This window comes from Lentzea albidocapillata subsp. violacea, from assembly GCF_900100275.1.
In the GTDB taxonomy this organism is placed as follows: Bacteria; Actinomycetota; Actinomycetes; order Mycobacteriales; family Pseudonocardiaceae; genus Lentzea; species Lentzea violacea.
Genome location: NZ_FNET01000006.1, coordinates 285,132 through 398,938, shown reverse-complemented (window position 1 = coordinate 398,938; position 113,807 = coordinate 285,132). Strand labels below are relative to the sequence as shown.

Sequence of the window (113,807 nt, the reverse complement as noted above, 5' to 3'; positions counted from 1 at the left end):
GCAGATCAGCGCATTCCTGTGCCAGCACGCCGCCCTCCACCTCGGGCCGGTGGTTGAGCCGGCGGTCGCGCACGACGTCCCACAACGAGGCCACGGCGCCGGTCTTGGGCTCCCAGGCGCCGAAGACGAGCCGCGACACGCGTGCGAGGACCAACGCGCCGGCGCACATCGTGCAGGGTTCCAAGGTCACCGCGAGGGTGCAGCCGTCGAGGCGCCAGCCGTCGCCGTACTTCGCGGCAGCGGCGCGCAACGCCAGGATCTCGGCGTGTGCGGTCGGGTCGCCCAGCGTCTCGCGGGCGTTGCAGGCTTCGGCCAGGACGGTGCCGTCCGGTGCGAAGACGACGGCGCCGATCGGGACGTCCGCGCCCGCGTTCGTGGCCGCGTTGAGGGCGGCGCGGACCATGTCCTCTGAGGAGATCACGCTTGGATGGTGTCGAGCAGCTTCGTGAACTCGTCGATGAAGCCGACGCGCTGGGCGATCATCTGGAGCTGCTCGTCCGGGTAGAGGTCGACCTCGTCGACGATGATCTGGAGCTCGTGCGCGGGCATGCCGAGGTCGGTCAGGACGCCCAGGTCGCCTTCCGGCCAGAGCTCGTTGTCCTCCTCGTCCGGTGGGTCGACGCGCAGGAGGTCGAGGACGTCGGCCGCGATGTCGTAGTCGAGGGCGGCGGCCGCGTCGGACAGCAGCAGCGCGACGCCACCCGGCACGGGGCGCAGGATGATGAAGAACTCGTCGTCGACGGCGAGGAGCCCGAACACGGCTCCTGTCGACCTCAGTTGGCGCAGCTCCGTGATAGCCGCGTCCAGCTCCGACAGCGCGGAGCTGTCCATCCTGCTGCACCGCCAGCGGCCGTCCTCTCGGACGACCGCGACCGCGAAGCCGTTGACCGGCTCCTGCTGTGTCATGTGCACACCGTAGGGCCCAGACGACCTTCCCGGTAGCCGAGGTGGTGGCACCATCGGGAGATGAGCACAACTACGCCGGACCCGCGTCTCGCCGGACTGCTCGAAGGGGCCCGCTCGCTGCAGCCCCGCACGGTGGCGCTGCGTCGTCAGATCCACCGGCACCCTGAACAGGGACTTCACCTCCCCAGGACGCAGGCCGCGATCCTGCACGCGCTGGAGGAGTTGCCCGTCAAGGTCACGAAGGGCGAGTCGACGACCTCGGTCGTGGCGGTCCTCGAGGGCGACCGGCCGGGGCCGACGGTGCTGCTGCGCGGCGACATGGACGGCCTGCCGCTCCAGGAGGCGACGGGGCTGCCGTTCGCGTCCGAAGTGGACGGCAACATGCACGCCTGCGGTCACGACACGCACGTGGCGATGCTCGCTGCCTCCGCACGGCTGCTGGCGGACCGGCGGGACGCGCTCAAGGGCCGAGTTCTGTTCATGTTCCAGCCGGGCGAGGAAGGCCACCACGGCGCCCGGTACATGATCGAGGAGGGGCTGCTCGACGACGGCGTGGAGAAGGCGTTCGCGCTGCACATCACCTCGACGATGAAGTCGGGCGTGGTGACCTGCCGGCCGGGGCCGATGATGGCGTCCGCGGACATGTTCCACGTGCACGTGAAGGGGCGTGGCGGGCACGGCGCGATGCCGCACAACGCGCTGGACCCTGTGCCCGCGGCCGCGGCGATGGTCGGGGCGATCCAGACGATGCTCGGGCGGCGGGTGAGCGTTCACCAGCCCGCGGTGGTGACGGTCGCGCAGATCAACGCCGGTACGACGACGAACATCATCCCCGAGGTCGCGACGCTCGACGGGACGATCCGGACGTTGTCGGAGGAGACGCGGGCACTGGTCCACAAGGAGCTCAAGCAGGCCGTCAAGCACACGGCCGCCGCGTACGGGTGCCACGCCGAGGTCAGCATCGTGCCGGGGTATCCGGTGACGGTGAACGACGACGTCGTCGGGCAGCACGTGGTGGAGCTGGCGGCGACGGCGATGGGTCCTTCGTGGAGTGAGCCGATGCAGGACCCGCTGATGGGCGCGGAGGACTTCTCCTACGTGCTGCAGCGCGTTCCCGGCGCGTTGGCGTTCCTCGGGGCGTGCCCTCGCGGGATCGACCTGGAGCAGGCCGCGCCGAACCACTCGAACCGGGTGCTGTTCGACGAGGCCGCCATGGAGCACGGGGTCGCGATGTATGCGGCGTTCGCGCTGGACGCCCTCAGGTAGTTGCAGGTACGCCTCACACGGAATGATGGACGCCGTGCGAGACGTGTGCGTGATCGGACTGGGACTGATCGGCGGCTCCGTGCTGCGAGCCGCGAAGGCTGCCGGACGCACGGTGTGGGGTGCGACGGCGAGCAAAGAGGACGCGGACAAGGCACGCGCTGAGGGCTTCGACGTCGTGAGCGTGGACGAAGCCCTCAGCCGAAGCTCCGAGGCGCTCGTCGTCCTCGCCGTGCCGCTGCCCGCGTTGCCCGACCTGCTGCGCAAGGTTCCCGAGGGCACGAGACTCACGGACGTCACGAGCGTCAAAGGGCCCGTGCACGACGCCGTGCACCGGTACGCGCCGCACGCGCGCTTCGTCGGCGGGCACCCGATGGCCGGCACGAGCAGGAGCGGGTGGGACGCGGGCAGCGCGAGCCTCTTCGACAACGCCGCCTGGGTCGTCACGCCCGAGGAGGCCGACGACCACCTCAACGACGTCATCCGGCTCGCGCTCGACCTGAAGGCGCACGTGGTGCCGACGACGCCCGAGGAGCACGACGAGGCCGTGGCGCGGATCAGCCACCTGCCGCACATCATGGCGGCGATCCTCGCGTCGGTCGGGGCCGACGGCGGACCGCTCGCCATGGCGCTCGCGGCCGGCAGTTTCGGGGACGGCACGAGGGTCGCGGGCAGCCGTCCCGAGCTCGTCCGGGCGATGTGCGAGGGGAACCGGGACGCGCTGCTGACGGCGGTCGACGACGCACTGGGCAGGCTGGGTGCGGCCAGGGGTTCGCTGGCGTCCACCGGAGGCCTCGCCAAGACGATCGAGGCCGGTCACGAGGGCCGGAACGCGCTGGTCGACCAGCCGAACCGCACCCCGATCACGATCGACCTGACCAAGCCCGGAGCACTCGCCGCGCTGCGCAACCTCGGGTCTCGTGGGGGACGTGTGGTTGGTCTGAACGGCAGCACCGCCCAAGCGGAAACATCGTAGGGTCGCCGGGTGGATCGACGGACACTCGCCGGCGGGCTCGGTGGTCTGGCTCTCGTCGTCGCCGCCGTCGTGGCGCTCCGCAGCGGTGACGCGCCGGACACCCTCCGGAAGGAAGTCGCCGACGGCGTCGAGGTCGTCGCGCTCCAGGATCCGGTGAAGCCCGCGAACCCGAGGGCCCAGGCGCTCGACGCCGACGCGCTGCAGATCGCGTGGAACGGCTCGGCGTCCGCCTACGAGGTGCGCTGGAACGGCAACCAGCAGCTGGTGCCCACCCCCGAGGTCGAACTGCCCGGGCTCGATCCCGAGCAGGAGACCCAGGTCGAGATCCGGGCGGTCAGCGCCGTCGGCAAGCGCAGCGAGCCGCTCAAGATCGCCGCGAAGCCCAAGGACGTCTACGACGGCAAGTGGGACGACCAGCTCGTCGGGCAGCCGCACCGGTTCGGCGGCCCGGAAGCGCTCGACCCGCGCAAGTGGCGGGTCGAGGCGGACCCGGACTGCCTCGGCCTGCGGCCGTTCGGGCCGGGCAGGCGCATCGACGTCGACTGCCCGATGGCGGCCTTCCAGTCGAACACGCCCATCCGCTTCGGCATGCCGGCGAACGACGGCGCGACCGGCCGGGCGATCATCAGCGTCGCGGGCGCCGTCGAGTCGAGTCACGTGCGGCTGACGTTGCTGCCCGACCCGTGGCAGTACCTGCCGGAGACCGAGGCGCAGCCCAGGGGCGCGGTCAGCCTCGACATCACGACACAGGGCACCCGGATCGTCGCGGACCCCGCGCTGCCCCGCACCGGCAAGCAGGTCACCCTCGGCGACGCGCCCATGACCGGGCTCGTCGCGGGCGTGCGGCACCGGTGGGAGATGCGGGTGCTGCCGGACGCGGTGGTCGCGCTGCGGGACGGCATCGTGGTCGCCTACGAGCCCGTCGTGATCACGGAACGGGTGGTGCACCCGCGGATCCGTATCGACGGCGGCGGCTTCCTGGACGCGTTCGGCGTCGGGGGCGTGCCGGAACGCGTCGTGCCCACCGAGGTCGTCCCGCTCGACCGAGACGTCGAGGTACCGCGGGACGTCGTCGCGGCGAAGCTCGTCAAGGCCGGACAGGACGACCAGGTCACGATCACCGACGTGCCTCTCGACGCCGGGAGGATCGCCGCCCAGGAACAAGCGCGGCTCGTGGTCATCCGCAAGCCCGAGAGCCGTCCCGGCGCGCTCCCCCGGCTCGTGGACCGGCCCGGCGGCATCAAGACCGGCGGTCCCCGGCTGCACGTCATGCACGAGGACGGCGCGAAGCCCCCGCAGCCGTTGCCCGGCAGGGGACGCGTCCTCGTCACGGCCGAGCTCAACGGCATCGGCCACCGCGGCATCGAGCTCGAACTGGACGGCAGGCGGATCGTCGCGCTGCCCACCAACGAGCAGGGTCCCGGGGTCCCCGGCCGGCACGAGTTCTGGCTCGACACCTCGACACTGGCCTCCGCGTCCGACGCTCGGCTCAAGCTCAGCGTTCTTCCGGCGGACGGTGGCGAACCCGTTATCGCGGAAACCGTGTTCGAGCTGGAGTGAAGCCTTAGCGTGACCGCTATGAAGCGGGTCGTCCTCGTCGTCGCGGGACTCGCGCTGGTGGCGGGCGTGATCGTGCTGCGCGACACCGGCGGGGGCGACCTGCCCACGGCTCCTCCGCCGCCGACGAGGCTCAAGGCGTACGCGGCGGAGAAGTTCCTGGTGCCGGGCCCGCAGAACCGCCCGGCCACCCCGGCCGGCGTCGTCGCACGGGCCGGTCACCACAAGATCCAGCTCAACTGGACCGGCGACGCGCCCGCGTACGAGGTGCGGTGGGGCGAGCAGGTCAAACTCGTCACCCGGCCCGGCACCCAGCTCAACGGCCTGGAGAACGAGCGCGAGCAGCAGATCGACATCCGCGCGGTCGACGCGTTCGGCCAGCGCTCTCAGCCCGTCACGACCAGGGCGACCCCACGCGCCGACAACGCCCCGTACACGTTCGTCGACCGCTTCGACAGCCGGACCGGACCCGACCCGCAACGGTGGAGGCTCTCCAAGCGCACCGACTGCGCCCGCGCCACCTCGGGTGACGGGGACGACGACGACCGGCTCGTGATCAGCAGCAGTTGCGGCACCCGCGCGGTGACGCTGAGGTCGCGCACGCCGTTCGTCCGCAACGACGACGAGAGCCGTCTCGTGATCGAGACCGACGCCCCGAGCACCGGCGGCAAGCTGCTGCTCGACCTCGTACCGGGCCCGGTCAGCGTGCAGGGCGAACCGGTGCCGCCGAACACCGTGCGCGCCACGGTCTCCACGGACAACTCCGGCAACTCGATCGTCGAGCTCGTCCCGGACGGCACGACGGTCAAGCCCGTCCCGGCCGCGGTGCCGGGCCTGACGGTGCGCTGGGAGCTCGTGCTGACGCCCGCCGGTGTCCAGGTCGTGCGCGACGGCGACGTCCTCGCCACCTCGCCGTTCGTGCCGCAGTGGCGCGAGGCCACAGCTCTGATCGGTGTCGCGGCGCTGGCGGGCGACCGGATCCGCGCCGGCGTCGACCTGATCGGCTACCGCACCGCCAAGGCCGACGTCCCGCTCACCGGCCCGACGCCGCACGTGCGCGTGGACGGTCCGGTCAGCACCAGCACCAGCCCCCTCGCGGACGTCACCGCAGGTCAGCTGCGCATCGCGATCATCCCGTCACGCGAGAGCGAGCCCATCACCGCGGTCAAGGTCAACGGCATCCAGGTGCCGCTCAGGCCTGCCGTCGAGGGCTCGCCGTGGAAGCCGGGCGCGGAGTACCCGGCCGTCGCCGACCTGCCGGCGCAGGCCTTCACGGACAACCTGAACGTCCAGCTCGTCACCGAGGAACGAGTCCAGATCACCCACACCGACGTCGAGCTGACCGGCCCCGGGAGCAGTGCCCGGCGCGAGTCCGAGGCACCGCTGGTGGACGCGAAACCGACGCTCGCCGACCCGGTCCCCGAGATCCTGGACGCCAGTGGCCAGCCCATCGAGAACGGAGCCGCCTTCAGTCGCGGCCGCGTGGTCCTGGAGGTGCGCGTCAACGCCCTCGACGCGTCCGTGGCGGGGCTCGCCGGGTTCGAGATCAGGCTCGACGGCAACCACGTCGTGACCATCCCGACCACGGCGGACGGACCTGCCGCAGCGGGCCGGTGGCGGATTTCACTCAACACGGGCGGGCTGCCCGCCGGAGCGCACGCCATCGAGGTGAAGGCCTTCAGCACCGATTCAGAGGTGCACCCCGAAACGGGTTACGTTCCTTTTTTGCTCAAGCCGTGAGTGGCGCAAGATGGGGGCATGGCACGCGCACTGATCATCGACGCCGCCCGCACGCCGTTCGGCAGGTACCGGGGAGGTCTCTCCGGCATCCGGGTGGACGACCTCGCGGCGCTGCCCATCGTCGACCTGCTGCGCCGCTACCCGTCGCTCGACCTGGCGCGCATCGACGACGTGCTGCTGGGTGACGCGAACGGCGCCGGCGAGGACAACCGCAACGTCGCCCGGATGGCCTCGTTGCTGGCGGGACTGCCGGTCTCCGTGCCGGGCGCGACGCTGAACCGGCTGTGCGCCTCGGGCGGTGAGTCGATCATCCAGGGCGCTCGGGCGCTGATCACCGGGGACGCCGACCTGATCGTCGCCGGCGGGGTCGAGGGGATGTCGCGGGCGCCGTTCGTGACGGCACGTCCGGACAAGGCCTTCCCGGACCGGCTGGAGACCGTGTCGACGGCGCTGGGCTGGCGGCTCGTGAACCCGCGCATGCCCAAGCACTACACCGTGCCGCTGGGGCTGGCCGCCGAGAACGTGGCTCACGAACTCGGCATCACGCGCGACCAGATGGACAGCTTCGCCCTCCGCTCGCACCGTCGTGCCGCCGCCGCCTGGGACGCGGGCGTGCACGAGGGGTTCGCGTTCCCCGTGCAGCTGCCGGACGGGACGGCGATCCGGCGCGACGAGAACGTCCGCGCGGACACCAGCCTCGAGAAGCTCGCGAAGCTGAAGCCCGCGTTCTCGGAGACCGGGTCGGTGACGGCGGGCAACGCGTCGCCGTTGAACGACGGCGCACTCGCTGCTTTGCTTGGTACGGAAGCGATCGCGTCCGAACTGGGTGTCGAGCCGCTGGGTGAGGTGCTCGGGTCGGCGGCGACCGGCGAGGAGCCGCACCGGTTCACGATCGCGCCCGTCTCGGCGATCCGGAAACTGTTGAAGCGCCTGCACATCGAGGCCGGTCAGGTCGACCTGTGGGAGATCAACGAGGCCTTCGCGGCGATGGCGTTGTCGGTGGTGCACCACCTTCCCGAGATCGACAAGGAGAAGGTCAACGTCCACGGCGGCGCGATCGCCTACGGGCACCCGCTCGGCGCCTCGATGCCGCGCGTGATCATCGACCTGTGCCGCCACCTGCGGGCTCGTGGTGGCGGCGTCGGCATCGCGGCGGCGTGCGTCGGTGTCGGCCAGGGCGTGGCGGTCGCGGTCCGCGTCTAGTCCTTCGAGTGCAGGATGTCACGCGCCTGTTCGGCCGCGCGGACGATGCTCTCACTGACGAAGTCCAGGAACCGTGCGATGTTCTCCAGCCGGACGGCCGCGGGCGTGCCGGGGCCGAGGCTGCTGACGCCCTGGCGCGCGGCCTCGGCCAGCGTGGTCGTGCCGGCCGCGCTCGCGATCATCGACTGGTACCAGATGTCGCCGTCGTCGACGACGTAACGCTCGCGGCGGCGTTCGTCGCGCACGCGCCCGATCAGGCCCTGACTCTCCAGGTAGGACATGGCCTTCGAGACCGACGCCGGACTGACCCCTAGGTGCCCCACCAGTTCTGACGCGGTCAGGCTGCCGGAGTCGGTAGCGTAGAGGCTCGCGAGCGCCCTCGCCGTCATCTTCGGCAGGCCCTGGCCCATGAAGATGCCCGAGAACACCTCCTCGAACTCCCGCACGGCCTCCGGGTCGCGTCCGTCGGCGCGGTCTACCACCTGCCGCCGGGGGGCAGACTGCTTGCGGCGCTGCGCCCGGCGTTCGGTGGCGAGGTGGGCGATGTCGGCCTTGTAGCCGGCCGGGCCTCCGTTGCGCATCACCTCGCGCGTGATCGTCGAGGTCGGCCGGTCGAGGCTCCTCGCGATCTCCGCGTAGGCGAGGCCGTCGGCCAGGCCGAGGGCGATCTGGCGACGTTCCTGCTGGGTGAGTCGACCTCCTGGCATGCGCCGATCATAGCGTTCACCGACACTTCATTGCAACGCTCGTTGCATTAGATCTACAACCCGTTGCAACGATCTTGTGGCTTTTAGCTGCAGTTATGCGTTCTCGTCGCAACGAAGTTGTTGGCGAGATCTGGAAACGCAACGTAGCTTTTCGCTCATCAGAAACAACGAGCCACAGGAGCCAGAGATGCAGACCTTCGCCACCCCCGCCCCCATCGCCGCCCTCCTCGACATCCCCGCGGGCCGCGTCCGGTTCATCGCCGCCGACCGCTCCGACACCGCCGTCGAGGTCCTGCCGGCCGACGCCTCGCAGAGCCGCGACGTGAAGGCCGCCGAGAAGATCGCGGTCGACTTCGCCGACGGCGTCCTGCGCATCCGGGCCGAGGCCGGCAGCAAGATCCTCGGTTCGTCCGGCGCCGTCGAGATCACCGTCCAGTTGCCCGCCGGCTCCCGCGTCGAGGCGAAGGCCGCCAGCGCCGAGTTCCGCGGCGTCGGCCGGCTCGGCGACATCGCCTTCGAGGCCGCGCAGAGCGACATCAAGATCGACGAAGCCTCGAACGTCCACGTGCAGACGCAGGCCGGTGACGTCACGGTGGGCCGCCTCAACGGTTCCGCCGAGATCAGCACCCAGAAGGGCAACATCACCGTCGCTTCCGGACTCTCGGCCTCCCTGGACGCCGGCACCTCCTACGGCCGCATCACCAACTCGCTGCGCAACGACGGCACGGCCGGCATCACGATCCGCGCCACCACGTCGTACGGCGACATCACCGCCCGCAGCCTCTGACCACACACCACTTCTGGGGAGAAAAACATGAGCACCGCCGCCAACTACCAAGCCGCAGAACAACTCCTCCGCCGCATCGCCCGCCCCGGCGAACTCGTCGTCGGTGACAAGGTCCGTCCACAATGGATCGAAGACGGCCGGCGCTTCTGGTACCAGGTCCGCGACGGCGACGACCGGCAGTTCATCGTCGTCGACCCGGCCGCGGGCACCCGCACCCCCGGCTTCGACCCGATGCCGTTCGTCGCGGCGCCGGGCAACCCCCTGGAGGGCTCCTCCCCCGACGGCAAGGTCGCGGTCTCGCGGCGCGGCCAGGACCTGTGGGCCCGCTCCGGTGAACGCGAGTGGGCGCTCACGACCGACGGCGAACAGGACTACGGGTACGGCTACGGCCCGGACGTCCTGAGCTACCGCATGCTGATGCGCAAGTTCGGCCTGCCGCACATGCCCCCGGCCCTGGCCTGGTCGCCCGACTCGGCGAAGGTGCTCGCCCACCGCACCGACCAGCGCAAAGTCCGCCAGACCCACCTCGTCGAGTCGCGCCCGGCCGACGGCGGCGCCCCGGTGACGCACACCCAGCGCTACGCCTACCCCGGCGACGCCGACCTGCCGTTCGCCGAGCTCGTCGTCTTCGACATCGCCGCGGGCACGACGGTCCACGCCCAGTGCGACCCACTGCTCATGCCGGAGGTCTCGCCGATCGCGGCCGGCTGGGCGTGGTGGTCCGAGGACAGCGCGACCGTCTACTTCCTCACCCGCCCCCGCGACCAGCGCACCCTGACCCTGAACCGGATGGACGCCTCGACGGGCGAGGTCACCGTCGTGCTCAGCGAGACGGGCACCACCCGCGTCGGCCCCAACCAGCTGATCTATGGCATGCCGCTCGTCCGGGTGCTGGCCGACGAGGTGCTGTGGTTCTCGCAGCGCGACGGCTGGGGCCACCTCTACCGCTACGACCTGCACACCGGCGAGCTGCTCGGCCAGGTCACCACCGGCCAGTGGCTGGTCCGCGAGATCCTGCACGTCGACGAGACGAACCGGCTCGTCTCGTTCACGGCCAGCGGGCTGGTCGCGGACGACCCGTACCGGCGCACGGTGTGCCGGATCGGACTGGACGGCACCGGCTTCACGGTCGTCACGGACGACTCGCTGGACCACGTCGTCACGGTCGCTCCGCACGGCGAGTACTTCGTCGACTCGGCGTCCACTGTGGACACGCCGCCGGTGACGACCGTGCGTTCCTGGACGGGTGAAGTGCTGGTCTCGTTGGAGGAGGCAGACATCAGCCGGATGATCGCCACGGGCTGGACCGCACCGGAGCGCTTCCGCGTCAAGGCGGCCGACGGCACCACGGACATCTACGGCGTGCTCTACAAGCCACGCGACTTCGACCCGGCGCAGACCTATGCCGTGGTGGACAGCGTTTATCCCGGCCCGCAGGCCACGAGGGTCGAGCCGTGCTTCGACCCCGGCGGCATGGGGTTGGACGGGGAACCTTTGGCAGCGGTCGGTTTCGTGGTGGTCGCACTCGACGGACGCGGCACACCGGGCCGTTCGAAGGCCTTCCTCGACGCCTCGTACGGCCGGTTGGCCGACGCGGGCAGTTTGGAGGACCACGTCGCGGCACTGCACCAACTGGCGGAGTCACGGCCGTGGATGGACCTCTCCCGGGTGGGCGTGATGGGCCACTCCGGCGGAGGATTCGCCGCGGCACGAGCGATGCTGGACTTCCCGGAGACCTTCAAGGCCGGTGTCTCGTTGTCCGGCTCGCACGACGCCACGTGCTTCATGCAGGGATGGGCGGAGACCGTCGACGGCCCGGACAACCCCGAGGCCTGGACGCGGGCGTCGAACGTCGGGATCGCGGCCAGGCTCGAAGGAAAGCTGCTGCTCATCCACGGCGAACTGGACGACACGGTGCACCCGGACCAGTCACTGCGGCTGGCCGACGCGCTGATCGCCGCCGGCAAGGACTTCGAGCTGCTGATCGTGCCGGGGGCCGAGCACCTGCTCCTCGACCGGCTCGCCTACGTGCGGACGCGGTCCTGGGACTTCCTGGTGCGGGCGTTGATGGGGGTCGAGCCGCCCGCCTACCGGCCGGCGCCGATCGTGATCGACCCCGAGGTGCTGGGAGAGATGCTCTAGCGAGCGGACTTCACCTCGGTCAGGAACGCCGACCACGCCTTGTCCGACACGGGCAGGTGCGTGGTCGGCGCCTTGCTGTCGCGGATGCCGACGCCACGACCAACCTCGACACAGTCGCTCGATGTGCCGCTGTAGCTGCTCTTCCGCCAGACCGCCATGTGCCAGTCCCCTCACGTCAGCAAGCTGCTGATCAACTCCCTTGATTGTTCCTCATCCAAGGCCTGGGCGACGAGTGCCTTCACCACTTCGTCGTAGGTGGTGATCGAGCCCTTGTCCTCCAGGAACAGGTGGGAGTTGTGGCTTTCCAGGTAGACCACCGGCTCGAACTTCTCGTAGGCCAGCCTGGTGAACGAGCCCGCGAGTCCGGCGTGCACGCCGATCGAGAGCGGCACGATCCTCACGCTGATGTATGGCCGGATCGACAGGTGGAGCAGCTCGTTCAGCTGCGCGACCATCAACTCGACACCACCGACCTGCAGCCGCAAGGCCTGCTCGTGGATGCAGAAGATGAACTCACGGCTTGGGTGGAAGATCGCTTTCCGCCCCACCTTGACTGCAACGATCTCGGCCACCTGCTCGGCCTTGATCTTCGGAACCGCGCTCACAACCTCGGCCGAGTACTGCGGCAGCTGGAGCAGGCCGGGGATGAGATCCATCGCCCACACGAAGATCTTGTTGGCCAAGCGTTCCTGTTCGATCAACGTGTGCAACTGGTTCGGCACGCCGTCTTCGTTGAACTCCAGGTAGCCCTTCTCTCGGCTCTCCCGGTAGAGCGCGAGCAAGCGGCGGGCTTCGTCAGGCGGTGTCTGGCAGAGGCCGAGGAGCATCGCGAGCTCGACCTCCGTGACGCCGCCCTTGCCGTTGACCAGGTCGGAGACCTTGGCCTGCTCGAAGTCGAGCAGCTCGGCGATCCTGCGCTGGGACATACCGGTGGCCTGGATGACGTCACGAATGGCATCACCGAACGAGCGACCGACCACGCTCGAAAATCGTTTCGGCATGGTCGGAAGCTAGAAGGTCGAACCGCCGCCTTCCATCGTTTGGATGCGACTCGCCACGAAGGAAGTACTTCTTGGAGCGGTTCTAAATCCGCTTCGAGATCAGCGGGTACTCGACGACCAGGCCGTTGGGGTCGACCTTGATGTTCTGCTCGAACCCGCCGCTCTTGAACCGCACCACCGAGACCTCGTCGCCCACGGACACGGTCCGGTAGGTCTGGGTGACGGCCTTCACCGACAGGTCCGGCAGCGACACCCGCACGACGGGCAGCGCGTGCTCGCCCGGTTCGCGGTGCAACCCCAGACGCCGGATCGGGATGGCGTTGAACAGCACGGCGAACTGGACGTCGACGTCCAGCGCGTCGTTGAACGTCTCGCGTTTGCTGCCCTGGCCGTGGTCGACCAGCCAGGCGCCGTCCTCGGTGCGGGAAAGCGAGCACTGGCGCTCTTCCAGCACTGTCGCCGTGCGCAGCAGCAGCCGGTTCACCTGGCCGCTCTCGCCCACGGACACCTCGAAGGAGGCGTTGAACTGCTCGTTGGGGCCGGCGGCGACGAGACGGCCCGACGCGCGGAGGCGCTGGTCGCTCGACAGGAGCAGGCGGACCTGCTCGAGGCGCGGCTCGTGGATGCCCTGCCAGGTGATCATCTCGGGCCGGCGGGCAGAAGGAGAGCGGGTCTCTCCGGTGGAGGTGACCCGCCCCGCGTCAGTGGTGTTGAAGGAGTTCACTCATCCACCTGGAAGGATGTCCTTGATCTTCTCGGCGACCGAGTCGACCTGGTCTTCGTGACCGAACTTGCCGGCGACGAAGTCCGCCGCGGCGTCAACGCCCTGGTCGACCTTCTCGTGGTTCTGCTCGGCCAGGTCCAGGGCCTTGTTCTTGATCTCGTCGAAGTTCATGTGGTGCTCCTTCGTCCCTGACGCAGGGTACCCGAGTAGGCCCCGCGTGTTGATAGCCGCGATCACGTTAACCGTGCCTGGACAAGTCGGCTCGGCGACAACGAAGATGTCGTCACCGCCGCCTGGTCGGCCGCCGTCGCGGTCAGAACCAGGAGGAAGTTGCATGACACGGCTCCTGCGTGGAGTTATGTCCGCAGTACTGCTGTTGCCGCTCGTCGCGGTCTCCTCGGCCAACGCCACGGCCGATGTTCAGGGGAAAGCGAAGTTCACGGTGACGACCACGGCCACGAGCGTCGCGGCCCGCAGTGACCGGCGTCCGGTCGCGGGCGGTGTCCACGACAAGAAGGCGAACAGGACGTTCATCTCGTGGGCCGGTCAGTACGAGGACAGCTACGTCCAGTCGTACGACCACCGCAAGTCCACTTGGTCCACTCCGAACCGGATCGCGGACGGTGCGTCGGACGCCCACAACTACCCGACCATGGTCCAGGCCAAGGACGGGCACCTGCTCATCTTCCGCGGCATGCACAACGTCGAGTTGCGCATGTCCCGTTCGCCCGAGCCCCACTCGGCCGACGGCGTCTGGGAAGAGACGCTGATCTCGAAGAACGCGGCCACGTACCCGATGCCGTTCGTCACCCGCGACGGCACGATCTACGTGTTCTACCGCGAGACGACGCGTGACCTCGACGGCACGACGCCGACGGACACGCGTCCGATGCTTTACGTGGTGTCCAAGGACAACGGCAGGACGTGGAAGACCTCCACGGACCTGACCGGGGACCGCTTCGCGATCGGCTCGACCGCCCGCGCGGACAACATGAACGAGATCTACATCGGCCAGCTCCGCCAGGAGGAGAACGGCCGCGTGCGGATCGTCTACACGCTCGCGGGCGGCGGGCCCGAGGGCAACAAGCACGACCGCTACCACCGCAACATCTACTACACGTGGTTCGACCCGCAGAACCGGCACTTCTACTCGGCGTCCGGCAAGGACCTGGGCACCCAGATCGACGACGCCGACCAGGAGAGGCACCTGAAGGTCGCGGAGACCCCGTTGGCCCTGCCGAACAAGGTGAAGTCGCCCGACTACATCCAGCAGGTCGGCACGATCCTGGGCCGGCCGTTCCTGTTGTGGTTCATGGGCGACGAGGCCGGTGGCCCACTGCGCAACTACCTGTCCACTTGGAACGGTCGAAGCTGGGAGACCAGGGAGGTCGCCCGGGGCCTGCGCACCCGTGAGGTCGAGAAGGTGGATCCGTTCACGTGGCGTGTCTACGCCACCGAGGACGGCAAGCCGAACGTGAACACGTACCTGGTGCGGCTGGGCCGTTCCTGGTCGCCGGAGACCGTCATCCCGACGGCCAAGCCGGTGCAGCGCGTCGAGATCGTGCAGAACTTCCGCGATCCCGCCCGCGCGATCTTCTCGGGAGCGTCGTCCAACCGGGACGTCGCGATCGCCGACGGCGACATCTACGTGGCGGGCTTCAGCCGCCGGTAGGTCGTTCCGAGGAAAGGCAAACGCCCCCTGCTCCGGCGCGGAACCAGGGGGCGTTCGTCTAGGGGCTAGCGGCCTGGATCAGGCGCCGGCCTTGTTGCGACGGACCACGAACAGCGCACCGACACCGGCGCCGACGAGGACCAGACCGCCGAGCAGCGGCCACAGGATCGACGCACCGGTCGACGCGAGGTCGTCCTCGCCGCCACCCGGAGCCGGGTTGGCCGGGGTGGTGGAGGTGGTCGGAGTGGTGGTCTCCGGCGTCGTGGTGGTCGTGGCGGTGGTGGTCGTCGTGGTCGGCTGGGTCGGGCCGGTGCCGGCCTTCCAGGTGGCCTTGGCTTCCTTCTCGACCTTGGCCTTCTGCGGCTGCGCGACGACGAGCGACTGAGCAACGTTGTCCGAGCTCTTGTTGTGGGCGACGAAAAGGCGACCCACCGCGATGTCGGCCTGCGCCGAGAGCTTGAAGGTGGCCTGGCCGTCCGGCGTGCCGGTCGGCACGATCACGGAGAACTCAGAGATCTTCTCGGTGCCCTTGATCGAAAGCCCGTCGGACTTCTGCTGCACGTCGAGCGGCTTGCCGTCCTTGCCGACGACGGTGACGCCCGCGGGCAGGTTGCCGGTCAGCTTGACCTCGTCAGCCGTGGTCTTGACCTCGAACGGGCCGATCGGCGTGCCGGGCACGCCTTCCTTGGACTCCGGGGTGATCGTCAGCGTCGGCTTCGGCGCGGCCTCCGGGGTGGCCTTCGCGAGGAACGTCTTGTAGAGCTCGACGACCTGAGGGTCGTTTTTCTTGTTGTTGACGTCGAGCTTGGCGTCGTCGGAGAAGTGCCAGAGCGCGGCCTGCGTGGCCGCGATGATGTCTTCCTTGTTCAGGTCCTTGATCGGGAACTCGTCCTTGACTTCCTTGACCGACTTGTTCGGGTAGGAGCGGTTCAGGATCCAGAGCACCTTGCCGGGGTTCTCACCCGTGAACTTGGTGTTCTTGCCGGGGTGCTTCTCCCAGTCGACTTCCTTGAGGATGTCGTCGTCGAGGAGCGGGGTCGGCAGCTCGACGCAGTAGGCGAAGACGTTGGAGCGGTTCTCGTCGTCCGTGATGCGGAGCTTGATGACCGAGGTGGGCTCGTCCTTCGGCACCTCGACGTTGTCCTTGTCGAGGACCTTGAGCCACACCCTGTGCCCCTGCTCCGAGCCACCGCGGTCCGGCGTGATCGTGACGTCGGCGTGGGCCGGAAGGGCCGAGAACGCGAGGGCGGCGGTGGCGCCGAGCAGCGCCGTGCCGATCCTGAACCGGGAAGCCATTGGTCTCCTCTTGCTCACTGAAGTTAGCCCGAACGCGGCGGGAAGTCGTCATCCGTCGGGACGGCCGGCACGTCGTCATCGACACTGAACCGACAGGAAGCGAGCGGGACGTTATCCGATGGGGTGACACACGTATGAGTGAGGTAAGGAGAGGATGCTACACAGGCAGTGAGCAGCGAAAACATACTCACGGTGTCCACAGTGGATAGGGTCGCGATGCATTCATTCCGTCAGGTGACGTTAAATTCGTTGCCGAACAGTTATCGACCGCGACGTTTCGCTACGGATGACTGCCGCGGTCGGTTCAAGACCTAGGCCACCATTTCGGTAACTTCTGCCGGTCGAATGTCGCCGGGGCGCAGTGAGGTGCCGCGCAGGCACATCTCCCTGGGTTCCGGGCGGTCGCCGGTGAGAATCCACCTCGTCAGCCCGGCCAACTGGTAGGCGATCAGCGGCGGGACGGCGTCGCCCACGTGCCGGTACGCGTTGCCGAGGATCGAGACGTCGAACTTGAACTGGCGCGGGAACCCTTGCAGCAGAGCCATCTCGCGGACCGTGCACAGGCGGTGCTGGACCGGGTGGGCATAACGCCCGTTGCCGACGTGGCCGCATTCCCGCTTGATCGTTCGGGCCGGTTCGTCCCACCACAACCGGCCGTAGACATCGGGGTGCGAACCCCAGTTCTGCTGCTCGACGATCTTGCGTTGTGCGGGGTTCAGCAACTCCGCGGTCTCCGGTGAGCGGAGCAGGTCGGCCCACGATCCGCCGTTCGCCGGAATTGCACGCATTCTTTCTAGACTGCGGTCCTGGGAAAAGGTCGGCGAGACGTGAATGGGGTCTTCCAGGTCCGCGACGCCGGCCTCGAGGACGGGCAGCTTGCCGATCGCGCGCCGGACCGTGACGGCCGACGGGCGGATGACCCGGCCCGCCCACAGGTCGTCGAGCGTGAGCAGCGGCAGGCCGCCGTCTACCGCCACCATCAACGTCCGCTCGCGCAGTTGCGGCAGGCCGAACCTGGACAGCATGTGCGTGCCGCCCCAGACGGAGTACCCGATTCGGGTGAGTTCCTCGGCGAGGCTGTCGAAGTGGTGACGCTGCTTGCCCTTGACGAGCTCGCGGGCGTTCTCCATCAGCACGACCTTCGGGCGCAGCTCCTGCGCGTACACCGCGATCCGGCCGACCAGGGAGTTCCGCGGGTCGTCACGCAGGTGGTTCTGGGAGGTGATGCGGCTGAAGCCCGAGCACGGCGGGCACGCGAGCAGCACGTCCAGCTCCCCCCGCTGCAGGCCCCACACCTCGCGCAACGCCGCGGGCGAGACCTTCGCGAGGTCGACCTCCAGCGGGTCGACGCCGATGTTCGCGCGGTAGGTGTCGTTGCAGCGCAACGAACCCAGCTTCGAGCTGGGCTTGCCGATCTGCGCGTCGGCGGCACCGACGACCCGGAAGTCGCGGTGGGCGTGGAAGCCGAAGCTCATGCCGCCCGCACCCGAGAAGATGTCGGCCACCGAGAAGGACACGGCGAGATCGTACGGGCGAGGCGCCGAGGACCTTTCCCTGACATCCCGTACCTTTCCCGCCTATGGAGCTGCCGCGCGCCTGGCAACGGCCTGACCCGTTGCGCGGACTCGACAGGATTTCCTGGAGCGAGGTCTACGACGGCCGGGGTGGCGCCGGTCGCGTGCCCCGCCTGCTGCGCTCCCTGATGGACCCCAGCGAGGCCGAGCGGCAGAGCGCGCTCTCACAGCTCGCTGAGCGGATTCTCACCGACGACACGGTGTCCGAGGCCTCGTTCTGCACCGTGCCGTTCCTGGTGGAGCTGGGAGCCTCGTACAAGGTCGCCGGGGACGTGCGGGACCGGGTGATCTTCCTGCTGGCCGCCATGGCGTTGGCGGGCAAGGGGTTCACCGAGGACGGACGGCGCACGCACCGCCGGTGGAACGCCCTCGGCCGGGAACTTCCGAGAACCGCTCCGGACTGGTTGACGCAGACCCGGCACGCCGTCGCCCAGGGTGCGCCCAAGATCTTCGAGGCGCTGGCGTCCGAACGGGTCGCCTGCCTGGTCGCGCTGGCGTGCGCGGTGCCGGAGAAGCTGCCGCCGTTCGTCGGCGGCCTGATGAACGACATGGTCGAACTGCGGGGCGAGGAGATGCTCGCGGACGCCGCCGAGATCGCCGTGGCGTTGCTGAAGGACTCGCCCGAGTTACTGGGCGTCGACCTGCCGAAGGTGCTGGGCGAAGGGCTGGTGCGTCCGGTGCACCAGCCCCGCGAGGTCGCCGCCGCCCTGATGGGCTACCGGTTCGCCCTCATCTCCGCGTACGGCGACGAGGGCGCCTGGTAGGCGTTCCTACGCGGTGACGGCCTCTTCGATGGCCTGCTCGACCCGAGCCTCGTCCTCGACCGCGATGGCGGGTTCCAGGGCGCCGAGGCCCGTCCCCCACTCCTGGTCCGCCAGCGCGAACGCGGCGACCGTCAGCGCGGCCACGGGAGCGCCCACGGGCATGGTCTCGCGGTGCAGGTCGAGGTCGAGCCGGCCGCCGATCGGCGACGGGCTCAGCCGCAGGGTCGCGTGCGCGGCCTCGTCGGCGTACGCGAGCCGGCACGCCCAGCCGGTGAAGATCACCCGGCGCTCGTCGGCCGTCGTCGGCTGCACCGCCCGCACGTTCGCGCCCACGGCCCCGGCGCGGTGGTTGTCCGCGGCCTGCAGCACGAGCTCCTCGAACTGCATCGAGGAGATGTCCAGGTCCCAGCCGGCGACCAGGGCGACCTGGACCAGCGCGAGCGGCAGCGTCGGGACGGCGTCCTCGAAGCACACCATCGCGCCGCCGTAGCGGGTGTTGATCTCGGTCGGCAGGAAGCCGTCCTCGGTCGCGATGCCGTCCAGCGTGAACGTGCCGCGGTAGCCGACGGTGCCACGCAGGTGCTCGCCGACGCGGCGGGCCAGGTTGCGCATCTCGTCGCGGATCCACACGGGCGGGTCGTAGTACGACGCGCAGCCCGCGTAGAGGAACTTGGCCTGGCCCTGGCGGCGCGGCACGACCATCTCGATCGGACGCAGCACCGCGGTGCCGTCCGGGAAGACGATGCCGTGCACGCTGACCGGGATGCCTTCCAGGAACGGCATGACGCGGACCTGGTCGCACTTCGGCGCGAGCACGTCGAAGGCTTCCTTGGCCTCCTCGTACGACCGCACGCGACGCACGAAGTTGGCACCGCCGTTGATCGCCGGGCCGTCACCGGACCAGACGACGCCGGCGCCGCGGTCCAGGATCTCCGAGGCGCCCCAGAGGCGTTCGAAGTCGAGGTCGAACACCATCGCGGGCGCGCGGCGGGCGGACAGCTCGTCCCAGAGCGCGTCGATGGTGGTCTTGTTCTCCAGCGCGACCCAGTCGTGCTGCCGGGCGTTGAGCACCGGGCGGCCCTCGAACGAGCTGATCTCGTTGTAGGGCGTGCTGATCACGACGGCTTCACCGTGGGCGTCGAAGTCGCTCAGGATCGCCTTGACCTCGGCGCCCGGCCTGGTCAGCAGCTTGCCCAGCCGGCGCTGCTCGACGGCGACGAGACTGCCCTTGATGCCCAGCGACACCCAGCGCGCGATCACCGAATCATGAAGCGGGGCATGATCGTCGGTATCGAGCACGAGCGTATGGCGGGCACCGAGTGCATGGAGCTCATGCGCGCGCTTCGCCAGACGCGTACCGCCGGCCAGAACCACCAGCCGGTCACCGAACAACCTTCCGAGGCGCTCGTTGAGCGCTGAGAGGACATGATTCATCGCCGAAAACTCGCTTAAGAGAAGCGGAGGACGTGACCGGCGATCGCCGGGTGACGCGTAGCGTAGAGCCACCCGGTATGTGTGTCGAAGCACGGTCCGGCAACGGCCGGATGAATCTTGCGACGGGCCTGTCGGCTCAGGCCTCGAAGCAAGTGGATCAGCAGTCGGCCCCGGAGCTCACCGGGAGCGTGCCGCGTCCCGGAGGACCTGGTCAACGCGGTTGAGGAAGCTGCGCTTCGGGTTGATCGACGGCAGCGGCGCCGTGAGCTCTGCGGACTGGGGCGCGGGTGCGGCTCCCACGATCTCAGCCACGTTGCGCAGGAACTCCTGCCGCTTGAACTCGAGCACGGCGTGATCGTGCAGGAGTCCGGCGATGCTTGTGTGCACAGCGCGATGGGGGTAACTCACTCGTGTGTTATCGGCGCAGTCGCCGTCGACCTTTAGGGTCAACTCGTGCGAGTTCTGGTGACCGGTGCCACTGGGTACGTCGGCCGCGCCGTGGTGCGTGAGCTGCAGGTTCATGGTCATGAACCTGTTCTGTTCCGTCAACGCCTCTCGGAGTCGTTCGAGCTGGACGACGTGGACGCCGTCGTCCACCTGGCCGCCGTGGCGCGTGTGCGGGAGTCCTTTCTTGATCCACTCCCGTACTGGGAGACCAACGTGGGCGGGACGCTGAATCTGCTCAAAGCCCTGAAGGGCCAACGATTCCTGCTCGCGTCGACTGGCGCGGTGTACCGGCCTTCCGACGCGGTTCTGACCGAGGACTCGGTCCGGGAACCCTCGTCCCCCTACGCCGCTTCCAAGGCCGCCGCGGAGGACCTCGTGGCGTGGGCGGCGCGGTCCGGGCAGATCGGGGCGACCACTCTCCGTTTGTTCAATGTCGCTGGAGGAGGTGACACGGACACCACTCGGGTGATTACGCGGGCCGTGGCGTGCGCCGCCGGAACGGTGCCCGGCATGGAGGTCTACGGCGACGGCGGGGCCGTGCGCGACTTCGTGCACGTACGCGACGTTGCCGCTGCCTTCGTCGTGGCTCTGGAGGCGTGCTCCGTGGGCACGTCGTCGGTCTACAACGTCGGCGCGACCGCTGCTTCCGTCCGGGACGTGCTGGACGCCGTGGCCGAGGTGACCGGGCGGACCGTCGACGTGACGTGGAAGCCCGCGGTCCCCGGGGAGATCCGTTCACTGCGGGCCGACGCGTCCCGGCTGCGAGCGTTGGGCTGGGAGCCTCGTTCGTCGGCGCTGACGGAGATCGTCAGGGACCAGTGGCTCGCTTCGGCACCGGAATCCGGTCCAGGTCCTTCGCGATGACGATCTCGCCGTCGAACTCGGCGGCGGCCTCGGCGAGGAACTCCGCCGGATCGTCGTAGCGCTGGGAGAAGTGCGTCAGCACCAGCTTGCGGACGCGGCAGTCCCGCGCGACGCGGGCGGCCTGCTGGGCGGTGAGGTGGCCGTGGTCACCGGCGAGCTTCGTGTCACGGGCGAGGTAGGTCGACTCGATCACGAGCATGTCGGCGTTGTCGGCGAGCTCGAAGACGTTGTCGCAGAGCCTGGTGTCCATGACGAACGCGAACCGCTGGCCCTTGCGGGGTTCGCTGACATCCGCGAGCTTGACGCCGTTGAACTCGCCCTGCTGCTGGAGGGTGCGGACCGCCGGCCCTTGGATGCCGTGCTCCTTGAGCTTCTCGGGGAGCATGCGGTGGCCGTCAGGTTCGACCAGGCGGTAGCCGACGCTGTCGATGCCGTGGTCGAGCGCGTACGCCTCGAGCCGGCCGAACTTGCCGTTGGCGATCTCGCCGTCCTCGACGACCGGCACCTCCTTGATGTCCGCGGCGTCGTAGAACGCGCTGGCGTAGCGGAGGCGTTCGAAGAAGTGCGCGCCCGACTGCGGGTAGTGCGCGTGGACGGTGTGCTGGACGCGGTCCAGGGACAGCCGCTGGACGATGCCGGGCACGCCCAGGCAGTGGTCGCCGTGGAAGTGGGTGATGCAGATCCGGGTGATGTCGCTCGCAGCGGCGCCTGATCGCAGGAGTTGCCGCTGGCTGCCGTCGCCAGGGTCGAACAGCAAGCCCTCGCCGTCCCACCTGAGCAGATAGCCGTTGTGGTTGCGCTGGCGGGTCGGGACCTGGCTGGCCGTTCCCAGGACGATCAGTTCCCGGACTGTCACCCCCTGACGTTAACGTCTGTCCCATGCGGAGCGTGGAAGTTGCGTCGACCTGGCCTGTCGGGAACGTGGCGGTGGCGGTGGTCACCCCCGACGGCGTGGCCGGCTCGCTGGGTGATCAGCAGCGCGTGTTCCCGCTCGCGTCCGTCACGAAGCTGCTGACGTCGTACGCGGTGCTGGTGGCGGTCGAGGAGGGCGCGGTCGAGTGGGACCAGCCGGCCGGCCCCGAGGGTTCGACGGTCCGGCACCTGATCGCGCACACCGCCGGTTACGCGTTCGACAAGGCCGAGGTGCAGGCCGCTCCCGGTACCCGCCGGATCTACTCGAACGCGGGCTTCGACGTGCTGGCGTCCTTTGTGGGCGAGGCGTGCGAGATGCCGTTCGCGACTTATCTGCACGAGGCTGTCTTCGCGCCGTTGGGGATGAATTCGTCCGCGCTGGCCGGTTCGGCGGGGGCCGGTGCCGAGTCCTGCGCCGCCGACCTGGCGTTGTTCGCGGCCGAGCTGCTGTCGCCACGCCTGGTCTCCGCCGAGCTGGTGGCCGAGGCGACGTCCGTCGTGTTCCCCGGCCTGAACGGCGTGCTGCCCGGTTACGGGATGCAGAAGCCGAACGACTGGGGCCTCGGCTTCGAGATCCGCGACTCGAAGTCACCGCACTGGACGGGGCTTTCCTTCTCACCGCGCACCTTCGGCCACTTCGGGCAGTCCGGCACGTTCCTGTGGGTCGATCCGGAGATCTCCGCGGCCTGCGTGGCCCTGACCGACCTGCGTTTCGGACCGTGGGCGGTCGAGGCGTGGACCCCGTTCTCCGACGGCGTGCGCGCCGAGCTGGTCAGTCGGCGAGCCTGATCGCGAGCTGCCGCAGGACCTCCTGCACGTCGGCTTCCTCGTAGTCGTTCTCGTACGCCTGAGCGACGCCGTGGAAGGCGTAGAGCAGCCCCGCCGTGAACCAGCCGAACTGCGACAGCACCTGGTCCATCGCCTGCTTGAGGGCCTGCTGCCCGGCCTCGTTGAGCTCGCCGTCGACCTTGACCTCGTAACTGAACACGCCCTCCTGCAACGACTTGAGGGCCATGCGCAGGTAGTCGTTGGATCCGGCGCCGTCGTAGGTGAGCGTCAGGACGCCGAGCGCCCGCTGCATGATCTCCCGCTGCTCCACGCCGCCACTCTGCCTGGAGATCAGGCGTGCGTCACCTTCCGACACCCCATCGGACCCTGGCGGGGTCCTCCGGCACGATCTGCCGCTCGAAGGCCTCGGCGATCGAGTCGACGTCCCACGCCTCGCGTTCGAGAACGGGTTCCCTCGGCGAGGTCTGCCCCATGACGTGCAGCTTCTGGTTGGCGAACCGGATGAGCTGCCCGGTGATCTTCGCGGAGCGGTCGCTCAGCAGGTACGTGACCAGTGGCGCGATCGTCTCCGGCGGCGGCCCGCACCGGCCGTGATGCTGGCGACGGCCCCTTTGGATGCGGAGTAGGTGAGCGCGGTCAGCTGCCCGACCATCGCGACCGAGCCGAGGTTGACGATCGAACGCCACCGTGCAGGTGCCGACCATGGCCTCGGCCTGATCGGGATCCTGCACCGGCCCGACGCTGACGACGGCCTTGCCGCCCCTGGACGTGATCAGGTCGGCGAGCGGCTCGTCGACGTCGTTGATCACCACGGCCTTGCCTGCCAGAACCGTCATCCTCCGATGATGCCGTCATGTGCGGCCCGGCCCCGTGCGGACGGGGCCGGGTTCGCTCGGCTCAGCCGGGCTTGCGCGCGACCCACCGCGCGACCGAGAAGACACCGGCGGCCCGAGCGGCGTCGAGCACGCGCTTGCCGTCGTGGATCACGGTGTTCTGCTCGCCGGCGTACTCACCCCAGCCCTGGCCGTCGTCCGGCGGCGTGCTGCCCCAGCACTCGACGTCCGGGTAGAGGTCCTCGGCGGCCTCGACGACGAAGCCGGCGGCCGACATCATCTCGCGGTACTCGTCCAGCGTGCCGAGCCGCGGGATGGAGATGACCTGTTCCACCGGCCCGATGAACGGCGCGATCTGCTCCTCGGTCAGGTGCTCGCCGAACGGCCGGCGGATCCAGTCGACCCCGACCAGGCAGGCACCGGGCTTGAGGACCCGGAACGCCGCGGTGAAGAAGGCGGCCTTCTCCGGCAGATGACACACCGACTCGTAGAAGCTGACCATGTCCAGCGACCCGGCCGGCCACGCGACCAGGGTCTTGTAGTCCTCGTCGCCGACCGTCAGGAACGCGGCCCGCTCACTCATCCCCTGCTCGGCCGCATACGCGCGCGCCTGCGCCGACAACCACTCGTTGTTGGAGATGCCGACGACATTCGCTCCGGAGATCTTCGCGGTGTACACCGCCGTCCCGCCGACGCCGCTGCCGAAGTCCAGCCCGGTCCCGCCCGGCCGCAACCCGGCCGCGTCGATCTGCTTGCGCGCCAACGCCTTCGCCGCCTCCTCGGGCGACAACCCCGCCCGTTCGGCTGCCAGGTCTCCGTGGTGCCAGAACTGCCCCATGAGCGCGTGGTAGGCGGGTCCTGCGTGGTCGTAGTACTCGCGGACCTGTTGCTCGACAGTGGTGTTCACCAAACCCGGCCTTTCGTGTTGAGCTTGCGGCCGCTCATCGAAGGCCCGCGAGAACTCGTCGGCCACACCGAAGTCGACCAGCACCGGCGAATCTCAACGTAGTGTCCGCTCAGCGGGGTTGTCCACGATCTGGGTCGGCACTCGCAGGGCCGGAAATGAGATCAGGGCCCCTGTGGAAAACTTCTCCACAGGGGCCCTGAGTCAGTGCGCTCGGCAGGATTCGAACCTGCAACCTTCTGATCCGTAGTCAGATGCTCTATCCGTTGAGCTACGAGCGCGTGTATTAAATTGTAACCGATCCTCAAGAGGCTCGGCCTTGCGGAGGCTCCGGGATTTGAACCCGGGATGGGGGGTTACCCCAAACCGCATTAGCAGTGCGGCGCCATAGACCAGACTAGGCGAAGCCTCCCGGGACCATCCTCGGCCACGGGACATAGGTTACACAGGTCCTCAACCGAGTTGCAAAACGCCCCCCTCCTACGCCAGAACCTGCTGGTCAGAGCACGTTCAGAGGGGTGAAGAGGGGCGTTAAAGTCCTGGTCGCCGCGCGCGGCGTGACCTAGATCATTCCGAGGCGATTTCCAGGAACGGTTGGAGGGACTCGGGATTGCGGAGGGCGCCCCGGCTGACGGCTCGGTCCGGGTCCATGCCGGCGAGGATCTTCTTGACCGGGACCTCGCACTTCTTGCCGTTGAGAGTCCTGGGGATCTCGGCCACCGCCACGAAGCGGTTCGGGACGTGGCGAGGGGACAACGATGCGCGCAATTCACGGCGTAGCAACGGTTCCACGTCGGGCAGCGTTACTCCGTCCAGCACGACGAAGCAGAGGAGTTCGCCCTCGGTCACGCCCGAGGTGTCGATCACCAGGGAGTCGACGACGCCCTCGATCGACTCGACCACGCGGTAGAACTCCGAGGTGCCCATGCGGACGCCGCCGCGGTTCAGGGTCGAGTCGGAGCGGCCGTAGATCACCGCCGAGCCTCGCGGGGTGATGCGGATCCAGTCGCCGTGGCGCCAGATTCCGGGATATGTGTCGAAGTACGCGTCGCGGAGGCGTGAGCCGTCCTCGTCGCCCCAGAAGTAGACCGGCATGGACGGCATCGGCTTGGTGATGACGAGTTCGCCGACCTCGTTGTCCAGCGCGGTACCGGACTCGTCGTACGCGAAGACCGCGGCGCCGAGGGCTCGGCAGGAGAGTTCGCCCAGCCAGACGGGACGGTCCGGGGAGGCTGCCACGAAGGCGGTGCAGAGGTCGGTGCCGCCGGAGACGGAGGCGATCTGGACGTCCTTGCCTACGGCGGAGGCGATCCAGCGGAAGCCTTCAGGGGTCAGGGGTGCGCCGGTCGAGCCGACGACGCGCAGGCCCGTCAGGTCGTAGCGGGCGGACGGGTCGATGCCCTCCTTCAGGCACGACTGGACGTACGGGGCCGAGGTGCCGAAGTAGGTCACGCGGTGCTGTTCGGCCAAGTGCCACAACACGTTCAGCGACGGGAACGCCGGGCTGCCGTCGTACAGGACGATCGTGGTGCCGACCATGAGGGCGCCCACCAGGTAGTTCCACATCATCCAGCCGGTGGTGGTGAACCAGAAGAAGCGGTCGCCGGGGCCGAGGTCGCTGTGCAGGCCCAGCATCTTGAGGTGTTCCAGCACGATGCCGCCGTGGCCCTGGACGATGCCCTTGGGCAGGCCGGTGGTGCCGGACGAGTAGAGCACCCACAGCGGGTGGTCGAACGGCACCGGGGTGAACTCCAGCGCGACGCCCTGGTGAGCGGCCACCAGTTCCGTGAACGACAGCGTGTCCGGCAGGGTCGAGCCGTTGTCCAGGTAGTCGATCAGGACCGTGGCGCGCAGCGACGGGATCTGCGCGCGGATCTCCTCCACGACCGGGCGGCAGTCGAACGACCGTCCGTTGTAGACGTAGCCCGAGACCGCCACGAACACCACGGGCTCGATCTGGGTGAAGCGGTCGGCCACGGCGCGGGCGCCGAAGTCCGGGGAGCAGGACGACCACGTGGCGCCCAGCGAGGCGGCCGCCAGGAAGGCGATGAGGGCCTCGGGGGCGTTGGGGACCAGTGCCACCACCCGGTCGCCCTTGGCGACGCCCAGGGAGGCCAATGCGGTCCGGAAAGCGGCAACGCGAGAGCGCAGCGTGCCGAACGTCAAAGAAGAGGTGACGCCGTCTTCGCGATGGAAGATCACGGCGAGGTCGTCGTCGCCTCCGCGCCGCAGCGCGTGCTCGGCGTAGTTCAGGGTGGCACCGGGGAACCACTCGGCGCCGGGCATCTCCGTGGCACCCAGCACGCGTGACGGTTCGGTGTGGAACCTGACGTCGAAGTACGAAGCTATGGCGCCCCAGAACCCCTCGAGGTCTGAGACGGACCACTCCCACAGCGACTCGTAGTCGGGGAGGTCGCGGCCCTGCTCGGAGAGCCAGGTCCGAAAGGCGGTCATCCCGTTGTCCCTCGTGGGGTCCGGGCGCCACAGCAGTTCGACGTCGGTGTCGGTCATGCCCCATGTCTAACCGAGGCACAACCGCACGTCCATGTGTGATTGGCGGACTTGCGCCAGCCCACCGATGTGGAACTATCCCGCCGCGATCAACTCGTCGACGGCGCTGGTCAGGCGTGAGGCGTCGGCCGGGGCCAGCACGAGCCAGCCGTCCTGCCTGCGCAGGAGGTAGCGGCCCTCGCGGGTGTCGAGCCACGAGACCGATCGGCCGGTCGGTCGGGGCACGCCGTCGCGGTTGCGGGCGGTCAGGCCCAGTTCGCCGCCGCCGATGCGGGACGTGACGATCCGCATCAGGTTGTGCGCCTCCGGCTCGCGGATACCCGCGTCGCGCAGGACCTCCAGGAACGCCTGCTTGCCGTCCTGCTCGCCCGCCTGGCCCGCGCGGACGTAGTCGTCCCAGCGCACGTTCACGGCACGGCCGGTGCCCGGTGCGAGACCTGGCAACGACGACACCGTGGCCGAGGCCAGCGACGTCGGATGGAACGGGTACAGGTGCACCTCGCCGTTCACGCGGGCGGCGAAGGCACCGCCCCAGCCGGCGCACGCGATGCCGCGGGCCAGTTCGGTGCCCTTGAAGTACGCGATCTCCAACGCCCGGTCGAACTCGCCGAGGCCGCTGATCAACGCCCTCAGGTCGGGATCCGGGCGCTGGACCGTGCCCAGCCGGCGGGCCTGCAACGTCCGTGAGCTCTCGTCGACGAGACGCTGCCGCGCCGCTCGGGTGGCCCCGACGTGGGGCGTACCGAGCGGCACGACGCGGTCCTCGCCGTGCACGGCCTGCCACAGCAGGAAGAACTCCTGCGAGCTCACCGTGTACTGGCGTTCGGTCACTGACCGATCACCGGCGGGGCCGCCTTGCGATCCAGGCCGAAGACGTTGTCGTCCTCTTCCAGGTAGCTCGCCGTCTTGTGTTCCTTCGAGTCGTTCTGGCCGCCGCCGGCCATGGGGGCACCGGCCATCGGCGCGCCGCCCATAGCGAGCGGGTTCTGGAACGCCTTGGTCGTGTTGCCGGGTGCGGCCGAGGCCGCGGCCGCCGCGCCGCCGGCGCCACCACCGCGCGAGCCCTCGCTCACACCGGCCGAGCCACCGGCGGACGCGCCACCGCCGGCGCCACTGGCGGCGGCAGCGCCCTGGTTGCCGCTGCCGGAGCCGAACGGACGGGCCATGCCGCCGAAGCCACCGAACCCTCCGGCGCCGCCACGGCCACCGGCACCTCCGCCGCCGTAGCGCGAGGACGTGTTCGTGGTGCCGCGGTTCTGGTTCTGCGTGCCGGTCGTGACGGGAGCACCCGCGCCACCGCCCGCGCCGTCCGAGGGCGTCGCCGGCGTGCGGCCGGTGAGATCGCCGCCGACCGGCGCCGGGTTGATCGGGTTGACGGGAGGCGTGAACTGCGCGGGCACGGTCTGGTCGACCGCGGCCGAGTTGCGCTGGAACGCCGCCATCACGTCCGCCGCGCGGCGGTGCGAGGCGTCGTTGGCGGCGAGGGCGTCGACGGGGCTGCTGCCGATGGTCGCGAAGCCGGCGAACTCGGTCTGCGGCTGCGCGATCAGGCGCGGTTCCCGCAGGCTCGCGAAACCGTCGACCTGGTCGACCGTCCGCAACCTCTCCTGCAGCGCCGGCCTGGGCACCGTCGTCTCCGGGGGCACCGGCGGTTCCGGCGCCTTGGGAGGCGGCGGCATCGCGGCACGCGCGGCTTCGACGTTGCTGGTCTCGGTCGTGATCGCGGCCGAGACCTTGGTCGCGTAGTTCGCGGTGTCGTCGACCCAGTTGGTGACCTCGGTCAGACCGTCACGGGCGAGCCGGGCCGACTCGCTGTCCCAGCCGACCGACGAGTCCTCGACGGCCTTGAGCAGGCTCGTGCGCACGCCGGCGATGTCCTCGCCGATCTTCTGCCAGTTCGTGGCGGCGGCCTGGGCACCGTCGAGGTTCACGCCCGTGTGCACCATCTTGTAGAGCTGCTCGTGGGTGTACGTCATCCAGTCGACCGGCTCGTGCAGGTCGCTGCGGTCGTACTTGCCGTCGCCGTGGTGCGACGACTTGTCGTCCTTGTCTCCGTTGCCCTTGTTGTCGTGCGATCCGTGGCTCACCAGGACCCCCCGGCGTTCTTCATCGACTTCTCGGCCTCTTCGTCGGCGTCGCGAATGGTGTCGCGGTTGCGGCGCAGGGCGTTGCCGATGTCGTCGAGGACCTTGAAGAGGTCCAGCAACGCCTTGGCGGCACCCGAGTCCTCACCGACGGCCAGGTCGGAGAACCGCGCGCTGATCGCCTTGGCGACCGGGTTCTCCCCCAGCTGCAGCGGTGTGGCCAGCTGGTCGGTGGCACGCTTCCACAGGTCCATCACCTGGTCCCGGGCCGCATCGACGGCCTTGATCAACGCGTCCGCCGCGTCGACGTCGAGCGTCAGCTTCCCGTCGTCCGCCGCCTGGTCGAGCTTGGCCGCGGCATGGCTCGCCTCCGCCTTGTCCACGAGCATCTGCTGCTGGAGAACAGGCTTCACCGCCGCCAGCTGCTCAGCCGTGATCGGCACGGTGGTCGACGTCGTGACCTCCGGTGTCACCGCCGGCGGTTGCGCCGGCGGCACGGTGCCCGTCGTCGCCGCGCCGGTCGTCCCGGTACCTGTCCCAGTGCCTTCAGCCATCCCTAGTAACCCCCTGCACTGCTAACTCGTCACCGCAGTACTGGGTGTTACGCGCAGCTACACCCAGTCAGCCGTCCGAAGCACTCCTTAGATGTACCTGGAGGACGGTTCGGTTCCAATCCGCCGGAAAGACCCTTACCTCATGTGAGCGTCGAACCAGTTCAACGCACGAACCCATGCTTCGTCACTCGAAACAGTGAAACGAACCAGATCGGACGCGGTTTCGGAGCTGATCACAGCATCACGAAGCTTGCTCACTTCTTCCGACTCCTCGTCGCTGAAGATGCCGAGCCACGGGCACGTGAGGTCGCCCGCCACGTCCACCAACGCCGGAAGGCCGTCCGAGAGCGGCTCCAGGATGCCGGGCGCCTGCACGGTGACGGCGGCGCCGATCGTGCGGCTGGCGGCGACCACCATGGCGACGGTGCCGCCGATGTCGAACCCGACGACGCCCATCCGGTCGGCGTCCACGCCCTGCTGGCCCAGCCACACGAACGCGACGTCGGTGTCCGCGAGCAGCCGGTCGCCGTTGAGCTTGCTGACCTGGTCCTTGATGTCGTCACCGTGTACCCGGTCCGCGTCGTAGAGGTGCGGCGCGATCGCGAGCCAGCCCTCGTCGGCAAGGCTGCTGACGAGCGTGCGCACACCTGCGGTGATACCGCGGGCCTCGTGCAGCACCACGAGGCCGCCCCGCACGGCGGAGTCGGGTTCGGCGATCGTCACCCGCAGCTCACGGCCGTCGGTGAGGGAAAGCGTCTCGGTGCGGGTAGTGGTCATGATTCCCACCCTTCCACGAGGGGGTGAACTCCAGTCAACGTGACCAATCGGACGGAGCAATGCGAGGATCGGGTCCATGACCGTGCGAACCCGTGCTGACCTGGCGTCCCTGCCGTCCTACGTGCCTGGCAGGACCATCCCCGGCGCCATCAAGCTCGCGAGCAACGAGGTGTCGGCCGGACCGCTTCCCAGCGTCGTCAAAGCGATCGCCGAAGCGGCCACCAGCATCAACAGGTACCCCGATTCGGGCGCCGTTGAACTCACCGGGCGGCTGGCCGAGAAACTCGGCGTGCCCGCCGACCACCTGGCGCTCGGCTGCGGCTCGGTGACCCTGTGCCAGCAGCTCGTCCAGGCCACCTGCACCGAGAACGACGAAGTGCTGTTCGCGTGGAGGTCGTTCGAGGCCTACCCGATCGTCACGCACGTGGCGGGCGCACGGCAGATCCGTGTGCCGCTGAACTCGGAGCACATGCACGACCTCGACGCGATGCTCGCGGCGATCACGCCGAACACGCGGATGGTCTTCGTCTGCAACCCGAACAACCCGACCGGCACCGCGCTGCGCACCGAGGAGATCGAGGCCTTCATCGCTCGCGTGCCGCGCGACGTGCTCGTGGTGCTCGACGAGGCCTACAAGGAGTTCGTCGACGACGCCCACATCCCGGACGGCGTCGAGCTCGCGAAGCAGCAGTGGGCCGCGGGCCACAACAACGTCGCCGTGCTGCGGACGTTCTCGAAGGCGTACGGCCTCGCGGGCCTGCGGATCGGGTACGCGATCGCGCCACCGGTCGTCGCCGACGTGCTGCGCAAGGTGTACGTGCCGTTCTCGGTGAACGCGCTGGCACAGGTGGCCGCGATGGCCTCGCTGGACGCCGAGGACGAGCTGATGGTCCGCTGCCGCGCGATCGTGGCGGAACGGGGCCGCGTGCGCACCGAACTGCTGGCCATGGGCTTCGACGTGCCGGAGACCCAGGCGAACTTCGTGTGGCTGCCCCTGGGCGAGCGCACGGGCGCGTTCAACGAGCACTGCCTGGCGCACAAGGTCATCGTGCGCGCGTTCGTCGGCGAGGGTGCCCGGGTGACCATCGGCGAGCCGGACGAGAACGACGCGTTCCTGGCCGCGGCTCGCTCGTTCACTTCATGAGCAGCTGAACGATCGCCGCGACTCCCACCACCACGATGACACCGCGCAACACGGCGGGTGGGAGTTTGCGGCCGATCTTGGCACCGATCTGGCCGCCGACCACGGACCCGGCGGCCAGCAGCAGCACGACCAGCCACGCCACGTCGGCGATGAAGATGAACAGGACGCCGGCGACGAGGTTCACGAACGCGGTGAGCACGTTCTTCAGCGCGTTCATCCGCTGCAGGTGCTCGCTGACGAGCACGCCCATGATGCCCATGACCAGCACACCCTGCGCGGCACCGAAGTAGCCCCCGTAGATACCGGCGGCGAAGACGCCGAACCACAGCAACAAGCCGCCATCGTTGTCGTTGCGCCGGTGCGCGAGCTTGCGGTTGAGCCACGGCTGAATGAGCACGAGGACCAGCGCGATCACGATCAGCACCGGCACGATCGCCGTGAACGCCTTGTCCGGCAACGTGACCAGCAGGATCGCGCCGAGGATGCCACCCAGGATGGACGCGGGCAGCAGGCGCTTGATGCGGTCCGACTGCCCCTTCAGTTCCTCGCGGTAGCCCCACGCACCGGACAGCGAACCGGGCACGAGGCCGAGGCTGTTGGACACGTTCGCCACCACGGGCGGATAGCCGACGGCGAGCAGCACCGGGAACGTCACGAGGGTGCCGCTGCCCACGACGGTGTTGATCCCGCCTGCGAACACACCCGCGATCACCACCGCGATTGCTTCCCAGACCGTCACGTCCACCCCCAGGTACCCACTGGTTAGCGACGCTAACACTCCGTTCGGACCAGCGAGGTGTGGCGCTCATGACAACAGGCCCGGCACTCAGAGTGAGCGCCGGGCCCGTCAACCAGTTGCGACTATGCGACCGGCCTGCGCCTCATCGCGGCGCCCGCCATCACGAGCAGCGCGCCGAAGAGAGCGAAGCCGAGCACGCTCACGCCCGTGTTCGCGAGCGCGTCGGTGTTCTTGATCGCCTGCACCGAGGCCGTGCCACCGTTTGAACCGGAGCCGCCGGGGCCCCCGGTGGCAGCGGTCGGGTCGGCGACGTCAGGACCCGGCTCGAGCCAGACGTACGCCGGCCACTCACGGCCGCGAACGTTGCCGAACGGCTCGCCCTCGCCGAAGTCGACGACCTTCCACGGGCCCACCACGAGCGGCTCGTACGCGCCGACCGCCAGATCCGGGAACGTCCAGGTGCCGTTGGCGTCCGTGGTCGTGCTGACGACCGGCTTCTTGGTTTCCGGGTCGAGCAGCACGAGCTTCGCGTTCGGCACCGGCTCCGACTTCCCGCTCATCCAGTCGCCGGTGACGACGAAGCCGGTGAACGTCTGCGTCGCGCCGGGAACCTTGGCCGTGGCGGACAGCCAGGGATTGCCGAAGTTGCCCGTCGGTCCGAACGAGCAGCTGACCGTGACGTAGCCGTAGTCCGCCGACGCCGAGGGCATGCCGGTCGTGACGTGGAACGTGAAGTTCGCGCCCGCGGGGAGCTCCACGCCGTCAGCGAGGTTGCTCAGCGCGCCCCACTCCGGCCCGCGGTTGCCGAGGTACGGGCCGTGCCCACCGTTGCCGCAGTCGGCCTTGAGCCGCACCGGCGTGGTGCCCTCGTTGATGATCTTGCCCACGACGCCGACCTTCGCGCCGGGCTCGTACGACGGCTTGTCGAAGGTCATCGACGCCTTCAGGACGTCCGACAGCGGCCGGACGAGCCGGACCACGGCCGTGCCCTCGTCACCGGGGTTGACCACGGCGGTCTGCTCGGCGTCGGTGTTGCTGCCGGCCGGGATCCAGCCGGACTCGCGGTCGTACTCGTCGGAGGCGTAGTAGACGCCCGCGGCCACGTCGGCGAAGCGGACCCGGCCGGACGCGTCGGTGGTGCCGTACTTGTTGACGTGCGGCTTGCCACCGCCCGCGCGCACCTTGCGGTTCGCCAGTTCCTCGCCGGCGTCGAGCTTGCCGTTCAGGTTGCGGTCGCCGTAGACGGTGACGGCCACCGAACCGGTGCCCCAGGTGACGCTCGCGCGCGCCTCGGACTTGTTGTTGTCGGGGTTCGGGTCGCTGCTGACGGAACCGACGTGGGCCGCGTAGCTCGCCTTGCGGAGCTTCTCGGGATCGTCGCCGCCGTCCTTCAGCCTGCCGGTGAAGGTGGCCTGCCTGCTCTCACCGGGCCACAGTTCGATCGGAGCGTCCAGGAACTTGCGGATCTCCAAGTACTCGAACCACGGCTCCTCCGGGTTGTACGGACCGCCCTGCCAGTTGCCGCGCGCGGGACCGTCACCGGTGCCGACGTTCTCGACCTTGATCGTCATGCGGACCAGGTCGGAGATGTCGTAGGTCGTCCGGTCGAAGGACACCGAGAGCTTCAGGTCCGGGGCGTAGACGGTGGGGTCGGGCACGGTGGGACCGGACACAACGTCCAGGTCGACGGTGGAGGTCTGCTCCGCCACGACGTTGGCGATCTTCTGCGCACTGCCGTCGGCGAGCTTCCAGTCGCCGGCGATCCTCAGCGCGATCGGGCCCTGCGGCAGGTTCTGGATCTGCCAGGAGCCGTCCCAGCTGGTCGAGCTCTTGCCCACGATCCGGTTGTTGGCCGGGTTGACCGCGACGACCTTGGCCGAGTCGACACCGGAGCCACTGGCCAGCACGCGGCCGGACAGGGCACCGCGGACACCGGCGACCTCCGCGCCGACGGTGAGGCCGGGGTTCGCGCTGCCGTAGTTGCTCGTGCCGTTGGTGTTGCGGCCGTCGGCGCTGAACACGCAGGCGAAGTAGACCTTGCCGTTCGGGTACTCGACGTCCGCGACGGTGTCGGTGACGGTGAAGGTCTTCGTCTCCCCCGCCGCGAGCGCGACGCCGGGCCCGTCGGTCCGCAGGTCACCCCAGCCGGCACCGGTGCCGTCGAGGGTCGCGGGGTCGTTCTCCGGGTCGCAGACCGTGACGAGGCCGGTGATCGGCGCCTTGCCGTAGTTCTGCAGCGTGACGCTCACGGCGATCTGGTCGCCCTTGGCGTACTTCGGCTTGTCGAACGAGGAGCCGACGATCCGCAGCGAACGCGAGAGCGTGGGCACGGCCTGCAGTGCGACCTGCGTGACCTCGCCCTTCTTCACGACGATGAACTGACCGGGCTTGACGGTCATGTCGCCGGCGGGCGTGTAGCCCTGGTAGAGCGCCTGGTAGGTGCCCGGCGGGACGTCGCGGGCGGAGAACTGGCCGCCGTTGTAGGTCGAGAGCGTGCCCGGGTATGCGGGACCACCGGCCAGCTTGAACTGCTGGTAGTCGATGCCCTCGCCGGGGCTGGGGGCACCGTTGCCGTCGCGGTCCTCGTACAGCACGCCCTGGATCTCGCCGTTGTTCCTGGCGATCGTCGCCTCGCCGCGGGAGACGTTGTCCCCCGGCGCCTTGTCGGTCGCGCCCTCGGCGTAGGTGCGCACGGTGAGGGCGACCATGTGGGAACCCCACAGGGTCGTGCCGCCGAGCTTGATCACCTTCTCCTCGCCCGGCGCGAGCCGCGGCCGGGAGACCAGGTCCTCGACGCCGGTGGTGAGGCTGATCTGGTAGAGCTCGGTGGCGAACCGGACCTGCTCCGCGGCGATGTCACCGTCGTTGCGCACGGTCACCGTGATGCCGAGCGGCTCGCCGAGCGAGTACTCGGCGCGGTCGAACTTCACCGAGACCTTGAGGTCCGGAGCGGCCTGCTGCGCGTCCGCGGCGGCCGGCGCCTCGTCCTTCTTCTCGTCCGGCTTCTGCGCGGCCGGTGCCTCGTCCTTCTTCTCGTCCGCTGGCTTCTCGTCCGCGGGCTTCGTGTCCTCCGGCTTGGTGTCCGGAGTGGAAGGAGGCGTGCTCGGGTCGGCCGGCGGCGTGCTCGGATCGGCCGGCGGCGTGGACGACTCCGCCGGTGGCGTGCTCGGCTGCTCGGGCGTGGTCGGTTCGGTCGTCTGCGTCGGTGCGACGGACGACGTAGATGTTTCCGGCTCCTGCGCGTGCGCACCGGTGGTGGCGGTGCCGAACGCGAGGACGACGGCGGTGGTCAAGGCCCCGAACCTGAGCAGGGCACGGCTGACCGATCTCTCGGACACTAGGAATCCCCCAAAGAACCCCGTAGGAAGTGGCCTGCCAGCGTCAACGCCCCCGCACGCGCCAGCAGACCTGCGCAAACTACCCCATGACGGGCATTTCGCGGAAGATGCTTTTAAATCAACACTCCACACCGGACAGTGGGCCCGCACGCGGCCGCAGATCACGGGCGAGCTACCGCAACGATCCCCGTGGAAGGCGGTTTCCCGCCTTCCACGCTCCACTGTGGAGGGAATGTGAGGCTTCCCTCGACGTGTAACGCCCGGTTCAGGGCTTCTTGCGGTGACCGGCGACGCGGGCGCCGAAGCCGAACGCGACGAGGAGCACGGCGATCACGCCGAGGCCGAGCACGCTGGCTCCGGTCTTGGCTAGCGCTCCGCCCGTGCTGCCGGTGCCCGGCGGCTGGGCGCTCGGGTCCGGCACGACGAAGAAGTCGCGTTGTGCGACCTCGTCGAGCTTCACCTCCACGCGGCCGGACTCGCCTTCGAACTTCCACGCTCCGTCGATCCCCGTCCAGAACTGACCGGTCGGCATCCGGTCGAAGCGCACGGTTCCGTCCGTTCCCGAGACCGAGTCCGCGACCTGCAGCCCGTACTCTCGTTCGGTCAGCAGCAGGACCCGGACTCCCGTGACGGCCTCGCCGCTGTCGACGACCCCGTTCTTGTTGCGGTCGTGCGCGACCTTCCCCTGCACCGCGCCGACGCCGACGAGAACGGAGGCGATGTCGAGTGCCCACGGGCCGTCGGTGTTGTACTTGGCGTTCGGCGCGAAGGAACAGCCCACGGCCACCTGCTGCTTGAAGCGCGCGTAGGCGGGCACCGCCTCGGTGACGGTGACCGTCCTCGACTCCCCCGGCCCGAGCGTCACGCCGGCGGCCTCCTGGCGGAGTTCGCCCCAGCCCTCGGGCGTGCTCCTGCGGTAGCCGCCGCCGAGCTGATCCTGGTGGCCGAGCGGGTTGCAACTCGCCTGGACGCCGCTGAGCGGGCGGCCCGAGACGTTCTTCAACGTGATGACCACCTCGGCGGTCTCGCCGACCATGTAGGTGTCCTTGCCGAACGCCATCGTCGCCTCGATCAGCTCGCGGTACGGGCGGTCCGCGCGCACGGTCAGCCTGGTCGGTACCGTCGGCTCCACCCAGACCTGCGCGGGGTTGACCTCGTCGTGCACGATCCAGTCGTCGGCCAGCAAGTAGGTGATCCAGTAACCACCTGACGAGACACCTTCGAAGGTGAAGCCGCCATTGGCGTCCGTCGTGGCGCTGTAGTAGTCGTGCGTCGTGCCGCCGCTGGCCTCCACGAGGACACCGGGCGCTGCCTCGCCCTCGTCCTGCCGGCCGTTGCCGTTCTTGTCGGTGTAGACCACGCCGACGATGTCACCGCGGGTCTCCACGACCTCGGCCTCGGCGCGGAACTCGCCGTCCTCGTTGTCCGGCTGACCGAGGTAGCTCACCCCACCGACGATGACGAGCCTGCCATCCAGCAGGGCCTGGATCCGGCCCGAGACGTTGACGGTGCGGGACTCCCCGGCGGCGAGCCGGATGCCGGCCCCGTTGGACCTCCCGAGGTCGCCCCACTGCTCGTCGGGGACGTCGAGCTCCGTGAGCATGGTCGTCAGCCCGACCTGCTCGGCGGCGCGGCCGCCCACGTTCGTGATCGTCAGCTCCACGCCGACCGTCTCGTGCGCCTGGTACCGCGACTTGTCGAGCTTGATCGAGGCGCGCACGTCCGCCGGGCTCGCCTGCTTCAGGAAACCCTGGCCAAAGCCACCCTGGTCGGTGACCACCACCCGTTCCCGGCCTGAGTCGCGGAACCCCCACGGGCCGAGGACGACGGCGCGGTAGACGCCGGGGACGACGTTGAAGAACTCGATCCGCCCGTCCTCGCCACTCGTGCCCTCGGACGCCTGGAAGCCGGTCTGCTCGTTCAGCAGCACCACGGTGACGCCGCTGACCACCTCGTCCCGGCTGATCAGGTCGTCGGCGTCCTTGTCCTCGCCGACGACCATCGCGTAGTTGGTGCTGCTGGTGACCTTCGCCGTGGTTCGCGCCCACGGGCCGAGATTCAGGTCCGGGTTCGGCGCGAACTTGCAGTCGAGCGTGACGACGCCCGCCCTGCCCGCGCCCTCGGGAACCTCCTCGTCCACCGTGATCGCGCGCCGCTCGCCGGGTGCGAGCGAGACACCGTTCGCCGTCAGCGCGTTCCAGGCCTTGCCTCGGCCGAGCGCCTTCGGGGAACTCTCGTGGTCGCACCGGGCCCGGATGTTGCTGATCCTGTTGGTGGTGTTGTTGGTGAAGACCAGCGTGACCGTCGCGGTCGCCGGCATGCGGTAGCTGTCCTGGTCGAGCGTCCCGCTCACCGAGAACTGCTCGTCGTACGGCCGCTCGCCGCGCGCCACGACCTGGGCCGTCTTGTTCGACTCGACCTTGATCGGGTCACCGGCGACGTTGACGACGTGCACGGTCCACTCGTCGTCCAGGAAGTACGTCGCCTTGTAGGCACCGGGCGCTAGGTCCCGAAAGCCGAACTTGCCGTCGGCGTCGGTGGTCGTCCGGTGCTCGGCTCCGTTGCCGGAGATCATGAGATCGATGCCGGAAGCGGCCTCGTCGCGGTCCTGCTGCCTGTTGCCGTTCCTGTCGACGTAGACGACACCGGCGATGTGGCCGGTAGCCGCCACGGGTGCCACGACCGGCGGCGGAGGCGGTTCGCTGCTCGGAGGCCGCGCGGACACCGGTGGCGCGGTCGTGGTGGTCGTGGGCGCGGGCGATGTGCTCGACGGGTCGTCCTGCGCGAACGCACCGACACTCGCCGTGCTGAACGTCAACGCGGCGACGGTGCCCAGCACACCGATCACCCGCGCCACCCGAGTGGCATTTCTACCGGGCAACGGATCCCCCCGAGTCCCCAGTGTTGATGACGTCCGCCGATGTCGGAGCCCCCGCACGCATCGCCGGACGTTCGGAAAGTACCGCAGTTCAAAGGCACTGCGAAAGGGTCGGGAGGAGGGCGAAAAGGGGACAAATATTTCTTCGGACGAAGGGCAACCAAGGGCGCGCCGAAAGCGTGAGCATCGCGGGGACACCTCTGCGTTCACGGCGGTGGCATGCTGGTCTTCGTGACGCCCGAGGACCTCGCGCACCTGCGCCGGACACGTGACCTGATGGACCGCGAGTACGCGCGGCCGCTGGACGTGCCCGCGATGGCCCGTGCCGCGCTGATGTCGCCGTCGCATTTCGCCCGCCAGTTTCGCGCGGCGTACGGCGAGACGCCGTACGGCTACCTGATGACGCGGCGGATCGAGCGGGCCAAGGCGTTGCTGCGCCTGGGAACGCTGTCCGTGACCGAGGTGTGCGTCGAGGTCGGCTGTACCTCGCTCGGCTCGTTCTCCGCGCGGTTCACGGAGCTGGTCGGGGAGACGCCGTCGGCCTACCGGGCGCGTGCTCATGACGCGCTGGCCGGGGTGCCGGGATGCCATTTGATGGGTTTGACGCGGCCGAGCAGATTTCGAGAAGCGACGCGCTCACCGCGTGCCTAGGGTTTCGCCCATGAAGCTTTCGCACACGTTCCTCTTCGTCCACGACCAGGACGCCGCGCTGAAGTTCTACCGCGACGTCGTCGGGCTCGAGGTGCGCACGGACGTCACCATCGAGGACGGTTACCGCTGGCTCACCGTCGGCCCCGCCGGGCAACCCGACGTCGAGATCGGCCTGTCCCGCATCGGCCCGCCCGTGCCTCCGACCGATCACGAGGCGCTGGAGGCGTTGCTGGCCAAGGGATCGCTGCAGGGCGTGATCTTCGAGCTCGACGACGTGGACGCGAAGTTCGAGCAGGTGCGCGCGACCGGGGCCGAGGTGCTGCAGGAGCCGATCGACCAGTTCTACGGCGTGCGCGACTGCGCGTTCCGCGACCCGTCAGGCAACATGATCCGTTTCTCCACGCCACGCACCCAGTCGTAGATCGCTTCCACTCGTGCGGCGGCGCTGATCTCACTTGGCCCGAGGCGGAAGATCGACGACGCCGGCCGGGCGACCATCGGTGGGGCCTCGCACGAGCTCGTGCCGTTCGGCGGCACCCCGAACGGTGGCCTCACCGCGCCGTTGCGGGTCGTGCCGGAGGACGGCGCGCCCGGTTGCGAGGCGAGTGACTTCGCCGGGCAGGACTTCAAGGGCTCCGTCGCGTTGATCCGGCGCGGTACCTGCACGTTCGTCGCCAAGTACGCCAACGCGGGCGCGGCGGCCGTGATCATCTCCGACAACGTCGACGACCACCTCGGCAACATCAACCGGGAGGCGCTGGGCCGCAACGTTTCCGCCGCGGCCCACGTCATCGCCTCGTACGCCGTCACCACCGAGGGCGTGCACGGCGTCCCGTCCCGTGCGGAACGGGCTGCTCTGCGTTAGCCCAGGTTGTTCGTGTCAAACGTGTTGCAGCGGGCGGGGTCGCCCGTCTGCAACCCGGTCGTGAACCACTTCTGCCGCTGCTGCGAGCTGCCGTGGCTGAACTTCGTCGTGTCGACCCGCCCGCCGCCGAGCTCGCTCTGGATGAAGTCGTCACCGATGCGTGCCGCCGCGTCCAGTGCCGCGTCGATGTCCTCTTGGGTGATGTTCGAGATGAGCGGCTGGCCGTTGGCCGACGGAACCGTGGTCGCGGCCTTGGCCCAGGCGCCCGCGTAGCAGTCGGCCTGCAGTTCGAGCCGCACCGAACCCGAGGTGGGGCCGGTCTCGCGACCGACCCGGTCCGAGGTGCCGAGCAGGTTCTGCACGTGGTGGCCGTACTCGTGGGCGAGCACGTAGGCCTCGACGAACGGGCCGCCGGTCGCGCCGAACTTGGTGCGCAGCTCGTTGAAGAAGTCCAGGTCGATGTACACCTGGGAGTCCGCGGGGCAGTAGAACGGGCCGACCGCGGAGGTGGCGTTGCCGCAGCGGGTGTTCACGCTGTTGCGGAAGAAGTTGGTCTTGGTGACCTGGTAGGTGTTGCCCGAGCGGGCGAACTGGTCGGTCCAGAAGCCCTGGATCGAGTTGATCGTGGCCACGACCCGGCAGTCGCTGTCGCGGTTCGCGTCGGCGCCCGTCTTGCACTTCTCGAGCAGCTGGCCCGACTCGACCTGGGTGTTGTTGCCCAGGCCCTCCAGCCCGCCCGCCGGCAGCTGGATGCCGGTGAACTGCTGGAACAGGAAATAGATGATGAGGCCGACCACGCCGAGGCCACCACCGACACCGGCGACTCGGCCGCCGACGCCGCGTTGGTCCGAAACCTGCGAAAGGTCGAGTTCCGCGCCTTCGTTGAACTGCACCGCGTGCCTCCATGCCAAGGACCCGTAGGCGGCACACCATAAAGCACAGAAGACGCCCAGGTGCGGGACCCGACGTCGGGGCACCGCACCTGGGCTTTCCCATTTGGAAGTGACGACTACGGCCCACGAAGGTTGGCGTGGCGCTCAGCCGGTGACGCCATGAGACGACACCGAAGCCGAGCTCAACAGCGTCGAAGTGCACCGAGCGACGCCTGATGGCGCCTGGGCACCCGAAACCTCGTGTCCGTCGCTACACAGTCGCGCTCGGACCGTTCACGTCCGATCCGCTCGCGGGGATGCGACAGACCGCGTTTCGCCACAGCGAGGAGATACCTGCACAGCACCACCTACCCCTTCTGGGCGTGGCCTCCGGGTGGTCTTGTTCATTCACCTGCCGGTTGCCAGCTCGCTATCGACTATGCGCTTGATCGCCGCATTTCTCAACACCTCACACCAAACCTGAATTGGTGAAGTCAGACGGGTGACCTGCGGAGATCGACAGTGCAGACAGCAATCGCCCGGCGAGAGAATCTCTCGCCGGGCGATTGGGAAAAAACGATCAGATATTTGATCAGGCCTTGGTGGTGCGGCGCGCTCCACGACGGGCCATGACGCCCGCGGTCATCAGGCCGAGGCCCGCCAGCAGGAACTCGAGCGGGTCGGCGCCGGTCTTCGACAGGTTCGGGATGACCGCCGCGGCGTGCCGCGAGGCCTTGTCGCCGGTCTGCGGGGTGCCCGCGCCGGAGTCGTCGCCCGTGTTGCCGCTGCCGGAGTTGTTGTCGCCGTTGTCGCCGCCGCCGGGGTTGCCGTTGCCGGGGTTCTCGCTACCGGGGTTCTCGCCGGGGTTCTCGCCGGGCTGCTCCGGGTTCTCGCCCGGCTGTTCCGGCTGTTCCGGGTTCTCGCCCGGCTGCTCGGGGGCCTCGGTCTTGCCGCAGTCGCCGCTCGCGGTGCCGAGCACGCCCGCAGCCGTGCCACAGACGGTCACGGGGGCCTCGATGGTGCCGCTGGGCTCCTCGGGCTTCGTCTGGCCGCAGCTGCCGTTGCCGCCGCCGGCGACGCCGACCGAGTTGCCGCAGACCGTGACGGGCGCGGAGACGAGGGCATTGTCGGCCTGGGTGCGCTCGGCGGGCTTCTCGTCGCACGTGGCGTCGCTGTTGCCCAGGACGTTGATCGCGTTGCCGCAGACCTTCACCGGGACGCTGACGAGGTTGCCGGCGCGGACCTCCTCGTTGATGTCGAGCGGCACCGGGACGGCCTGCGCCCAGCCGGCGGACGCGACCATCAGGCCGCCGGTCAGGAGCGCCGCGGACATGGTGCGGTTGAGGTTCTTGCGCATGACTGTTCTCCCTGGAAAGTGACGGATCCCTGTGCTGTGTGCGGCACTTGTGGATCAGTCAGGGGAGAACGTCGGCTCCTCCGCGCGCACGATGCGCGGCACGTCCTGCTGTTCGGTGCTGACGAGAGACGCTGTGATGGTGGGCGGCCGCATCACGTGCGGCAACGTGCCCGCCGGAATCTGGGTGCTGCCTGCCGACGCCCCCGCACCGCTCTGCGGGAGCGTGCCGGGGATCGGCTGCTCGGCCTGCGGTTGCGGCTGCTGCGGCTCCGGCACGGAGGTCGCGGGCCGCGTTGTCGGGGGCTCCGGCTTTGGCTGCTGCGGCACTTCGGCCTGCACCGGCGCTTCGCCGACTTGGGCCGGTGGCTGAGGCGCAGTGGGTTCCGGAGTCTCGATGCGCGGTGCCGGCTTCGGCGGGATGGGCCCGTCGGGCTGCTGCGGCGGCGTGGTCGCGATCGTGAGGCCGATGTCGGCGACGGGGAGCTTGACCTCGACCCTGAGCTGGTCGATCTCGACCCGGACGTCGGCGTTCGCCTCGCCTGCGCCGCCCAGCAGCCAGGCGCCGGTCACCAGACCGGCGAGCAGCAGCAACCGACGCAACCAGGACATCGGCCCTCACCCTAGATCAAATGGAGCAACGCGTCACACGAAAAAGGCCATCCCGGCGACGTCCGTCGCCGAGATGGCCTTCAACTGCGATCTGCGGTTACGGCAGCCGCGTGATCCGGCCGGTCGCCGGGGGCAGCTGGTTCGGGTGCGTCGAGAGGTACGCGGCGAACCCGTCGAGGTCGATGCCACCACCGGTGATCTCGGTGCCCTTGGTGAACTCGGCGAAACCGTCACCACCGCCCTGCAGGAAGCTGTTGATCGTCACCCGGTAGTTCGCGTTCGGATCGACAGGGATTCCGTTGAGCGTGATGCCGGTGATCTTCGAGCCGATCGGCGCGGACAGCGACCAGCTGTAGGTGAAGCCGGACGAGGGCTGCAGGATCGTGGTCTTGCCCACGACGAACTGCTGCTCCAGTGCGTTCTTGATCTGCGCGCCGGTCAGCGTGACCGTCTGCAGGATGTTGCTGAACGGCTGAACGGTGAATGCCTCGTCGTAGGTCACCACACCGGCGCCCTCGGTGCCCTCAGGCGCGTAGGTGAGGTCGGCGCGCACGCCACCGGGGTTCATCAGCGCGAGGACGGCGCCGTTGGCCTTGGTGGCCTCCAACTGGGAGTCGGCGATCAGGTTGCCCAGCGGCGAGTCACCGGAGGGAGCCGCGGCCCGGACGATGTCCGCGCCGATCGAGCCGATCGGCCGGTTCGCGATCGGGCCGGACTTCGTCTTGGCCAGGTCGATCACCGCCTGGATCGCCGGGTCCGGGGTGACGGTGCGCGTGACGATCTTGTTGTCGGCCTTCGTCTCGCCGCGGATGACGTCGCGCGTCCGGCGGTCGATCTTCAGGTCGACGACGCTGAGCTCGCGACCGAACGCCAGGCCCTCGATGAACGGCCGCGGGTTGCCGGCCGGGTCCTTGACGACGCAGTTGTAGTGCTGGTGGCTGTGGCCGGAGAAGACCGCGTCGATCTTCGGGCTGACGTTGGTGGCGATGTAGCTGCCGGGGTTCTCCGGGGCGACGTTGCACGCGTTGGGACCGCCACCCATGGACGTGACCTGGTCACCCTGGTGCACGAGCAGCACGATCGACTTCACGCCGATCGCGTCGAGGAAGTTGGCGTACTTGTTGGCCGCCTTGACCTCGTCGCCGAACCTGATGTCCTTGACGCCTTTCGGGTCGACCAAGATCGGCACGTCCTTGAGCGGCATGCCGATGAAACCGATCGGCATCCCGTCGCGGATCTCCACCCAGAACGGCGGCAGAGCCGGCAGTCCGGACTTCGCATGCGTCACGTTCGCGCCGAGAATCGGGAACTTCGCGCCCTTGTACTCGTCGCGGAACTGGCAGCCGTCCACCGGATGGCACCCACCGCGCTGGATGCGCAGGAGCTCCTGGTAGCCCTCATCGAACTCGTGGTTGCCCGCCGCGGTCGCGTCCATGCCGACCTTGTTGAGCACCTCGATCGTCGGCTCGTCGTGGAACAACGCCGACACCAGCGGCGACCCACCGATCAGGTCGCCCTGCCCGACGATGACGGAGTTCCTGACCTCCTTCTGGAGGTTCCTGATGTGCGTCGCGTTGAACGCGGCGCCACCGGCGTCGACGGTCGTGCCGTCCGGCAGGATGACGCGCCCGGACGACCCGGTCGGCGGCTCGAGGTTGCCGTGCAGGTCGTTGATGCCGATCAGGCGCACGTCAACCGTGCCCCGACCGCGCAGTGACTGGACATCGGCCTGGGCAGGCCCGGTAGCGCTGATGACAGTGGCCGCGGCGGCGGTGATCGCCAGAACGGAAAGCCGTCTGAACGAACTCATGGGTGGGGCCTTTCAAGGCTTGGTTAACGCGCGTGTACGGCGGAGGAGTCTGCCTTCCGAACGCCACGTTTTCCAGGGGAACAGCTGGATCGTCATCGTCAGGCTTAGTCTTGTTCGCGTGACACCAAGTGAGCAGGAGCCGCGCTGGCTCGACGAGGGCGAGATGCGCGCATGGCGCACCTACGTGAACGGTTCCTCCATGCTCATGGATCGCTTGCACCGAGAGCTCCAGGACACCCACGGAGTGTCACTGGCGGACTACGAAATCTTGGTCAGGCTGTCGGAACAACCGAACCAGCGCATGCGAATGACCCAGCTCGCCGATGACGTCGCCTCCTCGAAGTCACGCGTCTCACACCAGGTCGCGCGCATGGAGAAGGCCGGCCTGGTCTCCCGCCGCGAGTGCACAGAGGACGGCCGCGGCGTGCTGGCCGAGCTGACCGCCAAGGGCATGACGCAGCTCGTCTCGGCCGCTCCGACGCACCTGCGTGGCGTGCGTGAGCACATCGTCGACCTGATCACGCCCGAGGAGGGCGAGGTGCTGGCCAAGGTGTTCGACCGGGTCATGACACACCTGCGGGAGTCGAACGGCTAGGCTTTGTGCCGACGCTCCTGGCGTCGTGGAAGCGTGGCAGAGCGGCCGAATGCACCCGCCTTGAAAGCGGGAGACGGGCAACCGTCCGGGGGTTCAAATCCCTCCGCTTCCGCATAGTACAAACAGCTCGAGCCGGGCGGTGCGTGATCAAATTGCCGCCTTGCTCGCGTGTTCATGCACTTGTCGGGTCAACAAAAGCCCTCGCGGCGGGGTCGAATACACTGCCTGCGCTCGTCCGAATGACACATGCAGCGTTTCTCCCGCGCGACGCGTCTCTTTGGAGAGCAAGGTCAATCCATGGGGGTTGTTATGACATGGCTTGCTGCGCTGCCGACCATGGTGGTGTGCGCTGTGCTGCTGGTCGTGCCGGGCTTGCTCATCACGTACCTGATCGGTCTACGCCGGCTCGCGGCCGTGGCCATGGCGCCGGTGATCGTGGTGGGCGTGGTCGCGCTGACGGCGATCATCTCGCCGCTGTTCGGCTTCCGCTGGTCGCCCATGCTCATGCTGGTCGTCTTCGCTGGCCTGACAGTGCTGCTCGCCGCCATCGTGCTGCCCCTGCGCCACAAGCTTCCAGATCCGGCGCCGGCGGACGGCTGGAGGGTCACCGTCGCGACACTCGTGGGCATCACTGCCGCGGTCATGTTCGGCATGCTCACGGTGATCCGCGCGATCATCGACCCCGACCAGCTCATCGTCAGCAGTGACTCCCCGTTCCACTACAACGCGCTGGTCAACATCCTGAACAGCGGCAACGCCTCCACACTGATGATCGATACGCTCGGCGTGCCGGACCGCGCGCGCGGCTTCTACCCCGGTGGGTGGCACGGCCTCGGCTCGCTGCTGGTCATGGTCTCCGGTGTCTCGGTGCCGGCGGCGGCCAACATCCTCTCCGTCACCGTCGCACTGATCATCTGGCCGCTGGGCTGCATGCTGCTGATGCGCCAGCTGGCCGGGCCGTCACCGATGGCGGTGGGAGTCGCGGGCCTGCTCAGCGTCGCGTTCGGATCCTTCCCGTGGGAGCTGCTCGGCTGGGGCGTCCTGTGGCCGAACGGGCTGGGACTCGCGCTCGTGCCCGCCGCGATGGCCGCCCTGATGTCGATGATCAACCTGGCCAAGGAGGACGTCATCGGGCGCGGCCGGGCGTGGCTGCTCGCCCCCGTGATCCTCGCGTGCGTCGCGATCTCGCACCCGAACGCGTTCATCAGCCTGCTTGCCGTGGCCGTGTCGGCGATCGTCCTCAGCATCGCGCTGAGCGCCACCAAGCACTACCGGGCGGGCAACAAGAAGCTCGCCTACACGCTGGGCGCGATGATCGTCTTCGCCGCACCCGCGTACTGGCTCGTCGTCACCAAGTCGACCGTGTTCAGCGGCGTGATGGCGGCCGATTCGAAGCCGTTCGAGCCGCCAGCCCACGCCGTCGGCGAGGCGCTGACCGGCGCGACGAACGGCGGCAAGGTCGACTGGCTGCTCGCCACGCTGTTGATCGTGGGCATCTTCTCCTGCTTCCGCCAGCGCAACCGGCGCTGGCTCGTGGCGAGCCACGTGGTGTCGTGCGGCATCTACGTGCTGGCTGCGGGCGTCGACGGCGTCAACCGGCGGATGTTCACCGGCTTCTGGTACACCGACTCGCACCGCATCGCCGCGATGATCCCGATCACCGGCATCCCGATCACCGTCTTCGGCACGATCGCGATCGCCACCTTCATCCGCGTGCTGCTGCGTAAGGAGTCACTGCAGCAGTTCCGCGCGGCGACGAACTTCTCGGCCCTCGCGGTCGTGCCCGTCATCGCCATCCTGCTCGTGTTCAGCACCAACGGCCTGAACATCCAGAGCAACAGCGAGCGGGTCGCGGTCGCCTACCCGGTGGTAAACCCGAAGCTCACCGAGGAGGAGCAGGCCCTCTTCGCCCGCATCAACGGCCTGACCGAACCGGGCACCATCATCGCCCAGGAGCCGTTCAACGGCAGCACCGCGGCAATGGCGGTCAGCCAGCGGCAGATCCTGTTCCCGCAGCTCAATCTCAGCAAGATGACCGAGGAACAGAGTTACCTGTCCGACCACCTCAACGAGCCGTTGTCGGATCCGAAGGTCTGCGAGATGGCGAATCGGATCAACCTCCGCTACCTGCTGGCCGCGGACGGGGTGAAGGGCAACTACTTCGACGGGTTCGACTACCCGGACCCGAAGGCCGGGCTCGAACTGCTCGACCAGGGGGGCAAGTTCCGGTTGTACCGGGTCACCCCCTGCGTTCGGCAGCTGACGAACTCGCAGCGCTAGACCCGAACTGCCGCAAGACGAAAGGCAGGGGCCCCGAGCCGGGGACCCCTGCCTTCTCGGTCTGACTGTTACGAGACGGCCGCGTGCGAGTGGTCGTCGTGCGCAGCGGACTTCAGCAGAGCCGCGGCAGAACGGGCCTCGGCCCGCTTCGAACGCGGCGGCACGCCGTTGACGTCCTCAGTGGACACGCCGTAGGCAGCCGTCACGAACGCGATGGCGTCGGCGTTGCGGCCGAGGGCCACGCGATCGACGTTGCCGAGGTTGTCGCACGCCGAGTGGTAGCACGGGTCGTAGGCGACGCCTGCCGTGCCGCCCCACTTGGCTGCCTGGGCGGGGGTCTTGACGCCCTCGGCGCCGGTGAAGAGGCCGCCGGCCGGGATGCCCTGCGCGATGAACTCGCCGTAGTCCGAGCGGCCCGAGAAGTCGGTGCCTTCGGTGGGGACGCCCTTGGCGGCGAAGTAGTCGGCGAAGGCCTTTTCGATCTGGGCCGAGCCGTACGGGCCTGCGCCTTCGCCTACCGCGTCGGAGTTGTCGCCGTCGTAGATGAAGTACGCGGCGTTCGGGGAGCCGACCATGTCGAAGTTCAGGTACAGGGCGATGTCCAGCTGCTGTTCGAACGTCAGCGAGCGGACCCATTCCTCCGAGCCGATGAGGCCGCGCTCTTCCGCGCCCCACCAGGCGAAGCGGATGGCGTTGTCGACCTTCGGGCGGGAGCCGAGCTTGAGGGCCGTCTCCAGGAGCGCGGCGGAGCCGGTGCCGTTGTCGTTGATGCCTGCACCGAGTTCGACGCTGTCGAGGTGTGCGCCGGCCATGACGACGTTGTTCTTGCGGCCGGTGCGGGTCTCGGCGATGACGTTGCGCTGGGTGCGGGTCTCGTTGTGGTAGCGCATGTCCACGGTGACCGCGGCGCCTGCCTTGCCGGCGAGCGTGGTGCCGTCGGCCTGGGAGATGCCGCCGGTCGGGATCTTGCCGGGGTTGGTCAGCGTCACGTTGGACAGCGGGCCCGCCGTGTTGTTCGAGACCAGCACGGCGATGGCGCCCGCGGCGAACGCGTTGAGGTGCTTCTGCTCGAACGTGCATCCGCCGCGGCGGATGAGGGCGACGGAGCCGGTGAAGTCCTGGCCGGCGAAGTCGGTCGCCTCGCAGCCGGTGGTGGCGTCCTCGGGGACGACGCGCAGCGGGCCGGTGACGCCGCCGACCGGGGTCTGCGGCGAGGCGGTCAGGATGAGCGCCTGGTAGTCCACGCCGTCGACGCGGGCGGTCTCGGCGTCGGTGATGGGAACGTCGAAGCTGAAGTTCGGGGTCGTGACGATGAAGCCCTCGTCGCGGAGCTTGCCCGCGACGTACTCGACGCTGGCGTCGTAGCCGGGTGTCAGGGCCGCGCGGTTGCCGCCGTTGCGGTCGGCGATGCGCTGGAACGCGATGAGGTGCCGGTTGACACCCTCGACGGTCACCTTCTTCGCGAGCTTCCTGGCGAGTGCGGGGCCTGCCGGTTCAGCGGCGGCGGACGCCGTGGCGGTAGGGGCAGCGACTAATGCCGAGATGGCAAGCACAGCCGCCAGCTTGGTTCTGCCGGACATGAACGTTCCCCTTCGTTCGAGATGGCTGAACCCTCACAAGAAGAGACCCACGCCACAATCCGTCGGTCGGCGGGAGTTCAGCTGGTGATCAGGTGAACACACTCCGCTAGTCCGTCGACAGCGACGTTCCATTCCGGGCGCACGAAATTCGCCTCGTCCAGACGCAATCGCACGTGCTCAAGGCGTTCTCCGCGCGGTGCCGCACCGATCGTGCCGTCGTGCACGTAGCCGAGCTTGGCGCTGACGCGGTTGGACGCCTGGTTGCCCTGCCAAGCCGCCGAACGAGCGATGTGCGCGCCCAGGTGGTCGAACGCGAACTGCAGCACGCCCACCCGCATCTCCGTGCCGAAACCGTTGCCCTGGAACGCCCTGCCGAGCCACGAGCCGGTGTTCACCTCGCGCAGCACGCCGAAGTCTCGCGCGCCCAGCTCCTGCACACCGATGACCTTGCCCTCGTGCCGCACGAGGAAGCAGATCGCCCAGTCCTTGGCGGCCAGCTTGGCGCGCACGCCCCAGAAGAACTGGACCATGCCGAACCCGTGGTCGTCCGCCAGGCTGTCGGTCCACGGCACGTAGAACGGCATCTCGGCCGGGTCGTGCACGCCCGCCTTGGCGACCTCGACGAGCTCGAACAGCCCGGCGTCGTCGTCCGGGCGCAGCTCCAGGCGCGGGGTGCGGAGAACCAGCTGTCGTAGCGGCCAGGCGTCCATGATCCGATGGTGCCGCACCTGTCGAACGGTATTACGGTCGACCGCATGCGTGCCATCACTGTTCGCGAACCCGGCGGCCCGGACGTGCTCGAGTGGACCGAGGTCGCGGACCCGGTGCCCGGCGCGGGCGAGGTGCTGATCGACGTCGCCGCGAGTGCGGTCAACCGCGCGGACCTGTTGCAGCGGCAGGGTTTGTACCCACCGCCGCGCGGCGCGTCGGACGTCATCGGACTGGAGTGCTCCGGCACGATCTCCCAGCTCGGCGAGGGCGTCACGGGCTGGCAGGTCGGCGATGAGGTGTGCGCGCTGCTGGCCGGCGGTGGCTACGCGGAGAAGGTCGTCGTGCCCGCGGTCCAGGTCCTGCCCGTCCCGGCGAACGTCGACGTCGTCACGGCGGCCGCGCTGCCCGAGGTCGCGTGCACGGTGTGGTCGAACGTCGTGATGGACGGCCGGCTCAAGCTCGGCGAGACGTTCCTCGTGCACGGCGGTGCGGGTGGCATCGGCACGCACGCGATCCAGGTGGCCAAGGCACTCGGCGCGACCGTCGCGGTCACCGCGGGATCGGACGAACGACTGCGGAAGTGCGCCGAGCTCGGCGCGGACATCACGGTCAACTACAAGACGCAGGACTTCGTCGCCGAGGTGAAGCAGGCGGACGTCGTCCTCGACAACATGGGCGCCTCCTACCTGCCCCGCAACATCGACGTCCTCGCCCCGGACGGCCGGCTGATGATCATCGGCATGCAGGGCGGCGTGAAGGGCGAACTGCCGATCGGCAAGCTCCTGGGCAAACGGGCCTCCGTGATGGCGACGGGCCTGCGCGGCCGGAGCGTCGACGGCAAGGGCGCGATCGTGGCCCAGGTCCGCGAACACCTGTGGCCGTTGATCGAGAGCGGTGAGGTCAAGCCGATCGTCGGCCAGGTCGTGCCGATGTCGGACGCCGCCGAGGCGCACCGGCTGCTGGAGGCGAGCGACGTCTTCGGCAAGGTCCTGCTCAGGCGAGACCGGTAGCCGCGGCCAGCGAGGTCCGGGGAGCCGTGCGGAACTCCAGCCCGAACTCCTCGGACCACCGCGTCAGCACCGCCTGCTCGTCCGGCCGGTCGGCGTCGTCGGCCAGCACCGTCGCCCCCGGCGCCAGCACGGCGCTGAGCACCGGCAACGCCGGGTAGCGCGAGTCGCCGAACCCCGGTCCGTCCACCAGGAGCAGGTCCACCAGGCCGAACCGCTCGACGTACCCGAGCACTTCGTCGTGCACCTGCTGCGGCGCGTACCACTGGCCGTGCCGCGACAACGCCGCCGGATGCCGCGACAACGGCGCGTGCACCACGCGCGCCGCGGAGCCAAGACCTTCACGGCGTAGTTGTGACGCAACGAAAGCAGCCGTGCGTTCGTCGTGCTCGATCGACAACAGGTGCCCGAACCCTCGCTGCTGCAACAAACGCGCCAGCAGGACGGAAGAAGATCCGCAGCCGAGTTGCACCAGGACGGTCCGGGCACCCAGCACGATCTCGTCCATCACGGCGACGAGCGCCGCCGGCCGGAGGTCTCCGGAAAGCTGCGGCAGGTACTCGGTGTTCAACGAGCCGAGGCGCTGCAGGGCCGAGAGATCGGCGAGCTCGCGAGCCAGCGAGTCGTCCAAAGATGATCTCCCAAATCCCTCAGCCGAGTTCGGCCACCGCCCGCACCAGGTCGTCCATCTCGACCGCGTTCGTGTAGTGCGCGAGCCCGATGCGGATGGCACCGCCGATCTCGCCTACGCCCAGCACCGAGAACACGCCGTGCTGACCGGGGTCGGCGAACGCGCAGACGCCCCGCGACGCGAGGTGTTCGACGCCGTCCTCCGCCTTGACCCCGGCGATCGAGAACGCCAGCGCGGGCACCCTCCGCATGGCGTCACCGATCACCATCACGTGGCGCAGCGAACGCAGTTCGTTGATGAGGTTAGCGAGCAGCCCGGCCTGGTAGGCCTTCACCGATCCCAATGACGTGAGCAGCCGCTCGCGGCGCGTGCCGGAAGCCGCGTCGTCGAGGTCCGCCAGGTACTCCACCGACGCAACGAGCCCGGCGAGCATCGGATACGCGTGCGGACCGAGCTCCAGCCGTTCCGGGCCGCGCGCCATCGGGTCGACCGAGACCGACGGCAGCCGCTCCAGCACCGACGGGTCGCGGAACACCAGTGCACCGACCGGCGGCCCACCCCACTGACCAGCGGAAAGAGCCACGACGTCGGCGCCCATGCCAACGATGTCCAACGGCACGAAAGGGGCCGCGGCAGAGGCGTCCACCACCATCAGCGAACCGTGCGCGCGAGCCACCGCGGAGATCTTGCCCAGGTCCGGCCGGGTGCCGACCACACCGGACGCCGCCGTGATGGCGATCAGCTTCGTGCGGTCGGTGACCAGCTCGTCGAACTGCCAGCTCGGCAGCTCGCAGGTCTCGATGTCGATTTCTGCCCATTTGACCGCGCTGCCGGTGCGCTGGGTGGCGCGCAGCCACGGCGCGATGTTCGCCGGGTGGTCCAGCCGGGAAACCAGGACCTCGTCACCCATGAACCAGTCGTCGGTCATCGCGTCGGCGAGACGTTGCAGCAGCACGGCGGAGGAGGGCCCGAGCACGACACCGGCGGGATCGCCGCCGACGAGGTCCGCGACGGACCTGCGGGCGGCGTCCACGATGCCCTGGGCCCGCTGGGACGCGGGAAAGATGCCACCGGGTCCGGAGACCGGGGCGCGCAGCGCGGTGGAGACGGCGGTGGCGACCTGCTCGGGCACCTGCATGCCGGCCGGTGCGTCGAGATGGACCCAGCCGTCGCCGAGCGCGGGGAAGAGCCCTCGTACCCGTGCGACGTCGAACGCCATGACACACACCGTACGTATGCGAGCAAACACAGCAACGACCAGCCCCACCCCGATTGGTTTCGAAAACGTGAATCGCGCGAGGATGGAGACCATGAACCAGGAGCAGCCCGTCGTAATCGTCAATGGCCAGGACGGCGACCTCGCCGACCTCGTCGAACAGCCGGCGAAGGTCATGCGGATCGGCACGATGATCAAGCAGCTGCTGGAGGAGGTGCGGGCGGCTCCTCTGGACGAGGCCAGCCGAAACCGCCTCAAGGAGATCCACAAGCGGTCCATCGAGGAGCTCGAGGACGGCCTGGCGCCGGAGCTGCGCGAGGAGCTGGAGCGCCTGTCGCTGCCGTTCACCGAGGACGGCACCCCCTCCGACGCCGAGCTGCGGATCGCGCAGGCTCAGCTCGTGGGCTGGCTGGAGGGCCTCTTCCACGGCATCCAGACCGCGTTGTTCGCCCAGCAGATGGCGGCGCGGGCCCAGCTGGAGCAGATGCGCGGCCGTGCGCTTCCCGCCGGCAGTGGCGGCGAAGGTAACGAAGGCGGAACAACAGGCAAAGGAACGGGCCAGTACCTCTAGCTGAGTCCCTCGGGGGTGGCTCTACGATGCGCTGACCGTTCTGGAGAGGAGCCACCGTGCTCGACCGAGTCCGCAATGGCCTGCAGGCCAAGCAGCTTCGTCACAAGCTTCGTGTCAAGGCGATCGAACTCATCCAGGACGCGCTGAAGCCGCAGCAACAGCAGATCGAACGCATCCAGGCCCAGCTGGACGGGCTGCGCGACGAGGTCACGCAGCAGGCGAACCGGATCGTCGACCACACCGTGGGGCACGAGGTGCGGGCCCGTCGCGACATCGTGTTCGCCGCGGACAGGGAAGCGGCGCTGCAGAGCGCTCAGTTCGTGCACGAGAACATGCCGCGGGTCCCGCACTTCGGCTCGCCGCACGAGACGCTCGAGTTCGCGCTGTCCCAGACGCCCGAGGGCGGCATGGCGCTGGAGTTCGGCGTCTACACCGGTGGCACGCTCAAGATCATCGCAAACGCCCGGGAGGGCGCCGACGTCTACGGCTTCGACTCCTTCGAGGGTCTGCCGGAGAACTGGCGCAACGGGTTCCCCGCCGGCACGTTCACGATGGACGGCCTGCCGGACGTGCCCGGTGCCGAGCTCGTCGCCGGGTGGTTCGACGAGACGCTGCCGAAGTTCCTCGCCGACCACGAGGGCCCCGTCACGTTCCTGCACGTCGACTGCGACCTGTACTCGTCCACCAAGACCGTTCTCGACCTGGTCGGACCCCGTCTGGTCGACGGCAGCATCATCGTCTTCGACGAGTACTTCAACTACCCGCAGTGGCAGGAACACGAGCACAAGGCCTGGCTGGAGCACGTGGCGGCGCACGGCGTGGAGTTCGACTACCTCGGGTACACCTACGACCACGAACAGGTCATCGTCAAGGTGATCAAGGTCTGATCGCACCGTGACCGACCGGTAAGCATGCCCGTCGGTGGTCGCCGGTACGCTCAGTCCTCGTGCAAGCCACCAGTACGCCCGGCCAAGCAGAGGCGCCTCCCCCCGTCAAGTCGCGCACCTTCAAACGCGCGTTCGCGGACGTGCGGGAGGCGTGGGACCACCGTGAGCTGTGGGGCCACCTCGGCTGGCAGGACATCAAGCAGCGCTACCGGCGTTCGGTCATCGGGCCCTTGTGGATCACCATCTCGATGGGCACCACGGCACTGGCTCTGGGCTTGCTGTACTCCGTGCTGTTCGAAACGAACGTCCCCACGTTCCTGCCGTACGTGACGGTCGGCTTCATCGTCTGGAACTTCATCCTCGGTTGCATCACCGAGGGCACGGACGTGTTCATCGCGAACGAGGGGCTCATCAAGCACCTCCCCGCGCCGATATCGGTCCACGTGATGCGCATGGTGTGGCGCCAGGTGCTCTTCCTGGCGCACAACCTCGTGGTCTACGCGGTGGTCCTCGCCATCTTCTTCACGGCGCTCGACGACCCGTACACGATCACCAAGGGCGGCATCGAGCACCCCGGTCTCAGCTGGACCATCGTCTTCGCCATCCCTGGCTTCGCGCTGCTCGCGGTGAACGCGGTGTGGGTCGCCCTGCTGTTCGGTGTCATCAGCACCCGCTTCCGCGACATCCCGCCGGTCGTGACCAGCTTCATCAACCTGGTCTTCTTCATGACGCCGATCGTCTGGGACGCGGGCGTGCTGCAGCGGGTCACCGGTGGTGACGGCAACGACTGGCGCATGCTCATCGCCGAGCTCAACCCCGTCTACCACTTCGTCGAGATCGTCCGGGCCCCGCTGCTCGGCCACGCGGTCGACTGGCACCACTGGGTCGTCGTCGGCGGCTTCACCGTCGTCGGCTGGTTCGCCGCGCTGGTGATCCTGCGCAACTACCGCGCCCGCGTTTCCTACTGGGTCTAGAAGGAGGTCGACACCCATGGTCAGCATCGACGTCTGGAACGCATCGGTCGACTTCCCGATCTTCGACGCCAAGTCGAGGTCGCTGAAGAAGCTCGCGTTCGGCAAGGTCGGCGGCAAGATCGAGTCCGAGGGCCGCGTCCCGATAATCGAAGCACTGCACGACATCACGCTGTCGCTGAAGGACGGCGACCGCGTCGGCCTGGTCGGCCACAACGGCGCCGGCAAGTCGACGCTGCTGCGCCTGCTGGCGGGCATCTACGAGCCCACCCGCGGTCAGTCGCGCATCGTCGGCAAGGTCGCGCCGGTCTTCGACCTCGGCGTCGGCATGGACCCGGAGATCTCCGGGTACGAGAACATCATGATCCGCGGCCTGTTCCTCGGCATGAGCCGCAAGCAGATGGAAACCCGCGTCGACGACATCGCACATTTCACCGAGCTCGGTGACTACCTGCAGATGCCGCTGCGCACGTACTCGACGGGCATGCGCGTCCGGCTGGCCCTCGGCGTCGTCACGTCGATCAACCCGGAGATCCTGCTGCTCGACGAGGGCATCGGCGCGGTCGACGCGGCGTTCATGGCAAAGGCCCGCGACCGCCTCAAGGACCTGGTCGCCCGCTCCGGTCTGCTGGTGTTCGCGAACCACTCCGACGAGTTCCTCGCGGAGTTCTGCGACAAGGCGATCTGGATGGACGAGGGCCACGTCAAGATGTTCGGAAGCCTGCGCGAGGTGCTGACCGCGTACAAGGGCTACGACCCCTTCGAGCGGATGCACCCGCACGAGGAGACTCCCGTTCTCAGCGGAAACGGTGGCGAGTAGAGCATGAACCTCGAGGCACTGCCCAAGGGCTCCGTCGTCGCGGTGGTGGTCACCCGCCACCGCAGGGAACTGCTGGCCGAGTCGCTGAAGGCCCTGGCTACCCAGACACGCGTGCCCGACCACCTGGTCGTCGTCGACAACGGTCCCGACCAGCCCGTCGGCGACCTCGTCGAGCAGTGTCCGCTCCCCACGACCTACCTGCCGTCGCACCGCAACCTCGGTGGCGCCGGCGGCTTCGCGCTGGGCATCCTGCACGCGCTCTCACTGGGCGCGGACTGGGTGTGGCTGGCCGACGACGACGGCCGCCCGGCCGACGAGAACGTGCTGGCGGTGCTGCTGGAGGAGGCGGAGCGCAGGGGTCTCGCGGAGATCTCCCCGGTCGTCACCAACATCGACAGCCCGGACAAGCTCGCGTTCCCGTTGCGCCGCGGCCTGACGTGGAAGCGCTCGGCCGCCGAACTCGGCACCGACTTCCTGCCGGGTATCGCCTCGCTGTTCAACGGGGCGCTGTTCCGCGCCTCCACGCTGGACGTCGTCGGCGTGCCGGACTACCGGCTGTTCTTCCGCGGCGACGAGGTGGAGATCCACCGGCGCATGGTGCGGTCGGGGCTGCCGTTCGGCACGTCGCTGCGGGTCGCGTACGTGCACCCGGACGGCTCGGACGAGTTCAAGCCGATGCTGGGCGGCAGGTTCCACGCCCAGGACCCGGAGAACCCGATCAAGCGCTACTACACGTACCGCAACCGCGGGTACCTGCTGTCGCAGCCGGGTATGCGCAAGCTCGGCGCCCTTGAAGTGTTCCGGTTCGGGCTGTACTTCCTCGCCGTGAAGCGGGATCCGAAGGCGTTCGTCGAGTGGCTGAAGCTCGTGCGCCTCGGTCAGCGGGAGCGTTTCTTCCGCAAGTGAGCCGGTCTGCGGGAGGGTGGGATCGCTACGAGCGGAACCGCCCTTCGCAGGGTTCCTCAACGCGCGGACACACTCAGCCGATCATGCTTGCCCACCTCGGGTAACCATTCGCGTACTTCGAGTAATCGGAGTAAGACGTGATGGGTGATCTCCCGACGCAGACTGCTGTCCCTGGCCTGCGCGAGCGTGTTGCTCGCGGCGTGCGGTTCGAACACCGGCAGGGGCGGCAACGGCCAGGCCCTCAAACAGTGGTACCACGCGTACGGCGAGCCCGGCGTGCGGCAGGCCGTGGAGCGCTACGCCAAGGCGTACACGAAGACCCAGGTTTCCGTGCAGTGGAACCCCGGCGACTACGACTCCAAGCTCGCGACGAGCCTGCTGTCCGACGGCGGACCGGACGTCTTCGAGTCCACCCCCCAGATCAGCTCGGTCCGGGCGGGCCAGCTCGTGCCGCTCGACGATGTCTTCGGCGACGCCAGAAGCGACTTCTCGGACTCGATTCTCGCGACGCACACCGTCGACGGGAAGATCTACGGCGTCCCGCAGGCCGTGGACATGCAGATGCTGTTCTACCGCAAGAGCTTCTTCTCCCAGGCCGGAGTGCAGCCACCGTCCACGGTGGATGAACTGATCGACGTCTCCAGGCGCCTCACCGCGGGTTCGGTCAAGGGACTCTTCGCCGGCAACGACGGCGGTGGCGGCGTGCTGGGCGGGCCCGCGCTGTGGTCGACCGGCCTCGACTACGTGCGGGACCACCAGGTCGGGTTCGACGATCCCCTTGCGGCGACAGCGATCGGCAAACTCCGCGAGCTCTACACGAGCGGCAGCCTGTTGCTGGGCGCTGTCAAGGACTGGGCGGAACCGGACGCCTTCACGCAGGGCCTGGTCGCGATGCAGTGGACCGGCTTGTGGGCGGTGCCGGCGGTCGCCAAGGCGCTGGGTGACGACTTCGGTGTGCTGCCGTTCCCTTCGTTGGGTGCCGGCGGTTCAGCGAGCGTGCCGGTCGGGGCGTTCGGCGCGATGGTCAACGCGAAGTCGAAGCGGATCGACGAGGCCAAAGACTTCGTACGGTGGCTATGGATCGAGAAGACCGACTACCAGGAGGACTTCAACCTCGGCTACGGCTTCCACATCCCGCCCCGCAAGAGCATCTCGGAGAGGGCCTCGAAGCTGACGTCCGGTGCGGCGGCCGACGCGGTGAAGTTCGTGCGGGACAACGCGAAGGCGTCCAACCCGCCGGACTGGACCTCGGTGATGCGGACGGCGTTCAACGACGCCGTGTCGCGTGTGGTCCGTGACGGTGCTCCGGCGGACGCCGAACTGAGAGCTGCGGCGGATGTGGCTCGTGACGAGCTGAAGCGCCTGTACGGATGAGGCACGGACGCGCGTTCTGGCTGTTCGTGGGGCCGTTCGCCGCCGGACTGCTCGTGTTCGTGTACGTGCCGATCGGGTGGAGCCTGGTGCTGTCGTTCTTCGACGCGCGCAACACGGTGACACCGACCGAGTTCGTCGGGTTGCGCAACTACGTTGACATGCTGACCGACGGGCCGTTCCTGAGCAGCCTCGGCACGTTCAGTGTGTTCGCAGCCTTCGTCGTGCCGCTGACGTTCGTGCTGGCCCTCGCGCTCGCGTTGTTGGTCAACCAGATCAGCTTCATGCAGGCGTTCTTCCGATCGGTGTTCTTCCTGCCGACGGCGTGCTCGTACGTCGTGGCGTCGCTGGTGTGGAAGCTCTCGATCTTCAACGGACTGCGCTCGGGTCTCGCGAACACGGTGCTGGGCTGGTTCGGTGCCGATCCGGTGGCGTGGACAGTCTCCACGTCGCCGCCCTGGTACTGGCTCGTGCTCGTGACGCTGCGGCTGTGGTTGCAGCTCGGGTTCTACATGATCCTGTTCATCGCGGGCCTGCAACGGATTCCCGTTGTGCTGTATGAGGCAGCGGCACTCGACGGCGCGCGCTCGTGGCAGGCGTTCCGGTTCGTGACGCTTCCCCAGCTGCGCACCACGTCGGTCGCTGTGTTGTTACTGCTTTTGATCGGCGCTTATCAGGCGTTCGACGAGTTCTACAACGTGCTCGGCACCGACCGCGGCTACCCGCCGTTCGCGCGGCCTCCGCTGATCTATCTGTACTACACCGCTTTGGGCAGCGGCGGGCAGGACTTCGGGCACGGGAGCGCCGGCGCGGTGATCCTGACGTTGCTGATCGTCGGCGTGACGCTGCTGCAGGGAAGGGCGGTGCGGCGGTGAAAGCCCTGCGGTACCTGGCTTTGTCCGTGGCGGCCGTGCTGTTTCTTGTGCCGTTCTACCTGGTGGTGCGCAACGGGCTGGTGTCGGAGTCGGAGATCAGTGCGACGTCGTGGACGTTCCTGCCGTCGTCGGTGCGCTGGGAGAACTTCGCCGAGCTGTTCAGCGATCCCGCCGTGCCGTTGGTGCGCAGCATGCTGAACTCGTTGGTGGTGGCGGTATTGCAGACCGCCGGACAGCTGCTTTTGTGCTCGATGGCGGGTTACGGGCTCGCGCGGATTCCGTATCGGTACGCGAATGTCGTCTTCTACTTCGTCGTCGCCACGCTGATGATTCCGGCAGCGGTGACGTTCGTACCCTCGTTCGTTGTCGTATCGACGCTCGGATGGGTCTCGGACCTGCGCGGACTCGTGATTCCCGGCCTGTTCAGCGGTTTCACGGCATTCCTGTTCCGGCAGTACTTCCTGAACTTTCCACGGGAGCTGGAGGAGGCCGCGCGAATCGACGGGCTCGGGCATTGGCGCACGTTCTGGCGCGTTGTCGTGCCGAACTCACGCGGGTTCTTCGCGGCGCTCGGTGTGATCGCGTTCGTGACGTCGTGGAACCAGTTCCTGTGGCCGTTGGTAATCGCGCAGGACCAGGATTCGTGGACTGTTCAGGTGGCGTTGTCGACGTTCCTTACGGCTCAGTCGATCAACGTGCACGAGCTGTTCCTGGCGGCGGCGGTCTCCGTCACCCCGCTGGTCATCGTGTTCGTGGCGATGCAGCGGTACCTGGTGAAGGGGGTGACGGAGACCGGAATCAAGGGCTGATCAGCCCTCGAACACCTTTCGCCACGACTCCGTCGAAGTCAGCTCCGGCAACGCGGCGCGGTACACGCGCTTGAGCTGGTCCCACTCCTGCCCGAGCCGGCGGTAGTTGCGGGCCGCTCGCACGGCCAGCGCGCGGAACTCCTGCGGGTCGCGCTTGTAGAACGCCACCGCGGTGCCGTCGGCGGTCGAGACCGTCGCGCTGTCGAGGTTGCCGAGCAGGAACCACCGCGCGCTGAGCGCCGGCACGTTCATCTGCGGACGGCCTGCCGCCTCGGGCTCCGGGCTGCGGAGGTTGTGCAGCAACGACTTCGCGGCGCGCTTGGCCGTGGTGATCTTCGACTGCGATGGCTGCAACATCGCCTCGGCCCGCACCTGGTCGAAGGTGGGCGGCGGGAACTCCCTTGCCGACGGCAGGGTCTGCGCGTCCGAGTACTCGGCGCGCAGCTTGCGCACCTCGGGCAGCGCGGTGCGCAACGAGTCGAAGAGCAGCGACGGGCCGACGAGGAAGTCCTCGATCGCCTTCTGCTGCAACATGACGGTCGAGTACTCCATCGACAGCAGGTGGCGCAGCGTCAGCTTCAGGCCGTGCTTCACGATGCCGTTCTTCACGTCGTACGGGCTGTGCAGCGCGGCGAGGATCAGGCGGTTGCGCGTGTGGAAGTACGCCTGCCAGTCCGTCGAGTCGTTCTTGTCGGTCCACGGCATGTGCCAGACCGCGGAACCGGGCAGCGACACCGTCGGGAAGCCGTGCTCCAGCGCCCGCAGCGAGTACTCGGCGTCGTCCCACTTGATGAAGAGCGGCAGCGGGTAGCCGCTGCGGCGCACGACCTCGCGCGGGAACAGGCACATCCACCAGCCGTTGTAGGTGGCGTTGACGCGCGGGTGCAGTTCCTTGGTGTCCCGCAACGAGTCGGTGGCGAAGTTGTGGTCGGTGACCGCGCCTGGCGCCGCACGCCAGAAACAAGTGTTGAGGTCGACGATCTCCGCGAAGCTGTGCAGGCGGGCCCGCGAGTACAGGTTCAGCATGTGGCTGCCGACGATCACCGGCTGGGCGGCGGCACGGGCGAACGCGTTGGAGCGCAGCACCGCGTCCGGTTCGAGCCGGATGTCGTCGTCCATCAACATGATCTGGTCGGCGTCGGTGTTCTCGATCGCCTCGAACATGCCGCGGGTGAAGCCACCGGAGCCACCCAGGTTGTCCTGCTCGATGACCTGGAGCTTGTCGCCGAGCAGTGCCGCGGCCTCCGCGAAACCCTCGGTGTCACGGACCTTCACGGCACCCTGGTCGGCGACGAACACCTTGCAGAGCACGTCGAGCACGGCCCTGTCCTCGCCGAGCGCGCGCAACGCGATCACGGCGTCGACCGGACGCATGGTCGTCATGCCGATGGCGACCGTCTGCACGGGCAACGGCTCACGCACGGTCCACGCCGCCTCGCGGATCTCGAGCGGCGCGTCGTCGGTGAAGACGTCGAACCAGATCCAGCCACCGTCCTCGAACGGCTTGAGCGACACGGTGAACTCGACGTCGGTCCACTCAGCCGCGTCACGGACGTAGTGGCCCTCGATGTGGATGATGTCGCCGGACGGTCGTGAGCGGTACACGTCCACGCGACCCGTGCCGCGGACCGCCATGCGCAGCACGACCTCGTCGACGGTCGTCCAGCGTTTCCAGTAGGAGGCCGGGAAAGCGTTGAAATACGTGGAGAAGGAGACCTTCGCCGACGGGGGAACCGTGGTGCTGCGGCGGGAGGCGACGTGGCAGTGCACCGAGTCGACCTCGTCCAGGTAGAGCGGCCTGACGTCGAGCGGGTCTTCGTCCCTGGGCAGGATCACCCGCTGCAGCACGCAGTTCTGGTCCACGGACTTTCCCCTCACTAGTGCCGCGACCGGCGGCCTTTGCCCCGTATTTCGGTCAGACGGGTGCATCGTGGTGCCGGCCCCGCGTCCTAATCCTGGTTGGCTTCGGGCGTTGGGCCGGTGCCGCGAGGCGCCCTGCTGAGCGTCGGCAGACGCGGCGAAGGCTGCCGGTCGCGGCACTAGAGCGGGCGGCCCGGAAGATCCGGACCCGCCCGTGCAAAGCGTTGTGTGAATCAGAGGTCGTACAACCGCGACCAGGTGTCGCGGCTGGTGAGCTTCCCCATCGCGTCCAGGTAGGCGCGCTGCATCTCCGGAGCCCTGCGGTACAGCTCGCGGAAGACCTTGGCACCCTGCTTGGACAGGCGCACCGCGAGTTCCTTGTCCCGCTTGCGCACCCGCACGCCCTCCTGCGACGCGTCGGTCACGACCGCCGTGTTGAACAGTGAGACGTGCCACCACGCCGAGTCGCCGGCCGAAACAGCACCCGCCTCGTGCACGGACTTGCCGAGCAGCTGGTTCACGAGGCGCTTGACGAACACCGGCGCGATCAGCTTCGGCGTCGGTGCGGAAGTGATCATCGGCAGGCTGCCCGGCTTGAAACCGGGGATCTCCGACGCCGGGTGCCGCACCGTCTCCGGGAACTCGGCGCGCAGCTTGCGAATGTCCGCCGCCGCCTGCACACCGCCGTCCGCCAGGAAGTCCGGGCCCTTCAGGAAGTCCTCGATCGCCTTGAGCTGGGTGGCGGCGAGGCCGTACTGCATGCCCAGGATGTACGTGGCGAACTGCTTGGCCATGCCACGCACGATCATCTTCGGGTCGAAGCGGCTGTGCAGCGCGGAGGTGATCAGGGCGTTGCGCAGGTTGAAGTACCTGTGCCAGTCGTCCCAGTCCTTCCAGTGGAAGTCCGCGTGCCAGACACCGGCACCCGGTAGCGACACGGTGGCGAAACCGTGTGCACGCGCGCGGTAGCCGTACTCGATGTCGTCCCACTGGAAGAACAGCGGCAGCGGGTAGCCGACCGCCTTCACGATCTCCGATGGGATGAGGCACGACCACCAGCCGTTGTAGCCGGCGTCGACGCGCTTGTCCTGGACGTTGCGCTTGCCCGTCTCCTCGTCGTACCCGGTGAGGTCGGCGTTGAACAGCGCGCCTTCCACGACCTGGCCCGGCGCGAGAGTGTCGAGGTTCGCGAACTCGGCGCCGACGTGCAGGAAGTTCGGGTGCAGCAGGTAGAGCATCTGACCGCCGACGATCGTCGGCTGCGTCGTGCGGTTCGCGAACGCGGTGAGCCTGATGACGATCTCGGGCTCGCACAGCACGTCGTCGTCCATGAACAAGACGTTGGCGTGCTCCGCGTGGTCGATCTCGGTGACCTCGTAGAGGCCGCGCGTGAAGCCGCCGGCACCACCGAGGTTCGGCTGGCGGATGTAGCGCAGCTTGGGCCCGAGCGCGGCCGAGACCTCGGCGAACCGCTCACGCGACTCGACGGCGTCCGTGCCCTGGTCGACGACGTAGACCGTATCGACGAGCTTCAACGGCTCCGGGTCCGACGCGAGGGCGGCCATCGTGTTGAGGCAGTCGTCGACGCGGTTGAACGTGCAGATGACCACGGCGGTCGGTCGCACCGTCTTCGGCGGCGCGACCGTCCAGCGAACCTTCTCCACCGCGAGCGAGTCGTCCGCGGTGATCACGTCGAACCAGAGGCCGCCGCCGTCGGTGAACTTGTCGATCTTCGCGGTCAGGCGCACCTTCTGCGCCTTCGCGCCGGCGACCTTCTCCGCGACGACCGTGCGTGTCTCACCCTCGGAGTCCGAGGCGACGAGAGCGACCTGGCCGGAGCCGGTCACCTCGAGCTCGAGCTCCACCTCGGGGCTCACGCACCACCGCTGCCAGTACGACGCGGGGAAACGCCCGAAGTAGGTGTTCATCGAGACCGTGGCGTTCGGGTGGACCACCATGCGGTGACGTTCCCGCTCCGCGATCCCCCGCTTCACCTCGGCGTACAGGTCCTCCGAGACGATCTGGGAGGGCCCTGCGAACAGGCCGCGCTGCGTCAGCAGCTTCTCCGGCGCCTCGTGCTCCACGAGGTTGGACTTGCCCGGCATTGCGATTCAGTCCTCCAGCGACCCGTCCAGCGCCTGACCGGACGCCAGGTGCGGAGCGATCTTGTTGTCGAACACGCTCAGCGCTGACCCGATCGCCATGTGCATGTCCAGGTACTTGTACGTGCCGAGGCGCCCACCGAAGATCACGTTGCGCTCCGCGGCTTCCTTCTTGGCCAGCTCGCGGTAACGCTCCAGCTTGGCGCGGTCCTCAGCCGTGTTGATCGGGTAGTACGGCTCGTCGTCCTTCTCCGCCGCGCGGGAGAACTCCCGAACGATAACCGTCTTGTCGCCGGGGTACTCGCGCTCCGGGTGGAAGTGGCGGAACTCGTGGATGCGCGTGTACGGCACGTCCGCATCGTTGTAGTTCATGACCGGCGTGCCCTGGAAGTCGCCGATGGGCAGCACTTCCTGCTCGAAGTCGAGCGTACGCCAGCCGAGCCAGCCCTCGGAGTAGTCGAAGTAGCGGTCCACCGGGCCGGTGTAGACGACCGGCGTGCCGGCGGGGATCTCGTCCTTGACGTCGAAGTAGTCCGTGGACAGCTTGACGTCGATGTTCGGGTGGTCCGCCATCTTCTCGAGCCACGCGGTGTAGCCGTCGACCGGCAGGCCCTCGTAGGTGTCGTTGAAGTAGCGGTTGTCGAAGTTGTAGCGCACCGGCAGACGGCTGATGACCGCCGCGGGCAGCTCCTTCGGGTCCGTCTGCCACTGCTTGGCCGTGTAGGCCTTGATGAACGCCTCGTAGAGGGGACGGCCGACCAGCGAGATCGCCTTCTCCTCGAGGTTCTGCGCATCCTTGGTGTCGATCTCCGCGGCTTGCTCGGCGATGTACGCCTTCGCGTCCTCCGGAGACATGTACCGACCGACGAACTGCGACAGCAGCCCGAGACCCATCGGGAACTGGTACGCCTGACCGTTGTGCATCGCGAACACGCGGTGCTGGTAGCTCGTGAACGAGGTGAACTCGTTCACGTACTCCCACACGCGCTTGTTGGACGTGTGGAACAGGTGCGCGCCGTAGCGGTGCACCTCGATGCCTGTCTCGGGCTCTGCCTCCGAGTAGGCGTTTCCTCCGATGTGGTCACGCCGCTCCAGCACCAGCACCCGCTTGTTCAGCTGGGACGCGGTGCGCTCGGCGACCGTGAGACCGAAGAATCCGGAACCGACGACGATCAGGTCATAACCTGCGAAGCTCACGGCAAGCGAGGTTACCTGCATGCCCCGACGACCCCGAATTCAGGGCTGGGCACGGAGAAGTTGTTCTTCGGTCATCATGACGCGCTTGTCCAGCTCAGCACGTACGTCTTCCAGCTCGCACCGCAGCAGGGCGATCTCTTCCACCGTCGTGCGCACCTCTTCTTCGAGGTGTCCCACCTCACTCGACAACTGCAGCACGACGAAGAACAGCACGAAGGCCGCCCCTGCCAGCACGAAGTTGGCCGCGAGCTGGACGCCGGTGAGGTCGGACAGCACCGAGGGCAGCCCGGGGATGGCACCCAGTACGACGACGCCGAGCGCCAGCAGGAGCCACATGCCTGCGTACTTCTCGCGCAGCTTGCGGCGTCGCATCATCTCGATCACGACGACGAGAACGAGTGCCGCCGCGATGACGGCCATCAATCGGAACTCGGACACAGGAGCCTCCCTATGCGGCTTCGAGGGAGCCCGTCTTGGGCTTCCTGCGCACGATCGCGAGGACCAGCGCAAGCGTGGCCCGGAGCAAGTAGACGGCGGACTTCACGGGTGAGGTGCTCGGTGTTCCGCCGGCGCGCATGCGCATGGCGACCGGCACCTGCGTGATCTTCAGACCGGCGCGTACCGCCATCACGAGCGACTCCAGCGTGTCACCGAGGTACTCCGCCGGGTAGTGCGCGGCGAACAGACGCACCGCACGCGGGCCTGCTGCCTTGAAGCCCGAGGTGACGTCGGTGAGCTTGGTGCCGGAAAGCCCCGAGAGCACGACCGAGAAGACCTTCATCGCCCAGCGGCGCGGGCCGCGGGCCTTGTAGTCGCCCTTGCCGGCGAACCTCGCGCCGATGACCAGATCGGCGCGATCGAGCTCGCGCAGCAGTTCTGGCACGTCCGCGGGGTTGTGCTGGCCGTCGGCGTCGACCTGGACGACGACGTCGAAGCCGTTGCGCAGGGCGTAGCGGAAGCCGGTGCGCATCGCGCCGCCGACGCCGAGGTTCACCGCGAGGCGCGCCACGTGCGCGCCGCTCTCACGGGCGCGCAGTGACGTGTTGTCGGTGGACCCGTCGTCGATGACGAGCACGCCGACGTCGGGCAACGCCGCCTTCACCTCTGCGATGATCTTTTCGATGTTGTGCTCTTCGTTGAGAGCTGGCAGAACGATGAGCACTCGCCGGTAGTCGACCGAGTCAGACACGGTGTGCAGCCTAACCGGACCGGTCCGAGGCGCTCGCGCCGCGGTGCAGAACGAACGCGCAAGCGCAGGCTGTCCCGATCGTCGGGGCGATCGCGAGACCGAGCACGGCGCGTGTGACCGTGTCACCCGGCCAGAAGAGCAGCGTCACGGCACTGGCCCCGGCGACCACAGCCCACACCACGAGCACGAGGTTCGCCTGGTTGCGCGCGACCAGCACGGCGGCGAGCAGGAGGGTCGCGCCGAGCAGCACCGACGACCAGGCGAGGCCTGCGACAGCCCATCCGGTCACGACGTAGCTCGGCCCGTAAACGACGCGCACCAGCCAGGGCCCGATCAGCCCGCCGACCACTGCTCCCAGCCCGCCCAGCACCACGGCGCCGGCCGTGCCCTTCACCAGCAGCGCCCGCAGGCGGTTCGCACCGCTCTCGTCCTGGGAGAGCCGAACGACCATCGGCACGGCCATCGCCTGCACCGGCTGCAGCAACAACAGCGGCGCCCTCGCCACGATGACCGTCGCGAACAGGGCACCCAGGGCCGGGTTCGCGCCGTCACCGGTCAGCAGGTTCACCATCGCCGGATAGCCGGTCAGCACGGACGCGGTGAGGGCGGCGCCGAACATCAGCACCACCACACGCCGTACCAGCGGCCTCCACGGTTCTCCGCCCGCACGCGGGTTCACCGTCTTCTTGGCGGAGAAGAGGAAGAACAACCACGCGAACGAGCCCAAAGCCACGGCGACCGAGATAGGCACCAGGTCGGTGAGTCCGGCGGCGAGCAGCCCGCTCACCACGAGCACGCGGGCGGCCGCCTCGACGACCACGATCCCGCCGTAGGCACGCACGTGGTCGTGTCCGATGAGGAGGCCGCGCACCGTCACCTGCACCGCGAATCCCAGCCCACCAACCAGCGCCACGATCCCCAGCACACCGTGCCCGCTGAACAGCCTGTCGCTGATCGGCGGAACCAGTGTCAGCAGCGCGGCCGCCGCCACGATCAGACCGCCGACCAGCGCGGTCTGCACCGCCTGGAACCCGGTGCGTTCTCCGCGCAGCGCGGCGTGCGCGGAGAGCCGCGACACCTCCTGCTCGATGGGGCCGACGGCCGCGCCGAACGCGAAGAGGACGCCCCAGTAGCCGTTGAAGACCGCGAAGTCACTGGTGGACAACAGGCGGCCGGAACCGATCTGCAGCAACGTTCCCAGCGCCGTCCCGATGAGGAGCGCGACGCTGACCGTGCCCAGCGACCGGCCGAGCGTTCTCACCTGCCCAGGCGCTTCCGAATCGCCATCGTCAGGCCACGCACCGCTCCGGCACCGAAACAGGCGGCGAAGACCGGCAGCAGCTTCGCGACCGAGACCGCCTGGTCCTTGCTGGCGCCGCTCTTGCGGGCGACCGCACCGGCCGCACCGGACCCCAGCACGGCCAGCACCAAGGCGAGGAGCGGCCGCTTCACGAGCACGAAGAGCCCGAACACCCCGACGCCACCAGCGGCGAACATCGCGTTGCGCACCGGGCCGGGCGAGTCGAGGTAGCCGTCGACGAACGTCGTGCCGCGGAAGTACGCGTGCTTCACGAACTTCTGCAGCGAGTCGCGGCTGTTGTACTGCGCCGCGAAGCTCGGCGCGATCCAGATCCGGCCGCGCTCGGAGATGGAGCGGAGCATACGGGTGTCGTCGCTCGCCATCCGCACGTCGTCGTACAGCGAGGAGAACGACACCGCCGCTTCCTTCAGCACGTTCTTCGGGGCGACGAACAGCGTGGTGCCCTTGGGGAACGCGTCGAACTCCTCGGCGGTGAACGACACCAGCCGCGGCTCGGCGACGTAACGCCGCCACCCGACCGCGACGAGTCCCGCCATGAAACCCGCGTACGGGTTGCCCTTGGTGTCGACGTCGATGTGCCCGTTCCACACCGTGCGCTCGGGGTGCGCGACGAGCTGGTCGCGCAGGAAGACGAGGGACTGCGGGTCGATGACGACCCGGCTGTCGATGAGCAGCACGAGGTCCGCGGAGGAGGCCTCGATCCCGGCGAGACGGGCGGCGAAACGGCCCTTGTTCTCCTGGGAGATGACGGTGACGTCGAGTTCGGCGAGGCGCTTGGACGTGTCGTCCGTGCTGCCGTCGTCGACGACGATGATCTCGGCGGGCCAGTTCGCGTTGGCGATGGCGGTCTTCAGCGCGCCGACCGAACGTCCGATCCAGTCCGGTTCGTTGTAGACCGGAATCACGATGCTCAGGCTGGGGACGTTGTCGAGGGAGTTGCTCCGGCTCGTCACACCGGACAGTATCCAGGCGCTCCGCGATCCCCGGCTCAGGGGTCCCCTTCAGGAATGCTCGACGTGAACGGTATCGGCCCTCTTACCCAGATCTGGTAAGGGGACCGATACCGTTTTGCCCGCGCCTGGATCTAGGGCCAGCGCTGGTTTCCGTCGCCGGGCTTGATCAGTTCGTAGACCGTGGCGTCCGGGTTCTCGTACACCTTGCGCGCGATCTCCGGGTAGTTGCCGAGGTCGTCGATACCGGGTGAGCGCGGCCAGTCCTTGCGCACCAAGCCCTTGCCGTAGAGGACGTACCTGATGCCGAGGGTGTCGACGGCCTTGCGCACCTTCGCGTTCGTCGCCAACTCGTTGAGGTGCAAGGTCAACTCGTGCGCTGCGGAGTTGTCGGGAGCGCCGTAGAACTGCCACTCGGCGGGCCGCACGCCGGCCAGTGCATACATCCACACCGAACCGTCGAGGCGGTCGTTCATGACGACCGTTCCCTTGGCGTTCTGGGCAAGCCACTGGTAAGCCTCCCGCTCACCACGGCGGACGGTCTCGTCCTCGCGGTTGTTGAGCGCCAGGCGGTACGAGTTACGGCCGATGTAGGCAGCCTTGCCGACCACGCCCAGCACCGCGAGAAACACGAGGGCGATGGTGAGCGGGGTGACGTACGCGGCCCGCTTGGGACCGACCTTCTCCCGCACCCGCGCGGGGAGCTTCTCGCCGAGCGTCCACACGAGGTAGCCGATCGCGACCGAACCGGCGAGCGAGAGCAGCGTCGCGATGCGCCACGCGTCGTTGTAGAACGGACCGGAGATCATGTTCACGAAGTCGTTGTTCAACGACGCCGTCGCCGCATAGGCCATGCCCAAGATCGCGTAGGACGCGACGAGCCACGGCAGGATCCTGTTGCGCACCATCAGAACGATGCCCGCGAACGCCGCGAATCCCAGGAACCACTGCGGGTACTCGTTCACCGGGGAGAACAGCAGGATCTGGCCGAAGCCCTCGACCGGTGAGGCGAACTCTGGCCACTGGGCGCCGGTGACGCCCGCGACGGGCGCGAGCGCGGGCAGCGCGACCGGCACCACGGCCACGATCGCGATCACCACGACCGTGAGCAGTGGCAGGGCCTGTGCCTTCCAGTCGATCGGCTCGAACTTGAAAACCATGGCCAGCAACAACGTGACCGCGTACACCAGGATGATGAACGCGAGGCTCGTGTGCAGGCCGACCATCCCGGCCAGCGCGATGGACACGGCGATCGGCCCGGTGAGGCCCCGGTCGGTGAAGAGCTTGCGCACCAACGCCAGCGCGGCCGGCAGAAGTGCGACGGCGGCGACGAACGGCCACAGCGGGCCGCGCCACAGCGAGTCGTACGGGAACGCGGTGAACCACGTCGACACAGCAGCGGCGGCGGCGACCGCGAGCGGAGGCAGGCGCCAGGAGAGCGCGAACGCCGCGATGCCGATCGGCCATGCGAGCAGCACGCCGAATACCGCGAGGTTCAACAACTGCGGCATCGCCGCGAAGTTGTCGAGCATCGGCGCCAGGAAGGCGTGGTAGGTGTTGGGGTAGAAGTAGTCCAGCTTGCCCGGCAGGTTCGCCGTCGGGGCGAGCGAGGACGGCAGCGAGTTGTGGTGCTCGGAGATCCACCGGATCGCGTTGCCGTGGAACGGCGCGTCCCAGTCCTGGTTGATCGTGTCGAGCCGCTGGCCGATGCCCCGCCAGTACGTCACGGCACCGACGGCCATGCCCAGCACCACACCGCCGACGATGAGCAGGTGCTCACCCAGCGTGCGCTTGGGGGTCTCGTCCGGACTGTCGGCGACCCGGCGGTGCACCAGCCACGTGATGGCGCCGGTGACGAAGGCGAGGACCAGCGTCCACAGCACCACCGAGAGCATCGTCCACTCGACACCGAGCTTGCCGAGCACCAGTGCGCCCACCGCCACCGTGCCGAACGTCAGCACCGGGGCGGCGCCTGCGAGCAGCCACCCCCGCAGTCTGAGCGCGAAGCCCACCACAAGCCCTGGCAGCCAGAACGCCAGGATCACCAATGCACCCATGAGAAGTCAGTTCTCCGGTTCAGCCAGCCAGCGCGGCGGACTTCGCCTTGACCTGGGCCACGGCGCGGTGCGACGGCAGGATCGAGTCGCGCTCGCGGTCGGCGTCGACCTTGCCGTCGATCAGGTCCAGGAACCTGTCGAGCTGGGTCGCGAGCGGCTCACGCGCCGTCACGAGCTCCGGGATCTCGATGATCGCCTGCTGCCGGTAGCCGCGGCCGTCCGGCGTGGCCGCGTCCTGCGAGACGTGGTGGTAGATCGTCACGTTCCTGGTGAGCAGGTCCACCTCGATCAGGCGGCCGAGCTCGGTGATGGAGAGCGTGCGGATCTTGCGCTGGCCGATGCGCGACGCCGACACCGACGCCATGGCCCCGGTCGGGAAGTGCAGCAGCGTGTTGACCACATCCTCCGCGCCGATGACCGACGACGGGTGGAACTGGCCGACACCGGCGGACACGTTCGCCGGCTCGACACCCGACATGCAGCGGATCGCCAGGTCCACGTCGTGCACGAGCAGGTCCCAGGCCACGCCGGTGCGGATGCGCGGCGCGTACGGCGAGTGCCGGACCGCGGAGACGTAGACGGGCTCGGAGACCAGTTCGAGCGCCGTCATCACGGCCGGGTTGTAGCGCTCCAGCAGGCCGCACATGATCGGGATGCCGCGCTCCTTCGAGAGCGACAGCACCTCCTCGGTCTCGGCGAGGTCGGCGCACACCGGCTTCTCGACGAGCAGCGGCTTGCCCTGGTTCAGCACGTCGAGCGCGAGGCCGTAATGGGACTCGGTGGCCGACGCGAGCACGACGGCGTCCACGTCGGACAGATCGCCGATCTCGGGCGACCACGCGGTTTCGAACCCGGCGGCGACCTTGCGGCCGACGTCCTCGCGCGGGTCGATGATGCGGGCAAGCTCGCAGCGGTCGGACTGGTTCAGCACACGGGCGTGAAGCGACCCCATGTTGCCGACGCCGATGAGCGCGATCTTCGGCACGGTGCTCATGCGCCCAGCACCTCGCGCACGGTCGTGATGATCGTGTCGAGCTGCGCGTCGGTCAGCTTCGGGTGCACCGGCAGCGACAGGGCCTGGCGGGCGACCCGCTCGGCGACCGGGACGTCGGAGATGACCACCTTGTCGTTGTCGCGGTAGCAGTCGTAGTCGAAGACCGTCTTCGGGTAGTAGATCCCGTTGCCGATGCCCTTCTCGGTGAGCTTCGCGGCGAACTCGTCGCGGCTCACGGGGGCGTCGTCGGTGATCAGCACCGTGTACTGGTGCCACACGTGGGTGCGGCCGGGCAGCACCTGCGGCAACTGCAGGCCCTTGATGCCCGCGAGGCCCTTGCTCAGCGCGTCGGCGTTGGCCTGACGGGCCTTGGTGATCTCGTCCAGGCCCTCCAGCTGCGGGATGCCGATCGCCGCGTGGATGTCGGTCATCCGGTAGTTGTGACCGGCGACCTCGTACTGGTAGCGCTGCCGCATGCCCTGGTTGCGCAGCACGCGCAGGCGGTCGGCGATCGTGTCGTCCGACGTCGTGATCACGCCGCCCTCGGCGGTGGTGATGTTCTTGGTCGCGTAGAGCGAGAAGCAGCCGATGCCGAAGCTGCCGGCCGGGCGGCCCTCGAAGGTGGCGCCGACGGCCTGCGCCGAGTCCTCGACCAGCGCGAGGCCGTGCTCCTGCGCGAGCGGCACGAGTTTGCCCATGTCCGCGGTTTGCCCGTAGAGGTGCACGGGCATGAGCACCTTGGTGTTCGGGGTGACCGCGGCGCCGACCTTGTCCGCGTCGATGTTGAAGTCGTCGTCGCGGATGTCCGCGAACCGGGCGGTGGCGCCGGCCTCGAGGATCGCGTTGAGCGTCGCGACGAACGTGAACGGTGAGGTGATGACCTCGTCTCCAGGCTGGAGGTCGAGCACCTGCAACGACGCCACCAGCGCGGTGGTGCCGTTGTTCACGGCGACCGCGTGCGGCACGCCGGCGACGCCCGCGAAGGCGTCCTCGAAGCGCTTCACCATCGGGCCCTGCGCGATCGCGCCGGAGCGGAGCACCTGCAGCACGAGTTCCTCGGCCGCAGCCACGTCAACGACAGTAATCGGGATCATTCAGCGTCTCTCGCCTTCGGGGAACCACACCGGCGGACCCGGAGCAGTGCGCGTAAGCCTGCGTCGCGGTTCATCACGCTACCCGTACGGGTGTTGACAGCTGATCCGGGCTCTACCTGGGTGGTTGGACGCGAGGCACGTGCCAGTAGAAGACGCATCAGGGCGCCCGCGGGTTGCCCGAACTGGTCGGATCGGCTCTGGTGGCGCGAGCCGGGCCACGCCACTAGAACCACCGCTCCAGCACGAGGGCGACGCCGTCCTCGCTGTTCGGTGCGGTGACCTCGTCGGCGACGTCCAGCGCTGACCGGTGGGCGTTGGCCATCGCGACCCCGTGGCCCGCCCAGGTGAGCATGTCGACGTCGTTGCGCATGTCACCGAACGCGATCACGTCGGCCGCGTCCACCCCGAACCTGCCGGCGACGTCGGCCAGCCCGCTCGCCTTCGTCACGCCCGGCACGGCGAGCTCGACCAGCCCGTTGTTCGTCGAGTACGTGAGGTCGACCTGGCCGTCGAGCAGCAGGCCGATCGAATCGGCCATCTCCTCGCTGGTCATGGACGGGTTGCGGACGAGCAGCTTCATGGCGGGCTTGCCCAGCGTCTCCGCTCGGCTCAGTCCGACGTTCGGGCCCTCGGGCCACGGGTGGGTGTAGCTGAGCTCCGCGACGAACGTCGTGTCGTCGGTGCCGCCGCCGACCCGTTCCACCGCGTAGGTGCAGCCAGGCACCGCGCCGTCGATCGCCCCGGCCACGTCGTGCAGCAGCATCGGGTCGAACGTGCGAGCCCAGACGACCTCGGCGCGGCCGATGTCGTAGAGCACCGCGCCGTTCGCGCAGACCGCCAGGCCGTCCACACCCGCTTCCCGCGCGATCCTCGGCACCCAGCGCGGCGGACGACCGGTCGCGAGCACGAACGGCACTCCGGCGGCGAGCACGCGCCCGATCACCGCGCGGGTGCGGTCACTCACCTGCTCGGCAGTGGTCAGCAGGGTTCCGTCGACGTCAGATGCCACCAGGCGCGGTTGTTCCACAGCTGACATGGTGCCTGGTCCAGGTTCGTCGGAAGCTGAACAGCTCGTTACCGTACTGGCGTGCGCGTAGGAATCGTCATTCTCCCGGAACACCGCTGGTGGATCGCCGAACCGAAGTGGCGCGCCGCCGACGAGTACGGGTTCCACCACGCGTGGACCTATGACCACCTCGGCTGGCGGTCACTCGTCGACGGTCCCTGGTTCGGCGCCGTGCCGACGCTCACCGCCGCCGCGATGGTGACCTCGCGCATCAGACTCGGGACGTTCGTGGCGAACCCGAACTTCCGTCACCCGGTGCCGTTCGCACGGGAGCTGCTGACCCTCGACGACGTGTCCGACGGCCGGTTCACACTCGGCGTCGGCGCAGGTGGGGCGGGGTACGACACCACGGTGATGGGCGGCGAGGCGCCGTTGCCGCGGGACAGGACGGCCCGGTTCGGCGAGTTCGTCGAGCTGCTCGACCAGCTGCTGGGCAAGGACCGCACGTCGTGGCAGGGCGAGTTCTACTCGGCGGAGGAGGCCCGCAGCGCGCCGGGCTGCGTGCAACGGCCGCGGGTGCCGTTCGTGGTAGCGGCGAACGGCCCGAAGGCGATGCGGATCGCCGCGCGGTTCGGTCAGGGCTGGGTCACCACCGGACCGCCGACCGACGACCAGGAGGCTTGGTGGCGCGGTGTCGCCGAGCTGTCCGCGCAGTTCACCGAGACGTTCGTCACGCACGGCCGTTCCTCCCGGATGAGCAGGCACCTGAACCTGGACTCGGCACCGGTGTACTCGCTGTCCAGCGCCGCCTACTTCACCGACGCCGTGGGCAGGGCCGCCGAGCTGGGCTTCACCGACGTGGTCGCGCACTGGCCCCGGCACGATGGCGTCTACGCGGGCAGCGAGTCGGTGGTCGAGGAGATCGCGGCGGACGTGCTACCCACGCTGGGCCACTGAGGGGGCCTCCTGCCGGTAGATTCCGCAGCCGTGGCGCAGGTCGTGGTGGTTGGTGGCGGAATCGTCGGACTCGCGGTGGCGAGGGAGCTCGCGGCACGCGGCGACGGGGTGACGGTGCTCGAGAAGGAACGGCACTGGGGCGCGCACCAGACCGGGCACAACAGCAACGTCGTACACGCCGGCCTCTACTACAAGCCCGGCTCGCTCAAGGCCAGGATGTCGGTCGCCGGCAACGCGTCGATGATCGCGTTCGCACGGGAGCACGGCGTTCCCGTCGAGGTGTGCGGCAAGCTCGTCGTGGCGACCTCCACTGACGAACTACCCCGCCTGCACGACCTGGCGGCACGGGCCGAGGCGAACGGCGTGCCCGCGAAGCTCGTCTCCGCCACCGAGGCGCTGGAGTACGAGCCGCACGTGTCGTGCGTGGCGGCGTTGCGGGTCGAGTCGACCGGGATCATCGACTTCAAGGCCGTGTGCGAGGCGCTGGTACGCGAGCTGGACGGGCACGACCTGCGGCTGCGGTCCCCGGTGACCGCGATCCGGTCCGTGGCGGGCGGCGTCGAGGTGCTCACGCCGCAGGGCGTGGTGCGGGCGGACGCGCTGGTGAACTGCGCCGGCCTGCAGAGCGACCGGGTGGCGCGGCTGGCCGGGCTCTCCCCCAAGGCGATCATCGTGCCGTTCCGCGGCGAGTACTACGAGCTGACGCGCACCGAGCTCGTGCGTGGGCTCATCTATCCGGTACCGGACCCGACGCTGCCGTTCCTCGGCGTGCACCTGACCCGGATGCTCGACGGGAGCGTCCACGCGGGACCGAACGCCGTGCTGGCGTTGCGGCGTGAGGGGTACCGGTGGCGGGACTTCTCGTTCGGCGACGTGGCGGACGTCGCGCGGTTCCCCGGCACGTGGAAGCTCGCCCGCAGGTACGCGAGGACCGGCGTCGACGAGGTACTGAGGTCGTTGTCGCGCAAGCGGTTCGCGGCCTCGCTGGCGCGGCTCGTGCCCGAGGTGACCGAGGCGGACATCGTTCGCGCGGAGGCCGGCGTGCGCGCGCAGGCGATGCTTCCGGACGGCTCGCTCGTTGACGACTTCCTGGTCGAGAGCGCTCCCCGGCAGGTCCACGTGCTGAATGCGCCGTCACCTGCCGCGACCGGTTCGCTGGAGATCGCGAAGCACTTGGCGAACCTGACGCGGTCAGTGATCGAATAGCGCCACCGGTATTCTCGGCCGGGTGATTTCCTTCATCCTCGGCACCACCGCGGAGCTGATCAAGATCGCGCCCGTGTTCCACGCGATCACCGAGCGCGGGACGAAGCCGCAGATCTGGTTCACCGCGCAGCACGTCGACCACGTCGCCGAGACGCTGGCCGACCTGCAGCTGCCCGAGCCCAGCGTCTGGCTGGTGCCGAAGGAACAGGCCCAGCACATCGAGCGGCCGGCCCAGGTGCCCGGCTGGGCGGCGACCGTCATGAAGAACGCGTGGTCCCGCCGCCACGAGCTCAAGGCGATCCTGAAGGACGACGGCCGCCCGCCGCTCGTGCTGGTGCACGGTGACACGTTCACCACGCCCTACGGCGCGTTCATCGGCAAGCGGATCCTGCGGGCTCGCGTCGGCCACATCGAGGCTGGAGCCCGGTCGGGCAGCCTGCTCTCGCCGTTGCCGGAGGAGCTGAACCGCAAGCTGGCGGCCAAGATCGTCGACCTGCACTTCGCCCCCACGGCCAAGGAGGTAGGCAACCTCCGCAACGCCCGTGGCGCGGTCATCGGCACTGGCGCGAACACGGCGATCGACGCGATGCGCCTCGCCATCGACGCCGAACCGACGTTCGACCTGCCGGAGGAGTTCGGCCTCGCGACGCTGCACCGCTTCGAGCTGGTGTCCCGCAAGGACAAGTACACCGAGGCACTCGAGCTGCTGAAGAAGGCATCGGAGAAAATGCCGATCCTGTACCTGGCGGGCCCGCCGGAGCAGGAGCGCATCCGGCAGTACGGCCTCGGCCACCTCTTCGACGGTGAACGCCTGATCATCAAGCCGAAGCTGCGCTACCTCGCGTTCCTGCCGATCATGGCGCGCGCGAAGTTCGTGGTCACCGACTCCGGCGGCCTGCAGGCCGAGTGCAACTACCTCGGTGTGCCGTGCGCGATCCACCGGGAGCGGACCGAGGACAACCACGGCGGCAACACCACGCTGCTGCTGACTGGTATGGACGGCGGCAAGCTGCAGGGCTTCCTGGAGAACTACGAGTCGTACCGTCGTCCGTCCAAGATGAACGACTTCCACCCGAGCAAGATCGTGGTGGACACGCTGTCGCAGATGGGTTTCTGCTGATCTGAGCGAACGAAAAGGGGACTCGCCGCGGCGAGTCCCCTTTTCGTTGTCCCTGAAGACTTACACCTGGACCGTGACGAGCCTGCTGAACTCCGCCAGCAGGTCGTAACCGTCCCAGTGCTCGGAGAACGCGAGCGCCGACCCGAACGGCACGATGCGGTCGATGCCGCGCCCGGCCAGGTCGTGGGCCAGCTGTTCCAGCTCGTCGCGGGAGAACCCGAACGCCGACAGCGTCTGGTCCTTGCGCTGCACCATGTCCACGAGCTCGGAGAGCGAGGACAGGGTGGCGAGTGGGAACGTGCCCACGCCCAGCCACTCGCGCGGCACGTCCTGCGGCGCGGTCAGTTCAAGCGTGGCGACCGCGTTGCCGTCGAAGCGGATCGACGTCGCGTGCCCGTCCGCGGCCACGCCGTACGCCGACACCCGCTTCTGCACCGCCATCGCCGGTTCGACGACCAGTTCCTTCGCCGCGATGACGTCCGCGAGCAGACCGCGGAACTCCTCCCGGCCGGCCTGCGCGCCGGCGGCGTCGCCGACCCAGAACAGCGCGCGCGGCGAGGAGCAGGCGGCCTGGTCGAACCAGTACGAGTCGTTGTAGAAGCCGACGGCGACGTCCCTGCGTTGCTCCGGCGTCGCCTTCTCCCAGCCCGCCACGGAGATCGCCGCGAACGAGGCACGGTCAGGGAACGTGACGTCGCGGGCGTGCGGCGCCAGCGGCATCGTGCGCACCTCGGTCACCGCGCGGTCACCACCCCAGATGACCCGCAGGTCGCAGGCGGCGGACAGAGCGGCGGTGATCTTGTCGTCGCGGTCGTAGGTGACCATGACCTGCGTCTGCGCCACCACCGGGTGCGCTTCCGCCAGCGCGGCGTTCAGGGCTTCGACCACGGCCTCGGCGGCACCGGCCGAGCGCGGCGAGATCCGCACGACGTTCCGGTTCCCGGCGAGCGCGGACAACGCCCAGGAGTACACGAAGATCGTGTCGACGTTCGCGGGCGGCACGTGGAACACCAGGCCGCGCGGGAACCTCAGCACGCCCGGCGGCGTCTCGACCGCGCGCAGCACCTTCGCGATCTCACCGCGCCGCAGGAAGAAGCCCAGCGAGGCGAGTTCGGGGTAGCGGCGCGCCATCGCGGGGGCGAGCAGCTTGCGGGCGAGCACGCGGAGGAAGTCGACGACGCGCTCGTCGCCGACCTTCAGCCTGCCGCCTTCCGGCTCGCGTCCGAGATCGGCGAGCAGCGAGTCGACGTCGGTGTCCGGGCCTGCCGGGAAACGGCGCTTCATGACGCAACAGCTCCAGAGAAGGTGTCCGAGCAGCCGCGGGCCTCGGCGCGCGGCAGCCTGCCCAGTACGGAGAACCGCTTGCCGGGCCAGTCGCCGTCGTCGATCCCGTGCACGACACCGAGGTCCTCGGTCAGCAGGACGTGGCCGGGGTAGCTGCGCGGCAGCGTGCTGATGACCTCGATGACACCCGGCTCGCCGACGGGCTGCTCTTCCCAGGTGTCCGGGTTGCGGATGATGACGTCCGCGAACTCTGGGCAGTACAACGAGTTCCCAGACTCACCCTCCAGGAAGACCGTGCCGATCTGCTCGATCATCCCGTAGTAGTTGTGGATCCTCGTGAGGCCGGTGTCCTGCGCGAAGCGGCGGCGGAACTCACCGTTGTCGACGGCGATGTCGATCAGCTTCTTCCAGCCGCCCGAGTGGATCAGGATGCCGTTCGACAGGTCGAGCTTGTGCTCCTTGGCGACCTCGTAGAGGTACTGCCACACCATGAACGTGAAGCCGAAGATCAGGAACGGCTCGTTGCCGTGCTTCTCCAGAAAGCCCTTCACGGCCTCGACGTCCGGCTGGTCGTTCTCGTCGAGCGCGTAGACGTGCGCACGGCCGAAGTTCGCCATGCCGAGCACACCCGCGCCACGGGCGGAGAACGAGCGGCGGTTCTTGATGATGCTGATCGTGTCGACCATCAGCATCGGCAGCCGCTTGCCGCCGAGCACCTCGCGTAGCGTCGCGCCGAGCATGCGCGGCTGGACCGCGGCGGCGTCCTTGTCGAGGTAGATGCGCGACGGGTCGCCCGTCGTGCCGGACGAGGTGAGGACCTTGAAGACCTCGTCGTCCGGAATGCTCTTCAGCTCGTGGGTCTTGAACATCCGCACCGGCAGCCACGGCAGTTCGGCCAGCGAGTCGAACCGCTGCCCCTGCTCGATGCCGAGCGACGACAGGATCCGGTCGTACTGCACCGAGTTCGCGCGGTGGTGCTCGGTCAGCTCGGTCAGTTCGGTCAGCAGCGCGGCCTCCCGTTCGACCTGGCTGCGACCGAAGACGCTCTCGCTCATGCCCGTGCCTCCAGGGACCGGTAGTCGATCTTTCCGCTGGGCAGCAGCGGGAACCCGTCGCTGCCGCGCACGTCGAAGCCCGTGACGTGCAGGTGCAGGGTCTCGGCCAGCAGCTTCGCGGCGGCCTTGCAGGTGTCCTTGTCGGCGCCGTCGAGCCAGATGACGACCTTGTCGCCGGCAGGCACCGCGGCGGCGGCTCCGTGCGCCTTCACGATCTGCTCCAGGTCGTCGAGGCTGACCCGGTTGCCGAAGACCTTGCCGATGCGCTTGATGCGGCCCGTGACGAAGAGGTACCCGTCGGCGTCGAGGTGGCCCAGGTCGCCGGTGACGAGCTCACCGCCGGTGACGTCGCCCAGCGACAGCTCCGCCTCGGACTCGGCGTAGCCCATCATCACGTTCGGACCCCGGTAGACGACCTCACCGGTGACGCCGGGCTCGGTGATCTCGGTGCCGTCCTCGGCTCGAATCGAGAACATCCCGCCTGGGAGCGCCGGTCCGACCGACCCGAGCTTCTCGTCGAGCCGCTCGCTCGGCAGCGTCGACATGCGCGGCCCGGCCTCGGTCTGCCCGTACATCACGAACATCCGGCCACCGGCCTCGGTCATCTTCGTGTGGAACTCGGTGATCAGCTCCGGGCGCAGCCTGCCGCCCGCCTGCGTCAGCGTGCGCAGCGTCGGGTACTTGGCCGGGTCGAACCGCATCCGCCGCAGCATCTCGTAGTGGTACGGCACGCCGGCCAGCGACGTGACGCCGTACCGCGTCACCGCGTCCCAGAAACCGCGGCCGACCACGCCGGAGTTCTCCAGCACGACCGTCGCGCCGCGGACCAGGTGGCTGTTCAGCACCGACATGCCGTAGCTGTAGTGCAGGGGCAGGCTCGTCGGCGCGACCTCGTTCTCGTCGATGCCGAGCACCTCGGCGATCGCCTCGGCGTTGGCCGCGATGGCCTGCCGGGAGAGCCGGACGAACTTGGGGTTGCCGGTGGAGCCGCTGGTGGGCAGCAGCACAGCCAGGTCCTCGTGCGGCACGACGCCCTCGGCGTCCGCGCGCACCCAGTTCTCGCGGTAGCCGGGCGGAGGATCGCCCTCACCGGCGCCGAGCACGGCGGCCGGGCGGAACCGGGCGATCAGCCCGTCAAGCACATCCCTGTCCTGGGCGGGGTCGAGCAGCGCAACCGCCCTGCCTGCCTCCAGCGCGGCGAGGTAGCCGAGCACACCCGCGACGTCGGGCGAGATGCGCGCGAACAGCACGCCGGGCGGCAGGTCGGCGAACGCCTTGGCCTGCTCTTGCACCCGTTGCCCCAGGTCGGCACCGGCGATGACCTCGCCGGTCGCGGCGTCGTGCAACCGGGCTCCCGCGTGCAGCAGCATCACAGCACCAGTCCTCCGTCGATCCCGAGCACCTGCCCGGTCACGAACGACGCGTCGTCACCCGCCAGGAAAGTGATCACCTTCGCGACCTCGTCCGCGGTGCCGATCCTGCGCAGGGCGGTGGTCTCCTTGACGCGCTCCAAGACCTCGTCGGACTGCTCGGCGATGAGGTCGGTCTGGATCACGCCGGGCGCCACCGCGTTGACCCGGATGCCGCTGCGCCCGAGTTCCTTGGCGGCGGACTTCGCGAACGCGCTGAGCGCGGCCTTCGACGCGGCGTAGACGGCCTGGCCGGCGTTGCCCTCCTCGCCCACGATCGAGCCGAGCAGCACGATCGACCCACTGCGCTTGCGCATCATGGCGCGCGCGGCGGCCTGCACGGAGACGATGGTCCCGGCGACATTCGTGCTGAGGGTCGTGGCGATGTGGTCGTCGGTGAGCATGCCGATGAGACCGCCCTCCAGCACCCCGGCGCTGGCGACGAGCACGTCGATGCGGCCGTGTTCCCTGGCGATCGTCTTGAAGACGTCCTTCACCGCGGCCGAGTCGGTGACGTCGAGCGCCACCCCGTGCGCACCGATCTCCTTGGCGCGCACAGCGGCGGTCTCGGCGTCCCTGCCGGTCAGCACGACCGTGGCGCCGGCCTCGCTCAGGGCGCGAGCCGTGGCGAAGCCGATACCGCGGGTGCCACCCGTGACGACGGCGACCTTGCCGGTGAAGTCACTCACTGATGCCGAAGCCCTTGACCATGTCGAGGGCGACCTTGAAGCTGCTCATGTCGATGACCTGCTCGGTCTCGAACTGCACGTCGAACTCGTCCTCGATGGCCGCGACCAGCGCCATGTGACCGACCGAGTCCCACTCGTCGATGTCGCGGTACTTGAGGTTCTCGACATCCACGTCGGCGTCGAGCTGCAGGGCGTCCACGAAGACACCGCGAAGACGGTCGTTCAGCGACATGTTCTCTCTCTCGGATCGGTGCTGGGCCGGGATCAGTGCTGGTCTGCGCGCTGGTTCCACGCCTTGAGCAGCGTGGCGAGCTCCTCGGGCAGGCCGGCCGGAACCTCGGCCTCCTTTCCCGTGAGGAAACCCGTGAGCGCCGCGATCAATTCCTCGGTGCAGCCGCGACGCTGCAGGCCGATGACGTTGACGCCGGTCGTGCGGGCCGGGTTGCCCAGCGTGATCGTGAACGCACCGACCTCCTTGCGGATGGCGGAGCCGAGCCCGACCATCGCGCCGGGGCCGATCTGCACGCCCTGGTGCACCACGGTGCCGAGCCCGATGTTCGCGCCGGACCAGACGCGGCAGTGGCCCGCGATCTGCACGGCACTGGTGATGACCGCGCTGTTGTCGACCACGCAGTCGTGCGCGATGTGCGCGCGGCCCATCACGTAGTTGTCGCTGCCGATCCTGGTGGCGTCCGAAACGCCCTGGTTGATCGTGACGAACTCGCGGATCCGGTTTCGGTCCCCGATCACGACCCCGGGACCCTCGACCTCGCCGTCCCAGCCGGCGACGTGCGGCGCGCTCAGGTACTCGGCGGGCCCGCCGATGCTGACGTGCGGCCCGATGAAGTTGCCGTCGCCGATGCGACACGGTCCGGCGATCACCGTGTACGGCCCGACGACGTTGTCGTCGCCGAACTCGACTTCCGCGCCGATGATCGCGGTCTCGTGAATGCGGTTCGCCACCTGGTCCGTTCCTGCCCGTCGGGTGCTGGTGTAACCCACGCCACCTGCGGATTCGCCGGACGGGGCCGGAAAGCGAGTCTACCGGACCGCCTGGTTGGCACGGCTGAGGCGTCGGCGACGACAACGACCGGCAGCCGGAGGACAGGTTCGGTCTCGCAAGGCGACTACTTCGGCTTGAGCACTTCCAGGCCGCCCATGAACGGACGCATCGCCTGGGGAACCACCACGGAGCCGTCGGCCTGCTGGTGGTTCTCCAGGATGGCGACGATCCAGCGGGTGGTCGCCAGCGTGCCGTTGAGCGTGGCGGCGATCTGCGACTTGCCGTTCTCGTCGCGGTAGCGGATGTTCAGGCGGCGTGCCTGGAACGTCGTGCAGTTCGACGTCGACGTCAGCTCGCGGTACTTCCGCTGCGTCGGCACCCAGGCCTCGCAGTCGAACTTGCGGTGCGCCGACGTGCCGAGGTCGCCCGTCGCCGTGTCGATGACGCGGTAGGGCACCTCGATCTTGGCCAGCATCTCCTCCTCCCAGCCGAGCAGCCGGGCGTGCTCCGCCTCGGCGTCCTCGGGCTTGACGTAGGAGAACATCTCGACCTTGTTGAACTGGTGCACGCGGATGATGCCGCGGGTGTCCTTGCCGTACGAGCCGGCCTCGCGGCGGTAGCACGACGACCAGCCCGCGTAGCGGCGTTCGCCGTCGAGGATCTCGTCGGCGTGGTAGCCGGCGAGCGGCACCTCCGACGTGCCGACGAGGTACAGGTCGTCGGCGGGCAGGTGGTAGATCTCGCTCGAGTGCGCGCCGAGGAAGCCGGTGCCCGCCATGATCTCCGGCCGCACCAGCGTGGGCGTGATCATGAGCTCGAAGCCGTTGGCCGTGGCCTGCGCCGCCGCCATGTTGAGCAGCGCGATCTCGAGCTGCGCGCCGACGCCCTTGAGGAAGTAGAACCGCGAGCCACCGACCTTGGCGCCGCGTTCCATGTCGATCGCGCCGAGCTTGGTGCCCAGGTCGAGGTGGTCGACCGGTTCGAAGTCGAACACGCGCGGCTCGCCGACCGTCTTGACGACGCGGAAGTCGTCCTCGCCGCCGACCGGCGCGTCCGGGTGCACCAGGTTCGGGATCTTGGCGAGGAGCTCCTGGACCTGGTCGTTGGTGGCGTGCTGCTCGGCCTCGGCGGCCTTGACCTCGGCGGCCAGGTCCTTCGCCTTGACGAGCAGGGCGGCACGCTCGTCGCCCTTGGCCTTGCCGACCTCCTTGCCGAGCACCTTCTGCTCGGCGCGCAAGGTGTCCGCGCGGGAGATGGCCGACCGCCGGCGCTCGTCGGCGGACAGCAGGCTGTCGACGACGCCCTCGTCCTCGCCACGAGCGCGCTGCGACGCGCGCACTGTCTCCGGGTTCTCGCGCAACACCTTGAGGTCAATCACCCTGAAAAGGGTAGTCCCCACCCGTTCCACGTCTCATCCGGATATCCGGAACGTGGTACGGGCGGGGACTGCCGCTCTGATGCGCGAGCGTGTGGCTAGTAGATCGCGAACGCCACCACGAGGCCGAGGGCGACGTGTGCCGCCGCAACGACGACGGACGCCGGTGCGAACCTGTCCGACTCGATGATCGAGCCGATGTCGAGGCGGGTCACCCACTCCAGCAGCCGCACGGCCGCGACCTGCACGATGATGCCGACGATGCCGTAGATCAGCGACGTGAGCAGGCCCTCGTCGAGCTTGCCGACCGCGCTCAGGATGGCGACGACGACGATGAACGCCATCGACACGAGGCCGGAGGCGGTGACGATCACGGCGTTCGGTGCGCCGTTGCGGACCAGGATCGACAGCTTGCCCGGCGTCGTCCAGTCGATCGCGTAGAAGCCGAACACCATGAGGACCAGACCGACGACGGCGTACAGCGCGATCGCGCCGATGCCCCGGCCGATGGCCGAGCCGAAGCCGGGGTCCAACGCGAGCGTCGTGTAGTCCATTACCTGTTCCCTTTCGGAGTCTTACTCAACAATTCGATGCGGCACGAACGCCGCGCCATCGTCGGTCACCAGACCGACCGTTTCCCGGATGCCGAGGCCTGCCGACGTGTCGCCGACGACCCAGGCACCCAACGCGGGGCGGTAGCCGTCGAACTCCGGAAGCGGATCGAACAGCTGGTACACGAAGCCTTCCTTGCCGTACACGCCACCGGTCTGCGTCTCGTAGCCCGGCGCGACGATCTGGATGTTCGACCCCTCGCGGCCGAGCAGCGGCTTGCGCACGTACTCGGTGAGCATGCCGGGGTCGTTCAGGTAGGCGGGCAGCAGGTTCGGGTGGCCCGGGTACATCTCCCACAGGATCGCGAGCAGCGCCTTGTTGGAGAGCAGCATCTTCCACAGCGGCTCGACCCACAGCGTGCCGGGCAGCGACTCGACGGCGTGGCGGCCGAACTGTTCCTCGACCACCCACTCCCACGGGTAGAGCTTGAAGACCGTGCCCATCGGGGACTCTTCGAGGTCGACGAAGCGGTTGAGCAACGTGTCCCAGCCGACCTCCTCGATCGCGAGGCCCACGGTGTTCAGGCCTGCTTCGGCGGCGGTCTCCTGCAGGCAGGCGATCGTGAGGTGGTCCTCGCCGGACGGGTCTGCGCCCGACCAGGTGAAGTGCAGTTCGCTGGAGGGCAGCTTTGCACCGATCTCCGTCCACTGCTCGACCAGGCGCTCGTGCAGCGAGTTCCACTGGTCGCCGTCCGGGAAGACGTCTTCCTTCCAGTACCACTGGACGTAGGCGGCTTCCAGCAGCGACGTGGGGGTGTCGGCGTTGTACTCGAGCAGCTTCGCGGGGCCCGAGCCGTCGTAGCGCAGGTCGAAGCGCCCGTAGACGTGCGGGTCACGGCGGCGCCACGACTCGGCGATGTGCGGCCACACCCACTCGGGGATGCCGAAGTCGCGGTACCGCTCGGTGAGCACCACGTTGTCGACCGCGTCGAGGCACATGGAGTGGAGCAGTTCGACGTCGGCTTCGAGCGAGAGGACCTCGCTCATCTCGAACACGTAGTGCACCGACTCGTCCCAGTACGGACGGTCGGCGCCGTTCGCGTACTTCGCCGGTGAGCCGAACACCAACCCCTGGTCCGAGACCGTCCGCTGCCAGTTCGGCCGCGGCTGTGAGGTTTCACGACGCAACTGTGCTCAGCCTCCGCTGCCGGAGGAGCCGCTGCTGATGCCGAACCCGCCGCGCTGGACGGACGTGCCCGACTTCGTCGTGACGTTCGCGCCCTTCGGAAGCGTGTAGCTGCCGCCCACGGCCTTCTGGCCGACGGAGCCCGTGCCGCCGTAGTTGTAGCGGTACGAGGTGCCACCGATGTAGATGAAGCCACCGCTGCTGTACCCGCCGTGACTGCGGTAGTACGACTCGTCGCAGTAGTCGTCGTCGACGATCACGTTGTTCGAGTCGGTGCACTGCGCGGTGACGTTCTTCGGGCTGGCGGCCGCGTACCAGATCGCGACCAGCGCGACCACGCCGACGGTGACACCACCGCCGATGAGCAGGCGTTTGCGCGTTTTGCGCTTCTTCTCGAACGCGGCGGACTCGGCAGCGAACCGCTCCTGCTGCGCCTTCAGCGCGGCGGCACGAGCGCGTTGCTCGGCGACCGTGGCCTGGCGCGGCTTGGTCACGCCGGCCTGCTGCTGGCGCACCTTGCCCTTGGCGGACGGCTGGTTCGGGCCGGCCTGCTGCGGCGCAGGCCGGTACGGCGGCAGCTGCTGTGGCTGGCCGGGCTGTTGCGGCTGGCCGGGCTGTCCCGACGGCGACCCAGGCTGGGGCGTCGGCTGGCCAGGTCCTGGCAGGTTGTTGTCAGTCATCACCACTCCCGCGGGCAAGGTACCTAGCGAGACGGCTGAATCAGGGCCAATTGAGTGACGAGTGTCCTAATAGCAACACTCGACCCAACCCGGCGCACAGCCGTCTCACACGGCACGGGCATCATGGATGAGATGTCTCCGAGCGCCGGTTGGTTGAGTCGATCCGGTCACATCCGCGACACGCGGCTTGTGATGGCCGGTGCTTTCGTGGGCGCTTTCGGCTTGCTGATGTTGTCCACGTTCACGTCCGTGCTGGCAGGAGGCCCGCTCAGCACCAAACGCGAGCTCGTCAACGCCGCGTACCAGGCCGCCGTGGGCGAGTGCCTGAACTGGGAGAAGGCCGACCTGTCGGACGCGCAGAAGGTCGACTGCTCGGCCGCGCACAAGTTCGAGGTCACCGGCACGGCGGACATCACCGCCGCGTACCCGAAGGAAGCGCCGTTCCCGAACGCCGAGGCCTGGGAGAAGATCGCGCAGGACAACTGCGCCCAGGCGTCGACCACCTACATGGGCGGCAAGCTCGACCCCAAGGGCAAGTACGGCGTCAGCACCCTGAACCCGGACGAGGGCCGCTGGTCGAGCGGCTATCGCCAGCTCAGGTGCGGTCTGCAGGTCACCGCCCCGTCCGGCGCTCCCCTGCCGTCGTTCGGCAGCGCGAAGGCCCAGGACCAGTCCTCCGTCTACGACCCCGGCGTCTGCGTGGCGCTGGCCGAGAACAACACGGTGGGTGACCCGATCGAGTGCGCCAAGCCGCACGCGTTCGAGATCGTCGGCGTCGTGCAGCACCCCGAGGGCCCGTTCGTGGCGATCGAGGCGCAGGACGCCGCGATGTCCGAGAAGTGCGCGGCCATCGCCGCCGAGTACACCGGTGGCGCGGACCTGAAGGCCAAGAACCTGCTGGTCACGTGGGACACGCGCGCCGAGGAGAGCTGGGCCGTCGGCTCCCGCAAGGCCAACTGCAAGATCGGCGCGGTCCCGCAGGGCACCAACCTGGTGGCGTGGGAGGGCAGCGTCCGCAACCCCAACGGCGCGCCGCTGACCACCGCGAACCCGCCGCAGACGACCTCGGTCAGGCCCCAGGACGAGCCCACCGGCGCCCCGCTGCACTCCGAGTCGGGCAAGCCGCCGTCGGAGTCCGGCAAGCCCTCGGACTCCGACAAGCCCTCCTCCAGCCCGCCTCCGTCGAGCACCGAGAACCGATGACCGTCGAGATGACCAGGGCTCGTTTCGACGAGCTGGTCGAAGAGGCCCTGGACCTGGTCCCGCCCGACTTCATGCACGCGATGAACAACGTCGTGGTGCTGGTCGAGGACCGCAACCCCGAGGAGCCGTCACTGCTCGGGCTCTACCAGGGCATCGCGCTGACGGAGCGCAACTCCGACTACGGGGGCGCGCTGCCCGACCACATCTTCATCTACCGCGAGGCGATCCTCGACATCTGCCACACCGAGGAGGACGTGGTGGAGGAGGTCATCATCACCGTGGTGCACGAGATCGCGCACCACTTCGGGGTGGACGACGCGAGGCTGCACGAACTGGGCTGGGGTTAGACCTCTGGCATCTTGTACGGGTGCCAACGAACTGCCGCCCGTCGACCGCACGCCGTCTCGGCCTGCGCGCGCCCACCAGCCGCCGTCGCAAGCCGCGGAACTGGCAGACGGTCACCTCCGTCGTCACGGCCGTCACCGCGGCCGGCGCACTCGTGTTCACCGGGCTGTCTCTCGAAGCCACCCGCGACCAGGTCACCGTCGCGCTGAAGCAGCACGAGCTGACCGAACAGGGCCAGGTCACCGACAGGTACACCAAGGCCGTCGAACAACTCGGCAAGGCCGGAGCCGAGAACCTGCAAAGCCGCCTCGGCGCCGTCTACGCGCTGGAGCGCCTCGGCCGTGACTCGCCGCGTGACCAGCCGACCGTCCTCGAAGTGCTGTCCGCGTTCGTCCGCACCACGGCTCCAACGACGCAGGACGGCTCCGGCCCTGACAGGGGAAGGTGCCCCAGCACCTCGACCACGGCGGACGTTCAGGCGGCGGTGACCGTGATGGGGCGCCGCGATCCCCGCGACGACCGGGACCTCCGCATCGACCTCAGCGGCGTTTGCCTGGTCGGCGTGAACCTCACGGAGGCCAACCTCGAGGAGGCCGACCTGCGCGGTTCCGTGCTGTCCAGGGCGGTGCTGATCCGCGCGAACTTCAGCCGCGCGCGGCTCGACGGAGCCGATCTGTCCGGCATCCGGGCGGACAACGCACGATTCACCTCGGCCGTCATGAGCAGGGTCGCGCTCAACTCGGCGCTCCTGGAGAAGACCGACTTCGAAGATGCCCAGCTCTGGTTCTCGAACCTGTCGGACTCGTACCTGGGCCGCGCGAACCTGTCCGAAGCCACACTGCAAGGCGCCGACCTGCGCGGGACCAGGCTGCACGACACCACACACGACCGCACCTACGTGCAGGACGTCCTGATCAACGAACGGACCGAGGGCGTGTGGTGGTAGAGGTCAGATCTCGACGCCCGCCCAGGACCGGCACACCCAGCCGGCGCCCTCGGACTCCAGCACCACGACCCCGGTGTTCGGCAGCAGGTTCTCGGCCAGCTCCACCGGCACGTTCGACGCGAGGGCCAGCGCGCCCATCCGCCCGGCGCCGCCGTGCGTCACGACCATGACGGTGCCGTCGGCCTGGATGGTCGAGATGGCGCCGAGGAACCGGTCCAGCACCTGCTGCCCGGTCTCGCCGCCGCCGGGGAACGGTACGTCCAGCGCGCCCTCGGCCCACTGGATCACGGTGTCGAGGTAGGTCCTGTAGGCCTCGGTGTCGTTGCGGCCTTCGAGCGAACCGACCTGGATCTCCTCGATGCCGTCCAGGACCTGGACGGGCAGGCCGAAGCGTTCGGCGGTCGGGGCGGCGGTCTGCTGGGCGCGCAGGCCGATGCTCGCGTAGACGGCGGTGATGTTCTCGCCCGCGAGGGTGTCGGCCAGTTCGCGGGCCTGCTTGAGGCCCAGTTCGGTGAGCGGGGGGCCCGGCATCGCCGTGTCCAGCTTGCGTTCGATGTTCGACGCCGTCTCACCGTGCCTGACCAGCAGCAATCTCACCCGCGCTCGCCCTTTCTGACAGCATCGACCCAGGAGGCGGCTGCGGCGAACTCGGCGTTGTGAGCCTCTGCGGGCTCGCGGTCGGCCTTCGGGAAGGACCCGAGGAACCGGATCTCGCGCGAGTGTCGGTGCAGCGCGGCCAGCGCGTCACCGATCCTCGGCTCTGCGATGTGCCCCTCGACGTCGATGTAGAAGCGGTACGTCCCCAGTTTGCCCTTCTGGGGGCGCGATTCGAGGCCGGTGAGATTGATGCCACGCAACGCCAGTTCGGTGAGCAGTTCGGACAGCACGCCGACGCGGTTCGGGGTGGTCACGACGACGCTCGTGCGGTCTGCGCCGGTCGGCTCAGGCAGCTGACCCGGACGGCGCAGCAGCAGGAACCTCGTGCGTGCGTCGGGCACGTCCAGGACGTCGGTGGCGTACTCGGCGAGCTGGTAGTGGTTGATGGCGACGGGGGCGGAAACCGCCGCGTCGAACTCCCCGCGCTCGACGGCGGCGGCGGCGGCCGCGGTCGAGGACGTGGCGATCGAGGTCGCGCCGGGCAGTGAGGCGGCGATCCACTCGCGGACCTGGGCCAGCGCGTGCGGGTGCGAGGCGACGGTGCGGATCTCGGTGGTCCCCGGCCGGACCAGGACGCTGAACCTGACGTCCAGCACCGTCTCGGCCACGGCGACGACCGGCTCGTCGCGCACGAGGACGTCGAGCGTCACGGGCACGGCGCCCTCGACGGAGTTCTCGATCGGCACGCACGCGAAGTCGGCCGAGCCGTCGCGCACGGCGGCGACGGCGAGCGGGATCGTCTCGAACGGAACGAGTTCACCCTCGAACCGCATGGCGGCCTGCTCGGTGAAGGTCCCCTGTGGTCCGAAGTACGCAATGCGAGGCACCGAGTCAGCGTAGTGCGGCCGACGAGGCGCGAATCACGCCTGTGTCGGTGGCCAATCCTGGGTTCCGCCGGGACCGTTCGAACTGGAATGCTTGGGGCGTGCCCGCTCTAGCGCCTGAACTCGTGTTGTGCGCGGTCGACGAACCGATGGCGAACGCCTGGCTCGCCGTCGCGGACGGCCGCGCCGGGGTGCGGGTGCACCGCGGGTCCGTTCTGGACATCCACGCGCAGGCCATCGTCAGCCCGGCGAACTCGCAGGGCTGGATGCGCGGTGGCATCGACGCCGTCTACGCCACGGCCTTCCCCCAGGTAGAGAACAACGTCCGCAGCGCCGTCCTCGCGCTGCACGGCGGTGAGCTCCCGGTGGGCGAGGCGCAGATCGTGGCGACCGGCGAGACCGAGCCGGCGTGGCTCATCAGCGCTCCGACGATGCGCCGGCCCGGCGAACGGCTGCCGGTCGACACCGTCCATCCCTATCTCGCCGCACGGGCCGTGCTGATGCTCTGGCTCAGCGGTCGTCTTGAGGACGGCACGCTCGTGCGCGACACCGTCCACACCATCGCGATGCCGGGACTCGGCACCGGGGTGGGAGGCGTCGCACCGTCCACGTGCGCCCATCAGGTCGCCGCCGCGTGGGACGAGGCGTTCAACCCGCTGCATGTCTGAGACCCATGTGCACAACCTGTGGACAAGGCTGTGGATGCCTGTGGACTACTGCCGGGGCGCAACCCATCGTTCCAGGTCCAGCTCGTCCGTGATGGGGATACCGAACTCACCGACCGCCGGGATCTCGGGCTTGAGCTTGCGTGCTTCACGGACGGCGTCCGGTCTGAGCGCCACCAGCTTGAACCCGCGGCGCTGGTAGAAGCGGACCGCGTCGAGGTTGTCGTTGGTGGTCGTCAGGCGCACCCGGTTGCATCCGAGCGTGCGCGCTTGACGGACCGTGGCGTCGACCAGCGCGGTGCCGACGCCACGGCCTCGCCGAAGTGCGTCGATCGTGACGATCTCCAGCTGGTTGTTCGCCACCGCGTAGGTCAGCAGGCCCAGCACCTGGCCCTGCTTCTCCACGAGGAAGCCCGGCAGACTCGCCGGGAAGAACACCTCGCCGTGCGCGACGGAGGTGTGCGCTCCCCATAGCTCGAGAACCAGTCGGGCGACAACTATGCGATCTGCTTCCTCGACCGGTCGTACCGAGCCTTCTGCCATGACAAGAACTGTGCCAATTCGAGTCACACTCAGGAACAGCCATTCGACGTACGGTGGATTCGTGCCAGTGCGCGTTCTGTTGGTTGATGATCACGAAGTTGTGCGCAGAGGACTGCGCGAGATGCTCGACGACGAGGTGGACATCTCGGTCGTCGCCGAGGCCGGTTCCGTCGACGAGGCGGTGACACGGGCTCGGAAGACCCCGCCCGACGTGGCGGTGGTCGACGTCCAGTTGCCGGACGGCAGCGGGGTCGACCTGTGCCGGTCGTTGCGGGACCTTGGCATTCGTTGCCTCGTGCTGACCGCATTCGACGACGAAGAAGCGCTCGTCGGCGCGATCATGGCCGGGGCGTCGGGGTATCTGCTCAAGCAGGTTCGGGGTCAGGACGTCGTCACGGCCGTGCGCGAGGTCGCAGCTGGACGGTCCCTTCTGGATCCCGCGACCACAAGCCGAGTACTCGAACGGATGCGCAATCCGGCCCCGGTCGGCCTCACCGACCAGGAACAGCGCGTGCTCGAACTCATCGGTGAGGGCCTCACCAACCGCCAAATCGGTGAACGGCTCTTCCTTGCGGAGAAAACCGTCAAGAACTACGTGACGTCCGTGCTCTCCAAACTCGGTATGGAACGGCGGACGCAGGCCGCCGCCTGGGTGGCTAAACGGGGACGGACCAGGTGAGCGTCGTCCCGTTCGGCGAGCTCACCACGCGGAAGTCGCCGCTCGCGGACTTCGCCCGTTCGGCGAGGTGCCGCAGCCCGCGCTGAGTCACGCCGGACGGGATGCCGCACCCGTTGTCGGCGACGCGCAGCAGCAGGTGCTTCTCATCGCGCCGTACGTCGATCTGGACGTTCGTCGCGCCTGAGTGCCGCACGACGTTCGACAACGCCTCACGCAACGCCGCCCGCGCGTCGTCGGCGTGCTTGCGTGGCACGTTCGCCAGGTCGCCTGCCACGTGCAGGCGTGGCGCGAAGCCGAGCAGTTCGCCGGCCGTGCGGACCTCGGCCTTGATCGAGTCGTGCAGGTCGGCGGAGTCGGCCGGGTCGGTGTTGCGCAGCTTGCGGACGGTCGCGCGGACCTCGGCGATCGTCTCGTCGACCAGGTCGACGGCCTCCTCGATCCGGGCGCGCTGACCCGCGTCGAGCTTCTTGCCCAGCCGCCGTTGCAGCAGGTTGATCTGCACGCCGGCGCCGTAGAGCCGTTGGATGATCACGTCGTGCAGGTCGCGGGCGATGCGTTCGCGCTCCTCGTAGACCGCGACGCGCTGCCGTGCCGTGAAGCCCTCGGACAGCACGACGGCGAGGCCCGCCTGGGCCGCGAACGCCGTCAGCACGTCCACGGTCTCCTGCGTGAACGGCGGTTTGTCCCTGCGGCGGTAGACCGCCAGAGCGCCGATCTTGCGGTCCGAGGTGCCGAACGGCGCCACCGCGAACGGTCCGTAGACGCGCAACGGCGGTGGCACGTACGGAGCCGTGCGCGGGTCGTTCGTGACGTCGTCGGCCATCACCGGCACGCCCGTGCGCGCGGCCTTCGCGGCGGCACTGCGCGGGCTCAGCGTCGCGACGATCGGCTCGCCGCTGGAGGCCTCCACCGTCAGCGTGCCGTCGTCGTCCTCGGTGGCGAGCATGGCGAGGCCGAGGTCGGCGTCCGCGATCTCCGCGGCCGCCTCCACCACGAGCCGCAGCACGTTCTCCGGGTCTTCCAGCGCCGCCGACGTGATCTCGGTGGACGCGACGAGCACGCGCCGCGCCAGAGAGGGGTCCATGGTTCTCAACGGTATGCGGGTGTGCCGAGGTCCAGCACCAGATCCGCCCTCGCCGCCTCGTCCGGGCGGTGCGTGATGTGCAGGACCGTCCTGCCGTCCTGCCTGAGCTGCTCCAGGAGCCGGCGTGCGGTCGGCTCGTCCAGGTGCGCGGTGGGCTCGTCGAGCAGCACCACGTCGGCGTCGTGCAGCAACGCCCGTGCCAGCGCCAGCCGTTGCGCCTCGCCGCCAGACACCTGGTCCGGCCTGATCACCGTGTCGAGCCGGTCTGCCCACTCCGGCAGGCACGCCTTGCGCAGGGCGTCGCGCAGCGCCTCGTCGTCGTGCTGACCCGACATCCGCAGGTTCTCCCTCACGGTCGTGCTGACCAGCATCGGCTCCTGCGGGCACCAGGTGGCGCGCGGCAGTTCGACGATCCCCCGCTCCGGCTGCAGGAAGCCCAGGAGCAGCGCGAACAGCGTCGACTTGCCGCTGCCCGACGGTCCCACGATCGCGACGTGCGTGCCGGGTTCGATGTTCAGGTGAAGGTCTCGCAGCGTCGGCTCGGTCGCGCCGGGCCAGCGGACGTCGACGTTCTCCAGCCGGATCCGCTTGCCGCGCTGCTGTTCTGGACGTTCCGGCGCGTCGAACTGCAGCCGGGCGCTCGCTTCCCGCAACGCCCTGCGCTGCTGGGCGGCGAGCGGCAACGCGGCCAGCGGTTCGGCGAGCGCGAGCGGCACCAGACCCAGCACCGGGTTGCCGGTCGTGGCGCAGAGCAGGGCCGCCGCACCGGTCGCGAGCAGGACGATCGCCGTGGCCGCGCCCGTGCCAAACGCTTGCCGGCGGGTCTGGCCCGCGAGCTCGACGTCCTCGGCGTGCAGCTGGGCCAGCAGGCGGTGGTGGGCGTCGTGCGCGATGAGGTCCGGTGCGGCGACGAGGGCGTTGATCGTGTCGCGGGCGACCTTGCGGCGGCCCCTGGCGAGCTTCGTGCTGGCTCGCCGTTCCATCCACACGGCGACGGCAGGTGCCGCCAGGCCGGCCGCGAGCAGCAGACCGCCCAGCGTCAGCGCGGCGGCCGGATCGATGAACGCGAACAGGATCGTGGTCGCGATACCCGCGCCGATGGCCACCACCGGCGGCAGCAGCACACGCGGCACGAGGTCGCGAACCGTGTCGGTGTCCTCCACGAGCCGTTGCAGCCCGTCGCGCCGTTGGGTCCGCACGAGCCGCAACCACAGCTCGGCGCGCAGGCCGTTCGCGAGGCGGAACGTCTCGTCGTGAGTGACCAGACGCTCGACGTACCGCAGCACACCCTTGCTGAGTGCGAACGTCCGCACGCCCACCACCAGCACGGACAGCGTCAGGATCGGCGGCATCTCGGCGGCGCGGGCGATCAGGTGGGCGGCCAGGGCGGTCAACGCGATGCCCGCGACGGCCGCGAGGATGCCCAGCCCGGCGCCCTTCCACGGGATCGGCAGGCGCTTCGGGCGTTCGGCCTGTGTCTCCTCGGTGACGACCCTGTTGACCGTCTCGTCCTCAGTCGTCTCCTTGTCGCGGTGCGAGGCGAGGACAACGGCCGCCGTGTCGCTGGCTCTCTTGATCGCTTTGTCGACTTTGCGACTTGTCACCGGGTCGAGGTGCGCGGTCGGTTCGTCGAGAAGCAGCACCGTCGCGCCGTGCCGAACCCTCAGCAGGGCGCGCGCGACTGCGACACGTTGGCGTTCACCGGTCGAGAGGTCGGTGATCTGACGATCGAGTAGATGCACGGCCACGACCTCGTCCGCGACCTGCTCGATGTCCTCGGCGCCGGGAACCGTGAGCTCCAGCTCGGCGCGTGGCGTGGCGGCGGCGAAGGCGGGCTTCTGCGGCACGTACGCGATGTCGCCGGCCACGAACGCGGTGCCGTCCGTCGGCTCCACGAAGCCCAGCAGCACCTGGAACGTCGTCGACTTACCGGCACCACTCGCGCCTTCAAGTCGATAGATCTCCCCTGGCCGCACATCGAAGCTGATGCCATCCGGTGCGAAACCGCCTCGGCGCAGGACGCGCAGGTTGTCGACATGGACCGAACCGCCTGGCAGCCGCGGCCGGGCCTTGTCCTCGTGCTCGACCACCTCGGCGACCCGCCGGACCGCTTCGAGGCCGTCCTCGCTGGCGTGGTGGGCGGCACCGGCCGCGCGCAACGGCAGGTAGCACTCGGGCGCCAGGATCAGCACCACCAGCGCGGTCATCAGCGTCATGTCGCCGTGCACGAGCCGGATGCCGACGCCGACCGCGATCAGCGCGACCGACAGCGACGCGGCGATCTCCAGCACCAGCGCGGACAGGAACGCGATCCGGAGCGTGCCCATCGTGGCCTTGCGGTGCTGCTCACCGATCTGCTTCACCGCACCGGCCTGCTGCTTGGCGCGGCCGAAGACGGTCAGGACCGGGAGGGCGCGGAGCAGTTCGAGGAGCTGGGCGCTCAGCAGTTCCGTGACGTCGGCGGCCTTGCGGACGCGCTTCTCGGTGTACCAGCCGATCAACGCGGCGAAGACCGGGATCAGCGGCACCGTGACCGCGATCAGCACGGCCGACGGCCAGTCGGTGAAGAGAATCCACGCACCGGCCAGCGGCGGCACGATCACGGCCGTGACCAGCGCGGGCAGGTAGCGGGTGAAGTAGGCGTCGAGCGCGTCGAGGCTCTTGGTGGCGAGCACCGACAGCTCGGCCGTGCCGCGGTCGGCGATCCAGCCGGGACCGCGTTCGAACGACTTGGCCAGCAGCTGGGTCCGCAGCTCCTCCTTCGCGCCGGCGGCGGCACGGGCGGCAGCGGACTCCGTCGCCCACGACAGACCCGCGCGCGCCAGGATCGCCACGGCCAGCAGCGGAAGGCCTTCGCGGGTCGTGATCACCGACGCCAGCGCGACGGCCTGGGCGACGAGCGCCAGGGCGTTGAGGAACGCCAGCGCGCCCACCCCGACGAGGGCGCGCCTGGCGTTCCTGGAGAGCTGGGGCAGAGCTCCCAGCGGGCCTCTTCTCATCTCAGTGCGCCGCGGGGATGTGCTTGACGCCGATGCGCTTGCGGAACACCCAGTAGGTCCAGCCCTGGTAGACGAGCACGGCGGGCGTGCCGAAGCCGGCGACCCACGTGATCACCTGCAGCGTGTACGGGCTCGACGCCGTGTTGGCGATCGTGAGCGTCCACGCGTCGTTCAGCGTCGACGGCAGGACGTTCGGGTAGAGCGAGCCGAACAGGATCGCGACGCTCGCCGCGATCGCCAGGCCCATCAACGCGAACGACTGGCCGTCGCGGTTCGCGAGCAGTCGCCACATCGCGGCGGCGAGGATCAGCGCTACCACGCCCGCCCAGAGCCCGGCGACGATGGCGAGCAGCGCGATGAGCGGCAGCAGGGCCACCGGTGCCAGCGTGATCGCGACGCGGCGGGCCCGTTCGCGGATCTCGCCCTCGGTCTTCAACGCCGTGAAGACCGCGCCGTGCACCAGTGCGTAACCCGCGAAGGCAAACGCGCCAACGATCGTGTCGAGCCTGATGGCCGCGAAGGGCGAGCCCACGCGGTCACCGTTCGCGTCGATCGGCAGGCCCAGCACCGTCGTCGAGATCAGCAGGCCGACGCAGAGCGTGGCGATCCACGAGCCCGCGACGATCGTGAAGTCCCAAGCCTTTCGCCAGCGCGGGTTGTCGACCTTGCCGCGGTAGTCGAACGCCACGCCACGGCCGATCAGCGCGATCAGGAACAAAGTTAGCGGCAGGTACACGGCGCTCAGAAGCGCCGCATACCAGCCGGGGAAGGCCGCGAACGTGGCACCGATCGCGACGATGAGCCACACCTCGTTGCCGTCCCAGACCGGCCCGATGGTGTTGATCATGACCCGGCGTTCGGCGTTGTCGCGGCCCAGGACGGGCAGCAGCATGCCGACACCGAAGTCGAAACCTTCGAGGAACAGATAGCCGAGCCACAGCACGGCGATCAGCACGAACCAGAGCGTTTCCACGTCGCCTCTCCCCTAGTACGCGAACGCCAGGGCGCCGTCGTCGGTCTTCTGGGGCAGTACGCCCGGTATCCCGCCTCTGACGTACTTGCGGATCAGGTAGATCTCCACGACCGCCAGCACGCTGTAGACCGTGGTGAGCGCGATGAGCGAGGTCAGGATCTCGCCGGGGGTGCTGTTCGAGACCGCCTGCGCGGTGAACATCCAGACCCCGTCGATCCCCGTCGGGTTCGGCACGACCACGAACGGCTGCCGCCCCATCTCCGTGAAGATCCAGCCCGCGCTGTTGGCCAGGAAGGGCGTCGCGATGCCGGCGAGGCCGAGAGCCGGGAACCACCATCCGGTGGGCGTCCGGTTCTTGCGGGTCAGCCAGAGCATGAGGACACCGAGGCCGGCCGAGATGCCACCGAACCCGATCATCAACCGGAAACCCCAGTACGTCACGGGAAGCGCGGGCACGTAGTCGATCGGCTGGCCGCTGAGCTCACCCAGCCGTTCGTCGACCGGGTAGAACTCGCCGTACTTCTCCTGGTACATCGGGACAAGGTCCTGGATGCCCTTGACCTCGCTGGTGAAGTCGTTGTGCGCCAAGAAGCTCAGCAGCGCGGGCACCGTGATGCTCTTGACGTTCTCACAGTCGGGCCTGGTGACGTCGCCGATCGCGAAGATGCTGAAGCTCGCGGGCTGTTCGGTGTGGCACAACGCTTCCGCGGCGGCCATCTTCATCGGCTGCTGCTCGAACATGAGCTTGCCCTGCAGGTCACCGCTGATCGCGAGTGCGCTGAACGCCACCACGCCGACCCAGGTGCCGAGCTTGAGCGAGCTGCGCCAGACGCGTTCCTCCTCCGACTTCCGGTGCAGGTGCCAGGCGGCGATGCCCACGAGGAACGCGGCGGAGACCGCGAACGCGCCCGCGATGGTGTGCGGGAACGCCGCGAGCGTCGTGTTGTTGGTGAGAACGGCCCAGATCGAGGTGAGGCGCGGACGGCCCTCGTGCATCTCGATGCCGACCGGGTGCTGCATCCACGAGTTGGCGGCGAGGATGAAGTACGCGCTGGCCATCGTCGCGAGGCTGAACGCCCAGGCGCAGGCGAGGTGGACCTTCTTCGGCAGCTTGTCCCAGCCGAAGATCCACAGGCCGAGGAACGTCGACTCGACGAAGAAGGCGACGATCCCCTCCATCGCGAGCGGAGCGCCGAACACGTCACCGACGAACCGCGAGTAGGCGCTCCAGGCCATGCCGAACTGGAACTCCTGCACGATGCCCGTCACGACGCCCATGGCGAAGTTGATCAGGAGGAGCTTCCCCCAGAACTTCGTCATCTTGTAGTAGCGCTCGTTGCCCGTGCGCACCCACGCGGTCTGCATCCCCGCGACGAGCAGGGAAAGGCCGATCGTCAGCGGCACCATCAGAAAGTGGTAGACGGTGGTGATGCCGAACTGCCACCGCGCGAGTTCGAGTACTTCCACGTCTTCGAGCGTAGGTCTGGATCATGGCCACCATCAGGTACGACGGTCCCGTCCACGATCGGGACCAAGGTCCCGTGCGCGAGGTCACGCCTTGTGGGTGACATGCGTCGGTTACGATGTGTGCGCCAGAGGGGAGTAGTTCCCACCGGAGTTCGCAGCCGGTGGCGTGGAGATCGACATACTGATCCGCCTTCGAGTGGATCCGGTCCCACACCCGATGTTCATGTCGGGCGAACGAGACCTCCGGCCAGGTTGCAGCATGCCTGGTCGGGGTCTGTCGCGCCTCCGTCCGGGTTCGTATTCGGACGTGGAGGACCTCGTGGCCACTTCATTGCTCGCGTTCATCACCGCCTTCGCGGTGGTGTTCCTCGTCGAGCTCCCGGACAAGACCATGGTCGCCACTTTGGTGCTGACCACGCGCTACCGCGCCTGGCCGGTGTTCGTCGGCGTCGTCGCCGCGTTCGCCGTGCAGAGCGTGGTAGCCGCCGCGTTCGGCTCCGCCATCACCCTGCTCCCCGACCGAGTGGTCGCCGGAGTGGTCGCCCTGCTGTTCGGCGTGGGTGCGTTCATGCTGCTCAAGGAGGGCTTCTCGGGTGACGAGGACTCCGCCGACGAGGCGGGGACAAGCGCCACCGTGCCGTTCTGGCGTGCGGCGCTGACGTCGTTCGGCGTGCTGTTCGCGGCCGAGTGGGGTGACGCCTCGCAGCTCGCGACCGCCGGCATCACCGCCAGGTACGGCGAACCGCTGGCCGTCGGCCTCGGCGCCTGGCTCGCGCTGGTCGCCGTGGCAGGGCTGGCGGTCCTGGTGGGCCGCAAGCTCGCCGGGCGGTTGCCGACGCACTGGATCCAGCGGGTGGCCGGAGTGGTCTTCGCGGTGTTCGCCGTGATCGCTCTGACGCAGGTGTTCTAAGGGGTTACCAAACCGGTCGGAGGCCTGGCTGGTCCTCGCCGTGGACGTGCCGCAGGTACGCGGCGAGGCCCTGCCTGATGGTGGCGAGCGTGTCCTCGCCGATCGCCTCGGCCATCTCGTTCTCGAGGTCCGACCACAGGTTGTCCGCGAGTTTCAGGTAGTCGCGGCCCTTCGTGGTCAGCGTGACGTACTGGGCGCGCTTGTCCGTCGGGTGCGGCTCCCGCAGGACGTAGCCCCAGTCGTCGAGCTCGTTGACGATCTTCGCGGCCGCCTGCTTCGTGACGCCGAGGTGCTGTCCGATGTCGACGGTGGTCGCGCGTTTCTCCTTGAGGAACCGGAAGACGTAGCCGTGCGCGGGCCTGAGCGGTTCGAGGCCGATCTGCCTGAGCCGGTCGTGGAACTGGTCGCCCATGGCGCGGTACGTCATCGCCAGCAGCATCGGCACCGGTTCCATCTATCCTCTTCGAGTAGACAACTTGGTTGACCTTATTCTAGGCTTAGACAACTTGGTTGACTACTTTGGAGGTTGTCTTGCTGGTGACGGGGGATTCTGCGGAGCTGTTCGAGTTCGGCGGCTTCGAGTTCAGACCGCTGGCCGTGCCGTCGCGCGGCAGTGCGGAGATCGCGCTGTGGACCGTCGACGTGCCGGAAGGAGGCGATGGGACGCCGCACCGCGCGTCGAAGGAGGAGGTGTTCTACGTGCTGTCCGGGTCGGTGACGATCCAGGGGCAGACCGCTGGAGCCGGTGACGCGATCGTGGTGCCGCCGGACACCGAGTTGTCGCTGACCGGCGGGCCGGCGCGGGTGCTGGTGGCCACGTCCGTGGGGATTCAGGGCACGCTGGCTGACGGGCGGACGATCACGCCTCCCTGGTCGGTCTAGGGCCGGTATCGAAGTCTGGCGGTCAGACTTCGATACCGGCGCTAGTTCGCCGGGGAGCCTTCGTCGCGGGGAGGCTCGGAACCGGTGTCCGGGACCTCTTCGCGCAGGTCGTGGGCGATCTTCTTGGCCTCGTCGATGAGGTGCTGGGTCTCGTCGAGGCGGCCTTCGTCCGGCAGGGTGGCGAGGAGGCTTTCGCCCGACGCGGCAGGGCGGTCCTCGTCCGAAGCTGCGAGGCGGTCTTCTTCCGGTGCGGTCACGTCTCTGGGGTCGGCGGATCCGGCGGTCGTGAAACTCCGGCCATCAGCCCGCGGACGTGGGCCGCGAGGCGTTCGGCGATCTCCAGGTCCCACTCGTCGTCGGCGGCCGGTTGCGGGGTCTCGCCCGCGACGACGCGTTCGCCGAGCAGGCGGCGCTCGGCCGGCGTGAAGTCGGTGATGGCTCGCCGGAGCAGGGGCAGGGCGTCGTCGAACGACTCGCCGCGCAGGCCGCTGAGCCATTCGTCGATGAGGCCGAAGAGGCGTGGGTCCGCCGCCAGGAGGGTGGCCGAGCCGCGCAGGAAGCCGGCCACGAACGCCGTGGCGACCGAGCGGTGCAGGCGGGCGGCCACGGCGTCGCTGGTCAGTTCACCGGCTTCCCAGAGCAGGCGGGTGGCCCTGCCCGTCGGGAGGCCGTGGGCTTCGGCCTTGACGAGGGCGTGCAGGGCTCGCCACCACGTCGTCTGGTGGTCGTCGTCGGCTGCCAGGCGGGTGGCCTCGTGGGCGCCGTCCACCACCTGCAGGGCGTGTTCCGCCGTTTCGTCGTCGACGTTGCGGCAGGCGATCGGGAGGCCCACGGCTCCTCGGGTGAGCAGGCCGTGCAGGGCCACCCGCAGGAGTTCCGGATCCGTGCCCCGGACCGAGCCGTAGCGGACCGTCCTGGCCAGGTCGGGGAGGGCGGCCAGCAGTTCGAGGGCGTCGGTGGCCATCGCGGCGCACCGGTCCAGGGCGTCGCGGGCCTCGGTGACGGCCGCGGGGAGTTCGCAGCCCACGGACTTGGTGAGGGCCGCGGCGGCGTCGGCCACTCGCGTGGCGTCCTTGGCGGCCTGGACGAGGACGGTCTCGGCTGCCGTGTGGACGGTGGTGCCGTGGCGCGCGGCCACGGCCACGGACACCGCGAAGATCGGGTCCCAGCGGAGTTGCCAGACCTCGGCGAAGGTGCCGAGGGAGTTGGAACGGTCCGGCTTGCCCCACGGCACGCCCAGAACTTCCAGGCGCTGCAGGAGTTTCGAGCGTTCGCGGTCGGTGTCCTTGCGGAGGTCCAGCTTGAGCTGCTTGGGCTGGACGTCCGTGGGCAGGCGGAGTTTGCGTTGCAGGCGCAGGAGATCGGCTGCCAGCGGTGAGCGCGGGACGGCGTCGCCCACCTCGCCCAGGCGTTCGCCGACGACGAGTTTGCGGTGGACCAGCCGGAGGTGGATCTCCTCGCCGCCGCAGAGCACGGCGAGTGCTGCCTCGTTGACCTCGCTGAGGCCCGCGCTCGGGCGTTCCCTCAGTGCGGCAAGGGTTTCCGCGAGCCGGACGGCTTCCACCGCGCTCGCCGTCGACGCCGGCAGATCTTCTTCCCGGAGCACGGCGGCGGCTTTGGCGAACCAGCGTGGGACGACGTCGGCCTGGTGCTGCCAGAGGTGCGCGTACCAGCCTGGGGAGTCGATGCCGGCGCCGTAACCCGATTCGGCGGCCAGCTGACCGTGGCTCCACGGGACCCAGGTGCCGGAGATCTTGCGGCGGCGCAGGCCTTTGAGCAGCGCGGTGTCGGCGGCGACGGTCGGTGTGGCGAGCAGTGCGGGGACGTGCCAGGCGCCGCAGACCACGACTATCGGGCCATCGGTCTCCTTGCGCGCCTTGCGGATCGTCTGGCGCATGAACGCCTCTCGCCGCAGCGTGCGTACGCCTACTTCGGCTTCGAACTCCGCGCGCACGGCGACCATGGCCTCGGCGATGGCGCCCGCGAGGTCGAGCGGGTCCGACGCGCTGTGCTCGACCACGTCCTCCCACCAGCGTTCCGGGTCGTCGAAGCCCGCGGCCTCGGCGAGCAGGCCGATGGGGTCGACGTTGCCGCTCGGGCCGTCGTCGCCGATGGACGCCGCGGCCGGCAGGTCGAAGAACCGTGCTGTGGTGCCGTTTTCGCTGGCGTACCTGAGCGCCTGCCACTCCGGCGAGAACTCCGCGAACGGCCAGAACGCCGCGCTCTCGGGTTCGGCCTCGTCGTGCAGCAGGATCGCGACCGGCGGCGTCAGGGCGTGGACGTGCTCGAGGAGCGCGTCGGCCTCCGGTGGCCCCTCGATCAGGATGAGCGCCGGGCTCGTCTGCTCCAGCGCTCGTTTGACCATCCGGGCCGAGCCGGGGCCGTGGTGCCGGATGCCGAGGAGGACCGGCTCAGTCACCGCTGGCGTCCAGGCAGGCCCGGTAGAGGTCACGCCACTCGGCGCGCTCCTTCAGCACCGTCTCCAGGTACTCCTGCCAGACCGTCGCGTCCGACACCCGGTCCTTGATCACGGACCCGATGAGGCCGCTCGCGAGCTCGTCCGCGCCCAGCGTGCCGTCGCCGAAGTGGCCGGCGAGCGCCATGCCGTTCGCGATGACCGAGATCGCCTCGGCGGTGGACAGGCTGCCGCTCGGCTTCTTCAGCTGCGTGCGACCGTCCACAGTGGAACCGTTGCGCAGCTCGCGGAAGATCCGCACGACGCGGCGCACCTCGTCGAGCGCGGGTGGTTCGGCGGGCAGCTGGAGCGCCTTGCCGAGCTGCTGGGACCTGGTGAGGACGATCTCGACCTCGGCGTCCTCGGTCGCGGGCGGCGGCAGCACGACGGTGTTGAAGCGCCGGGCGAGCGCCGACGACATCTGGTTGACGCCGCGGTCTCGGTCGTTGGCCGTCGCGATGACCGTGAAGCCGGGAACGGCCTGGACCTGCGAGTTCAGCTCCGGCACCGGCAGCGACTTCTCGCTGAGGACGGTGATGAACGAGTCCTGCACCTCGGACGGCATGCGGGTGAGCTCTTCGACCCGAACGACCGACCCCTGTTGCATGCCCTTCATGACCGGGCTCGGCACGAGGGCGTTCTCGCTGGGACCTTCGGCGATGAGGCGGGCGTAGTTCCAGCCGTAGCGGACCTGGTCCTCGCTCGTGCCGGCCGTCCCCTGGACCACCAGCGTCGAGTTGCCGCTGATCGCCGCCGCGAGGTGCTCGGACAGCCACGACTTGGCCGTGCCCGGCACGCCGACGAGCAGCAGCGCCCGGTCCGTGACGAGCGTGCCCACCGCGACCTCGACGAGCCTGCGCGAGCCCACGTACTTCGGCGAGATCACGGTGCCGTCGCCGAGCGTGCCGCCCAGGACGTAGGTGACCACGGCCCGCGGGGACAGCAGCCAGTTGGGCGGCCGCTGCCGGTCGTCCTGGGCCGCGACGGCCTCGAGCTCGGCGGCGTACTGCTGTTCGGCCGTCGGCCTGAGCACGGCGGTCACTGGGCCTCCTGGGGCGGTGCGGGAGCGAACGATTCGCGCAGGCGGATGCGGAGCCGGAGGATCTCCAGTTCCAGGGAGTTCTCCGGCCAGCGACGGGTCAGAGCCTCCCAGCTCGCGCCGAGCAGGTCCGCGTCACCCCGCGCGAGCAACACCGCCGGCGGACGCCCCGACCGCCAGCGTGGATCGGGCAGCGCCGCGTACCGGTGCAGGAGCGCTCGGGTCGTCTCCGGCGACCACGGTGCCGGCAGCTGGGCGCAGGCATGGTCGAGCAGGTCGTAGTGCCAGCCCTTCGACACCGCCACGACCGCCTGCTCGGCGACCTCGGCGGGCAACGCGGCCAGCATCTCCAGCTGTTCCATGCCGGTCAGCGTCTCGGCGGCCGCGACAGCCCACGGACGCGGGTCCTTCGCCGCGGCGAGCTGGTCGGCGACCCCCCTGAGCAGCGCGCCGGCCCACGGCCCCCTCCGCAGGATGCCGGCGGCCTTGGCGTCGTCGGCCTTGAGCGTCGCGGTCCAGTACGACGGCGGAACACTCGCGGCGGCGGCCCGGATGCGACCGGCCACACCCTTCTCGGAACCGTCGCGCATGAGGTCGCGCAGCTCGGCCTCGTCGGCCTGCCCGGTCCAGAGCTCGTCGGGCCGGACGTCGAGCCCGTCCGCGGTCAGCCGGAGACCGTGGCGCAGGCGGTGTGCCGCGCGGGCGGCGAGGCGCGTGCGCCCCAGGTTGCGCAGGAGGCGCAGCGCCTCGTCGTGGACGGCCGCCGCCTTGTCGTCGAGCGCGGCTTCCAGGAGCCGCTCGTCCTGCGGGCCCAGGCCGGTCTCGAGTGCGCTGATCAGCACCTGGCGGTCGGCCGAGCGACGGGACTCCACGAACTCCCGCGCGATGAACGCGCCGACCTGCACCGGGTCCGCCTTGCGCTTGCGGCGCAGGGCGCGGACCCGTTGAGCGCTGGGCAGGTCGAGGATCTCTTCGAGCGGGACCTCGTCCACCAGCGGGGCGGTGCCACTCGCCCAGGACCAGCCGGGGCGGGTGTTCGCGAGCCAGCGGCCCCTCGTGCCGAGGACCTCGACCACCGCGGCCCGCAGACCGGGGCGGGCCGTGCCGAGGGCGAGCAGGGCGGGGAGCATGCGGTGCTCGGCCACGACGCCGTTGGCCTTGGCGAGGGCACACCACTCCGTGAGCAGGACCTCGTCGTCGAGGCTCATGATCGCTTCCAGGACCGCTCTGGCGGCCGGCCTGGGGAGGGCGGCGGACTCGGGCGGGGCGAGCGGCAACGGCTCGGCGGTGGCCTCCTGCGGGAGGGTGGCGCCGAACGCGGCCACGCCGAGGGCGGCGCAGTCGGACAGCAGGGCCGTCGGGTCGCCGCCGCCTCTCGTGGTGCCGATGAGGAGGTCCTGGACGGTCTTGGACCACTCGGCCTTCACGCCGCCTCCCTGGTGTCGCGGGGGTGGGCGGGTGGCGTGGCGGCGGTGGGGTGGGGGCGGGGGCGGGCTGGTGGTGCGGGGAGGAAGCGGGCCGGTGGCGCGGCCGGGGTGTGGTGAGGGCGAGCGGGCACGACCATGGTGTGGAAGGGGGCGGCGGCCTCGGCCGGTGGGCGGCAAGCCCAGCGGTGAGCGGAGTGCGGTGGCACAGCGTCGGCAGGTGGGCGAACGGCCTGACGGGCGAGTGGATGCGGCCGCGCGCCCTCGGAGCAGGTCGGTGCGGTGCGGCGGCGCGGGACGTCGGGCGTGGTGGTCACGCAACCACCTCCAGGGTGCCGTCCAGCGACACCGCTCCCAGCCGGAGTGCGTGGCCGTCCCACAGGCCCCAGGCGTCGAACGGGAGGCCACCGGTCAGCGCCAGGGCCATGTCGAGGCCCGTGTCGTCGCGGACGGGCAGGCCGTGGCCGGAGGAGTCGACCAGGGCGGAGCCGTGCAGCCGGACCGAGGCGCAGCCGAGCGGGAAGAGGCGCTGCCACGGGTCGGCGGTCAGCATCGGTTCGAGGGAGGCCAGGGACGCTCGCCACGACTGCGGGGCGGGGACCGGGTCCGGGGTGCGGGAGCCTTCCAGTTCGCCCAGGGCCACCCGGTCCGAGGCCGGGTAGGGGTGGACCAGGGCCGAGGACTCCAGGCCGTGTGGGAGCAGCGGAACGGGGGCTCCCACGGCGGAGTGGCGGATCGCCACCACCCAGCGGGACGTCCGGCGGCCCCAGCACCACTGGCGGACGGTGCGGACTCGGCCGTCGTCGGTCTCCAGGCGCAGCAGGGCCACCCAGCGGTCGGAGATGCCCGGCGTGGCCTTCACCGTCTCCTCGGGGACCGTGACGCCCAGGCGGGTGCGTGGCTGCACGAAGCACAGCAGGTGCAGGCCGCCGAGGCGGTCGGCCACGTCGGCGGTCCAGCGGGGGCCCGAGCGCGCCACGATCTCCTGGATCTCGGCCACCGCGCCGGCCACGCCGGGGACCTGGGCGTCGATCATGCGGGCGGTGAACGCCTGCCACCACGAGGCGGGGCGGCCCGGCAGGGAGGCGATGCCGGCGGAGGCGACGTCCAGGAGCCAGTCGCGCAGGCCGTCGATGCCCGCGGACATGGCGGCGGCTCGGTTCGCCGCCGTCTTCTCGCGGGCACGCACCCGGCGGGCGGCGGCCTCGGGTGAGGAGTCGAGCTCGCGGGCGGCACGGCGGGTGGTCCACTCCTCCACCCAGTCGGGCGGGAGGGCGTCCGGGATGTCGAGTTCCTGCAGGCTCACGGCGTGCTTGCAGGGGAACTTGCGGGACGGGCAGGTGCACTTGGCCGAGCCCGCGGCCAGGTCGACGCACACGCGGTACGGCATCGAGCCGGAGCCCGTGTAGAGGCCCCACAGCACCGGCAGGGCCTTGCCCAGGCCCTGCCAGCGCATCGGAACGGCTCTTGTCCTCACGAGACCAAACTAGCGAGGACCCCCGACAGAAAATCAGGCCGGACCGCGACGGGCCCACGTCCACGCGTATGCCGGGTCCTCGGAGGCCTCCGCCGCCTCGCCCAACTCCAGCGGGCGGAAGGTGTCCACCATGACCGCGGTCTCGTCGAAGTAGTCGACGCCCAGGGACGCCTCCACCGCACCGGGCTGCGGGCCGTGCGTGCAGCCGGACGGGTGCAGCGACAGCGAGCCGATGCCGATGCCCGACCCCTTGCGCGCCTCGTAGTTGCCGCCGACGTAGAACATCAGCTCGTCCGAGTCGACGTTCGCGTGGTTGTACGGCACCGGCACGGACAGCGGGTGGTAGTCGACCTTGCGCGGCACGAACGAACACACGACGAAGTTCGGGCCCTCGAACGTCTGGTGCACGGGCGGTGGCTGGTGCACGCGGCCGGTGATCGGCTCGAAGTCGCGGATGTTGAACGCCCACGGGTACAGGTGCCCGTCCCAGCCGACGACGTCGAACGGGTGGTTCGCATAGGTGAAACGCGTGAGCCCCGCACGGTGCCGCACGAGCACGTCGACATCGGTGCCCTCGACGAGCAACGGCTCCTCCGGCCCCCGGATGTCCCGCTCGCAGTACGGCGAGTGCTCCAGGAACTGGCCGGCCTTGGACAGGTAGCGCTTGGGCGGCCCGACGTGCCCGGTCGCCTCCAGCACGAGCAACGACATCGGCGAGGACGGCACGACCCGGTAGGTGCACGAGGTCGGGATCACGACGTAGTCGCCGTCGCCGACCGTCAACGCCCCGTAGATCGTCTCGATGACGCCCGAACCGGCCTGCACGTACAGCAGCTCGTCACCGAAAGCGTTGCGGTACAACGGAGACGGCGCGTTGGCCACCACGAAACCGATGGTCACGTCCGGGTTCGAGAACAGCTTGCGCCGCCCGGTCACCGCGTCGACCTCGTCAGAAGCCCAGGTCAGCGCACCAGTCTTGAAGTGCCGCGGCTTCAGCGGCAGGTTCGGGGAAGCGGTCCCGCGCTCGTCCTTCACCGTCTCCGCGTTGACGATCGCGGTGGGCAGGTACCGGTGGTAGAGCAGGGCCGAATCCGCCGAGAACCCCTCGACTCCCATGAGTTCTTCCGCGTAGAGGCCACCGTCCGGTTTGCGGAACTGGGTGTGGCGCTTTCGGGGGATCTCTCCCACCTGGCGGTAGTAAGCCATGAGTGCTCTCCGGGTCCTTCCAAGACGTTCGATTATCGGACATCTTTGTTCAGTTGGCGGTACACGGCTAGCGTGTCAGCCGTGTCAAGCGCTGTCGAACTCCGTGCGCCCGGTCCGCGCGGTACTCCGCCCCTGCTCGCGAGGCTTGTGGATGATGCCGCGCTGTTCCCTCCGGGGAACGCGTCGATGCCCGACGCGGTGCGCGGTCACCTCGACGGACGAGTCGGCGACTTCTCCGGCGTCATGGGCCTCTTCCTCTGTCCTGCCTCCCGTCTCGCCGAGCTGATCACCGAACTGATCAAGGTCAAGCCGGCCAAACCGATAGCACTGAGCCTCGTGATCGACACCGGCCTCGGCGGCGTGCCGAAGGCCGTGTCGATCGTCGAGAGCAGAAGCGAGCTCCTGGCTCTGCGCATGGTCGAGATGCCCGCACCGTCCGATGTGGACGAGGTGTGGCTCGAGCGCGTGTCGGAGTTCGTCCCCGAGGACGTCATCCGCGTCGTCGAACCCCGCCGCGGCGGTGCCGAGTGGCTCGACGGCGTCCGCCGGGTCATCGAGCACGGCAGCTGGCCCAAGCTGCGCTGCGGAGGGCTCTCCCAGGAGAACTTCCCGAGCGTCGAGGAGGTCGGTGACTTCCTCACCGTCGTCAGCGGCGGCGGCGTCGCGTTCAAGGCGACGGCGGGCCTGCACAGGGCCGTCCGCCACACCGACGAGCAGGGCTTCACCCACCACGGCTTCCTGAACCTCCTCGTGGCCACCGCGCGGTCCCTCAGTGGCCGTGACGTCCGCGAGGCGCTCGCGAGCACCGACGCCGAGGCTCTCACCGCCGAGGCCAAGGCGCTCAGCGACCAGGCCGCGCACGCCGTGCGAGGCGTGTTCGCGAGCTACGGCTCGTGCTCGCTCTCCGAACCCGTCACCGACCTCGAGGGGCTGGGCCTGCTGTGAGCTGGATCAGTGACCCGAACTTCACCGAGGACCGGCCGTTCGGACCGCAGACCCTCCCCTACGGCGTCGTCGACGGGGGCGTGGCCGTCCGCGTCGGCGACCGCGCGTTGCTCCTGCGGAGCCTCGCGCTGGGCAAGTGCAGCGAGTACGTCCAGGAGGACTCGCTGGACCCGCTGCTGAAGGCCGGGCGTCCGATCTGGAGCGTGCTGCGCGCCAAGCTCAAGGAGATCGTCCAGTCGAGTTCCGCCCCCAAGGGCGCGGAGCTCGTCGGGATCGAGACCGCGAAGCTGCCGTTCACGGTCGGCGACTATGTGGACTTCTACTCGAGCAGGCACCACGCGGAGAACGTCGGAAAGATGTTCCGCCCCGACGGCGACGCGCTCACGCCGAACTGGACGCACCTCCCGATCGGCTACCACGGCCGCGCGGGCACGGTGTACGTCTCCGGCACGGAGATCGTCCGCCCGAACGGCCAGAAGCGCGGCAGCGAGGGCCCGAAGTTCGGGCCGTCGGAACGCCTCGACATCGAGGCCGAGGTCGGCTTCGTCTGCGGCGGCCCGAAGGCGGCCAACGTGTCCACCAGCAGGGCCGCCGAGCACGTCTTCGGCGTCACGCTGGTCAACGACTGGTCGGCGCGCGACATCCAGGCGTGGGAGTACCAGCCGCTCGGCCCGTTCCTGGCCAAGTCGTTCGCCACGTCGATCGGCGCGTGGATCACGCCGCTGGAGGCGTTCTCAGTTGCACGCGTCCCGACGCCGCCGCTGCCGAACAAGCTGCACGACTACCTGACGTGCGACCAGCCCTGGGGCCTGGACATCACGATCACCGTGGAGCTGAACGACACGATCGTCGCGCGGCCTCCGTTCCGCGAGATGTCGTGGTCATTTGTGCAACAGCTGGCACACATGACGGTGAACGGGGCTACGGTGCGCCCAGGTGATCTGTTCGCCTCCGGCACGGTCTCGGGACCGGAGAAGGACGAGCGTGGCTCGTTCCTCGAACTCAGCTGGGGTGGCAAGGAACCGTTCAAGCTCGACGACGGCTCCACGAGGTCCTTCCTGGAGGACGGCGACACGGTCAGGCTGACCGCCACCGCTCCCGGTGAGGGCGGCTCCGTGGTCGGTCTCGCCGAGGTGGTGGGAACAGTTCGGAGTGCGTGATGGTCGGAGCGACGAAGGAGAGCTCGCTGACCCTGGAAAGGGGTCTGGCGCTGCTCCAGGCGGTCGCTGAGGCGGAGTCCGAGGCACCGTCGATCTCGGAGCTCGCCGTGGCCATCGGCGCGTCCAGAGCGGCCGTGTACCGGCTTCTCGTGCCCCTGCAGGCGCGCGGTCTCGTGCGCCGGGAGGGCTCGAAGGTCAGGCTCGGCCTGGGCGTGCTGCGTCTCGCCTCCAACGTCCTCCCCCAGCTGCGCATGGCGGCCAACCCGGCGCTGCGAGAGCTCGCCGAGAAGGTCGGCGCCACCGCACACCTCACGGTCGCGGACGGCACCGAGGCCCAGGCCGTCGCCGTCGTCGAACCGTCGTGGACCGCTTTCCACGTGGCGTACCGGGTGGGTTCCCGCCACCCGGTGCACCGCGGGGCGGCCGGCAAGGCGATCTCGCATCCGGGCGAGCCCTGGGTCGTCTCGGCGGGTGAGCTGCAGCCGAACGCGTACGGCGTCGCGGCACCGGTGCGCGGCGTGCCCGGCCTCAGGGCGTCCGTCGGGGTCGTGGCGCTGGAGAAGCTCGACCCGGACGTCATCGGCCCTCACGTCGTGCGTGCGGCCGAAGAAGTGGCGGCCGCGCTCAAATGACCGAAGAGCGGCTACGGCGCTGGCGGTTGCTCCTGGGTCCGAGCGCGGAAGACGTGTCCGAGCTCGGCGAGGACGACCAACGGCGTGATGGCGCGCTCACGGGTCTGTACGGCGGTGGCGGTGATCGCGGTGCCGGCCTCGGTGCCAGCTCCCCGCAGCTGCACCGCTGGCTCGGCGACGTCCGCAAGTACTTCCCCACCTCCGTCGTGCAGGTGATGCAACGGGACGCGGTCGAGAAGCTGGGCCTCAAGCAGCTGCTGCTCGAACCCGAACTGCTGCAGTCGGTCGAGCCGGACGTGAACCTCGTCAGCACCCTGCTGCAACTCTCGCGCGCCATCCCCGCCCGCACCCGCGACACCGCGAAAGCCGTGGTGCGGAAGGTGGTCGAGGACATCGAGAAGCGCCTGACGGACCGGCTCGTGGAGGCCGTCCGGGGCGCGGTCGACAGGTCCAGGCGCACCCGCCGCCCCCAGCTGCAGGACGTCGACTGGGCGACCACGATCAAGGCGAACCTCAAGAACTACCAGCCACAGCACAAGACCGTCATCGTCGAGGACCTGATCGGGCACCGCAGGCGCAGCCGGACGGCGGCGATGCGGGACGTGATCCTGCTGGTCGACCAGTCGGGCTCGATGGCGGAGTCCCTGGTGCACGCGGCGGTGCTGGGTTCGGCGCTCGCGAGCATCCGGTCGATCTCGACGAAGCTCGTCGTGTTCGACACCGAGGTCGCGGACCTCACCGACCAGCTCAGCGACCCGGTGGACCTGCTGTTCAGCGCCCAGCTCGGCGGCGGCACGGACATCAACCGCGCGGTCGCCTATGCGCAGACCCAGGTCCGCAGGCCCGTCGACACGGTCGTCGTGATCATCAGCGACCTCTACGAGGGCGGTTCGGAGACCGAGCTGCAACGCCGCGTCCGCGAGCTGGTCGCGAGCGGCGTCACGGTCGTGAACCTGTTGGCCCTCAGCGACTCCGGCACACCCGCCTACGACCACGAACTGGCCGCGAAGCTGCACGCGCTGGGCGCGCCCGCGTTCGCCTGCACGCCGGACAAGTTCCCCGAACTGCTGGCGGCCGCGCTGCGCAAGGACGACCTCACGCAGTGGGCCGAGGCCGAAGGCATCGCTACCGGTCGATGACCCGGCCGCGGGTGAGGAACGCGAGCCCGCGCGTCATCGCGACGACACGCCCCCGTTCGTCCGGACCGGCGATCCACATCCGCCTGGTGTGCCGCACGAGAACCCGCGCCCGTTCGGGGAGTTCGGGCAGCCGCAGGTGCTTCTCCGAGTCCTCGACCCGCAGGTACGCCTGCCGCCCGATGCGCCGGCCCGCCACGAAGCTCACCGACACCGGACGCCACGGGAACCGCTCGATCAGCTCGAGGGTGCCGCGGCGAGTCAGGAAGTGCCGCAACCCCGGCGCGGCGAGTTCCAGCACCACGGGGACGGACAGCACGATGAGCCAGAGCCAGCCGATGAAGAACACGACGCCGAGCACCGCGAGCGCGAAGAGGATGTGCCCGACCGCCCGCCGGTCCGCCCGCGCAAGGCAGGTGTCGCTCCAGTTCTCGATGATCATCTCTGCGCACGCGCCGGGATCAACCGCGGTACTCCTCGGAACGTGACGAAGGTGTTTCCGGCCGGATCCGGTGGCACGAACCACACACGCCGGTGACGCGCGATCCGTCCGCGCAGGAGAGGACCGACGCTCAAGGTCAGCAACAGAGGCGGTGACGACAACACGACCAGACGCCCTCCTTCCCACTGCACATGGGCGAAATGCCACGGTTCGCCTTCCGGTAAACGCACCGGACGCTTCCGTGTCACCCACCAGAGCACGGCCGCGGCGAAGAAGAGCAGCACCAGCGCCACCGGTGAGGACCACGACCACATCAGTACCAGTACGAACTGGAGCGCGAAGGCCGCGCCCGCGAGCACCGTCCACACCAGGGCACGGCGGCTCGCCCGGTCCACGCAGTGCCGGGTCCACCGATCGTCGAGCGCCGTCACCTCGGTGGACGGCTTGTTGGGCACGACCACCCGTCCAAGGTACAGGTGGTGCTTCCCTTGATGAGCGAAGCTAAGTTAGGCTTGCCTTACTTTCGAGGAGGTGCAGCGGTGACCGACACCCAGCTCAAGCGCCCGCCGGCGCCGCACGCCGCAGAGCGCGCTCGCACGATCGCCGCTCGCCACGGTTCCGCCGCACTGCTTCCTCAGTCCGGATCCCGCACCAGCCCGTTGTTCCACCACGTGCACCCGTGCGGAACCACGATCCTGCTGCTGGCCGACGAACACCCGCTGGTCGCGCAGCTGTGGCAGACCCCACGGGCCGAGGTGACGGCGATGCTGGAGATCGCCGACCAGGCTCCCGTGCAGCTGCGCGAGCCCGTGCGCGGCCTGCTGTGGCTGACCGGCTGGGTCGCCGCGCTCGACGGCGAGGAGGCGCGCCAGGAGATCCTCGCCGTCGCCGACGTGCGCCCGGACCACCGGCTGCTCGACGCGGGCCACGGCGCCTCGGTGCTCAGGCTCACACCCGCGTCGATGGTGATCGCGGACGCCGAGGGCACCTCGTCGATCAGGCCGGAGCAGTTCGCGAGCGCGAGGCCGGACCCGTTCTGCCGCAACGAGGACAACTGGCTGCGGCACCTGGAGGCCGCGCACCGTGACGTCGTCGGCCAGCTCGCCCGCCACCTGCCGGAGGAACTGCGGAGCGGCAACGTGCGGCCGCTCGGGCTGGACCGCTTCGGGTTGCGGCTGCGGGTCGAGGCGGAGTGCGACGACCACGACGTGCGGATCGCGTTCTCCAGGCCGGTCAGCACGGCCCAGGAACTCGCCGCGGAGCTTCGCCGGTTGATGGGCTGCCCCTTCTTGTCCCAGAGGTGATTCAACACTGCCGGTAGCGTCTGGCTGGTGACCTTGATCCCCGCCGAAGAGAAGCGCGGTTACCAGCTCGAACTGCTGATCGTCTTCAGCATGACGCTCGGGCTGTCCGGCCTGCGCAGCCTCGTGCGGCTGATCGACAGCCTGCTGCAGCCGACGCCGCTCAACCAGCAGTCCGTCGCGATCAACGTCCCGCAGGCGCGCGCCGACCTGC

Annotated in this window: 112 protein-coding genes and 3 tRNA genes (2 of these 115 cut by a window edge); 44 read left to right on the top strand and 71 right to left on the bottom strand. The window is 69.0% G+C overall.

The genetic code is table 11. The annotated features are described in order from the left end of the window. Together BLR21_RS17150 and BLR21_RS17145 are read right to left on the bottom strand one after the other, a co-directional pair. Nucleotides 1-403, bottom strand: the 5' portion of a protein-coding gene (locus BLR21_RS17150; RefSeq protein ID WP_218130897.1) for a nucleoside deaminase. It extends 29 nt beyond the left edge of the window; the window shows 403 of its 432 coding nt (coding positions 1-403); it begins with the start codon at nt 401-403; the stop codon falls past the left edge of the window. A gap of 14 nt (nt 404-417) precedes the next feature. After that, nucleotides 418-906 carry a tRNA adenosine deaminase-associated protein gene (locus BLR21_RS17145; protein WP_030477652.1) on the bottom strand — a complete coding sequence of 163 codons (489 nt, stop codon included), beginning with the start codon at nt 904-906 and terminating at the stop codon, nt 418-420. A gap of 60 nt (nt 907-966) precedes the next feature. Between BLR21_RS17145 and BLR21_RS17140 the strand changes: the two genes are divergently transcribed. Genes BLR21_RS17140 through BLR21_RS17120 form a run of 5 tightly spaced genes read left to right on the top strand, consistent with a single transcriptional unit; the run spans nt 967 to nt 7,645 of the window. Then, the gene (locus BLR21_RS17140; protein ID WP_090006799.1) at nt 967-2,172 is read left to right on the top strand and encodes a M20 metallopeptidase family protein; all 1,206 of its coding nucleotides are present in this window, start codon (nt 967-969) and stop codon (nt 2,170-2,172) included. Between the two features lie 25 nt (nt 2,173-2,197). Then, the gene (locus BLR21_RS17135) at nt 2,198-3,145 is read left to right on the top strand and encodes a prephenate dehydrogenase (RefSeq protein WP_256334735.1); all 948 of its coding nucleotides are present in this window, start codon (nt 2,198-2,200) and stop codon (nt 3,143-3,145) included. A gap of 9 nt (nt 3,146-3,154) precedes the next feature. Continuing rightward, nucleotides 3,155-4,705 (top strand): fibronectin type III domain-containing protein, encoded by a 1,551-nt coding sequence (locus tag BLR21_RS17130; RefSeq protein WP_090006797.1) that lies wholly within the window; start codon nt 3,155-3,157, stop codon nt 4,703-4,705. Between the two features lie 18 nt (nt 4,706-4,723). Next, nucleotides 4,724-6,442 (top strand): hypothetical protein, encoded by a 1,719-nt coding sequence (locus BLR21_RS17125; RefSeq protein WP_090006796.1) that lies wholly within the window; start codon nt 4,724-4,726, stop codon nt 6,440-6,442. Between the two features lie 18 nt (nt 6,443-6,460). Next, nucleotides 6,461-7,645: a thiolase family protein gene (locus tag BLR21_RS17120; RefSeq protein WP_090006795.1), complete on the top strand. Its 1,185-nt coding sequence runs from the start codon at nt 6,461-6,463 to the stop codon at nt 7,643-7,645. On the opposite strand, the gene BLR21_RS17115 is transcribed toward BLR21_RS17120, so the two are convergent. Further along, nucleotides 7,642-8,352 carry a GbsR/MarR family transcriptional regulator gene (locus BLR21_RS17115; protein WP_090006794.1) on the bottom strand — a complete coding sequence of 237 codons (711 nt, stop codon included), beginning with the start codon at nt 8,350-8,352 and terminating at the stop codon, nt 7,642-7,644. The two genes, BLR21_RS17120 and BLR21_RS17115, sit on opposite strands and share 4 nt — an antisense overlap. A gap of 187 nt (nt 8,353-8,539) precedes the next feature. Here BLR21_RS17115 and BLR21_RS17110 point away from each other — a divergent pair, with 187 nt between their 5' ends. Both BLR21_RS17110 and BLR21_RS17105 read left to right on the top strand, forming a co-directional pair. Next, nucleotides 8,540-9,139 (top strand): DUF4097 family beta strand repeat-containing protein, encoded by a 600-nt coding sequence (locus BLR21_RS17110; protein WP_090006793.1) that lies wholly within the window; start codon nt 8,540-8,542, stop codon nt 9,137-9,139. Between the two features lie 27 nt (nt 9,140-9,166). Beyond that, complete coding sequence (locus BLR21_RS17105) at nt 9,167-11,281, top strand: S9 family peptidase (protein WP_090006792.1); 2,115 nt, start codon at nt 9,167-9,169, stop codon at nt 11,279-11,281. Here BLR21_RS17105 and BLR21_RS17100 read toward each other — a convergent pair. The 4 genes from BLR21_RS17100 to BLR21_RS17085 form a co-directional block, all read right to left on the bottom strand. Beyond that, nucleotides 11,278-11,439: a DUF397 domain-containing protein gene (locus BLR21_RS17100; protein ID WP_090006791.1), complete on the bottom strand. Its 162-nt coding sequence runs from the start codon at nt 11,437-11,439 to the stop codon at nt 11,278-11,280. The two genes, BLR21_RS17105 and BLR21_RS17100, sit on opposite strands and share 4 nt — an antisense overlap. A gap of 12 nt (nt 11,440-11,451) precedes the next feature. Continuing rightward, nucleotides 11,452-12,282 carry a Scr1 family TA system antitoxin-like transcriptional regulator gene (locus BLR21_RS17095; protein WP_090006790.1) on the bottom strand — a complete coding sequence of 277 codons (831 nt, stop codon included), beginning with the start codon at nt 12,280-12,282 and terminating at the stop codon, nt 11,452-11,454. Between the two features lie 82 nt (nt 12,283-12,364). Then, a complete protein-coding gene (locus tag BLR21_RS17090) occupies nt 12,365-13,006 on the bottom strand; it encodes a putative glycolipid-binding domain-containing protein (RefSeq protein WP_090006789.1) in 642 nt (213 codons plus the stop codon). Continuing rightward, entirely contained in the window at nt 13,007-13,177 is a 171-nt protein-coding gene (locus BLR21_RS17085; protein ID WP_090006788.1) for an antitoxin, read from the bottom strand. Between the two features lie 187 nt (nt 13,178-13,364). On the opposite strand from BLR21_RS17085, the gene BLR21_RS17080 reads away from it, so the two are divergent. Then, a complete protein-coding gene (locus tag BLR21_RS17080; RefSeq protein ID WP_256334734.1) occupies nt 13,365-14,678 on the top strand; it encodes a BNR-4 repeat-containing protein in 1,314 nt (437 codons plus the stop codon). Between the two features lie 78 nt (nt 14,679-14,756). Here the strand turns inward: BLR21_RS17080 and BLR21_RS17075 are convergent, their stop codons facing one another. Together BLR21_RS17075 and BLR21_RS17070 are read right to left on the bottom strand one after the other, a co-directional pair. Then, entirely contained in the window at nt 14,757-15,974 is a 1,218-nt protein-coding gene (locus BLR21_RS17075; protein ID WP_090006786.1) for a thioester domain-containing protein, read from the bottom strand. A 311-nt stretch (nt 15,975-16,285) separates the two neighbouring features. Continuing rightward, a complete protein-coding gene (locus BLR21_RS17070) occupies nt 16,286-17,491 on the bottom strand; it encodes a DNA cytosine methyltransferase (RefSeq protein WP_256334733.1) in 1,206 nt (401 codons plus the stop codon). A 62-nt stretch (nt 17,492-17,553) separates the two neighbouring features. Between BLR21_RS17070 and BLR21_RS17065 the strand changes: the two genes are divergently transcribed. Beyond that, a complete protein-coding gene (locus BLR21_RS17065; RefSeq protein WP_090006785.1) occupies nt 17,554-18,312 on the top strand; it encodes a hypothetical protein in 759 nt (252 codons plus the stop codon). A gap of 6 nt (nt 18,313-18,318) precedes the next feature. Here BLR21_RS17065 and BLR21_RS17060 read toward each other — a convergent pair whose 3' ends face one another. Further along, entirely contained in the window at nt 18,319-19,572 is a 1,254-nt protein-coding gene (locus BLR21_RS17060; RefSeq protein ID WP_256334732.1) for an ATP-grasp domain-containing protein, read from the bottom strand. A gap of 18 nt (nt 19,573-19,590) precedes the next feature. Between BLR21_RS17060 and BLR21_RS43790 the strand changes: the two genes are divergently transcribed. Beyond that, nucleotides 19,591-19,731 (top strand): hypothetical protein, encoded by a 141-nt coding sequence (locus tag BLR21_RS43790; RefSeq protein WP_256334731.1) that lies wholly within the window; start codon nt 19,591-19,593, stop codon nt 19,729-19,731. Between the two features lie 192 nt (nt 19,732-19,923). Here BLR21_RS43790 and BLR21_RS42530 read toward each other — a convergent pair whose 3' ends face one another. After that, nucleotides 19,924-20,094 (bottom strand): hypothetical protein, encoded by a 171-nt coding sequence (locus BLR21_RS42530; RefSeq protein WP_157512940.1) that lies wholly within the window; start codon nt 20,092-20,094, stop codon nt 19,924-19,926. A gap of 105 nt (nt 20,095-20,199) precedes the next feature. On the opposite strand from BLR21_RS42530, the gene BLR21_RS17050 reads away from it, so the two are divergent. Continuing rightward, nucleotides 20,200-21,057: an NAD-dependent epimerase/dehydratase family protein gene (locus tag BLR21_RS17050; RefSeq protein WP_176929665.1), complete on the top strand. Its 858-nt coding sequence runs from the start codon at nt 20,200-20,202 to the stop codon at nt 21,055-21,057. Here BLR21_RS17050 and BLR21_RS17045 read toward each other — a convergent pair. Beyond that, the gene (locus tag BLR21_RS17045) at nt 21,002-21,913 is read right to left on the bottom strand and encodes a ribonuclease Z (RefSeq protein WP_090006782.1); all 912 of its coding nucleotides are present in this window, start codon (nt 21,911-21,913) and stop codon (nt 21,002-21,004) included. The two genes, BLR21_RS17050 and BLR21_RS17045, sit on opposite strands and share 56 nt — an antisense overlap. A gap of 23 nt (nt 21,914-21,936) precedes the next feature. On the opposite strand from BLR21_RS17045, the gene BLR21_RS17040 reads away from it, so the two are divergent. Continuing rightward, complete coding sequence (locus BLR21_RS17040) at nt 21,937-22,758, top strand: serine hydrolase domain-containing protein (protein ID WP_090006781.1); 822 nt, start codon at nt 21,937-21,939, stop codon at nt 22,756-22,758. On the opposite strand, the gene BLR21_RS17035 is transcribed toward BLR21_RS17040, so the two are convergent. The 10 genes from BLR21_RS17035 to BLR21_RS16990 form a co-directional block, all read right to left on the bottom strand. Next, the gene (locus BLR21_RS17035) at nt 22,742-23,068 is read right to left on the bottom strand and encodes a hypothetical protein (RefSeq protein ID WP_143027745.1); all 327 of its coding nucleotides are present in this window, start codon (nt 23,066-23,068) and stop codon (nt 22,742-22,744) included. The genes BLR21_RS17040 and BLR21_RS17035 overlap by 17 nt on opposite strands. Nucleotides 23,069-23,099: 31 nt before the next feature. Next, nucleotides 23,100-23,594 (bottom strand): hypothetical protein, encoded by a 495-nt coding sequence (locus BLR21_RS17030; RefSeq protein ID WP_090006780.1) that lies wholly within the window; start codon nt 23,592-23,594, stop codon nt 23,100-23,102. Nucleotides 23,595-23,655: 61 nt separating this feature from the next. After that, entirely contained in the window at nt 23,656-24,498 is an 843-nt protein-coding gene (locus BLR21_RS17025) for an SAM-dependent methyltransferase (protein WP_176929664.1), read from the bottom strand. 205 nt (nt 24,499-24,703) lie between these two features. Beyond that, nucleotides 24,704-24,776: transfer RNA gene (locus BLR21_RS17020), tRNA-Arg, on the bottom strand. A 41-nt stretch (nt 24,777-24,817) separates the two neighbouring features. Next, nucleotides 24,818-24,907: transfer RNA gene (locus tag BLR21_RS17015), tRNA-Ser, on the bottom strand. A 155-nt stretch (nt 24,908-25,062) separates the two neighbouring features. Beyond that, nucleotides 25,063-27,006: an acetoacetate--CoA ligase gene (locus tag BLR21_RS17010; protein WP_090006778.1), complete on the bottom strand. Its 1,944-nt coding sequence runs from the start codon at nt 27,004-27,006 to the stop codon at nt 25,063-25,065. 75 nt (nt 27,007-27,081) lie between these two features. Beyond that, nucleotides 27,082-27,837, bottom strand: coding sequence for an ESX secretion-associated protein EspG (locus tag BLR21_RS17005; protein ID WP_090006777.1), 756 nt, complete (start codon nt 27,835-27,837; stop codon nt 27,082-27,084). Further along, a complete protein-coding gene (locus tag BLR21_RS17000; RefSeq protein WP_090006776.1) occupies nt 27,834-29,093 on the bottom strand; it encodes a PPE domain-containing protein in 1,260 nt (419 codons plus the stop codon). The genes BLR21_RS17005 and BLR21_RS17000 overlap by 4 nt, the downstream gene beginning before the upstream one ends. Further along, nucleotides 29,090-29,644: a hypothetical protein gene (locus BLR21_RS16995; RefSeq protein ID WP_090006775.1), complete on the bottom strand. Its 555-nt coding sequence runs from the start codon at nt 29,642-29,644 to the stop codon at nt 29,090-29,092. The genes BLR21_RS17000 and BLR21_RS16995 overlap by 4 nt, the downstream gene beginning before the upstream one ends. A gap of 135 nt (nt 29,645-29,779) precedes the next feature. Beyond that, a complete protein-coding gene (locus tag BLR21_RS16990) occupies nt 29,780-30,421 on the bottom strand; it encodes a dienelactone hydrolase family protein (protein ID WP_030477679.1) in 642 nt (213 codons plus the stop codon). A 76-nt stretch (nt 30,422-30,497) separates the two neighbouring features. On the opposite strand from BLR21_RS16990, the gene hisC reads away from it, so the two are divergent. Continuing rightward, nucleotides 30,498-31,565, top strand: coding sequence for a histidinol-phosphate transaminase (hisC, locus tag BLR21_RS16985; RefSeq protein WP_090006774.1), 1,068 nt, complete (start codon nt 30,498-30,500; stop codon nt 31,563-31,565). Here hisC and BLR21_RS16980 read toward each other — a convergent pair. The 3 genes from BLR21_RS16980 to BLR21_RS16970 all read right to left on the bottom strand — a co-directional run bounded on the left by BLR21_RS16980 (nt 31,555) and on the right by BLR21_RS16970 (nt 38,490). After that, nucleotides 31,555-32,304, bottom strand: a complete 750-nt coding sequence (locus BLR21_RS16980) for a sulfite exporter TauE/SafE family protein (RefSeq protein WP_090006849.1) — start codon at nt 32,302-32,304, stop codon at nt 31,555-31,557. The two genes, hisC and BLR21_RS16980, sit on opposite strands and share 11 nt — an antisense overlap. Nucleotides 32,305-32,426: 122 nt before the next feature. After that, a complete protein-coding gene (locus tag BLR21_RS16975; RefSeq protein ID WP_090006773.1) occupies nt 32,427-35,642 on the bottom strand; it encodes a carboxypeptidase-like regulatory domain-containing protein in 3,216 nt (1,071 codons plus the stop codon). A gap of 265 nt (nt 35,643-35,907) precedes the next feature. Continuing rightward, nucleotides 35,908-38,490, bottom strand: coding sequence for an SdrD B-like domain-containing protein (locus BLR21_RS16970; RefSeq protein ID WP_176929663.1), 2,583 nt, complete (start codon nt 38,488-38,490; stop codon nt 35,908-35,910). Nucleotides 38,491-38,739: 249 nt separating this feature from the next. Between BLR21_RS16970 and BLR21_RS16965 the strand changes: the two genes are divergently transcribed. The 3 genes from BLR21_RS16965 (at nt 38,740) to BLR21_RS16955 (ending at nt 40,036) form a co-directional block, all read left to right on the top strand. Next, nucleotides 38,740-39,171 carry a helix-turn-helix transcriptional regulator gene (locus BLR21_RS16965; RefSeq protein ID WP_218130890.1) on the top strand — a complete coding sequence of 144 codons (432 nt, stop codon included), beginning with the start codon at nt 38,740-38,742 and terminating at the stop codon, nt 39,169-39,171. A 10-nt stretch (nt 39,172-39,181) separates the two neighbouring features. Beyond that, a complete protein-coding gene (locus BLR21_RS16960; RefSeq protein ID WP_090006770.1) occupies nt 39,182-39,592 on the top strand; it encodes a VOC family protein in 411 nt (136 codons plus the stop codon). A gap of 99 nt (nt 39,593-39,691) precedes the next feature. Then, complete coding sequence (locus BLR21_RS16955) at nt 39,692-40,036, top strand: PA domain-containing protein (RefSeq protein ID WP_276526493.1); 345 nt, start codon at nt 39,692-39,694, stop codon at nt 40,034-40,036. Here the strand turns inward: BLR21_RS16955 and ypfJ are convergent. The 4 genes from ypfJ to BLR21_RS16935 form a co-directional block, all read right to left on the bottom strand. Further along, nucleotides 40,033-40,929: a KPN_02809 family neutral zinc metallopeptidase gene (gene ypfJ / locus BLR21_RS16950; protein WP_090006768.1), complete on the bottom strand. Its 897-nt coding sequence runs from the start codon at nt 40,927-40,929 to the stop codon at nt 40,033-40,035. The two genes, BLR21_RS16955 and ypfJ, sit on opposite strands and share 4 nt — an antisense overlap. A gap of 571 nt (nt 40,930-41,500) precedes the next feature. Next, a complete protein-coding gene (locus BLR21_RS16945; RefSeq protein WP_090006767.1) occupies nt 41,501-42,265 on the bottom strand; it encodes a hypothetical protein in 765 nt (254 codons plus the stop codon). Between the two features lie 54 nt (nt 42,266-42,319). Then, nucleotides 42,320-42,874, bottom strand: coding sequence for a hypothetical protein (locus BLR21_RS16940; protein WP_090006766.1), 555 nt, complete (start codon nt 42,872-42,874; stop codon nt 42,320-42,322). Between the two features lie 97 nt (nt 42,875-42,971). Beyond that, the gene (locus BLR21_RS16935; RefSeq protein ID WP_090006765.1) at nt 42,972-44,684 is read right to left on the bottom strand and encodes a bifunctional metallophosphatase/5'-nucleotidase; all 1,713 of its coding nucleotides are present in this window, start codon (nt 44,682-44,684) and stop codon (nt 42,972-42,974) included. Between the two features lie 163 nt (nt 44,685-44,847). Between BLR21_RS16935 and BLR21_RS16930 the strand changes: the two genes are divergently transcribed. The 3 genes from BLR21_RS16930 to BLR21_RS42525 all read left to right on the top strand — a co-directional run bounded on the left by BLR21_RS16930 (nt 44,848) and on the right by BLR21_RS42525 (nt 47,559). Continuing rightward, complete coding sequence (locus tag BLR21_RS16930; protein WP_051770103.1) at nt 44,848-45,279, top strand: MarR family winged helix-turn-helix transcriptional regulator; 432 nt, start codon at nt 44,848-44,850, stop codon at nt 45,277-45,279. A gap of 27 nt (nt 45,280-45,306) precedes the next feature. Then, a tRNA-Ser gene (locus BLR21_RS16925) sits at nt 45,307-45,391 on the top strand. A 197-nt stretch (nt 45,392-45,588) separates the two neighbouring features. Beyond that, nucleotides 45,589-47,559 carry a DUF6541 family protein gene (locus tag BLR21_RS42525; protein ID WP_176929662.1) on the top strand — a complete coding sequence of 657 codons (1,971 nt, stop codon included), beginning with the start codon at nt 45,589-45,591 and terminating at the stop codon, nt 47,557-47,559. A 68-nt stretch (nt 47,560-47,627) separates the two neighbouring features. On the opposite strand, the gene BLR21_RS16915 is transcribed toward BLR21_RS42525, so the two are convergent. Both BLR21_RS16915 and BLR21_RS16910 read right to left on the bottom strand, forming a co-directional pair. After that, complete coding sequence (locus tag BLR21_RS16915; RefSeq protein WP_090006762.1) at nt 47,628-49,139, bottom strand: M28 family metallopeptidase; 1,512 nt, start codon at nt 49,137-49,139, stop codon at nt 47,628-47,630. A 77-nt stretch (nt 49,140-49,216) separates the two neighbouring features. Continuing rightward, nucleotides 49,217-49,849 carry a GNAT family N-acetyltransferase gene (locus BLR21_RS16910; RefSeq protein WP_090006761.1) on the bottom strand — a complete coding sequence of 211 codons (633 nt, stop codon included), beginning with the start codon at nt 49,847-49,849 and terminating at the stop codon, nt 49,217-49,219. Between the two features lie 45 nt (nt 49,850-49,894). Between BLR21_RS16910 and BLR21_RS16905 the strand changes: the two genes are divergently transcribed. Next, complete coding sequence (locus BLR21_RS16905) at nt 49,895-50,860, top strand: NAD(P)H-quinone oxidoreductase (protein ID WP_090006848.1); 966 nt, start codon at nt 49,895-49,897, stop codon at nt 50,858-50,860. On the opposite strand, the gene BLR21_RS16900 is transcribed toward BLR21_RS16905, so the two are convergent. Together BLR21_RS16900 and BLR21_RS16895 are read right to left on the bottom strand one after the other, a co-directional pair. Further along, on the bottom strand, nt 50,844-51,488 hold the full coding sequence (locus BLR21_RS16900) for a class I SAM-dependent methyltransferase (protein ID WP_090006760.1): 645 nt from the start codon (nt 51,486-51,488) through the stop codon (nt 50,844-50,846). The genes BLR21_RS16905 and BLR21_RS16900 overlap by 17 nt on opposite strands. A gap of 19 nt (nt 51,489-51,507) precedes the next feature. Beyond that, a complete protein-coding gene (locus BLR21_RS16895; protein ID WP_090006759.1) occupies nt 51,508-52,707 on the bottom strand; it encodes a cysteine desulfurase-like protein in 1,200 nt (399 codons plus the stop codon). 82 nt (nt 52,708-52,789) lie between these two features. On the opposite strand from BLR21_RS16895, the gene BLR21_RS16890 reads away from it, so the two are divergent. From BLR21_RS16890 to BLR21_RS16855, 8 genes are all read left to right on the top strand, one after another. Continuing rightward, nucleotides 52,790-53,275, top strand: coding sequence for a bacterial proteasome activator family protein (locus BLR21_RS16890; RefSeq protein ID WP_218130896.1), 486 nt, complete (start codon nt 52,790-52,792; stop codon nt 53,273-53,275). Nucleotides 53,276-53,331: 56 nt separating this feature from the next. Continuing rightward, nucleotides 53,332-54,162: a class I SAM-dependent methyltransferase gene (locus tag BLR21_RS16885; RefSeq protein ID WP_090006758.1), complete on the top strand. Its 831-nt coding sequence runs from the start codon at nt 53,332-53,334 to the stop codon at nt 54,160-54,162. A gap of 59 nt (nt 54,163-54,221) precedes the next feature. Beyond that, a complete protein-coding gene (gene wzm, locus BLR21_RS16880) occupies nt 54,222-55,136 on the top strand; it encodes a galactan export ABC transporter permease subunit Wzm/RfbD (RefSeq protein ID WP_090006757.1) in 915 nt (304 codons plus the stop codon). A 16-nt stretch (nt 55,137-55,152) separates the two neighbouring features. Beyond that, nucleotides 55,153-55,953 (top strand): galactan export ABC transporter ATP-binding subunit Wzt/RfbE, encoded by an 801-nt coding sequence (gene wzt / locus BLR21_RS16875; protein ID WP_090006756.1) that lies wholly within the window; start codon nt 55,153-55,155, stop codon nt 55,951-55,953. A 3-nt stretch (nt 55,954-55,956) separates the two neighbouring features. Next, entirely contained in the window at nt 55,957-56,859 is a 903-nt protein-coding gene (glfT1, locus tag BLR21_RS16870) for a galactofuranosyltransferase GlfT1 (RefSeq protein ID WP_090006755.1), read from the top strand. Nucleotides 56,860-57,003: 144 nt separating this feature from the next. Further along, nucleotides 57,004-58,233: an ABC transporter substrate-binding protein gene (locus tag BLR21_RS16865; RefSeq protein WP_090006754.1), complete on the top strand. Its 1,230-nt coding sequence runs from the start codon at nt 57,004-57,006 to the stop codon at nt 58,231-58,233. Continuing rightward, a complete protein-coding gene (locus BLR21_RS16860) occupies nt 58,230-59,105 on the top strand; it encodes a carbohydrate ABC transporter permease (protein WP_090006753.1) in 876 nt (291 codons plus the stop codon). The genes BLR21_RS16865 and BLR21_RS16860 overlap by 4 nt, the downstream gene beginning before the upstream one ends. Continuing rightward, nucleotides 59,102-59,914 carry a carbohydrate ABC transporter permease gene (locus BLR21_RS16855; protein ID WP_090006752.1) on the top strand — a complete coding sequence of 271 codons (813 nt, stop codon included), beginning with the start codon at nt 59,102-59,104 and terminating at the stop codon, nt 59,912-59,914. The genes BLR21_RS16860 and BLR21_RS16855 overlap by 4 nt, the downstream gene beginning before the upstream one ends. Here the strand turns inward: BLR21_RS16855 and BLR21_RS16850 are convergent, their stop codons facing one another. From BLR21_RS16850 to BLR21_RS16800, 11 genes are all read right to left on the bottom strand, one after another. Next, nucleotides 59,915-61,777 (bottom strand): glycosyltransferase, encoded by a 1,863-nt coding sequence (locus tag BLR21_RS16850; RefSeq protein WP_256334729.1) that lies wholly within the window; start codon nt 61,775-61,777, stop codon nt 59,915-59,917. Between the two features lie 230 nt (nt 61,778-62,007). Then, entirely contained in the window at nt 62,008-63,879 is a 1,872-nt protein-coding gene (locus tag BLR21_RS16845) for a glycosyltransferase (RefSeq protein WP_090006750.1), read from the bottom strand. 6 nt (nt 63,880-63,885) lie between these two features. Then, nucleotides 63,886-65,094, bottom strand: a complete 1,209-nt coding sequence (gene glf / locus BLR21_RS16840) for a UDP-galactopyranose mutase (protein WP_090006749.1) — start codon at nt 65,092-65,094, stop codon at nt 63,886-63,888. Between the two features lie 18 nt (nt 65,095-65,112). Then, nucleotides 65,113-65,511, bottom strand: a complete 399-nt coding sequence (locus BLR21_RS16835) for a DUF2304 domain-containing protein (protein WP_090006748.1) — start codon at nt 65,509-65,511, stop codon at nt 65,113-65,115. Between the two features lie 10 nt (nt 65,512-65,521). Beyond that, complete coding sequence (locus BLR21_RS16830; RefSeq protein ID WP_256334728.1) at nt 65,522-66,262, bottom strand: glycosyltransferase family 2 protein; 741 nt, start codon at nt 66,260-66,262, stop codon at nt 65,522-65,524. A 10-nt stretch (nt 66,263-66,272) separates the two neighbouring features. Beyond that, entirely contained in the window at nt 66,273-67,523 is a 1,251-nt protein-coding gene (locus tag BLR21_RS16825; protein WP_090006746.1) for a lipopolysaccharide biosynthesis protein, read from the bottom strand. Then, a complete protein-coding gene (locus tag BLR21_RS16820; RefSeq protein ID WP_090006745.1) occupies nt 67,520-68,536 on the bottom strand; it encodes a glycosyltransferase family 2 protein in 1,017 nt (338 codons plus the stop codon). The genes BLR21_RS16825 and BLR21_RS16820 overlap by 4 nt, the downstream gene beginning before the upstream one ends. Nucleotides 68,537-68,667: 131 nt before the next feature. Then, nucleotides 68,668-70,590 carry a DUF6541 family protein gene (locus tag BLR21_RS16815; protein ID WP_090006744.1) on the bottom strand — a complete coding sequence of 641 codons (1,923 nt, stop codon included), beginning with the start codon at nt 70,588-70,590 and terminating at the stop codon, nt 68,668-68,670. A gap of 19 nt (nt 70,591-70,609) precedes the next feature. Beyond that, nucleotides 70,610-71,584 (bottom strand): Gfo/Idh/MocA family protein, encoded by a 975-nt coding sequence (locus BLR21_RS16810; protein WP_090006743.1) that lies wholly within the window; start codon nt 71,582-71,584, stop codon nt 70,610-70,612. Beyond that, complete coding sequence (locus BLR21_RS16805) at nt 71,581-72,678, bottom strand: DegT/DnrJ/EryC1/StrS family aminotransferase (protein WP_090006742.1); 1,098 nt, start codon at nt 72,676-72,678, stop codon at nt 71,581-71,583. Before BLR21_RS16805 ends, BLR21_RS16810 begins: the two co-directional genes overlap by 4 nt. 223 nt (nt 72,679-72,901) lie before the next feature. Further along, nucleotides 72,902-73,705: an HAD family hydrolase gene (locus BLR21_RS16800; RefSeq protein ID WP_090006741.1), complete on the bottom strand. Its 804-nt coding sequence runs from the start codon at nt 73,703-73,705 to the stop codon at nt 72,902-72,904. A 60-nt stretch (nt 73,706-73,765) separates the two neighbouring features. Here BLR21_RS16800 and BLR21_RS16795 point away from each other — a divergent pair, with 60 nt between their 5' ends. From BLR21_RS16795 to BLR21_RS16785, 3 genes are read left to right on the top strand one after another with little or no spacing between them, the layout of a single operon-like run. After that, nucleotides 73,766-74,641, top strand: coding sequence for an LLM class flavin-dependent oxidoreductase (locus BLR21_RS16795; protein ID WP_090006740.1), 876 nt, complete (start codon nt 73,766-73,768; stop codon nt 74,639-74,641). 30 nt (nt 74,642-74,671) lie between these two features. After that, nucleotides 74,672-75,847, top strand: coding sequence for an L-2-hydroxyglutarate oxidase (lhgO, locus tag BLR21_RS16790; protein ID WP_090006739.1), 1,176 nt, complete (start codon nt 74,672-74,674; stop codon nt 75,845-75,847). 22 nt (nt 75,848-75,869) lie between these two features. Beyond that, a complete protein-coding gene (locus BLR21_RS16785) occupies nt 75,870-76,967 on the top strand; it encodes a UDP-N-acetylglucosamine 2-epimerase (RefSeq protein ID WP_090006738.1) in 1,098 nt (365 codons plus the stop codon). 60 nt (nt 76,968-77,027) lie between these two features. Here the strand turns inward: BLR21_RS16785 and BLR21_RS16780 are convergent, their stop codons facing one another. From BLR21_RS16780 to BLR21_RS16735, 10 genes are all read right to left on the bottom strand, one after another. Next, on the bottom strand, nt 77,028-78,251 hold the full coding sequence (locus tag BLR21_RS16780) for an acyl-CoA reductase (protein ID WP_090006737.1): 1,224 nt from the start codon (nt 78,249-78,251) through the stop codon (nt 77,028-77,030). Next, nucleotides 78,248-79,306: a LuxE/PaaK family acyltransferase gene (locus tag BLR21_RS16775; RefSeq protein ID WP_090006736.1), complete on the bottom strand. Its 1,059-nt coding sequence runs from the start codon at nt 79,304-79,306 to the stop codon at nt 78,248-78,250. The genes BLR21_RS16780 and BLR21_RS16775 overlap by 4 nt, the downstream gene beginning before the upstream one ends. Beyond that, nucleotides 79,303-80,679 carry an AMP-binding protein gene (locus tag BLR21_RS16770; protein ID WP_090006735.1) on the bottom strand — a complete coding sequence of 459 codons (1,377 nt, stop codon included), beginning with the start codon at nt 80,677-80,679 and terminating at the stop codon, nt 79,303-79,305. The genes BLR21_RS16775 and BLR21_RS16770 overlap by 4 nt, the downstream gene beginning before the upstream one ends. Beyond that, nucleotides 80,676-81,404 (bottom strand): SDR family NAD(P)-dependent oxidoreductase, encoded by a 729-nt coding sequence (locus BLR21_RS16765; protein ID WP_090006734.1) that lies wholly within the window; start codon nt 81,402-81,404, stop codon nt 80,676-80,678. Before BLR21_RS16765 ends, BLR21_RS16770 begins: the two co-directional genes overlap by 4 nt. Next, nucleotides 81,397-81,636, bottom strand: coding sequence for an acyl carrier protein (locus BLR21_RS16760; RefSeq protein WP_090006733.1), 240 nt, complete (start codon nt 81,634-81,636; stop codon nt 81,397-81,399). The genes BLR21_RS16765 and BLR21_RS16760 overlap by 8 nt, the downstream gene beginning before the upstream one ends. A gap of 32 nt (nt 81,637-81,668) precedes the next feature. Continuing rightward, a complete protein-coding gene (locus tag BLR21_RS16755) occupies nt 81,669-82,367 on the bottom strand; it encodes an acyl-ACP--UDP-N-acetylglucosamine O-acyltransferase family protein (RefSeq protein WP_090006732.1) in 699 nt (232 codons plus the stop codon). A gap of 164 nt (nt 82,368-82,531) precedes the next feature. Beyond that, nucleotides 82,532-83,785: a serine--tRNA ligase gene (serS, locus tag BLR21_RS16750; RefSeq protein WP_090006731.1), complete on the bottom strand. Its 1,254-nt coding sequence runs from the start codon at nt 83,783-83,785 to the stop codon at nt 82,532-82,534. 95 nt (nt 83,786-83,880) lie between these two features. Further along, on the bottom strand, nt 83,881-84,336 hold the full coding sequence (locus BLR21_RS16745) for a DUF350 domain-containing protein (protein ID WP_090006730.1): 456 nt from the start codon (nt 84,334-84,336) through the stop codon (nt 83,881-83,883). A gap of 21 nt (nt 84,337-84,357) precedes the next feature. Further along, a complete protein-coding gene (locus BLR21_RS16740; RefSeq protein ID WP_090006729.1) occupies nt 84,358-85,521 on the bottom strand; it encodes a glutathionylspermidine synthase family protein in 1,164 nt (387 codons plus the stop codon). Nucleotides 85,522-85,527: 6 nt separating this feature from the next. Continuing rightward, nucleotides 85,528-86,199, bottom strand: a complete 672-nt coding sequence (locus BLR21_RS16735; protein ID WP_256334727.1) for a hypothetical protein — start codon at nt 86,197-86,199, stop codon at nt 85,528-85,530. 207 nt (nt 86,200-86,406) lie between these two features. Here BLR21_RS16735 and BLR21_RS16730 point away from each other — a divergent pair, with 207 nt between their 5' ends. Genes BLR21_RS16730 through BLR21_RS16720 form a run of 3 tightly spaced genes read left to right on the top strand, consistent with a single transcriptional unit; the run spans nt 86,407 to nt 88,693 of the window. After that, complete coding sequence (locus BLR21_RS16730) at nt 86,407-87,402, top strand: septum formation family protein (RefSeq protein ID WP_256334726.1); 996 nt, start codon at nt 86,407-86,409, stop codon at nt 87,400-87,402. Further along, nucleotides 87,399-87,749, top strand: coding sequence for a metallopeptidase family protein (locus BLR21_RS16725; RefSeq protein WP_030480346.1), 351 nt, complete (start codon nt 87,399-87,401; stop codon nt 87,747-87,749). The genes BLR21_RS16730 and BLR21_RS16725 overlap by 4 nt, the downstream gene beginning before the upstream one ends. A 20-nt stretch (nt 87,750-87,769) precedes the next feature. After that, a complete protein-coding gene (locus BLR21_RS16720; protein WP_090006727.1) occupies nt 87,770-88,693 on the top strand; it encodes a pentapeptide repeat-containing protein in 924 nt (307 codons plus the stop codon). A gap of 3 nt (nt 88,694-88,696) precedes the next feature. Here the strand turns inward: BLR21_RS16720 and BLR21_RS16715 are convergent, their stop codons facing one another. After that, nucleotides 88,697-89,290: a histidine phosphatase family protein gene (locus BLR21_RS16715; RefSeq protein WP_090006726.1), complete on the bottom strand. Its 594-nt coding sequence runs from the start codon at nt 89,288-89,290 to the stop codon at nt 88,697-88,699. Then, a complete protein-coding gene (pheA, locus tag BLR21_RS16710) occupies nt 89,287-90,177 on the bottom strand; it encodes a prephenate dehydratase (protein ID WP_090006725.1) in 891 nt (296 codons plus the stop codon). The genes BLR21_RS16715 and pheA overlap by 4 nt, the downstream gene beginning before the upstream one ends. Before the next feature lie 98 nt (nt 90,178-90,275). On the opposite strand from pheA, the gene BLR21_RS16705 reads away from it, so the two are divergent. Beyond that, entirely contained in the window at nt 90,276-90,842 is a 567-nt protein-coding gene (locus BLR21_RS16705) for a macro domain-containing protein (protein ID WP_420843888.1), read from the top strand. A gap of 45 nt (nt 90,843-90,887) precedes the next feature. On the opposite strand, the gene BLR21_RS16700 is transcribed toward BLR21_RS16705, so the two are convergent. Beyond that, nucleotides 90,888-91,382, bottom strand: coding sequence for a GNAT family N-acetyltransferase (locus tag BLR21_RS16700; protein ID WP_090006724.1), 495 nt, complete (start codon nt 91,380-91,382; stop codon nt 90,888-90,890). Nucleotides 91,383-91,443: 61 nt separating this feature from the next. On the opposite strand from BLR21_RS16700, the gene BLR21_RS16695 reads away from it, so the two are divergent. Next, nucleotides 91,444-92,061: a response regulator gene (locus tag BLR21_RS16695; RefSeq protein ID WP_256334725.1), complete on the top strand. Its 618-nt coding sequence runs from the start codon at nt 91,444-91,446 to the stop codon at nt 92,059-92,061. On the opposite strand, the gene BLR21_RS16690 is transcribed toward BLR21_RS16695, so the two are convergent. From BLR21_RS16690 to BLR21_RS16675, 4 genes are read right to left on the bottom strand one after another with little or no spacing between them, the layout of a single operon-like run. Further along, nucleotides 92,039-93,145 carry a GAF domain-containing sensor histidine kinase gene (locus BLR21_RS16690; protein ID WP_030480340.1) on the bottom strand — a complete coding sequence of 369 codons (1,107 nt, stop codon included), beginning with the start codon at nt 93,143-93,145 and terminating at the stop codon, nt 92,039-92,041. The two genes, BLR21_RS16695 and BLR21_RS16690, sit on opposite strands and share 23 nt — an antisense overlap. A gap of 5 nt (nt 93,146-93,150) precedes the next feature. Then, complete coding sequence (cydD, locus tag BLR21_RS16685) at nt 93,151-96,144, bottom strand: thiol reductant ABC exporter subunit CydD (RefSeq protein ID WP_090006722.1); 2,994 nt, start codon at nt 96,142-96,144, stop codon at nt 93,151-93,153. A gap of 1 nt (nt 96,145) precedes the next feature. Next, nucleotides 96,146-97,117 carry a cytochrome d ubiquinol oxidase subunit II gene (gene cydB / locus BLR21_RS16680; protein ID WP_090006721.1) on the bottom strand — a complete coding sequence of 324 codons (972 nt, stop codon included), beginning with the start codon at nt 97,115-97,117 and terminating at the stop codon, nt 96,146-96,148. Between the two features lie 12 nt (nt 97,118-97,129). Next, nucleotides 97,130-98,584 (bottom strand): cytochrome ubiquinol oxidase subunit I, encoded by a 1,455-nt coding sequence (locus BLR21_RS16675; protein ID WP_090006720.1) that lies wholly within the window; start codon nt 98,582-98,584, stop codon nt 97,130-97,132. Nucleotides 98,585-98,915: 331 nt separating this feature from the next. On the opposite strand from BLR21_RS16675, the gene BLR21_RS16670 reads away from it, so the two are divergent. After that, complete coding sequence (locus BLR21_RS16670; RefSeq protein ID WP_090006845.1) at nt 98,916-99,494, top strand: TMEM165/GDT1 family protein; 579 nt, start codon at nt 98,916-98,918, stop codon at nt 99,492-99,494. Nucleotides 99,495-99,498: 4 nt separating this feature from the next. On the opposite strand, the gene BLR21_RS16665 is transcribed toward BLR21_RS16670, so the two are convergent. Further along, on the bottom strand, nt 99,499-99,948 hold the full coding sequence (locus BLR21_RS16665; RefSeq protein WP_030480335.1) for a MarR family winged helix-turn-helix transcriptional regulator: 450 nt from the start codon (nt 99,946-99,948) through the stop codon (nt 99,499-99,501). 83 nt (nt 99,949-100,031) lie between these two features. Between BLR21_RS16665 and BLR21_RS16660 the strand changes: the two genes are divergently transcribed. Continuing rightward, entirely contained in the window at nt 100,032-100,376 is a 345-nt protein-coding gene (locus BLR21_RS16660) for a cupin domain-containing protein (RefSeq protein WP_256334724.1), read from the top strand. Between the two features lie 41 nt (nt 100,377-100,417). Here BLR21_RS16660 and BLR21_RS16655 read toward each other — a convergent pair whose 3' ends face one another. The 7 genes from BLR21_RS16655 to BLR21_RS16630 are packed head-to-tail and all read right to left on the bottom strand — an operon-like array spanning nt 100,418 to nt 107,977. Continuing rightward, nucleotides 100,418-100,633 carry a hypothetical protein gene (locus BLR21_RS16655; RefSeq protein WP_090006719.1) on the bottom strand — a complete coding sequence of 72 codons (216 nt, stop codon included), beginning with the start codon at nt 100,631-100,633 and terminating at the stop codon, nt 100,418-100,420. After that, nucleotides 100,630-102,795 carry a DUF5682 family protein gene (locus BLR21_RS16650; RefSeq protein WP_176929660.1) on the bottom strand — a complete coding sequence of 722 codons (2,166 nt, stop codon included), beginning with the start codon at nt 102,793-102,795 and terminating at the stop codon, nt 100,630-100,632. Before BLR21_RS16650 ends, BLR21_RS16655 begins: the two co-directional genes overlap by 4 nt. Continuing rightward, nucleotides 102,788-103,873, bottom strand: coding sequence for an ATP-binding protein (locus BLR21_RS16645; protein WP_218130889.1), 1,086 nt, complete (start codon nt 103,871-103,873; stop codon nt 102,788-102,790). The genes BLR21_RS16650 and BLR21_RS16645 overlap by 8 nt, the downstream gene beginning before the upstream one ends. Next, complete coding sequence (locus tag BLR21_RS16640) at nt 103,870-105,297, bottom strand: DUF5691 domain-containing protein (RefSeq protein WP_090006717.1); 1,428 nt, start codon at nt 105,295-105,297, stop codon at nt 103,870-103,872. Before BLR21_RS16640 ends, BLR21_RS16645 begins: the two co-directional genes overlap by 4 nt. Continuing rightward, nucleotides 105,294-105,611: a hypothetical protein gene (locus BLR21_RS41660; protein WP_143027744.1), complete on the bottom strand. Its 318-nt coding sequence runs from the start codon at nt 105,609-105,611 to the stop codon at nt 105,294-105,296. Before BLR21_RS41660 ends, BLR21_RS16640 begins: the two co-directional genes overlap by 4 nt. After that, entirely contained in the window at nt 105,608-106,771 is a 1,164-nt protein-coding gene (locus BLR21_RS16635) for an SWIM zinc finger family protein (protein WP_143027743.1), read from the bottom strand. The genes BLR21_RS41660 and BLR21_RS16635 overlap by 4 nt, the downstream gene beginning before the upstream one ends. 33 nt (nt 106,772-106,804) lie before the next feature. Beyond that, the gene (locus tag BLR21_RS16630) at nt 106,805-107,977 is read right to left on the bottom strand and encodes a homogentisate 1,2-dioxygenase (protein ID WP_090006715.1); all 1,173 of its coding nucleotides are present in this window, start codon (nt 107,975-107,977) and stop codon (nt 106,805-106,807) included. An 81-nt stretch (nt 107,978-108,058) separates the two neighbouring features. Here BLR21_RS16630 and BLR21_RS16625 point away from each other — a divergent pair, with 81 nt between their 5' ends. The 4 genes from BLR21_RS16625 to BLR21_RS16610 are packed head-to-tail and all read left to right on the top strand — an operon-like array spanning nt 108,059 to nt 111,853. Then, complete coding sequence (locus BLR21_RS16625; protein WP_051771048.1) at nt 108,059-108,922, top strand: hypothetical protein; 864 nt, start codon at nt 108,059-108,061, stop codon at nt 108,920-108,922. After that, on the top strand, nt 108,919-110,082 hold the full coding sequence (locus BLR21_RS16620; RefSeq protein WP_090006714.1) for a fumarylacetoacetate hydrolase family protein: 1,164 nt from the start codon (nt 108,919-108,921) through the stop codon (nt 110,080-110,082). Before BLR21_RS16625 ends, BLR21_RS16620 begins: the two co-directional genes overlap by 4 nt. Continuing rightward, on the top strand, nt 110,082-110,714 hold the full coding sequence (locus tag BLR21_RS16615) for an IclR family transcriptional regulator (RefSeq protein WP_090006713.1): 633 nt from the start codon (nt 110,082-110,084) through the stop codon (nt 110,712-110,714). Before BLR21_RS16620 ends, BLR21_RS16615 begins: the two co-directional genes overlap by 1 nt. Then, nucleotides 110,711-111,853, top strand: a complete 1,143-nt coding sequence (locus tag BLR21_RS16610; RefSeq protein WP_036016296.1) for a VWA domain-containing protein — start codon at nt 110,711-110,713, stop codon at nt 111,851-111,853. The genes BLR21_RS16615 and BLR21_RS16610 overlap by 4 nt, the downstream gene beginning before the upstream one ends. Here BLR21_RS16610 and BLR21_RS16605 read toward each other — a convergent pair. Both BLR21_RS16605 and BLR21_RS16600 read right to left on the bottom strand, forming a co-directional pair. Then, a complete protein-coding gene (locus tag BLR21_RS16605; RefSeq protein WP_090006712.1) occupies nt 111,840-112,292 on the bottom strand; it encodes a hypothetical protein in 453 nt (150 codons plus the stop codon). The genes BLR21_RS16610 and BLR21_RS16605 overlap by 14 nt on opposite strands. Further along, nucleotides 112,289-112,753 carry a hypothetical protein gene (locus tag BLR21_RS16600; protein WP_256334723.1) on the bottom strand — a complete coding sequence of 155 codons (465 nt, stop codon included), beginning with the start codon at nt 112,751-112,753 and terminating at the stop codon, nt 112,289-112,291. The genes BLR21_RS16605 and BLR21_RS16600 overlap by 4 nt, the downstream gene beginning before the upstream one ends. 78 nt (nt 112,754-112,831) lie before the next feature. Between BLR21_RS16600 and BLR21_RS16595 the strand changes: the two genes are divergently transcribed. Next, nucleotides 112,832-113,596: a DUF2470 domain-containing protein gene (locus tag BLR21_RS16595; protein WP_420843887.1), complete on the top strand. Its 765-nt coding sequence runs from the start codon at nt 112,832-112,834 to the stop codon at nt 113,594-113,596. 90 nt (nt 113,597-113,686) lie between these two features. Further along, on the top strand, nt 113,687-113,807 hold the beginning of the coding sequence (locus tag BLR21_RS16590) for a CPBP family intramembrane glutamic endopeptidase (protein WP_090006841.1). 578 nt of this gene lie beyond the right edge of the window; 121 of the gene's 699 nt are visible here — the first part of the coding sequence; it begins with the start codon at nt 113,687-113,689; its stop codon lies off the right edge, out of view.

Bases quoted from the DNA above. Each gene is read 5' to 3' on its own strand.
- BLR21_RS17145 (WP_030477652.1), bottom strand. From the start codon at position 906: ATGACACAGCAGGAGCCGGTCAACGGCTTCGCGGTCGCGGTCGTCCGA.
- BLR21_RS17140 (WP_090006799.1), top strand. From the start codon at position 967: ATGAGCACAACTACGCCGGACCCGCGTCTCGCCGGACTGCTCGAAGGG.
- BLR21_RS17135 (WP_256334735.1), top strand. From the start codon at position 2,198: ATGGACGCCGTGCGAGACGTGTGCGTGATCGGACTGGGACTGATCGGC.
- BLR21_RS17125 (WP_090006796.1), top strand. From the start codon at position 4,724: ATGAAGCGGGTCGTCCTCGTCGTCGCGGGACTCGCGCTGGTGGCGGGC.
- BLR21_RS17120 (WP_090006795.1), top strand. From the start codon at position 6,461: ATGGCACGCGCACTGATCATCGACGCCGCCCGCACGCCGTTCGGCAGG.
- BLR21_RS17115 (WP_090006794.1), bottom strand. From the start codon at position 8,352: ATGCCAGGAGGTCGACTCACCCAGCAGGAACGTCGCCAGATCGCCCTC.
- BLR21_RS17110 (WP_090006793.1), top strand. From the start codon at position 8,540: ATGCAGACCTTCGCCACCCCCGCCCCCATCGCCGCCCTCCTCGACATC.
- BLR21_RS17105 (WP_090006792.1), top strand. From the start codon at position 9,167: ATGAGCACCGCCGCCAACTACCAAGCCGCAGAACAACTCCTCCGCCGC.
- BLR21_RS17100 (WP_090006791.1), bottom strand. From the start codon at position 11,439: ATGGCGGTCTGGCGGAAGAGCAGCTACAGCGGCACATCGAGCGACTGT.
- BLR21_RS17095 (WP_090006790.1), bottom strand. From the start codon at position 12,282: ATGCCGAAACGATTTTCGAGCGTGGTCGGTCGCTCGTTCGGTGATGCC.
- BLR21_RS17085 (WP_090006788.1), bottom strand. From the start codon at position 13,177: ATGAACTTCGACGAGATCAAGAACAAGGCCCTGGACCTGGCCGAGCAG.
- BLR21_RS17080 (WP_256334734.1), top strand. From the start codon at position 13,365: ATGTCCGCAGTACTGCTGTTGCCGCTCGTCGCGGTCTCCTCGGCCAAC.
- BLR21_RS17075 (WP_090006786.1), bottom strand. From the start codon at position 15,974: ATGGCTTCCCGGTTCAGGATCGGCACGGCGCTGCTCGGCGCCACCGCC.
- BLR21_RS17065 (WP_090006785.1), top strand. From the start codon at position 17,554: ATGGAGCTGCCGCGCGCCTGGCAACGGCCTGACCCGTTGCGCGGACTC.
- BLR21_RS43790 (WP_256334731.1), top strand. From the start codon at position 19,591: ATGATCGTCGGTATCGAGCACGAGCGTATGGCGGGCACCGAGTGCATG.
- BLR21_RS17040 (WP_090006781.1), top strand. From the start codon at position 21,937: ATGCGGAGCGTGGAAGTTGCGTCGACCTGGCCTGTCGGGAACGTGGCG.
- BLR21_RS17030 (WP_090006780.1), bottom strand. From the start codon at position 23,594: ATGACGGTTCTGGCAGGCAAGGCCGTGGTGATCAACGACGTCGACGAG.
- BLR21_RS17010 (WP_090006778.1), bottom strand. From the start codon at position 27,006: ATGACCGACACCGACGTCGAACTGCTGTGGCGCCCGGACCCCACGAGG.
- BLR21_RS16995 (WP_090006775.1), bottom strand. From the start codon at position 29,644: ATGGCTGAAGGCACTGGGACAGGTACCGGGACGACCGGCGCGGCGACG.
- BLR21_RS16990 (WP_030477679.1), bottom strand. From the start codon at position 30,421: ATGACCACTACCCGCACCGAGACGCTTTCCCTCACCGACGGCCGTGAG.
- hisC (WP_090006774.1), top strand. From the start codon at position 30,498: ATGACCGTGCGAACCCGTGCTGACCTGGCGTCCCTGCCGTCCTACGTG.
- BLR21_RS16965 (WP_218130890.1), top strand. From the start codon at position 38,740: ATGCTGGTCTTCGTGACGCCCGAGGACCTCGCGCACCTGCGCCGGACA.
- BLR21_RS16960 (WP_090006770.1), top strand. From the start codon at position 39,182: ATGAAGCTTTCGCACACGTTCCTCTTCGTCCACGACCAGGACGCCGCG.
- BLR21_RS16945 (WP_090006767.1), bottom strand. From the start codon at position 42,265: ATGCGCAAGAACCTCAACCGCACCATGTCCGCGGCGCTCCTGACCGGC.
- BLR21_RS16940 (WP_090006766.1), bottom strand. From the start codon at position 42,874: ATGTCCTGGTTGCGTCGGTTGCTGCTGCTCGCCGGTCTGGTGACCGGC.
- BLR21_RS16935 (WP_090006765.1), bottom strand. From the start codon at position 44,684: ATGAGTTCGTTCAGACGGCTTTCCGTTCTGGCGATCACCGCCGCCGCG.
- BLR21_RS16930 (WP_051770103.1), top strand. From the start codon at position 44,848: ATGCGCGCATGGCGCACCTACGTGAACGGTTCCTCCATGCTCATGGAT.
- BLR21_RS42525 (WP_176929662.1), top strand. From the start codon at position 45,589: ATGACATGGCTTGCTGCGCTGCCGACCATGGTGGTGTGCGCTGTGCTG.
- BLR21_RS16915 (WP_090006762.1), bottom strand. From the start codon at position 49,139: ATGTCCGGCAGAACCAAGCTGGCGGCTGTGCTTGCCATCTCGGCATTA.
- BLR21_RS16910 (WP_090006761.1), bottom strand. From the start codon at position 49,849: ATGGACGCCTGGCCGCTACGACAGCTGGTTCTCCGCACCCCGCGCCTG.
- BLR21_RS16905 (WP_090006848.1), top strand. From the start codon at position 49,895: ATGCGTGCCATCACTGTTCGCGAACCCGGCGGCCCGGACGTGCTCGAG.
- BLR21_RS16895 (WP_090006759.1), bottom strand. From the start codon at position 52,707: ATGGCGTTCGACGTCGCACGGGTACGAGGGCTCTTCCCCGCGCTCGGC.
- BLR21_RS16890 (WP_218130896.1), top strand. From the start codon at position 52,790: ATGGAGACCATGAACCAGGAGCAGCCCGTCGTAATCGTCAATGGCCAG.
- wzt (WP_090006756.1), top strand. From the start codon at position 55,153: ATGGTCAGCATCGACGTCTGGAACGCATCGGTCGACTTCCCGATCTTC.
- glfT1 (WP_090006755.1), top strand. From the start codon at position 55,957: ATGAACCTCGAGGCACTGCCCAAGGGCTCCGTCGTCGCGGTGGTGGTC.
- BLR21_RS16860 (WP_090006753.1), top strand. From the start codon at position 58,230: ATGAGGCACGGACGCGCGTTCTGGCTGTTCGTGGGGCCGTTCGCCGCC.
- BLR21_RS16845 (WP_090006750.1), bottom strand. From the start codon at position 63,879: ATGCCGGGCAAGTCCAACCTCGTGGAGCACGAGGCGCCGGAGAAGCTG.
- glf (WP_090006749.1), bottom strand. From the start codon at position 65,094: ATGCAGGTAACCTCGCTTGCCGTGAGCTTCGCAGGTTATGACCTGATC.
- BLR21_RS16815 (WP_090006744.1), bottom strand. From the start codon at position 70,590: ATGGGTGCATTGGTGATCCTGGCGTTCTGGCTGCCAGGGCTTGTGGTG.
- BLR21_RS16810 (WP_090006743.1), bottom strand. From the start codon at position 71,584: ATGAGCACCGTGCCGAAGATCGCGCTCATCGGCGTCGGCAACATGGGG.
- BLR21_RS16805 (WP_090006742.1), bottom strand. From the start codon at position 72,678: ATGATCCCGATTACTGTCGTTGACGTGGCTGCGGCCGAGGAACTCGTG.
- BLR21_RS16780 (WP_090006737.1), bottom strand. From the start codon at position 78,251: ATGAAGCGCCGTTTCCCGGCAGGCCCGGACACCGACGTCGACTCGCTG.
- BLR21_RS16775 (WP_090006736.1), bottom strand. From the start codon at position 79,306: ATGAGCGAGAGCGTCTTCGGTCGCAGCCAGGTCGAACGGGAGGCCGCG.
- BLR21_RS16760 (WP_090006733.1), bottom strand. From the start codon at position 81,636: ATGTCGCTGAACGACCGTCTTCGCGGTGTCTTCGTGGACGCCCTGCAG.
- BLR21_RS16745 (WP_090006730.1), bottom strand. From the start codon at position 84,336: ATGGACTACACGACGCTCGCGTTGGACCCCGGCTTCGGCTCGGCCATC.
- BLR21_RS16735 (WP_256334727.1), bottom strand. From the start codon at position 86,199: ATGACTGACAACAACCTGCCAGGACCTGGCCAGCCGACGCCCCAGCCT.
- BLR21_RS16725 (WP_030480346.1), top strand. From the start codon at position 87,399: ATGACCGTCGAGATGACCAGGGCTCGTTTCGACGAGCTGGTCGAAGAG.
- BLR21_RS16700 (WP_090006724.1), bottom strand. From the start codon at position 91,382: ATGGCAGAAGGCTCGGTACGACCGGTCGAGGAAGCAGATCGCATAGTT.
- BLR21_RS16690 (WP_030480340.1), bottom strand. From the start codon at position 93,145: ATGGACCCCTCTCTGGCGCGGCGCGTGCTCGTCGCGTCCACCGAGATC.
- cydD (WP_090006722.1), bottom strand. From the start codon at position 96,144: ATGAGAAGAGGCCCGCTGGGAGCTCTGCCCCAGCTCTCCAGGAACGCC.
- BLR21_RS16665 (WP_030480335.1), bottom strand. From the start codon at position 99,948: ATGGAACCGGTGCCGATGCTGCTGGCGATGACGTACCGCGCCATGGGC.
- BLR21_RS16630 (WP_090006715.1), bottom strand. From the start codon at position 107,977: ATGGCTTACTACCGCCAGGTGGGAGAGATCCCCCGAAAGCGCCACACC.
- BLR21_RS16615 (WP_090006713.1), top strand. From the start codon at position 110,082: ATGGTCGGAGCGACGAAGGAGAGCTCGCTGACCCTGGAAAGGGGTCTG.
- BLR21_RS16610 (WP_036016296.1), top strand. From the start codon at position 110,711: ATGACCGAAGAGCGGCTACGGCGCTGGCGGTTGCTCCTGGGTCCGAGC.
- BLR21_RS16605 (WP_090006712.1), bottom strand. From the start codon at position 112,292: ATGATCATCGAGAACTGGAGCGACACCTGCCTTGCGCGGGCGGACCGG.